The sequence below is a fragment of the Halomonas sp. HP20-15 genome (assembly GCF_033446685.1).
Lineage (GTDB): Bacteria > Pseudomonadota > Gammaproteobacteria > Pseudomonadales > Halomonadaceae > Modicisalibacter.
The window spans coordinates 114406-229748 of record NZ_JAWQLY010000007.1 but is presented as its reverse complement, the minus strand read 5'-3'; the positions used below and the strand labels follow the sequence as shown (position 1 = coordinate 229748).

At 64.7% G+C, this 115343-nt stretch carries 99 protein-coding genes and 1 riboswitch (2 of these 100 only partly in view); of the genes, 57 read left to right on the top strand and 42 right to left on the bottom strand.

What is annotated here, in order from left to right:
- Both R6258_RS11505 and R6258_RS11500 read right to left on the bottom strand, forming a co-directional pair.
- Positions 1-781, bottom strand: partial view of a glutathione S-transferase family protein gene (locus R6258_RS11505; protein ID WP_318450358.1) — the 5' portion only. Its footprint begins 224 nt before the window's first position; only the first 781 of its 1005 coding nucleotides appear in the window; the start codon lies at positions 779-781; the stop codon falls past the left edge of the window.
- A 49-nt stretch (positions 782-830) separates the two neighbouring features.
- A complete protein-coding gene (locus R6258_RS11500; protein WP_318450357.1) occupies positions 831-1781 on the bottom strand; it encodes a LysR family transcriptional regulator in 951 nt (316 codons plus the stop codon).
- A gap of 98 nt (positions 1782-1879) precedes the next feature.
- Here R6258_RS11500 and R6258_RS11495 point away from each other — a divergent pair, with 98 nt between their 5' ends.
- Complete coding sequence (locus tag R6258_RS11495; protein WP_318450356.1) at positions 1880-2713, top strand: pirin family protein; 834 nt, start codon at positions 1880-1882, stop codon at positions 2711-2713.
- A 194-nt stretch (positions 2714-2907) separates the two neighbouring features.
- On the top strand, positions 2908-4629 hold the full coding sequence (locus tag R6258_RS11490) for a peptidoglycan DD-metalloendopeptidase family protein (RefSeq protein WP_318450354.1): 1722 nt from the start codon (positions 2908-2910) through the stop codon (positions 4627-4629).
- A gap of 111 nt (positions 4630-4740) precedes the next feature.
- Here R6258_RS11490 and R6258_RS11485 read toward each other — a convergent pair whose 3' ends face one another.
- Positions 4741-5319 (bottom strand): ANTAR domain-containing response regulator, encoded by a 579-nt coding sequence (locus tag R6258_RS11485; protein ID WP_318450352.1) that lies wholly within the window; start codon positions 5317-5319, stop codon positions 4741-4743.
- A gap of 377 nt (positions 5320-5696) precedes the next feature.
- Here R6258_RS11485 and R6258_RS11480 point away from each other — a divergent pair, with 377 nt between their 5' ends.
- The gene (locus R6258_RS11480; protein WP_318450350.1) at positions 5697-7049 is read left to right on the top strand and encodes an MFS transporter; all 1353 of its coding nucleotides are present in this window, start codon (positions 5697-5699) and stop codon (positions 7047-7049) included.
- A 63-nt stretch (positions 7050-7112) separates the two neighbouring features.
- Here the strand turns inward: R6258_RS11480 and R6258_RS11475 are convergent, their stop codons facing one another.
- Genes R6258_RS11475 through R6258_RS11460 form a run of 4 tightly spaced genes read right to left on the bottom strand, consistent with a single transcriptional unit; the run spans position 7113 to position 11767 of the window.
- Positions 7113-7505 carry a hypothetical protein gene (locus R6258_RS11475; protein ID WP_318450348.1) on the bottom strand — a complete coding sequence of 131 codons (393 nt, stop codon included), beginning with the start codon at positions 7503-7505 and terminating at the stop codon, positions 7113-7115.
- Positions 7498-8877 (bottom strand): acyclic terpene utilization AtuA family protein, encoded by a 1380-nt coding sequence (locus tag R6258_RS11470; protein WP_318450346.1) that lies wholly within the window; start codon positions 8875-8877, stop codon positions 7498-7500. The genes R6258_RS11475 and R6258_RS11470 overlap by 8 nt, the downstream gene beginning before the upstream one ends.
- On the bottom strand, positions 8874-10778 hold the full coding sequence (locus tag R6258_RS11465; RefSeq protein ID WP_318450344.1) for a TRAP transporter fused permease subunit: 1905 nt from the start codon (positions 10776-10778) through the stop codon (positions 8874-8876). Before R6258_RS11465 ends, R6258_RS11470 begins: the two co-directional genes overlap by 4 nt.
- 20 nt (positions 10779-10798) lie before the next feature.
- A complete protein-coding gene (locus R6258_RS11460; protein WP_318450342.1) occupies positions 10799-11767 on the bottom strand; it encodes a TAXI family TRAP transporter solute-binding subunit in 969 nt (322 codons plus the stop codon).
- A 134-nt stretch (positions 11768-11901) separates the two neighbouring features.
- Between R6258_RS11460 and R6258_RS11455 the strand changes: the two genes are divergently transcribed.
- Positions 11902-12810: a LysR family transcriptional regulator gene (locus R6258_RS11455; protein ID WP_318450340.1), complete on the top strand. Its 909-nt coding sequence runs from the start codon at positions 11902-11904 to the stop codon at positions 12808-12810.
- A 75-nt stretch (positions 12811-12885) separates the two neighbouring features.
- Here R6258_RS11455 and R6258_RS11450 read toward each other — a convergent pair whose 3' ends face one another.
- Positions 12886-14412 (bottom strand): NCS1 family nucleobase:cation symporter-1, encoded by a 1527-nt coding sequence (locus R6258_RS11450; RefSeq protein ID WP_318450339.1) that lies wholly within the window; start codon positions 14410-14412, stop codon positions 12886-12888.
- Between the two features lie 612 nt (positions 14413-15024).
- On the opposite strand from R6258_RS11450, the gene R6258_RS11445 reads away from it, so the two are divergent.
- The 9 genes from R6258_RS11445 to R6258_RS11405 all read left to right on the top strand — a co-directional run bounded on the left by R6258_RS11445 (position 15025) and on the right by R6258_RS11405 (position 25784).
- Complete coding sequence (locus tag R6258_RS11445; protein ID WP_318450337.1) at positions 15025-15891, top strand: nitrilase-related carbon-nitrogen hydrolase; 867 nt, start codon at positions 15025-15027, stop codon at positions 15889-15891.
- Positions 15892-15940: 49 nt separating this feature from the next.
- On the top strand, positions 15941-17383 hold the full coding sequence (gene hydA, locus R6258_RS11440) for a dihydropyrimidinase (RefSeq protein WP_318450334.1): 1443 nt from the start codon (positions 15941-15943) through the stop codon (positions 17381-17383).
- Between the two features lie 86 nt (positions 17384-17469).
- Complete coding sequence (locus R6258_RS11435) at positions 17470-18834, top strand: NAD(P)-dependent oxidoreductase (protein WP_318450333.1); 1365 nt, start codon at positions 17470-17472, stop codon at positions 18832-18834.
- Positions 18834-20132, top strand: a complete 1299-nt coding sequence (preA, locus tag R6258_RS11430; protein ID WP_318450331.1) for an NAD-dependent dihydropyrimidine dehydrogenase subunit PreA — start codon at positions 18834-18836, stop codon at positions 20130-20132. The genes R6258_RS11435 and preA overlap by 1 nt, the downstream gene beginning before the upstream one ends.
- 486 nt (positions 20133-20618) lie before the next feature.
- On the top strand, positions 20619-21386 hold the full coding sequence (gene agaR / locus R6258_RS11425; RefSeq protein WP_318450329.1) for a transcriptional repressor AgaR: 768 nt from the start codon (positions 20619-20621) through the stop codon (positions 21384-21386).
- A 27-nt stretch (positions 21387-21413) separates the two neighbouring features.
- Entirely contained in the window at positions 21414-22715 is a 1302-nt protein-coding gene (locus R6258_RS11420) for a D-tagatose-bisphosphate aldolase, class II, non-catalytic subunit (RefSeq protein WP_318450327.1), read from the top strand.
- Complete coding sequence (locus tag R6258_RS11415; RefSeq protein ID WP_318450325.1) at positions 22715-23893, top strand: SIS domain-containing protein; 1179 nt, start codon at positions 22715-22717, stop codon at positions 23891-23893. The genes R6258_RS11420 and R6258_RS11415 overlap by 1 nt, the downstream gene beginning before the upstream one ends.
- A gap of 21 nt (positions 23894-23914) precedes the next feature.
- Complete coding sequence (locus tag R6258_RS11410; protein ID WP_318450323.1) at positions 23915-24856, top strand: N-acetylglucosamine kinase; 942 nt, start codon at positions 23915-23917, stop codon at positions 24854-24856.
- Positions 24857-24890: 34 nt separating this feature from the next.
- Positions 24891-25784: a DMT family transporter gene (locus R6258_RS11405; protein ID WP_318450321.1), complete on the top strand. Its 894-nt coding sequence runs from the start codon at positions 24891-24893 to the stop codon at positions 25782-25784.
- A gap of 79 nt (positions 25785-25863) precedes the next feature.
- Here R6258_RS11405 and R6258_RS11400 read toward each other — a convergent pair whose 3' ends face one another.
- From R6258_RS11400 to R6258_RS11390, 3 genes are all read right to left on the bottom strand, one after another.
- Positions 25864-26484 carry a TetR/AcrR family transcriptional regulator gene (locus tag R6258_RS11400; protein WP_318450319.1) on the bottom strand — a complete coding sequence of 207 codons (621 nt, stop codon included), beginning with the start codon at positions 26482-26484 and terminating at the stop codon, positions 25864-25866.
- Positions 26485-26591: 107 nt separating this feature from the next.
- Entirely contained in the window at positions 26592-27761 is a 1170-nt protein-coding gene (locus tag R6258_RS11395; RefSeq protein WP_318450317.1) for a zinc-dependent alcohol dehydrogenase, read from the bottom strand.
- Entirely contained in the window at positions 27761-28519 is a 759-nt protein-coding gene (locus R6258_RS11390) for an SRPBCC family protein (protein WP_318450315.1), read from the bottom strand. Before R6258_RS11390 ends, R6258_RS11395 begins: the two co-directional genes overlap by 1 nt.
- 489 nt (positions 28520-29008) lie before the next feature.
- On the opposite strand from R6258_RS11390, the gene R6258_RS11385 reads away from it, so the two are divergent.
- Together R6258_RS11385 and R6258_RS11380 are read left to right on the top strand one after the other, a co-directional pair.
- The gene (locus tag R6258_RS11385; RefSeq protein WP_318450313.1) at positions 29009-29485 is read left to right on the top strand and encodes a peroxiredoxin; all 477 of its coding nucleotides are present in this window, start codon (positions 29009-29011) and stop codon (positions 29483-29485) included.
- 140 nt (positions 29486-29625) lie between these two features.
- Positions 29626-31035, top strand: coding sequence for an MFS transporter (locus tag R6258_RS11380; RefSeq protein ID WP_318450426.1), 1410 nt, complete (start codon positions 29626-29628; stop codon positions 31033-31035).
- Here the strand turns inward: R6258_RS11380 and R6258_RS11375 are convergent.
- The 3 genes from R6258_RS11375 to R6258_RS11365 all read right to left on the bottom strand — a co-directional run bounded on the left by R6258_RS11375 (position 30986) and on the right by R6258_RS11365 (position 33187).
- Positions 30986-32251, bottom strand: coding sequence for an RNA polymerase sigma factor (locus tag R6258_RS11375; RefSeq protein WP_318450311.1), 1266 nt, complete (start codon positions 32249-32251; stop codon positions 30986-30988). The two genes, R6258_RS11380 and R6258_RS11375, sit on opposite strands and share 50 nt — an antisense overlap.
- 100 nt (positions 32252-32351) lie before the next feature.
- Positions 32352-32774 (bottom strand): VOC family protein, encoded by a 423-nt coding sequence (locus tag R6258_RS11370; RefSeq protein WP_318450308.1) that lies wholly within the window; start codon positions 32772-32774, stop codon positions 32352-32354.
- Between the two features lie 20 nt (positions 32775-32794).
- Positions 32795-33187 (bottom strand): YciI family protein, encoded by a 393-nt coding sequence (locus tag R6258_RS11365; RefSeq protein WP_318450306.1) that lies wholly within the window; start codon positions 33185-33187, stop codon positions 32795-32797.
- Between the two features lie 146 nt (positions 33188-33333).
- Between R6258_RS11365 and R6258_RS11360 the strand changes: the two genes are divergently transcribed.
- Both R6258_RS11360 and R6258_RS11355 read left to right on the top strand, forming a co-directional pair.
- Entirely contained in the window at positions 33334-33891 is a 558-nt protein-coding gene (locus R6258_RS11360; RefSeq protein ID WP_318450304.1) for a GNAT family N-acetyltransferase, read from the top strand.
- A gap of 268 nt (positions 33892-34159) precedes the next feature.
- The gene (locus R6258_RS11355; protein WP_318450302.1) at positions 34160-35392 is read left to right on the top strand and encodes a dicarboxylate/amino acid:cation symporter; all 1233 of its coding nucleotides are present in this window, start codon (positions 34160-34162) and stop codon (positions 35390-35392) included.
- 18 nt (positions 35393-35410) lie between these two features.
- On the opposite strand, the gene R6258_RS11350 is transcribed toward R6258_RS11355, so the two are convergent.
- On the bottom strand, positions 35411-36169 hold the full coding sequence (locus R6258_RS11350; protein ID WP_318450300.1) for a DeoR/GlpR family DNA-binding transcription regulator: 759 nt from the start codon (positions 36167-36169) through the stop codon (positions 35411-35413).
- Positions 36170-36283: 114 nt separating this feature from the next.
- Here R6258_RS11350 and R6258_RS11345 point away from each other — a divergent pair, with 114 nt between their 5' ends.
- On the top strand, positions 36284-37453 hold the full coding sequence (locus tag R6258_RS11345; protein ID WP_318450298.1) for an MFS transporter: 1170 nt from the start codon (positions 36284-36286) through the stop codon (positions 37451-37453).
- Here the strand turns inward: R6258_RS11345 and R6258_RS11340 are convergent.
- Positions 37443-38375, bottom strand: a complete 933-nt coding sequence (locus R6258_RS11340) for a DMT family transporter (RefSeq protein ID WP_318450296.1) — start codon at positions 38373-38375, stop codon at positions 37443-37445. The two genes, R6258_RS11345 and R6258_RS11340, sit on opposite strands and share 11 nt — an antisense overlap.
- Before the next feature lie 97 nt (positions 38376-38472).
- On the opposite strand from R6258_RS11340, the gene R6258_RS11335 reads away from it, so the two are divergent.
- Complete coding sequence (locus tag R6258_RS11335; protein WP_318450294.1) at positions 38473-39405, top strand: LysR substrate-binding domain-containing protein; 933 nt, start codon at positions 38473-38475, stop codon at positions 39403-39405.
- A gap of 6 nt (positions 39406-39411) precedes the next feature.
- Here the strand turns inward: R6258_RS11335 and R6258_RS11330 are convergent, their stop codons facing one another.
- Positions 39412-40344 carry a LysR substrate-binding domain-containing protein gene (locus tag R6258_RS11330; RefSeq protein ID WP_318450292.1) on the bottom strand — a complete coding sequence of 311 codons (933 nt, stop codon included), beginning with the start codon at positions 40342-40344 and terminating at the stop codon, positions 39412-39414.
- A gap of 158 nt (positions 40345-40502) precedes the next feature.
- Here R6258_RS11330 and R6258_RS11325 point away from each other — a divergent pair, with 158 nt between their 5' ends.
- The 4 genes from R6258_RS11325 to R6258_RS11310 all read left to right on the top strand — a co-directional run bounded on the left by R6258_RS11325 (position 40503) and on the right by R6258_RS11310 (position 44238).
- Positions 40503-40829, top strand: coding sequence for a hypothetical protein (locus tag R6258_RS11325; protein ID WP_318450290.1), 327 nt, complete (start codon positions 40503-40505; stop codon positions 40827-40829).
- Between the two features lie 110 nt (positions 40830-40939).
- Positions 40940-41371 carry a GFA family protein gene (locus R6258_RS11320; RefSeq protein WP_318450288.1) on the top strand — a complete coding sequence of 144 codons (432 nt, stop codon included), beginning with the start codon at positions 40940-40942 and terminating at the stop codon, positions 41369-41371.
- 153 nt (positions 41372-41524) lie between these two features.
- Entirely contained in the window at positions 41525-42814 is a 1290-nt protein-coding gene (locus R6258_RS11315) for an FAD-binding oxidoreductase (protein ID WP_318450286.1), read from the top strand.
- 17 nt (positions 42815-42831) lie between these two features.
- Positions 42832-44238, top strand: a complete 1407-nt coding sequence (locus tag R6258_RS11310) for an FAD-binding oxidoreductase (RefSeq protein WP_318450283.1) — start codon at positions 42832-42834, stop codon at positions 44236-44238.
- A gap of 1078 nt (positions 44239-45316) precedes the next feature.
- On the opposite strand, the gene R6258_RS11305 is transcribed toward R6258_RS11310, so the two are convergent.
- The 7 genes from R6258_RS11305 to R6258_RS11275 form a co-directional block, all read right to left on the bottom strand.
- A complete protein-coding gene (locus tag R6258_RS11305; RefSeq protein ID WP_318450280.1) occupies positions 45317-46066 on the bottom strand; it encodes a Crp/Fnr family transcriptional regulator in 750 nt (249 codons plus the stop codon).
- Between the two features lie 211 nt (positions 46067-46277).
- Positions 46278-46619, bottom strand: coding sequence for a zinc ribbon domain-containing protein YjdM (locus R6258_RS11300; protein WP_318450278.1), 342 nt, complete (start codon positions 46617-46619; stop codon positions 46278-46280).
- Between the two features lie 209 nt (positions 46620-46828).
- On the bottom strand, positions 46829-47314 hold the full coding sequence (locus tag R6258_RS11295; protein WP_318450276.1) for a DUF1641 domain-containing protein: 486 nt from the start codon (positions 47312-47314) through the stop codon (positions 46829-46831).
- Positions 47314-50295 carry a formate dehydrogenase subunit alpha gene (gene fdhF / locus R6258_RS11290; protein WP_318450274.1) on the bottom strand — a complete coding sequence of 994 codons (2982 nt, stop codon included), beginning with the start codon at positions 50293-50295 and terminating at the stop codon, positions 47314-47316. Before fdhF ends, R6258_RS11295 begins: the two co-directional genes overlap by 1 nt.
- A gap of 359 nt (positions 50296-50654) precedes the next feature.
- Positions 50655-51398 (bottom strand): Crp/Fnr family transcriptional regulator, encoded by a 744-nt coding sequence (locus R6258_RS11285; RefSeq protein ID WP_318450272.1) that lies wholly within the window; start codon positions 51396-51398, stop codon positions 50655-50657.
- Positions 51399-51567: 169 nt separating this feature from the next.
- Positions 51568-52506, bottom strand: coding sequence for a uroporphyrinogen-III C-methyltransferase (gene cobA, locus R6258_RS11280; RefSeq protein ID WP_318450270.1), 939 nt, complete (start codon positions 52504-52506; stop codon positions 51568-51570).
- Positions 52466-55210 carry a nitrate reductase gene (locus tag R6258_RS11275; RefSeq protein WP_318450268.1) on the bottom strand — a complete coding sequence of 915 codons (2745 nt, stop codon included), beginning with the start codon at positions 55208-55210 and terminating at the stop codon, positions 52466-52468. The genes cobA and R6258_RS11275 overlap by 41 nt, the downstream gene beginning before the upstream one ends.
- A gap of 614 nt (positions 55211-55824) precedes the next feature.
- Here R6258_RS11275 and R6258_RS11270 point away from each other — a divergent pair.
- From R6258_RS11270 to R6258_RS11250, 5 genes are all read left to right on the top strand, one after another.
- On the top strand, positions 55825-57075 hold the full coding sequence (locus R6258_RS11270; protein ID WP_318450266.1) for an NAD(P)/FAD-dependent oxidoreductase: 1251 nt from the start codon (positions 55825-55827) through the stop codon (positions 57073-57075).
- 2 nt (positions 57076-57077) lie between these two features.
- Positions 57078-59579: a nitrite reductase large subunit NirB gene (nirB, locus tag R6258_RS11265; protein WP_318450264.1), complete on the top strand. Its 2502-nt coding sequence runs from the start codon at positions 57078-57080 to the stop codon at positions 59577-59579.
- Positions 59580-59726: 147 nt separating this feature from the next.
- A complete protein-coding gene (gene nirD / locus R6258_RS11260; RefSeq protein WP_318450262.1) occupies positions 59727-60098 on the top strand; it encodes a nitrite reductase small subunit NirD in 372 nt (123 codons plus the stop codon).
- A 262-nt stretch (positions 60099-60360) separates the two neighbouring features.
- Positions 60361-61380, top strand: coding sequence for an AraC family transcriptional regulator (locus R6258_RS11255; protein ID WP_318450260.1), 1020 nt, complete (start codon positions 60361-60363; stop codon positions 61378-61380).
- Between the two features lie 126 nt (positions 61381-61506).
- Entirely contained in the window at positions 61507-63615 is a 2109-nt protein-coding gene (locus R6258_RS11250) for a TonB-dependent siderophore receptor (RefSeq protein ID WP_318450258.1), read from the top strand.
- Between the two features lie 27 nt (positions 63616-63642).
- On the opposite strand, the gene R6258_RS11245 is transcribed toward R6258_RS11250, so the two are convergent.
- Genes R6258_RS11245 through R6258_RS11235 form a run of 3 tightly spaced genes read right to left on the bottom strand, consistent with a single transcriptional unit; the run spans position 63643 to position 68114 of the window.
- Entirely contained in the window at positions 63643-65307 is a 1665-nt protein-coding gene (locus R6258_RS11245) for a diguanylate cyclase (RefSeq protein WP_318450254.1), read from the bottom strand.
- Positions 65288-65686 carry a response regulator gene (locus R6258_RS11240; RefSeq protein ID WP_318450252.1) on the bottom strand — a complete coding sequence of 133 codons (399 nt, stop codon included), beginning with the start codon at positions 65684-65686 and terminating at the stop codon, positions 65288-65290. The genes R6258_RS11245 and R6258_RS11240 overlap by 20 nt, the downstream gene beginning before the upstream one ends.
- 31 nt (positions 65687-65717) lie before the next feature.
- Positions 65718-68114 (bottom strand): PAS domain S-box protein, encoded by a 2397-nt coding sequence (locus tag R6258_RS11235; protein WP_318450251.1) that lies wholly within the window; start codon positions 68112-68114, stop codon positions 65718-65720.
- 145 nt (positions 68115-68259) lie between these two features.
- On the opposite strand from R6258_RS11235, the gene R6258_RS11230 reads away from it, so the two are divergent.
- Both R6258_RS11230 and R6258_RS11225 read left to right on the top strand, forming a co-directional pair.
- Positions 68260-68439 carry a metallothionein gene (locus tag R6258_RS11230; RefSeq protein WP_318450249.1) on the top strand — a complete coding sequence of 60 codons (180 nt, stop codon included), beginning with the start codon at positions 68260-68262 and terminating at the stop codon, positions 68437-68439.
- Positions 68440-68708: 269 nt separating this feature from the next.
- A complete protein-coding gene (locus R6258_RS11225) occupies positions 68709-70121 on the top strand; it encodes a PhoH family protein (protein WP_318450248.1) in 1413 nt (470 codons plus the stop codon).
- 66 nt (positions 70122-70187) lie between these two features.
- On the opposite strand, the gene R6258_RS11220 is transcribed toward R6258_RS11225, so the two are convergent.
- Together R6258_RS11220 and R6258_RS11215 are read right to left on the bottom strand one after the other, a co-directional pair.
- On the bottom strand, positions 70188-70415 hold the full coding sequence (locus R6258_RS11220) for a hypothetical protein (protein WP_318450247.1): 228 nt from the start codon (positions 70413-70415) through the stop codon (positions 70188-70190).
- A 105-nt stretch (positions 70416-70520) separates the two neighbouring features.
- Entirely contained in the window at positions 70521-71147 is a 627-nt protein-coding gene (locus R6258_RS11215) for a DUF938 domain-containing protein (RefSeq protein WP_318450245.1), read from the bottom strand.
- A 344-nt stretch (positions 71148-71491) separates the two neighbouring features.
- On the opposite strand from R6258_RS11215, the gene R6258_RS11210 reads away from it, so the two are divergent.
- Complete coding sequence (locus R6258_RS11210) at positions 71492-73294, top strand: putative bifunctional diguanylate cyclase/phosphodiesterase (protein WP_318450243.1); 1803 nt, start codon at positions 71492-71494, stop codon at positions 73292-73294.
- 116 nt (positions 73295-73410) lie between these two features.
- Here R6258_RS11210 and R6258_RS11205 read toward each other — a convergent pair whose 3' ends face one another.
- The 3 genes from R6258_RS11205 to zwf are packed head-to-tail and all read right to left on the bottom strand — an operon-like array spanning position 73411 to position 76242.
- Complete coding sequence (locus R6258_RS11205; protein ID WP_318450241.1) at positions 73411-74070, bottom strand: bifunctional 4-hydroxy-2-oxoglutarate aldolase/2-dehydro-3-deoxy-phosphogluconate aldolase; 660 nt, start codon at positions 74068-74070, stop codon at positions 73411-73413.
- A gap of 22 nt (positions 74071-74092) precedes the next feature.
- Entirely contained in the window at positions 74093-74764 is a 672-nt protein-coding gene (gene pgl, locus R6258_RS11200; RefSeq protein ID WP_318450239.1) for a 6-phosphogluconolactonase, read from the bottom strand.
- Between the two features lie 2 nt (positions 74765-74766).
- Complete coding sequence (gene zwf, locus R6258_RS11195; protein WP_318450237.1) at positions 74767-76242, bottom strand: glucose-6-phosphate dehydrogenase; 1476 nt, start codon at positions 76240-76242, stop codon at positions 74767-74769.
- Between the two features lie 215 nt (positions 76243-76457).
- On the opposite strand from zwf, the gene R6258_RS11190 reads away from it, so the two are divergent.
- The 4 genes from R6258_RS11190 to R6258_RS11175 all read left to right on the top strand — a co-directional run bounded on the left by R6258_RS11190 (position 76458) and on the right by R6258_RS11175 (position 80485).
- Complete coding sequence (locus R6258_RS11190; protein ID WP_318450235.1) at positions 76458-77318, top strand: MurR/RpiR family transcriptional regulator; 861 nt, start codon at positions 76458-76460, stop codon at positions 77316-77318.
- Between the two features lie 95 nt (positions 77319-77413).
- Entirely contained in the window at positions 77414-78280 is an 867-nt protein-coding gene (locus R6258_RS11185; RefSeq protein WP_318450233.1) for a putative selenate ABC transporter substrate-binding protein, read from the top strand.
- The gene (locus R6258_RS11180) at positions 78280-78993 is read left to right on the top strand and encodes an ATP-binding cassette domain-containing protein (protein WP_318450231.1); all 714 of its coding nucleotides are present in this window, start codon (positions 78280-78282) and stop codon (positions 78991-78993) included. Before R6258_RS11185 ends, R6258_RS11180 begins: the two co-directional genes overlap by 1 nt.
- Positions 78986-80485, top strand: coding sequence for an ABC transporter permease (locus tag R6258_RS11175; RefSeq protein ID WP_318450229.1), 1500 nt, complete (start codon positions 78986-78988; stop codon positions 80483-80485). The genes R6258_RS11180 and R6258_RS11175 overlap by 8 nt, the downstream gene beginning before the upstream one ends.
- A 119-nt stretch (positions 80486-80604) precedes the next feature.
- Here the strand turns inward: R6258_RS11175 and R6258_RS11170 are convergent, their stop codons facing one another.
- Both R6258_RS11170 and R6258_RS11165 read right to left on the bottom strand, forming a co-directional pair.
- Positions 80605-82323, bottom strand: a complete 1719-nt coding sequence (locus tag R6258_RS11170; protein WP_318450227.1) for an HD domain-containing phosphohydrolase — start codon at positions 82321-82323, stop codon at positions 80605-80607.
- Positions 82324-83337: 1014 nt separating this feature from the next.
- A complete protein-coding gene (locus tag R6258_RS11165; RefSeq protein WP_318450225.1) occupies positions 83338-83586 on the bottom strand; it encodes a hypothetical protein in 249 nt (82 codons plus the stop codon).
- 202 nt (positions 83587-83788) lie between these two features.
- Positions 83789-83956, top strand: a riboswitch (yybP-ykoY riboswitch).
- Between the two features lie 9 nt (positions 83957-83965).
- On the opposite strand from R6258_RS11165, the gene mntP reads away from it, so the two are divergent.
- The 17 genes from mntP (at position 83966) to R6258_RS11080 (ending at position 100166) form a co-directional block, all read left to right on the top strand.
- The gene (mntP, locus tag R6258_RS11160; RefSeq protein WP_318450223.1) at positions 83966-84544 is read left to right on the top strand and encodes a manganese efflux pump MntP; all 579 of its coding nucleotides are present in this window, start codon (positions 83966-83968) and stop codon (positions 84542-84544) included.
- A 105-nt stretch (positions 84545-84649) separates the two neighbouring features.
- Complete coding sequence (locus R6258_RS11155; RefSeq protein ID WP_318450221.1) at positions 84650-85354, top strand: beta-ketoacyl synthase chain length factor; 705 nt, start codon at positions 84650-84652, stop codon at positions 85352-85354.
- A complete protein-coding gene (locus R6258_RS11150) occupies positions 85354-86220 on the top strand; it encodes a lysophospholipid acyltransferase family protein (protein ID WP_318450220.1) in 867 nt (288 codons plus the stop codon). Before R6258_RS11155 ends, R6258_RS11150 begins: the two co-directional genes overlap by 1 nt.
- On the top strand, positions 86144-86407 hold the full coding sequence (locus R6258_RS11145) for a phosphopantetheine-binding protein (protein WP_318450218.1): 264 nt from the start codon (positions 86144-86146) through the stop codon (positions 86405-86407). Before R6258_RS11150 ends, R6258_RS11145 begins: the two co-directional genes overlap by 77 nt.
- A 42-nt stretch (positions 86408-86449) precedes the next feature.
- Positions 86450-87031, top strand: coding sequence for a hypothetical protein (locus tag R6258_RS11140; protein WP_318450216.1), 582 nt, complete (start codon positions 86450-86452; stop codon positions 87029-87031).
- A complete protein-coding gene (locus tag R6258_RS11135; RefSeq protein ID WP_318450214.1) occupies positions 87028-88836 on the top strand; it encodes an AMP-binding protein in 1809 nt (602 codons plus the stop codon). The genes R6258_RS11140 and R6258_RS11135 overlap by 4 nt, the downstream gene beginning before the upstream one ends.
- Positions 88829-89587, top strand: coding sequence for a glycosyltransferase family 2 protein (locus R6258_RS11130; protein ID WP_318450212.1), 759 nt, complete (start codon positions 88829-88831; stop codon positions 89585-89587). Before R6258_RS11135 ends, R6258_RS11130 begins: the two co-directional genes overlap by 8 nt.
- A complete protein-coding gene (locus tag R6258_RS11125; protein WP_318450210.1) occupies positions 89584-90528 on the top strand; it encodes a glycosyl transferase in 945 nt (314 codons plus the stop codon). The genes R6258_RS11130 and R6258_RS11125 overlap by 4 nt, the downstream gene beginning before the upstream one ends.
- Positions 90518-92068 carry an aromatic amino acid ammonia-lyase gene (locus R6258_RS11120; protein WP_318450208.1) on the top strand — a complete coding sequence of 517 codons (1551 nt, stop codon included), beginning with the start codon at positions 90518-90520 and terminating at the stop codon, positions 92066-92068. The genes R6258_RS11125 and R6258_RS11120 overlap by 11 nt, the downstream gene beginning before the upstream one ends.
- 161 nt (positions 92069-92229) lie before the next feature.
- The gene (locus R6258_RS11115; RefSeq protein WP_318450207.1) at positions 92230-92829 is read left to right on the top strand and encodes an outer membrane lipoprotein carrier protein LolA; all 600 of its coding nucleotides are present in this window, start codon (positions 92230-92232) and stop codon (positions 92827-92829) included.
- Positions 92819-95167 (top strand): hypothetical protein, encoded by a 2349-nt coding sequence (locus R6258_RS11110; protein WP_318450205.1) that lies wholly within the window; start codon positions 92819-92821, stop codon positions 95165-95167. The genes R6258_RS11115 and R6258_RS11110 overlap by 11 nt, the downstream gene beginning before the upstream one ends.
- Complete coding sequence (locus R6258_RS11105; protein ID WP_318450203.1) at positions 95160-96431, top strand: NAD(P)/FAD-dependent oxidoreductase; 1272 nt, start codon at positions 95160-95162, stop codon at positions 96429-96431. The genes R6258_RS11110 and R6258_RS11105 overlap by 8 nt, the downstream gene beginning before the upstream one ends.
- A 1-nt stretch (position 96432) precedes the next feature.
- Positions 96433-97011: a DUF3261 domain-containing protein gene (locus R6258_RS11100; protein WP_318450201.1), complete on the top strand. Its 579-nt coding sequence runs from the start codon at positions 96433-96435 to the stop codon at positions 97009-97011.
- Positions 97008-98210: a beta-ketoacyl-ACP synthase gene (locus R6258_RS11095; protein ID WP_318450199.1), complete on the top strand. Its 1203-nt coding sequence runs from the start codon at positions 97008-97010 to the stop codon at positions 98208-98210. The genes R6258_RS11100 and R6258_RS11095 overlap by 4 nt, the downstream gene beginning before the upstream one ends.
- A gap of 1 nt (position 98211) precedes the next feature.
- Positions 98212-98715, top strand: coding sequence for a hypothetical protein (locus tag R6258_RS11090; protein WP_318450197.1), 504 nt, complete (start codon positions 98212-98214; stop codon positions 98713-98715).
- Positions 98705-99454: a 3-oxoacyl-ACP reductase FabG gene (gene fabG / locus R6258_RS11085; protein ID WP_318450196.1), complete on the top strand. Its 750-nt coding sequence runs from the start codon at positions 98705-98707 to the stop codon at positions 99452-99454. Before R6258_RS11090 ends, fabG begins: the two co-directional genes overlap by 11 nt.
- A gap of 103 nt (positions 99455-99557) precedes the next feature.
- Positions 99558-100166 (top strand): hypothetical protein, encoded by a 609-nt coding sequence (locus R6258_RS11080; RefSeq protein WP_318450194.1) that lies wholly within the window; start codon positions 99558-99560, stop codon positions 100164-100166.
- Positions 100167-100185: 19 nt separating this feature from the next.
- On the opposite strand, the gene R6258_RS11075 is transcribed toward R6258_RS11080, so the two are convergent.
- From R6258_RS11075 to R6258_RS11060, 4 genes are all read right to left on the bottom strand, one after another.
- On the bottom strand, positions 100186-100578 hold the full coding sequence (locus R6258_RS11075) for a RidA family protein (protein ID WP_318450192.1): 393 nt from the start codon (positions 100576-100578) through the stop codon (positions 100186-100188).
- A gap of 47 nt (positions 100579-100625) precedes the next feature.
- Positions 100626-101480: a universal stress protein gene (locus R6258_RS11070; RefSeq protein WP_318450190.1), complete on the bottom strand. Its 855-nt coding sequence runs from the start codon at positions 101478-101480 to the stop codon at positions 100626-100628.
- Between the two features lie 83 nt (positions 101481-101563).
- Entirely contained in the window at positions 101564-103054 is a 1491-nt protein-coding gene (locus R6258_RS11065) for a SulP family inorganic anion transporter (RefSeq protein WP_318450188.1), read from the bottom strand.
- A 297-nt stretch (positions 103055-103351) separates the two neighbouring features.
- Positions 103352-104290 carry a DMT family transporter gene (locus R6258_RS11060; RefSeq protein WP_318450186.1) on the bottom strand — a complete coding sequence of 313 codons (939 nt, stop codon included), beginning with the start codon at positions 104288-104290 and terminating at the stop codon, positions 103352-103354.
- A 225-nt stretch (positions 104291-104515) separates the two neighbouring features.
- On the opposite strand from R6258_RS11060, the gene R6258_RS11055 reads away from it, so the two are divergent.
- Positions 104516-105937, top strand: a complete 1422-nt coding sequence (locus tag R6258_RS11055; protein WP_318450183.1) for an APC family permease — start codon at positions 104516-104518, stop codon at positions 105935-105937.
- Between the two features lie 19 nt (positions 105938-105956).
- On the opposite strand, the gene R6258_RS11050 is transcribed toward R6258_RS11055, so the two are convergent.
- The 3 genes from R6258_RS11050 to R6258_RS11040 form a co-directional block, all read right to left on the bottom strand.
- Complete coding sequence (locus tag R6258_RS11050; RefSeq protein WP_318450181.1) at positions 105957-106754, bottom strand: slipin family protein; 798 nt, start codon at positions 106752-106754, stop codon at positions 105957-105959.
- Entirely contained in the window at positions 106751-108271 is a 1521-nt protein-coding gene (locus R6258_RS11045) for a nodulation protein NfeD (RefSeq protein ID WP_318450179.1), read from the bottom strand. Before R6258_RS11045 ends, R6258_RS11050 begins: the two co-directional genes overlap by 4 nt.
- Before the next feature lie 75 nt (positions 108272-108346).
- A complete protein-coding gene (locus tag R6258_RS11040) occupies positions 108347-110194 on the bottom strand; it encodes a DUF748 domain-containing protein (RefSeq protein WP_318450177.1) in 1848 nt (615 codons plus the stop codon).
- A 157-nt stretch (positions 110195-110351) separates the two neighbouring features.
- Between R6258_RS11040 and R6258_RS11035 the strand changes: the two genes are divergently transcribed.
- The 3 genes from R6258_RS11035 to R6258_RS11025 are packed head-to-tail and all read left to right on the top strand — an operon-like array spanning position 110352 to position 113952.
- Positions 110352-111575 (top strand): ABC transporter substrate-binding protein, encoded by a 1224-nt coding sequence (locus R6258_RS11035; protein WP_318450174.1) that lies wholly within the window; start codon positions 110352-110354, stop codon positions 111573-111575.
- Positions 111572-113278, top strand: coding sequence for an ABC transporter permease (locus R6258_RS11030; RefSeq protein WP_318450172.1), 1707 nt, complete (start codon positions 111572-111574; stop codon positions 113276-113278). Before R6258_RS11035 ends, R6258_RS11030 begins: the two co-directional genes overlap by 4 nt.
- Before the next feature lie 17 nt (positions 113279-113295).
- The gene (locus R6258_RS11025) at positions 113296-113952 is read left to right on the top strand and encodes an ATP-binding cassette domain-containing protein (protein WP_318450169.1); all 657 of its coding nucleotides are present in this window, start codon (positions 113296-113298) and stop codon (positions 113950-113952) included.
- A gap of 5 nt (positions 113953-113957) precedes the next feature.
- Here R6258_RS11025 and R6258_RS11020 read toward each other — a convergent pair whose 3' ends face one another.
- Positions 113958-114629 carry a haloacid dehalogenase type II gene (locus tag R6258_RS11020; RefSeq protein ID WP_318450167.1) on the bottom strand — a complete coding sequence of 224 codons (672 nt, stop codon included), beginning with the start codon at positions 114627-114629 and terminating at the stop codon, positions 113958-113960.
- Between the two features lie 213 nt (positions 114630-114842).
- On the opposite strand from R6258_RS11020, the gene R6258_RS11015 reads away from it, so the two are divergent.
- Positions 114843-115343: the 5' portion of a 4-hydroxyproline epimerase gene (locus R6258_RS11015; RefSeq protein ID WP_318450165.1), read on the top strand. It continues 483 nt past the right edge of the window; only the first 501 of its 984 coding nucleotides appear in the window; it begins with the start codon at positions 114843-114845; its stop codon lies off the right edge, out of view.

Sequence of the window (115343 nt, the reverse complement as noted above, 5' to 3'; positions counted from 1 at the left end):
GCAGATTGCACTTGAAATGCCCGTGATAGACGGCATCGAAACGCACCAGGGTGGTAAATAGCCGGATGTCCGCTTCGGTCAGCCATTCCCCGACCAGGTAACGCTGCTCGCCCAGGCGCGTCTCCATGCGCCCGAGCGCCTCGAACAGGGCCGTTACGTGTTTGTCGTAGACGTCCTGCTCGGTGGCAAACCCGGCTTTGTAGACCCCGTTATTGATGTGATCGTAGACATCAGCGTTGATCGCTTCGATGGTCTCTCGCAGATCCTCGGGATAGAGATCCAGGGTGTTGCCGGTCAGCTCGTCGAAGGCGCCGTTGAACATGCGCACCAAGTCGGCCGACTCGTTGTTGACGATGCGTCGGGCTTGCCTGTCCCACAACGCCGGTACGGTGACACGGCCGGTATAACGGCCATCGGTCAGCGTATAGAGCTGATGATGATAATCGACGCCATTGATGGGATCGCCACTGGAACCCTCCGCCCGATTGTACGTCCAGCCCTGATCGAGCATCAGCGGGCTGGTATGGGAGACGCCGATCAACCCATCCAGCCCCTTGAGCTTGCGCAGGATCAGGGTACGGTGCGCCCAGGGACAAGCCAGCGAAACATAGAGGTGGAAGCGCTCGGCTTGAGCCTGTATACCCGGCTGGCCATCGGGCCCGGGTCGCCCGTCGGGTGTCACCCAGTCGCGCAACTTGGCCGACTCTCGAACGAACTCCCCGCCATGCGCCTTGGTGTCATACCATTGGTCGTGCCATTGGCCTTCGATCAACAAGCCCATCGTCGTCTCCTGAATATCGGTTAGCCATTTCCTTCCAGCTTAAACCGATTCATTCGACGCTACTCTGCAAGTTTTCCGCCTGTTCTTTCGAATAAAACGAATCGTCATTGATGGGACAACAGGCATTGACGGCCTCATGCAGCGCCTGAGCCATGGCGTGGGTCGCCGGCCCGGCCCGGTCGCGATCCTGGAAGATCAATTGCATGGGGACCTCGCGTATGCCTCCCGCAGCCAACGGCAACGGCTTGAGACGCCGTGCGGCCAGCGCTTCCCGAATGCGTGTTTCGGGCAGCCAGGCAAACCCCAGCCCACGCTCGAGCATGTCCAGCGAAGTCGCCAAATGGCCGACCGTCCAGCGCTGCTCGGCCTTCAACCAGCCGGCATCCATCGATTGGCGCAAGGCCGAATCGCGAACCACCAGTTGACGATGCTGGATCAGATCGCGCAGATCGAGAGTGCGTGCCAGGGCGTGCAACGGATGAGCGGGATGGGCCACGGCGATGAACCGCAGGGTCACCAGGGGCTCGCCCAGAAAGCCCTGGGCGGCGAGCCCCGAGATCACCAGGTCCACACGCTTGTCGTAGAGCATTTCGACCCCACCGTTGAGCACCGTTTCGTGAAGCTGGATGCGTACGTGCGGGTAGCTGCGGGAAAACTGCTGAAGCGCTTCGGCCAGCGCATCGGGTGGGAATATCTGATCGACCGCCAACGACACTTCCGCTTCCAGCCCCGCCGCCATACCCTCGGCGACCTCTTCCAGGGCCGCGGCGTTCTCGATCAGTTGACGCGCCCGGCGCAACAGCATCTCGCCTGCATCGGTGAGCCGCACCTGACGCCCGACCGGCTCGAGAATCGACACCCCAAGCTGCGCTTCGAGCTTGTGAACGGCGTGATTGAGCGTCGAGGGGCTCTTGTGGATCGCTTCGGCCGCACGGGCAAAGCCGCCATGATCGACGACCGCTGCAAGCATCTGCCATTGAGCCAGGGTCACTCGTGACATTTTCGTTTTCCTCGAATGAAGAAGGCAAAACTATGCGCTTATTCTTCGAAAAAGTCGTCCTACAATGCAATCATTGCAATTAAAGCGAGGTAAAGACGATGTCACAGCGCACAATCAACCGCCTTGTTTCCAGCCACCCCAGCCAGGACGGCGACGGCGTCAAGATTTCCCGCATCCACGATTTCGGTGGCGGGCTTGATCCCTTTCTAATGTTAGACGAGCTTGGTTCGGAGCACCCCGACGAATACATCGGCGGGTTCCCACCGCATCCGCATCGCGGCATTCAGACACTGACCTACGTCGTGCACGGCGGATTGATGCATGAAGACCACCTCGGCCATAGCAGTTCCATTGGCAGCGGCGACGCCCAATGGATGCATACCGGCCGCGGCATTATTCATTCGGAAATGCCGATGACCGATCATGCCGGGCTCCATGCCTTCCAGCTATGGATCAACCTGGCCGCGCGTGACAAGCTCAGTCCGGCTACCTATCGTGATATTAAGAGCGATGAGATGCCGCGTCTGGAGGAGGAAGGCGGCGAGCTCAGCGCACTGGGCGGGCACTGGGCGACGGCGACTCATGCTGTCGACGGACCGCTGGATGAATTGGCGGGGCAGGCTGGAATCGCCCATGTCCGCCTTGCCCAGGGAGCGACGCTAACGTTGAAACAGGATGCGCCGACCTTGCTGGCCTATGTCTTCGAGGGCGAATTGCAGATAGCCGGGGAAACAGTTTCAGCGCAGCGGCTGGCAAGCTTGGGTGCGGGCGAAACGCTGACACTGTCCAGCCACTCAGGCGCGCAGGTACTGCTCTTGGCTGGTCATCCACATGGCGAGCCGATCGCTCACTACGGCCCTTTCGTGATGAATCAGCGCGAGGAACTCGATCAGGCATTACGCGATTATCGCGACGGCACCTTGGCCAAGTGATAAAGTCTTGTCCAATCCGTGATAAAGTTTTTGCAAAGAAGGAATTATGTAGCTATTCAGTAACCGGTTGTTTATGTAGAGTAGCCGTTGGCTAGAAGTTTAAAGCCTGTACACCTGTACAGGCTAGGCAGGCTATATGGCATGGGTTATGGTGCATGGGTTTTTTCCTCCATTTACATGCACCTAGGCCCTTTATGTTGCGAATTTTCCATTCGCTGCCCCGCACGCACAAGTTGCTGCTGTTACCCGTCGCCACCATGGTTACTGTGCTGGGCACGCACAAGATTTTGGCCGTTTCAAACGAAACCGATATTACTACCGGCACGCCTAAACAAGTCAGTCTCGCCCTTGCCGTTCCAACTTCGGCAGTCGATACCCAGGCTCTGGATCAGGCCGTACCCAAGAGGGCTCAGTCGTCCAGCTCCAGCATTATCGGCCGGGACATTCCCCTGATCGCCCTGACGGCTCAGGAAGTCGTCGACCTGAATTTCATCGAAACGGCCCAGGCCCGTGAAACGGATCCCTCTGCCGATCTCACGGTACTCCAGCCTCAAGCGCCTCGTGCAGTGGCCAACGCCCCCACGCAGCCGGCACCGGCTTCGCAGCCCCCCGCCGATGAGATCGCACTCGACGCTCAGGCGCTACACATTGCACTGCAACTGTTCGACGACCCGGAACAGGATCTCATCGGGGGTACCTCCTACGAAGACCTGTCCACGGACCCCATGATTCTCGACGGCGACGAAGTCGAACTCGAGAACGAACTCGTGGCCAAGGAAGAGTTCGTACCCCAGTGGGAAACCTATACCGTTCAAAAGGGCGATACCTTCGCCGTCATGGCCGAGCGTACCTTTGGTCTCGGCTATAGCGAAGTCCTGCGCCTGCTGGACAGCCTGCCGAACGACGAGGCACTGACGAACTGGCGTGTCGGCGACAATATCGACTTCCAGCTCGATGAAGAGGGTCAATTGCTGGCCCTGCGAGTGATGAACGATGCCCGCTCGGGATATCTCATCGAGCGCAACGCAGAGCAGCAAACATTCGACATCGCCAATATCGAGAAGGCCGGAGAAGCCACCCAGCGCCTGTTTGCGGGCACGGTTAGTGGCAGTTTCGCCGGTTCGGCAGGCGCCACCGGGCTCTCATACAGCGAGGTGGCAGAACTCAGCAACCTGTTGTCGAAGAAGATCGACTTCCGTCGCGACACACGCCGTGGCGACCATTTCCAGGTGCTGGTCGAAGCCGACATGGTCGAAGGCAAGACATTGGACTCGCGCATTCTGGCGGCTCGCTACGAAGGCGAGCGGACCGAGCTGACGGTCGTCCGCAATCCGGAGGACGACCGTTTCTATACACCGGACGGCCAAAGCCTGGACCCGGCCTTCGACCGCTACCCGTTCGAAGGTCACCATCGCATCAGCTCGCCGTTCAACCTGCGTCGCCATCACCCGATAACCGGGCGCATCAGTCCGCACCGCGGTACGGATTTCGCCATGCGTACCGGCTCCGTGGTGGAAGCGCCCGCGGACGGCCGCGTCATCAAGACCGCCTTCCAGGCCGGCGGTGCGGGCAACTACCTGGTCATCCGCCACGACAACGGCTACAAGACCCGCTACATGCACTTGTCCAAGAGCCTGGTCAAGGAAGGCGAGCGGGTGACGATGGGCCAGAAGATCGCGCTGTCGGGCAACACTGGCGGAAGCACCGGCCCTCACCTGCACTACGAAGTCATGGTCAACAATCGCCAGGTCGACGCCATGCGCGTCAAGCTGCCTGAAAACAAGAGCCTGTCTGGGCAGGCATTGGCGTCATTCAAGCAGCAATCCGAGCAACTCCTGGCCAAGCTCGAAACCAGCGGTGGCGCTCAGCTGGCTCGCGCCTCGACGCCCAGTAAGAGAAACCCCGACGGTAGCTGACAGCATGGCCGCGCTGTTAACGAAGACGCCCCGCATCGCGGGGCGTCTTCGTTTCCGCGACTGCGCTCAAAGTGCCAAAGCCCCATTCGGGGCTGGCTTGCACTGTCTCTTCTAAGACTTCTTGCCCACAGCGGCGATCAGTTCCTGGGCCAGTTCATGAATCGTCATGCGACGATTCATGGCCGTCGTGCGCAGGTGCTGATAGGCGGCATCCTCGCCGCAGCTGCGGTTTTCCATGAGCAGCGTCTTGGCGCGATCGATGGCCCGTCGCTGCGCCAGGCTCTCCTGGGTGCGCGTCAGCTCGCCCTTGAGCGCACGATGCGCCTCGAAGCTGGCCACGGCCACATTGATCATCGAGCGCACCAGCGCCGGCATCACGCTGTCGACGACATAGGCGCTGATCCCCTCCCGGGCGGCCTGCCGGGCCAACTCGGGAGTCTCCTCCTCGGCCAGCATGATCATCGGCTTGGGAAAGCGTCGCCCCAACTGGCCGAGATGTTCGAGCGTATTGCGGCTGGGCAATGCCGCGTCGACGACCACCGCGTCGGGCTGCAGACGATCCATGGCCGTGTAGAGGTCCTCGCTCTCGTCGACGGTCGCCACCACATCGAAGCCCGCCTCGACCAGTCCCGGGTCCAACGCACGAGCACGCTCGGCCCTGGCATTCACGATCAATACCCTGAGGGTCATGCCCTTCCTCGCCTATGATGATCTCTATTTCGAAGTCATGCACGAATCGAGCCAGCCCCCGGCCCGCTGACCATTCGCCGGCAGAACCGTACCGGAATGACATTGCGCCTCTTCATGGCGCCTTCTCATAGTGCAAACGCCTCGGCGGATGCGCCAAAGCGGCGCTTCATCGATGCGATGGAGCCGCCGACAGCCCTCAAACGGGACGCAAATGCCTGAAAGAGAAGCTGCGCTGAATGTTGGCACGGCTGATGCAGTACTCATTGCAGACAGACGTGGACCAGGCTTGCCCGCGAGCACGAGTGCGTCGAACCCGGACCTTCAATGGCGAAGGCCCATGATTTCGCGTTCGGCACCGACTCGATGAGGACCGCCTTATGGACATTCGCAACAAAGCCAACAGGATCCGCCTGTTCAGCGTCAAGAGTCCGCAGATGCGGGCCTTCCATCTCTCGTGGTTCGCCTTCCACATCTGCTTCTTCGGCTGGTTCGGCATCGCCCCGTTGATGGCGGTGGTACGCGACGATCTCGGCCTGACCAAGACCCAGATCGGCAACACCATCATCGCCTCGGTAGCGATCACCGTCATCGTTCGCCTGGCGATCGGTGTGCTCTGTGACAAGATCGGCCCGCGCAAGGCCTACACCTGGCTGCTGTGCCTGGGCTCGCTGCCGGTGATGATGATCGGCTTCGCCGACAGTTTCGAAAGCTTCTTCCTGGCGCGCCTGGCGATCGGCGCGGTTGGCGCCTCGTTCGTCATCACTCAGTACCACACCTCGGTGATGTTCGGCCCCAATGTGGTGGGCACTGCCAACGCCACCACCGCCGGCTGGGGCAACTTGGGTGGTGGCACCACGCAGATACTCATGCCGCTGATATTCGCCGGCATCATGATGCTCGGCGTGGAAGCCACGCTGGGCTGGCGCCTGGCGATGGTTGTTCCGGGCATCGTGCTGCTCCTGACCGGCATCGCGTACTACTACCTGACCCAGGACGCCCCGGACGGCAACTTCGAGGAGCTCCGTGAGCGCGGCGAACTGCCGCGTGCCGAGCAGGAATACGGCATGCGCAGCACCTTCGGCGCTGCCGCCAGGGACATACGCGTGTGGGCGCTGTTCGTGGTCTATGCCGCCTGTTTCGGTGTCGAGCTGACCATCAACAACATTGCCGCCATCTACTTCTTCGACAATTTCGAACTCGACCTGGCCACCGCCGGCCTGATCGCCGGGCTGTTCGGCCTGATGAACCTATTCGCCCGCACTCTGGGTGGCGTGTTTTCGGATCTCTTCGCCCGCCATGGCGGACTCAGGGGTCGTGTGCGCTGGTTGTTCATCGCCATGTTCTGCGAAGGTATCGCGCTGATGTTCTTCGCCCAGATGCAAGTGCTCGCCGTGGCCATCGGCACCATGCTGGTATTCAGCCTGTTCGTGCAGATGGCCGAAGGCGCCACCTTCGGTGTGGTGCCTTTCGTCAACCGTAACGCCCTGGGCGCGGTCGCCGGCATCGTCGGTGCCGGAGGCAATGCCGGGGCCGTTGCCGCCGGCTTTTTGTTTCGCGCCGAATCGCTGAGCTATCAGCAGGGCCTTTTGTACCTGGGCATGGCGGTCATGGTGGCGTCTTTCTTCACGTTCCTGGTGCGCTTCTCGCCGCAGGTGCTCGCCGAGGAGGACGACGCCTACCGCGCTGCGTCCGATGAGGGCAACGCCACTGCCGGCCTGTCGCTTCGCTGAAACCTGACCCGTGCAAACCACGAACGCCGCTCTTCGGGGCGGGGTTCGTTACTGCGCCTCGGCTCATTTCGCCGGCAACCGCTCCGGCAACAACGACCGAGGCAACGTGACGGTCAGTCCCAGCAGCAAGAAGGACAACGTCTTGCCGTGGCCGTCGAGATTGAGTGCGCCATTGACGCCGCCCTGGAGGACGTCGTCGATCACCAGATTCATGCCGGCCAGTCCCGGCATCGGGTAGCGCCGCACCCGGCTCGCTCCGCGATGGGCGAATAGCGCCAATACCCGCGGCTCGGTGATCTGCTCGAGCAATAGCGAATAATGACGCGGGTCGTAGGCGAACAGCGAAAGGTTGAGACGATCGCCCTTGTCGCCGGCGCGGGAGTGGGCGAGCTGGTGCAGCGTGACGGTGACGCCATCGCCCCCGTCATGCGCTGCGCCGAATGGGGCGTCACTCATGGGCGGCATCCTCGTAAAGGGAAGCATGGGCCGTGACATCGTCACGTCTGACCAAAAACGATGCGGTATGCACGCGGCGCTGAAAGTGCCGCCGGACTCCGCCGCCACCGGCAGGACCGGCACAGTACAGGGCCAAGAGTTCCTGGGTGGCGCGCTCGACCCAGCGCCGCTCGGCGTGCTCGCAAGCCAGCCGCACGCGATAGTCCCCCGCCGGGTTGGCGTGCTGGTCTTGCTGTCGCAGACGACCCAGGTCGTCATCGAAAACGCTCATGTGGCCGATGATGTCCAGCCGCTTGCGCAACTCGGCGGGTGCCCTGAAGCGCAGCCGTTCGTGCAATATCGACACCGCCAGGCGCGCCCGGGCCAGCGCGTTGGGACCGGCGTAGGAAATCTCGGCTTCGCCCTGCCAGCCACCGTCGTAGCAAACCGTGGTCTTGAGCCGAGCCGGCGCCGGCTTGCCCCGGATACCGAGAACCTCGACCCGGTCCCGCCCCAGCTCGTTGACCACCACGTGCGTCAGGTCGACGACCACGTCGGGCGTCAGGTAATGCGCCGGATCGTGCACTTCGTAGAGCAGCTGCTCCTTGACGGTACGCGCATCGATGCAGCCGCCGGTACCGGCCGGCTTGGTGATGACCAACCGGCCATCCGCCTCGACCTCGATGATCGGATAACCGAGGGTCGCCAGCTCGGCGACCTCCTTGAACCCCGGGTCGGCGAAATAGCCACCGCTCACCTGTGCCCCGCACTCCCCCAGATGACCGGCCATCATCCCCGCGGCGAGCCGATCCCAGTCGTCCCACGCCCAGCCATGGTGGCGAACCAGCGGCGCCAAAAACAGCGCCGGATCGGCCACCCTGCCGGTCACCACCACATCGGCGCCCCGCTCGAGCGCCTGGACCAAGGGCGCAGCACCCAGGTAGACGTTCGCCGAAATCAGCGACTCGCCCATCGGCAGCGCACGCGTCTCGGCTTCCCAGGGTTCGAGGTCGAGCGACTCGAGCCGGTCGCGCACGTCGTCGCCGTGAACCTGACCGATGCGCAGCCCCGTGCAGCCCTGGCGCGCCGCCAGCTCCCGGACCACGCGGCAGGCACCGGCGACATTGGCGGCGCCGAAGTTACCGAGAATGGCGATTCCGTGACGATGGCAGTCGGCGAGGACCGGCTCCAGCAGCTCCTCGAGAAGCGGCTCGAAGCCGGCTTGCAGGTCCTCGCGCATCGCCCGGTGGGCGGCCGCCAGCGTTCGCTCCCCCAGCGTCTCGAAGATCAGCGCGGCTGGCTGACCGCGGCGGATCAGCTCCGCAACCACGGGGGGTGCCGCATCGGTGCGATCCCCGGAAAATCCGGCCCCGCTGCCCAGCAGAAAAGTCATGACCGACCCTCCCCGGGGGGCCCGCCCACTGCGCTCCGCGTGCCGTTCGACAGAGGCCGGCGGCTACGCTGGCGCGCGTAGAGACCGCCGAGCGCCAGCATCGATGCCAAGGTGGTCGCCCAGCCCGGAGTCAGCGCCAGGACAATGACGACCAGCAACGCCAGGGCGTCCAGCGTCCGGCTTCCGGTCAACGCGGTGCGCGCCATCAGGGTGGCGAAGGCGATGACGAAGACCGTGCCCTGACTGGCCGCCAGCAGGATGTCGAGCCACCCGCCGAAGCCGGCCAGCGCCGGATAGATCAACAACAGAAAAGGAATCACGTAGATCGCCGCGGCCAGGCGCATGGCCTCGCCGGCTGCCGGTAGCCAGCCGGTCTGGGCAATCCCCGCGCCGACGAAGACCGCGACACACACCGGAGGCGTGATCACCGACAGCGTCGCGAAGTAGAAGACGAACAGATGGGCGATCAACGGCTCGACGCCGATCTCGGTCAGCGCCGGCGCCAGCACCGACGCGACCAGTACATAGGCCGCCGTGGTGGGAATTCCCATGCCGAGGATCAAGCACACGGCACCGACGATGAGCGCCACCAGGAACATCGATTGACCGCCCAGGTCGACGATCAACCCGGCCAGGGTGACACCGATCCCGGTCAAGCCGATCATCGCCACCAGTATCTGCGCCCCGGCCAGCAGTGCGCCGATGATCACCATGCCCTTGCCGGCATCGATCAATCCCGCGAGCAGCTTGGCCGCGACGTCGCGCATCCCCGCGCCACCGGCCAATGCGAAACCGGTATAACTGACGACGGTCATCAAAATGCCGAAGAAGGCCGCCGTCTGGATCGAGCGGCCACTGAGCACTCCATAGAACAGCCCGGCGAGCGCAGCGAGCACCGGCACCAGCCGGCCGGGGCGCAGGACCTCCCTCCAGGGCGGCAGCTCGTCTTCCGGCACGACCTGCAACCGACGGCGTCTAGCCACCAGGTGAATGGTCAGGAAGACTCCCAGGTAGAACAGGATCGCCGGTAACAGCGCGGCCAGGGCGATCCGCACGTAACTCTCGCCGATGATTTCGGCCATGATGAAGGCCGCCGCACCGAGGATCGGCGGCGCCACCTGGCCGCCCGTCGATGCCACGGCCTCGACCCCGGCCGCGAAGGGCGCCGGATAGGACAGCCGCTTCATCATGGGAATGGTGAAGTTGCCCGTGGTCGCGACGTTGGCCACCGCGCTGCCGCTGACCATCCCGAACAACCCCGAGGCGACCGTTGCCACCTTGGCCGCCCCGCCCGGCGAACGCCCGCTGATGCGCAAGGCCAGGTCCATGAAGGCCTGCCCGCCGCCGGTGTGCAGCAACAGGCAGCCGAACAGCACGAAGGCGGCGATCGTCGTCGCCGCCACGCCGACCAGCATGCCCCAGACACCCAGATCACCGAGATAGAGCGTCTCGGTGACGAAGGCCAGACCGAAGCCCCGGTGCCCCAGCGCCCCGGGGATCAGCGAGCCGAAGAACGCGTAGGCCAGTCCCGCCAGCACCAGCAGCGGAAAGATCGCCCCGATCGCGCGACGCGACAGGTCGAGGATGGCGACCAGCAATACTCCGGTCAGGGCCATGTCCCACGGGGTGGCCCACGGCAGCTCGGTCAGGATCCGCTGATGGTTGAGGACGACGTAACCGCATGCCACGCAGACTCCAACGGCCAGCACCAGGTCGATGGCCACGCCCAGGGGACGCCAGCGGGTGCCCGCCGCCAGCGGATAGATCGTCAATCCCAATAGCAGCACCAGGGCTAGAAAGAGCCCACGCTGGACCAGACTGGCAAAGGGCCCCATCGCCGAGGTGTAGAGAATCAACCCACCCAGTGCCAGGGCCAGGCCCGTGGTCAGCCGCTTGCGCATGTCGAATCGCACCTCGCTGCTCACTCGACCGGCTTCAGGGCGTCGGGGATCTCGAGCCCCTGCTCACGATAGTAGCGGGCCGCGCCGGCATGGAGCGGCACGCTGCCCACCTGCAGGGTCATTTTCGCCATGTCGGCACCCTTGATCGCGGAGAAGGCGTTGGCCTGAGGTTCGGGATTTTCCATCACCGCCTTGACGATCTGGTAGGCGGTTTCCTCGTCGAGGTTGGGATTCGCATGCACCGCCACGCCGAACGCCCAGGTCGTGTAGGCGGGCACGTTCTCGGCGGCCCCGGCCGGCACGTCGACGACGGCCACGTCGGGCATTTGTTCGCGTAGCGTCGCCGCCTGGTCGTCGCTCAATCCCAGGACGGTGATCGGCGTGAAGGTTGCGATATCCATGGTCGACCCATCGAGACGATCGCCGACACCGGATTTGACATAGCCGGCGATACGGCCGTCCTTGATGGCACTGACCACATCGCTGGTCGATCCACGAACGTAGTCGGGCTCGATGCCCAACGTCTTCATGACCGCTTCGGTGGTGGCCTCGGTCGCCGAGCCGGTGATGCCCGGGTTGAGACGCACGCCGTCGAGCCCGGCGAGCTCGCTGACGCCGGCGTCCTCGCGCAGCACCACGTTCTGGGGCGCCACGGTGTAGACCCAAAGCAGCCGGCTATCGACGGCCCGTCCCTCGAACTCACCCTGCCCCTGGTAGGCGTGGTAGCCGGTATTGGTCGTCACCAGGCCCAGGTCGATCTGATCGCGGCTCAGCCGGCGCAGGTTGTCGACCGTTGCCCCGGTTTCGGCCACCGACGAGCTAACGCCTTCGACCTGGTTGTTGATGATCTGGTTGACGGCAACGAAGTAGCTGTAATGGCTGGATGAGCTGGACGTCGATCCGATCAGCAGGCGCTGATCGGCGTAGCTGGCGGAACTGAATGCAAGCACGGCCAGGCTGGCCGCTGCCGCGGTGAGTAGCGTTTTCATGGTTGGCTCCGTGGGCCGCGCAAGGCCCTTGTTGTTGTAGGAGGCGCCTCTGGCGGGCACCGCTCATTGGCAGAGTCGCCCCGGACTTTTGTTTTGTATATTGAATATTTTTTAAGTTTTATTAAATTAAATAAATGAATCCCAGCATCAAACAGCTCAAGGCCTTTGTCGCCGTCGCCCAGTCACGCAGCCTCGCCGAAGCCAGCGAGCGCATTCACCTCTCGCAACCCGCCTTGAGCATTGCCATCCGCAAGCTGGAGGAAACGGTCGGCGGGCCATTGTTTGCGCGGACGACCCGTCAGTTGGCGCTGACCCCCGAGGGGGCCGCTTTCCTGCCGGTGGCGGTGCGCCTGCTGGACGACTGGGCGGAGGCTTTCGAGGATCTCAACGAACGTTTCCTCAAGGAGCGCGGCAAGATCACCCTGGCGGCCTTGCCGACACTGGCAGCCGGCCTGCTGCCCGGGCTCATCGCCGACTTTCGTGCGCGTCATCCGCGTATCAACCTGAGCCTGCATGACGTGCTCGCCGACGAGGTCAATCAACTGGTGCGCGAGGGGCGCGCGGACATGGGATTTTCCGTTGCCCCGCTCAATGCCGACGATCTGGTCTTCGAGCCGCTGATGGTCGATCGCTATGTGGCGGTGTGTCCCTTGGGGCATCCCCTGCTCGAGCGGAAGGCCGTTACCTGGTCGCAGCTTGCGGCCTATCCGTTTATCGGCATCAATCGACGCTCGAGCTCGCGTCAGGACATCGACGCCGTGATGGCCGAAATCGGCGCACGCCTGGATATCATCTGTGAGGCCAGCCAGATCGCCACCGTAGGCCGCATGGTGGCCGCCGGGGTCGGAATCAGCGTGCTTCCCTCATTGAGCTTTCGCCAGATCGCCGGCGAAGGCATCACCCACCGCCGGCTCATCGAACCCGACATCCCCCGCGAACTCGGCGTCATCATGCGTCGCCGCCACCCGCTTTCGGCTGCCGCGAGCGCCATGCTGGCGATGATCGACATTCCCCGAGACGGCCCGCGAAGCGTCGACATCTAGCCATCACGGGCACGGCAAAGCCACGCGCCCGGCACCGGGACGGACGCGTGGCTTGCTTGGCTGAACGCTCGGCGATCAGCCGTTGGCTTTCTCGGCAGCCGTGCCGGGTGCGGCCGTCCCGGGTACGGGCGCCGCCGCCGGCTTGCCGAGCAACTGGCTGGCAAGGTAGTAGACCACCGCGCCCAGCGCCGAGCCGGTGAACCAGCCGTAATCGTAGAACCAGGTCCAGGCACCCGTCGCCAGCGAGAAGATGGTCAACGCCACCGGCACGAAGAAGGCGATGAAGCCCGCCGGATTGTAGGCCGGGTACGCGGCGCCGTCCTTGTACAGGCTGGCGACGTCCAGTTGCTGCCGCTTGATCAGAAAGTAATCGACGATCATGATCCCGGCGATCGGCCCCAGTAGGCTCGAATAGCCCAGCAGCCAGTTGGAGTACAGGCTCTCGAGGGTCACGTCGGAGACGATCACGCCGGCTTTCTGCAGCAGGTCGTAGCCCATCAGCAGCACCCCGACCAGGCCGGTCATCAGCGTGCCGCGGGTCTGGTTGATCAGCTTGGGGGCGATGTTCTGGAAGTCGTTGGTGGGCGAAACGATATTGCCGGCGGTGTTGGTCGAGATCGTCGCGACGATGATGAAGAACATGGCGATGACCACCCAGAAGGGGCTGTCGATGCGCCCGATCAGGCTGACCGGGTCGGAGACCGTTTCGCCGACCAGCGACGCCGATGCCGCGGTCATCACCACGCCCAGCGAAGCGAAGAAGAACATGGTCAAGGGCAGGCCGATGATCTGTCCGACGATCTGATCCTTCTGGCTCTTGGCGAAACGGCTGAAGTCGGGAATGTTGAGTGACAGCGTGGCCCAGAATCCCACCATGGCCGTCAGCCCGGCGAAGAAATAGTCGTATACCGGCGCCCCCTCGGGACGCGACGGCGGCTGGCTCAGCAGTTCGGTCATCGACACGTGCGGCACGGCCCACACCATCAGCCCCACGGCGACGGCCAGCAACAGCGGCGCCGAGAGCGTTTCCAGCCACTTGATCGATTCGGCGCCGCGGATCACCACGTACAGGTTCATGGCCCCGAACAGGAAGAAACCGATGACCTCGCCGAGCCCTTCCAGCGCACGCCAGGGCGGGAAGATCGCCGCCAGCAACAGATGGATCGCCAGCCCGCCGAACATCGTCTGGATGCCGAACCAACCGCACCCCACCAGCGCCCTGATCAAACAGGGCACATTGGAACCACGAATGCCGAACGACGAGCGCAACACCACCGGAAACGGAATGCCGAACTTGGTGCCCGGGAAGGCGTTCAGCGTCAGTGGCAACAGGATCACGATGTTGGCAAGCAGGATAGTGACCAGCGCCTCGCTCACCGAGAGGCCGAAATAGGCGGTCAGGATGCCGCCCAGCGTGTAGGTCGGTACGCAGATCGACAGGCCGACCCATAGCGCGGCGACGTTCCAGCGCGACCAGGTACGCTCCTCGAGCCGTGTCGGGGCGATATCTTCATTGAAGCGTGAACTCTCGCGCACGTCGTCACCGACCTCGAGTTCGACGAGTTCGCCACGCTGCACCGAGCGTGAAATGTTTGCCGTCATTGTTGTTGTCTCCTCATGCGGCTGCCGACTCCCTTGCGGGAAGCCGTGAATATGTTTTGAACGCTGACCTCGCTTGCCGTCTCCTCGCAAGAAGCGTGCCCAATTCGGCGATTTTGCAGGCGCAGCGTCGTTGAAAGCCAGCCCGTCATTAACGTCCGCTTGCAACAAGTTATTGATTTTAATGAACACATCAAAACCTGCCCAAGTCGTCAACTTTCAATCCCTATGGCCAAGGTGATTCAGGCCACGGCCCTGGAAGATGATAGGCAAGCATCCTGACACTCTAGTCAATTTCCAAGAGGGTGCATAACAGCGTTAACCGCTGCCTCTCAACGATTCATGAATAAACATAAATTATTGTTTTAATTGTATTTAAACGAACACTCCCAGATGCACCCTGGAAGTGCGCTCTCTGCCCTTAGACCGGGAATGCTTTATTAATTAACGAGTTACCATCACTTAGAGCATCCCGGTAGAGTTTAAAAAACCACTTGCACGAATTCCCGATAAGCGACTAGCTTTCCATTATCCTGACTATACAGTCAGGTTTTTAATCAGAAGCATGACCGCTCGCAACGGGCACAACAACAAGCACAAGATGAGGAACGATTGATGGAAAAGGTGAAGATCGGCTTGATCCAGATGGCCCTGAAGACCGAGACCGACCTCGAGCCGGCCGCCATTCGCGACGCCATGAACGAGGCGCACTTGCCCTACATCGAGCAAGCCGCCGAGGCCGGCGTCCAGGTGCTGTGTTTCCAGGAAGTCTTCAACCAGCCCTACTTCTGCCCCAGCCAGGACAAGAAGTGGTACGCCGCCGCCGAGAAAGTCCCCGAGGGGCCCACCTGCCAGATGATGCAAAAGCTCGCGGCCAAGCATCGCATGGTGATCATCGTGCCGATCTACGAGGAAACCGTCACCGGTATCTACTACAACACCGCTGCGGTATTCGACGCCGACGGCAGCTATCTCGGCAAGTATCACAAGACGCATATCCCGCAGGTAGCCGGCTTCTGGGAGAAGTACTTCTTCAAGCCGGGCCAGTCGAACTGGCCGGTCTTCGACACCGCCTACGGCAAGATCGGCGTGTATATCTGCTATGACCGCCACTTCCCCGAAGGCTGGCGTGCCCTGGCGCTCAACGGCGCCGAGATCATCTTCAACCCCTCGGCGACCGTCGCCGGGCTATCGCAATACCTGTGGGAACTAGAGCAGCCCGCCTCGGCCGCCGCCAACGGTTGTTTCGTGGCCGCCATCAACCGCGTCGGCAGCGAAGCGCCCTGGAATATCGGCGAGTTCTACGGCTCCTCCTATATCGCCAATCCGCGCGGCCAGATCGAGGCCAAGGCCAGCGCCAGCGAGGACGAGCTGCTGATCCACGAGGTCGATCTGGCGATGGTCCGCGAGATTCGCAATACCTGGCAGTTCTTCCGCGACCGCCGGCCCGAGACCTATACGCGACTCACGGATGGCGAATAGCCAACAGCCCCGACAAGTACAAAGCGATAACTACAAAAGGTGAGAGACCATGACCATCCTGATCCGTGGCGGCACCGTCGTCACCCATGACGCCACCTACCGCGCCGACGTACTCTGCGTCGAGGGCAAGATCGCCGCCGTCGGCCCCGACCTCGAAGCCCCGGCCGATGCCGAGGTGATCGACGCCGGCGGCCAGTACGTGATGCCCGGAGGCATCGACCCGCATACCCACATGCAACTGCCGTTCATGGGCACGGTGGCCAGCGAGGACTTCTATACCGGCACCGCGGCCGGGCTCGCCGGCGGCACCACCACGATCATCGACTTCGTGATCCCGAGCCCCGGCCAGCCGCTGATGGAGGCCTTCAAGACCTGGCGCGGCTGGGCCGAGAAGGCCGCCAGCGACTACGCCTTCCACGTCGCGGTGACCTGGTGGGACGACAGCGTACACGAAGACATGGGCACGCTGGTCCGCGAGCATGGCGTCAACAGCTTCAAGCACTTCATGGCCTACAAGAACGCCATCATGGCCACCGACGACATCCTGGTGGCCAGTTTCACCCGCTGCCTGGAGCTCGGCGCGGTGCCCACCGTGCATGCCGAGAACGGCGAGCTGGTCTATCACATGCAGCAGAAGCTGCTCGCCCAGGGCCTCACCGGCCCCGAGGCGCATCCGCTGTCGCGTCCGCCCCAGGTCGAGGGCGAGGCCGCCAGCCGCGCCATCCGCATCGCCGGCACGCTGGGCGCGCCGATCTACGTGGTTCACGTTTCGTGCCGCGATGCGCTCGACGAGATCACCTATGCCCGCCGTCAGGGCCAGCCGGTCTACGGCGAAGCACTAGCCGGGCACCTGATGATCGACGACAGCGTCTATCGCGACAAGGACTGGGCCAAGGCCGCCGGCCACGTGATGAGCCCACCGTTTCGCAGCAAGGAGCACCAGGACGCGTTGTGGACCGGCCTGCAGTCCGGCAACCTGCAGACCACCGCCACCGACCACTGCTGCTTCTGCGCCGACCAGAAGGCGATGGGCAAGGACGACTTCACCAAGATCCCCAACGGCACCGCCGGGATCGAGGATCGCATGGCGGTGATCTGGGACGAGGGCGTCAACGGCGGTCGCATCTCGATGCAGGATTTCGTCGCCGTCACCTCCACCAACACCGCCAAGATCTTCAACATGTACCCGCGCAAGGGCGCGATCCAGGAAGGCGCCGACGCCGACCTGGTGGTCTGGGATCCCAACGGCACGCGCACGATCTCCGCCGAGACCCATCATCAGAACGTCGACTTCAACATCTTCGAGGGCAAGACGGTGCGCGGTATCCCGCGCCACACCATCAGCCAGGGCAAGTGGGTATGGCGCGATGGCAAGGAACTACACGCCGAGAAAGGCGCCGGTCGTTACATCGAGCGGCCCGCCTACCCCGGCGTCTACGACGTGCTCAAGAAACGCGCCGAGCGCAACGCGGTCACCGCCGTCGAACGCTGAGTCGCCACGCCCCCAGCAGTCAATAACAACGAACGACTCCCGCCAGCGGGCCCCATCCGCTGGCGGACGAGCGAAGGAGTTCCACCGTGACTCATCCCCTGGATCATCTACCCCGTGCCGGTCATGGCAGCGATAGCGCGACGCTCGAAGCCAAATTCAGCGACCTGCACCCGCCGCTGACCCAGCGCCAGGCCTTCATCGAGAGCCAACGCTGCCTGTACTGCTACGACGCGCCGTGCGTCGAGGCCTGCCCGTCGGACATCGACATCCCGCGCTTCATCCGCGAGATCGCCGAGGACAATATCAACGGCGCCGCGCAGACCATCCTCGAGGAGAACATCCTCGGCGGCAGCTGCGCCCGGGTCTGCCCCACCGAGATCCTCTGCGAGCAAAGCTGCGTGCGCAATCACGATGCCGAGTGCCAACCGGTGCTGATCGGCCTGCTGCAACGCCACGCCATCGACCACATGCACTTCGAGGGCCATCCGTTCGTGCGCGCCGCCGACACCGGCAAGCACATCGCCATCGTCGGCGCCGGCCCGGCCGGGCTCTCCTGCGCCCACCGCCTGGCCACCTACGGCCACCGGGTGACAATCTTCGAGGCCGAAGCCAAGCCCGGCGGGCTCAACGAGTACGGCATCGCCCGCTACAAGCTCATCGACGACTACGCCCAACGCGAGATCGATTTCCTGCTCGAAATCGGCGGCATCGAGATCCGTCACGGCCAGCGCCTCGGCGACAATCTCGAGCTCGAGACCCTGCAGCGCGACTACGATTCGGTGTTTCTAGGCCTGGGCCTCGGCGCCAGCCGCCGGCTCGGCCTGACCGGGGAACACGCACCAGGGTTAATGCCCGCCACCGACTACATCCACCAACTGCGTCAGGCCGATGACCTGAGCGAGTTGCCGTTGGCCAGGCGCTGCGTGGTGATCGGCGCCGGCAATACCGCTATCGACATGGCGGTGCAGATGGCCCGACTGGGTGCCGATGCGGTCACCCTGGTCTATCGCCGCGGCAACGAGTCGATGTCCGCCACCGGCCACGAGCAGGAAATCGCCAAGGCCAACGGCGTGCGCATCGTCACCTGGGCGCAACCCGAACAGGTGCTGATCGATGAAGCCGGGCGCGTGTCCGGCATGCGCTTCGCGCGTACCGAGTCCCGCGGCGGAGCCCTCGCCACCACCGGCGAAACCCTGGACATTCCCGCCGACGCGGTGTTCTCGGCGATCGGCCAGGCCTTCGCTGAGAACAGCCTGAACGGCGTTCAACTCGCTCGGGAAGCCGGCAAGATCGAGGTCGACGGCAACTTTCGCACCCGCCTCGCCGGCGTGTATGCCGGCGGCGACTGCATCGCGGCCGGTCAGGATCTGACCGTCCAGGCCGTGCAGCACGGCAAGCTGGCCGCCCAGGCCATCCATAACGAGATCATGGCCCAGCAGGAGGTGGCGTAATGAAGGCATCCGCGAAAAAGCCCGACGTCGATCTGAGCATCGAATTCGCCGGCATCCACTCGCCCAACCCTTTCTGGCTGGCGTCCGCCCCGCCCACCGATAAGGCCTACAATGTCGAGCGTGCCTATGAAGCCGGCTGGGGTGGCGTGGTCTGGAAGACCCTCGGCGAGGACCCGGCACCGGTCAACGTGTCGTCGCGCTACTCGGCGCACTTCGGCAAGAACCGCGAGGTACTGGGCTTCAACAACATCGAGTTGATCACCGATCGCAGCCTGGAGATCAACCTGCGCGAGATCACCGAGGTCAAGCGGCGCTGGCCCGACCGCGCGCTGATCGTCTCGATCATGGTGCCCTGCGTCGAGGAGAGCTGGAAGGCGATCCTGCCGCTGGTGGAGGCCACCGGCGCCGACGGTATCGAACTCAACCTGGGCTGCCCGCATGGCATGCCCGAGCGCGGCATGGGCGCTGCAGTAGGCCAGAATCCCGATCTGATCGAGCGGGTCACGCGCTGGTGCAAGCAGTACTATTCCAAGCCGGTGATCGTCAAGCTGACCCCCAACATCACCGACATCCGCGTTGCCGCTCAGGCGGCGATGCGCGGCGGCGCCGACGCCGTCTCGCTGATCAACACCATCAACTCGATCACCTCGATCGACCTGGACAACATGGTCGCCAAGCCCACCGTGGGCAGCCAGAGCACCCACGGCGGCTACTGCGGCGCGGCGGTCAAGCCGATAGCCATGAACATGGTCGCCGAGATCGCCCGCGACCCGGCGACCCGCGGTCTGCCGATCTGCGGGATCGGCGGCATCTCCAACTGGCGCGATGCCGCCGAGTTCGCCGCGCTGGGTGCCGGCGCGGTGCAGGTGTGCACCGCCGCCATGCTGCACGGCTTCCGCATCGTCGAGGAGATGCAGGACGGCCTGGCGCGCTGGATGGCCGAGAAGGGCTATCGCAGCCTCAGTGACTTCTCCGGCAAGGCGGTACGCAACACCACCGACTGGAAGTACCTGGACATGAACTTCCAGACCATCGCGCACATCGACCAGGACAAGTGCATCCAGTGCGGGCGCTGCTACATCGCCTGCGAGGACACCTCGCACCAGTCGATCGCCAAGCTGGTCGACACCGCCGGTGCGCGGCGCTACGAGGTGATCGAGCAGGAATGCGTGGGCTGCAACCTGTGCCAGATCACCTGCCCGGTCGAGGACTGCATCAGCATGGTTCCGCAACTAAACGACAAACCCTACATGAGCTGGAACGAGGATCCGCGCAATCCGTTCCGGGAAATCGCCTAGTTATACCTGCCCCACCCTCTGGGCCCTATGCCGGGCCCAGAGGGTGGGCCGAACCCATACGCCCACCGCCAGCATAACCGCGCCCCATCTGACAGGCCCCCGGCCAGATCAAAGAAGCTGTGACATTGCCTCCCTGGCCAGATGGGCTGGGCCCATCCTGGCCGGCGCATCCCGATGGCCCTTCGCGGCTATCTCGTCCATCGCCGAAGCCCTGTCGACTCGACGCCTGCCATATCGCCGCCTGCCCCCTAACTGACTGAAAGTCAGACCTCTATTACCCGCGCCCATCGCTCCCCCATCGCGCTGCGGTTAAGATCGCAGGCACCTCGATCGAGCGCTGTAGCCGAGCGGACCAGCACCTGCCATGGGCAGGTGTTGGCGTGTGCGGTCTATCGAGATTCGACCAAAGGATACCAAAAGAAAGCCAAATACATCATTGCGAAAGACTTCGAAAGAAATATATTGTTTATAGAAAGGATACGAAGAATGATCACAGGACAGGAAAGACGTGAATCAATCATCCGCCATTTGGCCATCCACGAAAGAGCGAAGGTCGATGACTTGGCAGCACTCTTCAATGTCTCGACGGTAACGATGCGCGGCGACCTTCGCTTCCTGGAAGAGGCAGGCTATGTCGCCCGGCTACGTGGCACGGTGGTTCTTAGCCAGAACACGGCCGCTGAAATCGCCTTCGCCGAACGTCGCCAAAAGCATGGCAGTGACAAGGGACGCATCGGCATGGCAGCCGCGAAGCTGGTTTCGGATGGCGAGTCGATCATTCTGGATGCCGGCACGACGACACTCGAAGTAGCCCGGCATCTAAAGCAGCACGAATCATTATTGGTAATGACGAATGGTCTGGATATCGCAATGGAACTTTCTCACGCCCCGGGGGTGGAAATAATTATGTTGGGCGGTCGCCTTCGCAAGACAGCGCTTTCCTGCTCGGGGACACAAGCCGAGTCAAGCCTCGCCAACCATCGCTTTGACAAGCTTTTCCTGGGCGTGGATGCACTTGAAATGAACCGTGGCTTGACTACCGACCATGAAAACGAAGCGAGATTGAATCGAGCGATGATAGCCATTTCCGATGAGATCATCGCTGTCACGGACTCCAGCAAGATCGGTAGGAAAAGCGTCCATCTCGTCACCAATCCCGATGGCATTGATCGACTCGTAACGGACAACCGGATACCTGATGAATACGTCCGCTTTCTTCACGACGAACATGACGTCGAAATCATCGTTTCGTAAAACCTTATTTGCCGACGAGGAGTATTTATGCAGCGCTTAAAGGACATCGTAAGAAGAAACAAGGAGGGGCAAAACGTCGGCATCTATTCAGTATGTTCCGCCCATCCACTGGTCCTTGAAGGGGCAATGCTGCACGCCAACCAGATGGGCAGCGCCCTGCTTATCGAAGCGACATCGAATCAAGTGGACCAGAATGGCGGTTATACGGGAATGACACCTGCGGATTTCCGGGAATTCGTGGGAAGTATCGCCGACAAAGTCGGGCTGGAACGTGAACGCATCATTTTAGGGGGCGATCACCTGGGCCCCAATCGTTGGCAAGGTGAAAGCGCCGAGATAGCCATGCGGAACGCCGAAATACTGGTTGAACACTACGTTTCCGCGGGCTTCGGCAAGATCCACCTTGACTGCAGCATGTCCTGCTCAGACGACCCCCGGCCACTTAGCGATGATGTCGTCGCCACCCGGGCGGCCCGTCTGGCCACCATCGCCGAGCGTACCGCGATTGCCCATTTCGACAAGAGTGACATCCACTATATCGTCGGCACGGAGGTTCCCGTGCCCGGCGGCGCTCAAGAATCGCTGGAGGATGGCGTGATTCCCACCAGTCCAGCCGCCGCCCAAGCCACGCTAGACGCACATCGCCAAGCCTTCCAAGAAGCAGGACTTGAACGGGTATGGACACGAGTGGTCGGGCTCGTCGTTCAACCGGGAGTTGAGTTCGATCATCAGAACGTTGTCGATTATCGACGCGAGTCTGCCCAGGCCCTCTCACAGGCGATCGCTAATGAACCCAATCTAGTGTACGAGGCACATTCAACCGACTATCAAACGCCAACCTCACTAGCCAACCTGGTAGAGGACCACTTTGCCATTCTAAAGGTCGGTCCCGGGTTAACCTTCGCCCTTCGTGAGGCGCTCTTTGCTCTGGAGGAAATCGAGCACATTCTGGTCGACAAAAAGGATCGCTCCAATCTCAGCGACGTTGTCGAGCGTCGGATGAAGGAAACCCCCTCCTATTGGGAAAACCATTATCACGGCAGTGCAGAAGAGATTTATTTTGCCCGGCGCTTCAGCCTAAGCGACCGAATACGCTATTACTGGCCTGACTCCCAGGTTCAGGAAGCGCAGCAAAAACTAATCGATAATCTCGACAAAGCGCCCTTGCCACTGCCGTTACTGAGCCAATACATGCCAAATCAGTATAGGCGTATTCGAGAAAACGAGCTGGAAGCCACGGCTCACTCTCTAATTATCGATCATATCGTCGACGTATTGCGCGATTACGCGGCGGCCTGCCTTCCCAAACCTTCACAAGGAACCCATTAATGACAACGGCTCTCCCTCTTTCTGTCAACGAAGCCTCGGCACGGGGTGCGGCGGATACAGTAAGAGAAATCACCCAGCAGCCCACCGTCTGGCGCGAAGTCTTCGGCTACGTGGCTTCAAATCGCGAAATGATCGATACCTTTTTGAAACCCATCCTCGAGAAGGAGGGGCTACGTATCATTCTGACCGGAGCAGGCACTTCCGCCTTCGCCGGCAAGATGCTGACACCGGTATTGAGCGCTTCTCTCGAGCGTCCCGTGGAAGCCGCGGCAACCACTGACATCGTTTCGCGGCCGGCAGAATGCTTCCCCGCGCCCCACCCGGTGCTCCTCGTGTCATTTGCCCGGTCGGGTAACAGCCCTGAAAGCATCGCGGCGACCCAACTCGCCGACAAGCTTTCGAGTGAGTGCTATCACCTCATCATCACCTGCAATCCGGAGGGTCGGCTCCATCAAGAACACCACGCTGACGCACGATCCCTGGTTCTCATGATGCCCGCCATGGCTGACGACCAAGGCTTTGCCATGACCTCCAGCGTGACGGCCATGATGCTAGCCGTCCTGGGCGCTCTGTCTCCCGAGCGCGTTCATGCAGAGGTCGTCGAGCGGATTATCTCTGCTACCCAGGACATCCTCACTTCCGCTGTGAATTCGATAAAGCAACAAGCCGAGAACAAGTTTCAGCGTGTCGTCTATTTAGGCAGTGGTGTCTTCAATAGCCTGGCCCAGGAATCGGCACTCAAGATGCTCGAACTGACCGCCGGCATGACGCTCTCCTATAACGACACGCCGCTTGGATTTCGCCACGGCCCGAAAGCATTACTGGATGACAAGACGCTTGTCCTCGTTTTCGTGTCCAACGACCCTTACGCACGGCGCTACGATCTCGACATACTCGAAGAATTAGCGAACCAGCCGGGTAGCGGTTCAGTCATTGCCATTACGGCCAGCGAACTTGATGGGCACTCCCTGGATGGAGTATGGAAAGCCAACGGCCTCAGTAAAGACGGCGACTGGGCACTCCTGTTCCCCTATCTCGTCTATGCACAAGTGCTGGCTCTCCACAGTTCGTTAGCGTTAGGCAAGACTCCCGACAATCCATTTCCCTCCGGGGAAGTCAATCGTGTCGTCCAAGGTGTGACCATTCATCCTTTCGAGATCGGCACACTCGGTATCTGATGCCAAAGGCCGGAGTCAACTATGTTTTTGGGTATCGACGGTGGTGGAACTAAAACAGCCTTCTGTCTATTGAGCAGCAGCGGAGAAGTTATAGCGACAGCCGAAAGATCTACTTGCTATTACCTTTCCGTCGGCATGGATGAAGTTCATCGCGTTCTCGACGATGGTATCCGTGAGATCTGTCGTGAAGCTGAAATCTCGCTTAATGACATAGATCATGCCTTTTTCGGCCTACCGGCCTATGGCGAGGGGCCACAAGTTATCGACACCCTCGATAACATTCCCAAACGTATCCTGGGCCATCGTCGCTACACGTGCGGCAACGACATGATTTGTGGGTGGGCAGGATCCCTGGGTGCAAAAGACGGTATCAATGTCATAGCGGGTACCGGTTCGATGACTTACGGCGAAAACGGGGGGCATGGCTTTCGCTGTGGCGGCTGGGGAGAAATATTCGGAGACGAGGGTTCAGCCTATTGGATTGCCTGCCGTGGGCTGAATGTCTTTACACGGATGAGTGACGGTCGCCTTGAAAAGGAAGCGCTATACGATCTTATTTCCAAAAAGATGATGCTTACAGACGATCTTGAGCTAATTGATATCATCATTAATCAATGGGATTCGGATCGGGCTCGCATTGCGGAACTTGCCACGCTCGTCATCGATGCGGCTCATCTCGGCGACCGACATGCATTGAAAATCCTGAGTGATAGTGCTTATGAACTCGCTCAACTCGTTGATGTGACACGCCGGAACTTGAACTTCGATACAGTTGAAAGGATTCCAGTTTCTTATTCCGGTGGCGTTTTTCGAGACAGCCTGATACTTGAGGCTTTTTCTAAAAACCTGGCAGGACTGGGAGCCAACTATGAACTTAGAGACCCTCTTTATTCACCCGCGGTAGGAGCCGCACTATATGCCGCAAAACTGGTAAACATACCAATCCAAATAAAGTCAATCTGAAACTCGTCGACCAAACCAACAATAGGGCATGACAATGCATAACAAAAGCTGGATTTTTTATACTTTTTTATTAGTTTTATTCTGGGGAGTATGGGGCGCTTTTTCGGGCCTTCCCACTGAAAAATACGGTTATCCAGATCAAATGGTTTATATAATCTGGGCAATAACCATGCTCATCCCCGCTTATGCAGCTCTACGAAGAGAAAGCTTCGACAGACGGGGCATTGCGGCGCTCTACGGTCTAGCAATCGGCTTAACCGGAGCTGGAGGGCAATTATTGCTGTTCAAGGCTTTGACCGTCGGCCCTCCATACCTGATCTTTCCGGTCATTTCCATATCGCCCGCCATTACGGTCATCATGGCATTCGTGTTGCTACGCGAAAGAATAACACCGCTCGGCGGGCTGGGCATTTTATCCGCCCTCATTGCCATCGTCATGTTTTCGCTACCTAGCGAAGTTTCCGGGGGCACGCACTATGGACCTTGGCTGCTGTTGGCCAGCATTATTTGCATATGCTGGGGTGTACAAGCATTTCTGATGAAAAGGGCGTCGCTGGCCGGCGTCAATGATGGAACGACTTTCGCCTGGATGACCATCAGCGGTTTTCTGCTTATTCCCGTGGCATTCTGGATGATGCCTGGTAGCGCATTCGGCTTTCCTTGGCAGGCGCCTGCACTCACTACGATCACGCAGCTTCTGAACGCTTTTGGCGCTCTGTTTCTCGTGATGGCGCTGAGCAGGGGCAAGGCTGTAATCGTCGCGCCGTGTACCAATGCGCTAGCGCCGGTGCTGACGATCGTCCTATCGCTCACCTTTTACGGCGTCTTGCCATCACTTTATAGTTTCATCGGTATTGTCTTGGCCTTGGTTGGCTCCACCCTCATGGTCTACAGCGAGGAAAAAGAGCCCCTCCCAACCAAAGCTTGACTATTGGCAGCCCCGCCTGGGGCTGCTTTTCCACCGGTATCGCGTCCCGCCACGGCGCTAACTGACTGTCTACTAGGTGTCACGGCGACAGGCCGATTCCGCGCAGCACGATACTGGTCACCGTCTGCACCGCCCGCTCGAATTGCAGTTCGTCGAGAGGGGCATCGTCGTTGAGCAGGGAGATCTGGTAATCGAAGTCGGCGTAATGCTGGGTCGACGACCAGATCATGTACAACAGGTAGGAGGGTTCGACCGGCAGGATGCGGCCATCGTCGATCCACTCGCGAATCTTGGCTTCCTTGAGCTTGGCCCATTGGTAAAGATTGTTGCGCAGGTTGGCGCCGAGTACCGCCCCGCCCTGCATCACCTCGGCCGCCCAGACCTTGGAACCGGCGGCCCGGTTGCGCGAGTGATTCATCTTGGCGCGGATATAGGTCGACAGGACCACCCGCGGATCGTCGTAGAGCTCGAAGCACAGCGCATCCTGCTTCCAGACCTCGAGCAGCGCCAGCAATACGTCACGGTACAGCTCTTCCTTGGTCGAGAAATAGTAATGCACATTGGACTTGGGTAGCTGGGCCAGCTGAGCGATCTCGCCCATCGAGGCCCCGGCGTAACCCTTTTCGGCGAACACCTGCTCCGCCGCCAGCAGAATGTTCTCGACATTGCGCTGACGAATTTCACCCTTGCGCTTGGCCATGCTGCCCTCTGGACCCGTTCGATTTCCTGACCCCAGCGCCAGTTTATCACTTACTGCGTTCGCCAGGCCCAGAGGGCTGGGCATTACGGCTAGGCCGGCCGATCATCTCAAGGCATGAATACCGCGCGCAGACACGCTTGTTCCTTGTCACGGAACATCGTATAGCCCTGAGGCGACTCCTCCAGACTCATCGGGTGAGTCAACAAGTAGGAGGGGTCGAGTTCGCCCTTCTGGATGTGCTCGAAGATGCGCGCCACATAGCGCTGGCCGGGCTGCTGGCCGGAGCGCACGCTGAGCGCCTTGTTGACGATCGCCCCCATGGGGAACTTGTCCATCAGGCCGGCATAGACGCCCAGCACCGATACCGTGCCGCCCTTGCGACAGGCGCGGATCGCCTGGCGCAGCGCGGCGCCCCGTTCGGTTTGCATGAACAGCTTCTGCTTGGTCGCGTCATAGAGCTGTTCCACCCCTTGCGTGTGCGCTTCCAGCCCCACGCAGTCGATGCAGCGATCCGGCCCGCGACCGCCGGTCAGCTCGACGAGCGCTTCGTGCACGTCCACCTGGGTATAGTCGAGCACCTCGGCCCCGGCCTTGTCCTTGGCCAGTGCCAGACGATCGGCAAAGCGGTCGATGCCGATGACCCGTTCGGCACCCAGCAGATAGGCGCTGCGCATCGCCATCTGCCCGACGCCGCCACAGCCCCAGACGGCGACGGTGTCGCCCGGCTCGATATCGGCAATGTCGGCGCCGTAATAGCCGGTCGGCACGGCATCGGAGACGAACAGCGCCTGCTCGTCGCGGACCCCCTCGGGCACCTTGAAGACATTGACGTCGGCGAACGGCACGCGGACGTAGGTGGCGTGGCTGCCGGCATAGCCGCCGAAGGCATGGCTGTAGCCGAAGATGCCCGCGCAGGGATAGCCATACAGCGCCTCCGTCGTCGCGGGGTTGGGGTTGGAGTTGTCGCAGCAGGAGAATTCCTGGCGCTGGCAGGGCTCGCAATGCCCGCAGCCGATGATCGATACGGTGATCACCCGGTCCCCTCTTGCCAGCCCGGATACCGCGCTGCCCACCTCCACGATCTCGCCGAGGAATTCGTGCCCCAGTATGTCCCCGGGCTTCATCGTCGGCACGTAGCCGTTGAGCAGATGCAGATCCGAGCCGCAGACCGACGACATCGTGACGCGGACGATGACATCGCGGGGATTGACGATTTCGGGATCGGGGATGGTTTCGACACTCAGCTTGTCGGTGCCTTGCCATGTCAGTGCGCGCATCAGCGACCTCCTCTCTGTGCTCCGGGGCGGGCGGCATTGGTAGTGATCTCGCCGATCTCCAGCAGTTGTTTCAGGCGGCGCAGGTCGTCGCCGGTCTGGGTGCCCGGGTCCCTACCCAGCAGCTTGGCCACCGCATGCCCGGCATAGCCCGCCGGCGGCTCATAGGCGAATACCGCCTGGATCACGGTGCCCCGCCCCCGCGGTGCATCGCGAAAGCTGACCCAGCCGGCCTGATGGATGTCGCTGTTCTCCTCGGTCTGCCAGGCGATATATTCGTTCTCGCGTTCGTCGGTAATCTCGGCATCCCATTCGAGATGCTTGCCCGGCGCCGGGCTCGCCACCCAGTGAGAACGACGAGCGTCGATGACGTCGACCCGCTCGATATGCTTCATGAACTGGGCGAGGTTGGTGAAATCCCGCCAGAAGCGGTAGATCTCCTCACGCGGCTTGTCGATGGTCACGCTGCGCGACGTCACCTTGGCACTCTTCCAGTCGTGCGCGTCGGCCATGTCCTGCTCGTAGGAATTCGCCGACAGCGCCTTCTTGGCGCTGCAATAACCAGCCGCGCCGCGAGAGAGGAGCATGCCGCCTACGACGAGATGCGCCAGCCGACCGATGCCGTGGCGGCGCATCCCGAGTCCGACGCACAGACAGCCCCCTAGAATGGAAAAGGTCCGTTCCCTCCCCGAAAGCCGGCCGGCGCTGGCCGGCTTGCTGCGCATGGCGACCAGGGAGTCATCCTGCCAGGTATCAGTCATGCTCCATCTCCTTGAGCTATTGGCAAATACGCCACGCCTTCGCCCGCTGTTCCAGCAATCGACGCGGCGGGCTGCCTTGGCTAAAGCCCGTCGTCTGCGGAAACCGGGCCAGCAATGGCGCAGCCGCGACTCCGGGCGATCCGCGCCGTTTACGGCACGATGCCAATAAGGGTAGATCGCTCCCGGACGCGTCGCTTCCCGATACGCGCAATTTTTCGTTGCTGGGCGTCGGAGCGACTTCGTCATGGCGTCTAGGCACTTTTGCAATTCCGCAACATCGGCTCGCTGCGCACTATGCGTCTAGAGTTTAAGGCGCGCATTCGCCCTGGCTGAGGTCATCTCCAACGAGATGGAGCCCAAACGGCACATGAAAGCGCTGTTCCTCCACCACTCCAGCGCTTGCTACAGTGACGAGCCATCGCTTTGCTATATCGCATTGCTCTAACATGCACTGTGATGAGCGCTCATTCGCCAAGAAAGGAAGCAGACATGACCATCGCAACAGGCGACAAGATCCCCGACGTCACCCTCAAGACCAACGGCGCCGAGGGCCCCCAGGACATCTCCACCGGTGAGCTGTTCGCCGGCAAGCGCGTCGTGCTGTTCGCCGTGCCCGGCGCCTTCACACCGGGGTGCTCCAACACCCACATGCCCGGTTTCGTCATCAAGGCCGACGAGATTCTCGCCAAGGGCGTCGACACCATCGCCTGCATGGCGGTCAACGACGCCTTCGTCATGGACGCTTGGCAGAAAAATCAGAATGCCCAGGCTTTCACCATGCTCGCCGACGGCAATGCCGAATTCGCCCGCGCGCTGGGTCTCGACATGGATGCCAGCGGCAGCGGCATGGGTACGCGCAGCAAGCGCTTCGCGATGATCGTCGACGACGGCGTGGTCGAATACCTCGGCGTGGATGCCAAGGGCGTCGACCAGAGCAGCGCCGAAACGGTGCTTGGCAAGCTCTGAGAAGGAATGCGAGCCGGCCGGCGCCGGCTCGACATGCATCCTCGGGACGCCACCCGAACGCACTCAATTCAGCAAGACCCGTGCCGGGCGTGATCGACTAGCCGTTTCGATACAAGGCAGCTTCGGTTCATTCCCCCCAACTGGCACGCAACTGCAAAACAGGAACATACCGGCGACGCAAGGAGACTCGCATGCGGTCACTGCTGCGCCCGATCCGGGCCCTACTCGGCAGTGTAGCGTTGCTGCTACTCGGCAACGGACTGATCAACACCCTGCTGACCCTGCGCGGTACCAGCGAGGGATTCTCGACCACCCTGGTCGGCATCATCATGTCCGGCTACTTCGTGGGCTTCATCTGCGGGACCTGGTTCAGTGCACGCCTGATCCGCCGCATCGGCCATATTCGCGCTTTCGCCTTCTGCGCGGCGGTCTGCGCCTCCGGCGCGCTGCTCCACCTGATCTTCGTCAACCCCTGGGTGTGGCTAATCCTGCGCTTCTTCTACGGGCTGGCCTTCGTCACCCTGGTGACGGTCATCGAAAGCTGGCTCAACAGCCAGGCCGCCCCCCACGAGCGCGGGCGGATCTTCGCGATGTACATGGTGGTCAACCTCGGCGCGATCGCCATCGCCCAGCAGATCCTGCGCCTCGACACGCCCCAAGGCTTCCTGCTGTTCGCCCTGACCTCGATCCTGATCAGTTGGGCACTGCTGCCAATCACCATGACCCGGCGCAGTCAGCCGGTGATCTCCGATCGTCCCAAGAGCAGCCTCAAGGCCCTGCTCGGCTTCGCGCCGCTGGCGGTCGCGGGCTCGGCGCTGTCGGGGTTGGCGATGGGTGCCTTCTGGGCGATGACCCCGGTCTACGCCAAGCAGTTGGGTTTCGACAACGGCGATATCGGACTGGTGATGAGCATCGCGATTCTCGGCGGCGCGCTGCTGCAGGTGCCCATCGGACGCTTCTCGGACAAGCATGACCGGCCGCGAGTGCTCACCTGGGTGTCGGTTCTCGCCGCGGCTGTCGCCGCGCTGATGCCGCTGGCGTCCGGCCAGTGGGCACTCTTCGCGCTGTTCTTCGTCTGGGGCGGGCTGTCGTTCTCGCTCTACCCGATTGCCGTCGCCCAGCTGATCGATCAGTTGAATCCCGAAGAGGTGGTCTCCGGTTCCGCCGACATGCTGGTCCTGCAAGGCGCCGGCAGCGCCGTGGCGCCAATCCTCGCCGGGGTCGCCATGAATGCCTTCGGCACCCAGGCGCTGCCCTTCTATATCGCCGGCGTGCTGGCCCTGCTCGCTGTCTATGCGCTCTACCGGCGGCGTTACGTGTCGTCAATCGTTTCCGGGGAAACGGCGCATTTCGAGCCCATGGTGCAGACCAGCCATGAAGCGCTGGCGATGATCTTCGAGGATCATCAGCACGACCTGTTCGACGATCCCAGCTTCTACGAGGAGCAGGAGCGCGAACGGCTGATCGAGGCCGCAGCCGAACGAGACTCAACGGCTGAGGTTAGCCGTCGGCCTCAGCGGCGCCCAGCTCTGTCAGACACCGCTCGATGAACAATCGCTCCTGGCACTGCCGGGCCAAGGCCAGCGCCCGCCGATAGGCGCTGCAGGCCTCGTCGACACGCCCCAGGCGCCGACACAGGTCGGCGCGGGCCGCATGCGCCAGATGGTAATCGGCCAGCTCGCCGGTCTCCAGAATCGCGTCGATCAACGCCAGTCCCGCCGCCGGGCCGTCGCGCATTGCCACGGCCGCGGCGCGGTTGAGCGCCACCACCGGCGACGGCTCGATGCGCAGCAACACGTCAAAGAGCCCGACGATCTGCGCCCAGTCGGTCTCGGCGGCGCTCGGCGACTCGGCGTGCACCGCGGCGATCGCGGCCTGCAGGGTGTAGGGGCCGAAGCGTCGCGAGGCCAGCGCACGCTCCACCAAGGCGCCGCCCTCGGCGATGCGCTCGTGATCCCAACGGCTCCGGTCCTGGTCGTCCAGCCGTATCAGCTCGCCGGCGGCATCCATCCGCGCGCTGCGCCGTGCATCGTGCAGCAACATCAAAGCCAGCAGCCCCAGCACTTCGGGCTCGGGCAATAACGCCGCCAGCAGCCGCGCCAGGCGGATCGCTTCGACCGACAAGTCGGCGCGAACCAGCGTCTCCCCGGCCGACGCCGAGTAACCCTCGTTGAAGACCAGGTAGATCACCTGCAATACGCTATCCAGGCGTTCCAATAGCGCCTCGGGGGCCGGCACCTGATAGGGAATGCCGGCATCGCGGATCTTGGCCTTGGCGCGCACGATGCGCTGCGCCACCGTCGTGGGTGTGGTGAGGAAGGCGTGGGCGATCTGTTCGGTGGTCAGCCCGCACACTTCGCGCAGGGTCAACGCCACCTGGGCGTGCGACGGCAGAGCCGGATGGCAGCAGGTAAAGATCAACCGCAGCCGATCGTCCTCCAGCGCTTCCTCATCGTCCGGTTCGCCGGTCGCGTCGATCTCGGCCTGATGCACCAGTGCGGCCAGCGAGGCGTCGAAGCGGGCCCGCCGGCGCAGCCCGTCGATCGCCTTGAAGCGCCCGGCCGACACCAGCCAGGCGCGTGGGTTGCCGGGCACGCCCTCGCGGGGCCAGGCGAGCATCGCCGCCGCAAAGGCATCGTGCAACGCCTCCTCGGCGAGCTCGAAGTCGCCCAGCAGGCGAATCAACGTCGCCAGCACCCGGCGCGATTCATCGCGGTAGACATTCTCGATCACCTCGCGCGCCGACCGCGCCGTCTCAGGCTCCATTGGACACACGTGCCAAGCTCTCCGATCGGTCGTTTTTCATCTGACGATAGTCCATTGCTGCACTGCCGGCCTTCTCATCGACAGTCGTGTCAACAAGGCCCTAGCCGGACTTCTCGCAGTTGATCATCCAGGGAATGCCGAAGCGGTCGACCAGCATGCCGAACCTGTCCGCCCAGAAGGTTTCCGCCAGCGGCATCGTCACCGAGCCGTCGGTCGCCAGCGTGTTGAACACGCGCTCCGCTTCCGCCGGTTCGTCGAACACCAGCGATACGGCAAACCCCTGGGGCGCCTGGTAGTAGTCGGCCGGACTGTCGGAGCCCATCAGCACCCAGTCACCGACGGCCAGGCGGATGTGCATGATCTTGTCGTCCATGCCCGGCGGGTTCTGGTCGGGCTCGGGCGCCTCGGCATATGTATGCCGGGCATCGATATGACCGCCCAGGCATTGCTCGTAGCACCTGAACGCCGCCTCGCACTGTCCCTGGAAGAACAGGTAGGGATTGATCTGCGTCGTCTTTTTCATCGCCAATTCCTCCATTCCGGTTAGCGAAGCGCGCCACTGACGGGGGGCACTTCATCGCGCCGGGTCGGGGTCGCCGCAAGCTCGCGCACCGGTCTTACCTCGACGCTGCCGACCCGCGCCGCGGGTATCCCCGCCGCCACCTGCAGCGCCTCGTTGAGATCGCGCGCCTCGACCAGGTAGAAGCCGGCCAGTTGCTCCTTGGTTTCGGCGAAGGGGCCATCGGTGATGGTGCTCCGGCCGTGACGCACGCGCACCGTGGTCGCGCTAGCCACCGGTTGCAGCGCCTCGGCGGCGAGCATTCGCCCGCTCGCCTGAACGCTCATCGCGTAGGCCAGACACTCCTCGTCGCGCGGGCTGTCGGGCAGGTCATGCAGGGAATTCTCGTCGCTGTATACCAGGCATAGGTATTTCATGGCGGGCTCCTGAGTTTGGCGGGGTACACCGACTAGTCGTTCGGCGTGGCGGCAAATCGACATGGCCATCGAGATTTCCGGCGCGGGCTGGACAGCGCCCGACGCCTGGCACCTAATGAGCGGGATCAGCGTTCCCAGGAGTCTGCATGGCCTACTCAGCCACTGCGTCGCTCGTGCGCGATGCGCGCGCCGTCGATATCCCCGCCATCCGGGCACTGTATGCCGAGCATGTCCTGCACGGCACCGCGTCGTTCGAACTGACGCCACCGACGCTCGACGAGATGCGCATCCGCCACGCCGCGGTCGTCGCCAACGGCCTGCCCTATCTGCTTGCCGAGCGTGACGGCGACATCCTCGGTTTCTGCTACGCCACACCCTATCGGCCCCGGCCCGCCTATCGATACAGCGTGGAGAATTCGGTCTATGTCGCAGCAGGGAAACACGGCCAGGGGATCGGCAGCGCCTTGCTGACTGCGCTGATCGAACGCTGCGAAAGCGGTCCGTGGCGCCAGATGCTCGCGGTCATCGGCGACAGCGCCAACAGCGGCTCGATCGCCCTGCATCGGCGTCATGGCTTCGAGGACGTCGGCACCTTCCGCTCGGTGGGATACAAGTTCGACCGCTGGCTGGACACCGTGCTGATGCAGCGCCCGCTGGGCGACGGCGATCGCAATGAACCGCCGTCCAATAGTATGGCCGACTGACGGCTCCCATCCCGCATTTCCATCCGATGACTACGGCCAAGGCCGGCTGCTCATCATGCTGGCCGACATCGTCCCAGGCTGATCGGCGCCGATCGAGGGCATCGGCAGCCGACCTCGTAACTGCAACCTCGTTTCACCCCTTTATTCATGCCTTTTCTGCATAGGATAGTCAGTGTAGTTATGTCTCATAAAAAAGACTTAATCACAGCTAATTCCCTCACGTAGACTCGACGCCTTTTCAGGATGATCAATAATATCAAGGAGATTTATGCTGAATTCATGGCGCCGTTTTCCCTTGTGGCAAAAGATTCTGGCTGGCTTGATTCTTGGCGCCCTTACCGGCGCATTATCCGGGGAAGAGGCCAGCGTTCTTAAACCTATAGGCGATATTTTCATCAATGCGATCAAGATGCTGATCGTGCCTTTGGTGTTTTCGACATTGATCGTGGGAATCACGGCCATGCGTGATCCCCAGAAGATGGGACGCATTGGGCTCAGGACCATCGCGCTCTATCTGATAACCACGGCCTTCGCCATAACCATAGGGCTGATCGCCTCATGGCTTTTCAAACCCGGCGTAGGTCTTGAAATGAGTTTCGAGGCGGGAGGTGAAACGAAACAGGGCCCAAGCCTCACCGAGACCCTGGTCAATCTTGTCCCCAGCAATCCTGTCGACTCGCTGGCCAGCGGCAATATTCTGCAGATCATCGTCTTCGCCATCGGGCTTGGCATATCGCTGACCCTGATCGGCGAAAAAGGCGAACCGGTCGTAAAGCTCTTCGAAAGTTTCGCGGAGGCGATGTACAAGCTGACGAATATCGTCATGGCGTTCGCCCCTTTTGGCGTCTTCGCACTTATAGCCTATGTAGCGGGCAATTATGGCCTCGAAGTCCTGCTGCCGCTCGCCAAGGTCATCGGTGTCGCCTACTTGGCCAGCATCGTCCACGTGCTTATCGTCTACTCCGGCTTGCTAGCCTTATTGGGCCGCCTCAACCCGCTCCGCTACATGCAGGGCATCATAGATGCGCTCGTCGTTGCCTACTCATCGGCCTCGTCGTCTGGAACGCTGCCCGTCTCGATTCGCTGTGCGCAGCAAAACCTGGGGGTCTCCAATGGCGTTGCGGGTTTCGTGCTGCCGGTCGGCGCGACGATCAACATGGACGGCACGGCCATTTACCAGGGCGTGGTGGCCGTTTTCATTGCCCAATTCGTCGGGGTCGACCTGTCGCTGGCCGATTACGGCATGATCATCGTTACCGGAACGCTGGCCTCCATTGGCACCGCCGGCGTGCCGGGCGCGGGACTGATCATGTTGTCCATCGTCATGAGCCAGATCGGCCTGCCATTGGAAGCCATCGCTGTCATCGCCGGCATCGATCGCATACTCGACATGGCTCGCACCTGTGTAAATGTCGCAGGCGACCTAATGGTCACGACGCTGGTGGGCAAGAGCGAAGGAGAACTGGATGAGCGCGTTTACAACGCCACCAGCAAACGCTGAATGGCGACCCCACGCCCATCAACGTTGGCGATGAATCGTGATCCCTCGTAGCCGGTAGGGAGCAAGCCGCTCTTCGGTGGCCGTGTGGTCGGTCACCAAGTCGGTGATGGCCGTCGTCGGCGCCACGACGTACGGATAGGCGATATCCAACTTGTCACTGCCGGCCAGCGCGACGACCCGCCTCGCCTGCTCGATCATCACCCGCTTGGTGCTCGCCTCCTCCGCAAAGGGGATGGTCAGGCCAGCATCCGCCGCCAAGGCGCAGACGCCGATGAAGCCCAGATCGGCGCGAAAACGGCGCAGGAAGTCAGTGGCCTCGGTCCCTACAGTGACGGCAGAGCGCTTGGCCACGGCGCCTCCGGCCAGGTACACGTCGATCCCCGGGTGATCGATGAGCGCCGCGGCAATGGGCGGCGCGTTGGTGATGACGGTGGCTCTAAGATTCACGGGCAGTGACTCGGCAATGCAGAGCGCGGTCGTTCCCCCATCGAGGAAGAACACTTGGCCATCGCGTACAAGCGATGCTGCAACACGCGCCAGAGACACCTTCCGGGTCCGATCGTCCCCTCGACGATCGGCATAGCTTGCCGGCACGGGTGGGCGGGGAATCGCGCCACCGTGCACGCGCTGCAAGGCCCCCGCCATATCCAGTTCACGCAGATCCCGACGCAGAGTGTCCTCGGAGATACCCAGACGCTCGGCCTCGTCGATGGCACTCAGCCTGCCTTGCTTGCTCAACTGCTGGAGGAGATAGGCGTGTCGCTCGGCCTTTAGCATGAAATCCTCGTCCCTGGCGCTTGCCTGATAATGCGCTATTATGCACGTTCGTGCAGAATAAAGACAATGAGTCTCGCTAGACATGCACGACGACACCCATTCAGAGAGGAAGCCATGGCCATCGAAGCCCACCTGCACCAGATGCGCTGGCGCAATACGCTCACGTTCCTCGGCAACGGTTTCGGCATCGGCGTCTGGTCGATCGAGATCGCCCCGGTGAGGCTGATCGTCGGTGTTTCCGAAGCCGTCCTGGGACTGGCGCTGTTCGGTTTCGCGGCGGCTGCCCTGCTGGGGATGCGGTTGGGGGCCCGCATGAGCGACCGCTGGCCGATCAACCGGGTCTGCGGAGGTCTGGGGCTTGCCTTCGCCGTGGCCTTGTTCCTGCCCTGCCTCGCCCGGGACATCGGTACGCTGGTGGTCTCGCTGATCCTGCTGGGGGCCACCAACGGTACCCTCGATGTCGCCATGAATGCCCGCGGCAGCCTGATCGAAAACCGCTATGATCGCCCGATAATGTCGTCCTTCCATGCTGCCTGGAGCATCGGTGGGGCCGCCGGCGCCGCGCTGGCCGGGGTGCTCACTGGTTTCGGTTTCGGCCCGGTCGCGGTGCTGTCGATCGCCGCCCTCCTCGCCGCCGTATCGCTGGCCGTTTCGTCAGGCGCCTACCAGCCACCGGCGCCGATAGCCAATGAGGGTTCGTCAGCGCGCAGCAAACGGCGGCGGCTCGATCCTCGACTCGCCGGGCTGTGCCTGCTGGCGTTCTGCGCCCTGTTCACCGAAGGCGCCATCGCCGACTGGAGCAGCATTTATCTACAGGACGTACTGGAAAGCGGCTTCGCCATCGGCTTCTTCGCCTTCTCGGCCGGCATGTCGATCGGCCGCCTCGGCGGCGACCGGGCGGTGACGCGTTATGGCCGGCTGGCGGTGGGATCGCTGGGCGCCCTCATCGCCGGCCTGGCCATGGCCTATGTACTGTGGGCGCCATCGCTTGCCACGGCCTGCATCTGCTTTTTGCTGATCGGCCTGGGCATGAGCAACGTGGTGCCGATGACCTTTAGCATGGCCGGGCGAGCCACGGCGAACGCCTCGCAGGGCATCGCCATGGCGGCCTCGTTCGGCTACACGGGCTTTCTGCTGGGACCCGCCGTCATCGGCGGCCTGACTCATTTCCTGACGCTGCCCCTCGCCCTGATGGTGCTGGTGATGACGATCGGCGTCATCGCCCTCACCAGCTGGCTCGTCCTCCCACCAGCGGATGGGGCCCGCAAGCCCATCAGCGAGTGACCAGGACGATCCCCAGCAGGATGGCGACGCCCCCCATGATGAAATTCAGCGTCAGCGGCTCGTTGAGCAGCATGGCGCCGAATAGCACCCCGAACACCGGCGACAGGAACGAGAACACGCCGAGTTGCGAGGCCAGATAGCGGCGCAGCAACGCGAACCATAGTAGCAGCGCCCCGAACGAGATCACCAGCGTCTGGAACGCCATGCTGGCGACGACCGGGCCGGTTACCGCGATCGCCTCGAGATCGCCCAGCAACGATGCTGTGGGCAACAGCAACCCGGCGGCGACGATTAGTTGATAGCACAGCGTCTTCACCGGCGGCGCCTCGGAAAGCGAGGAGCGACGCAGCACCAGCGTGGTGCCAGCCCAGGAGAGTCCGGCCAACAGACCCAGCGCGTCGCCCAGCATCACGGCGCCGGCATCCGCGCGCTGCGTGGTCGGCGCCATGGCGATTAGCATGCCGGCAAACGCCATGGCGATGCCCCACCATTGGCGTCTCGCCAGTTGCTCCCCGGGGACCCACAGATGCAACCCCAGCGCGGCGAACACCGGCGCGGTATAGAGAAATACCGACATGTGCGAGGCCAGCGTGTAGTTCAGCCCGCAGGCGACGAAGAGGAATTCACCGGTAAAGCCCAGCCCCACCAGCAGGCCCGGCCCCAGGTCGGCGCGGAAATCGGCGAGTCTCATACCGTGCCAACGGGCGATGGCAAGCACCAGCAAGGCCGCCGCCAGCGAGCGCAAGGCCACCTGCGCCAGCGGCGCGATATCGCCCGCCACGACCTTGATCGCGACCTGCTGGGCGCCCAGCGCCAGGCAGAACAGCACCATCCATAAACCGGCATGACCATCCACGGGTCGTCGCTGCGCCGGGCAAGTCGATGCGGCGGCGCCATGCGGGGCAAGACGAGACGATTTCATGAGCGGCTCCTGGCGTGAACGGGCGCTCAGTGCAGCATTTGCCCCGACTCGGGCCAAACGATTAATCTGCCCCTCCAGGCTCAGGAAAACTCACGCCATGCAGATCGAACGGCTTCCTCTCAATGCGCTCCGTGCCTTCGTCGAGGCGGCCCGCGAAGAAAGCTTCAAGACCGCCGCGGACCGGCTCAGCGTGACCCCCGGTGCGGTCAGCCGGCAGGTCAAGCAACTCGAGGACAGACTCGGCGCCGCACTGTTCGAGCGCCACCCCAGCGGCGTCCATCTGAACGAAACCGGGCGACAGCTGGCCGCCGAGGTGGAGGCGGGACTCGAGCGGATCGCCGCCGGCGTCAGGGCGGCGAGTGAACGCTCACGGAGTGCGAAGACGCTACTCCTCAGTGCCCCGCCCTCCTTCACCCAGCTCTGGCTGCTGCCGCGCCTGGCGGCGTTCGAGGCTCAGGAGGCCCACCTGGAGATCTCGCTGGATGCCAGTCAGGCGCTGATCTCGCCCAGTTGGCAAGGCGACGGGGCACGGCTCGCCATTCGCTATGGCCGCGGTCCCTGGCCGGGCGTACAGAGTGTGCGGCTGTTCGAGGACGAACTGTTTCCGGTCTGCGCCCCCGCCTTGCTTGAGCGCACACCCATCGAGACCCCCGCCGACCTGCTCGCCCATTCGCTGCTGGAAGTCGTCTGGCAATCGCGGCAAAGCACCGTCTTCCCCGGTTGGCGGGAGTGGTTCGACGCCGCCGGCCTGGCCGACGTAGAGGTAACGATCCAACGCCGCTACTCGCTCTCGGGGCTGGCGCTCGACCAGGCGATCGCCGGGCGCGGCGTGATGCTCGCCAATCCGGCCGTGGTCGCCGATCGCCTGGCCAGCGGGGTGCTGGTGCGGCCTTTCGGTGAGCGCTACGTCATCGACTCGCCATTCACCTACGATCTGATTCTGCCCGCTGCCGGCAGTGCGCCACCGACGGTACGGCGCTTCATCGAGTGGCTGAGCGACGAAGCGGCGCAGTTCCGCGAGAGTATCTAGCCTCGGTTAGCGCAGCCCCTGCAGTGCCTCGACGACGTGCCCGCCCAGCACCTCGCTGGCCGAGCCTATGTTGGCGCCACGCACCAGCGCGACCTGATATTCGCCCAGGGGCGGCAGGCCGACGCCGGCGTCGACGACCCTGACCGGTGCGCGGACCAGGCTCGGCGGCAGCGGCGCCACCGCTAGGTCGGCGAGCAGCGCGGCCTCCTGCCCGGCGCAGTTTTCGCTGGTGTAGGCCACGCGGTACTCGATCCCGGCGCGATCCAGCGCGCCGAGGGCCATGCCCCGCCAGGCGCAGCCGTGATTGGCCAGTGCCAACGGCAGCGGCGTACGCTCGATGGCCACGCCGCCCTCGAGGCTCGCCCACACCAGCGGCTCGCTGAACACCACCTCGCCGCGCTCGGCTGGCAGGCCCTGATTGCCGACGGTCACCAGCGCCAGGTCGAGTTCACCGGCATCCAGCCGCTCGAGCAGTTCGATGCTACGCCCGACCACCACCTCGACCTGAACGCCGGGATGCGAGCGTGCGAACTGAGCCAATACCCGCGGCAGGATGCGCGAACCGACGTCGTCGGGCGAGCCGAAATGCACCGTACCCTCCAGTGGCGGCGCAATGAAATGAGCGACCGCTTCCTCGTTGAGGCGCAGCAGGCGGCGACCGTAGCCCAACAACACCTCCCCCTGAGGGGTCAGTCTCACCCGCCGCGCCTCGCGCACGAACAGCGATTGGCCAAGCGTCTCCTCGAGCCGCTTGATCTGCATGCTCAACGCCGACGGCGTACGGAACACGTTGTGCGCCGCCCGCGTGAAGCTGCCGCTCTCGGCGATGGCCACGAAGGAGCGCAGCACATCGCTGTCCAGCAGCGGCAAGGCCGAGGAACCGCCGCAGTCGGACGGGCGTTGATGCGCGACGTCAGGGGACGTACCGAGCTTCGTCATGGCGAACAACCTTTCAGATTTTCTTAAACCTTACTGTAGTTCTTTTCGTTTGTGTGAATCAATAACTCGGGCCAAGCTGGATTCCGAGGTCGCGACCCTCATCGACATTCCCTGAAACGGCTACTCGCCAAGACGAGCGGCCACGAGGAGAGATCGTCATGAATGACCTCAACCAGGCCAACCGTCCGCGGCTCCGTGAGCCACAACCCGAGCGTGCGCAATTCCCCGACGTCTATATGCCGGCTATGCCGCCACTCGGGCTGATCGATGCGCTCGAGAAACGCCTGCGCATCTGGCTGGGCAACCGCAAACGCCGTCGCGCCTTCAGGCAGCGCTTCCTGCCGCTGCTCGCCTACGACGACGCGATACTCGACGACATGGGCCATTGCCGCGGCGATATCCAATGGGCCGCCGACCTGCCGCTGAAGGAGGATGCCGCCGCGGCGCTATCGAAGCGGCGGGCGCAGCGACATCGCGCGCGGTGAAGCGGCCATCACGGCGACCCGCGCAAGCCACGGCTACACTGGATGGCGCTTACCGGCCGCCGGCAGCGCGCCGCCATTGCTAACGTGTCAAATTCAACGAGGACGAAACCATGTCAGTCGAGCGTGAATGCCAGGGCGCGTGCCTGTGCGGTGCCGTGACCCTGAGCGTGGCGGTAGCCCAGCATAAAGTGAGCGTCTGTCACTGCCACATGTGCCAGACCTGGGGCGGCGGCCCGCTGCTGGCCATCGATTGCCAGGATCGGGTGGCCATCGATGGCGAGGAAAGCGTCAGCGTCTACGCCTCGTCGGAGTGGGCCGAGCGCGGTTTCTGCCGCCACTGCGGCACGCATCTCTTCTATCGCCTCAAGGCGGGCGATCATTATGAGATCCCCGCGGGGCTGATCGACAATGGCGAGCCCTGGAAGATGACGCTGCAGATATTCATCGACGAGAAACCCGCGCATTATGATTTCGCCAATGAGACCCGCACGCTGACCGGCGCCGAGGCGTTCGAGGCCGCCTCGGGCTCGGCCGGCAGCTAGCGGCACGCATCGCCGGCCAGCCGGCACACCCTGGCTGGCCGCGTCGATTCTCGCCGCAGTTGCCGCCGTCACGTCGCCCTGCTAGCGTTAGCTTCTTCTAAAGACAAACCCTCAGTCGGCCGATCCAGCGCCGCCTGCCAACCAGGCCCAGGCATGACCCGGACCCGCTGCGACTCCTATTACGCTGCATCGATCGTCGAGGAATCCGACTATCCGCGTCTCGAGGGCGAACATCGGGTCGACGTGGCGATCGTCGGCGGCGGCTTCACCGGCGTGGCCACGGCGGTGGAACTCGCCGAGCGCGGTTATCGCGTCGCCGTCGTCGAAGCCCGGAAGATCGGTTGGGGCGCCAGTGGGCGCAACGGCGGCCAGGTCACCGGCAGTCTCTCCGGCCAGGACGCCATGGCCAAGCAGATGCCCCGCACCCTGGGCGACGCCGCCGGCGAATTCGTCTGGAACCTGCGTTGGCGGGGCCACCGGATCATCCGCGAGCGCGTCGAGAAATATGCCATTCCCTGCGATCTCAAGCACGGTCATCTGCAGGCGGCTTACAAGCCGGGTCACCTGATGGCACTGCGCAAGGACTTCGAGGAATCTCAGCGCCACGCCATCGGCGAGCATGTTCACTGGCTGGACGCCGGCGCGGTCCGCCGCGTCGTCGGCACCGAGCTCTACCATGGCGCGATTCGCAACGACTACAACATGCATTTGCATCCGCTGAATCTGTGCCTCGGCGAGGCCCGTGCGGCGGTGAGCATGGGTGCAGAGATCTTCGAGCACTCGCCGGTGGCACGCATCGAGCATGGCGAGCGTCCCGCCGTGATCGGCGAGCATGGACGCGTGACGGCGGACAGCGTGATCCTCGCCGGCAACGCCTATCATCGGCTGGAACGTCGCACGCTCGGTGGGCGACTGTTTCCCGCCGCCCTGGGTATCGTCACCACCGCGCCACTGAGCGCCGAACTCGCCGCCGAGATCGATCCCGACGACCTGGCCGTCTACGACACGCGCTTCGTCCTCGATTATTACCGCCTGACCGCCGACAGGCGCCTGCTGTTCGGCGGCGGCGCCAACTATTCCGGCCGCGATTCACACGACATCGGCGCCGAGTTGCGGCCACGGCTCGAGCACACCTTCCCCCAACTGGCGGGTATCGACATCGATTTCCAGTGGCAGGGCATGGCCGGCATCGTCATCAACCGCATCCCTCAGCTCGGCAAACTCTCCGACAACGTCTACTACGCCCAGGGCTACTCCGGCCATGGCATCGCCACCTCGCATATCGTCGGCGAGATCATCGCCAATGCCGTCGCCGGCAGCCTCGAGGAGTTCGACGCCTTCGCCAACGTCAAGCATCTGCGCATCCCATTCAACGACCGGTTGGGCAATTCACTGCTCGCCGCCGGCATGTGGTACTACCAACTCCTCGAGCGCCTGCGCTAACGCTGAACGGGAATGCCATGCAGATCATCAATCAGGGCAACTTCTGGTCCTCCACCGTCGCGCCGCGCGCACCGCGCCCGCGGCTGGAAGGCCGGCACAAGGCCGATGTGGCGATCGTCGGCGGCGGCTTCACCGGGCTATGGAGCGCTTATTATCTGAAGACGCTGGACCCCGCGCTGGATATCGCCGTACTCGAGGCCGAACGCGTCGGCCATGGCGCCTCGGGGCGCAACGGCGGCTGGGTGATCGGCAACCTCGCCGGGCTGGAACGCCACATCGGCGCGCTCCCGCTGGAAGAGCGCCAGGCCTGCTGCCGGTTGCTCGCCGACAACGTCGACGCCATTGGCGACGTGCTGGCCCGGGAAGGTATCGCGGCGGACTTCAACAAGGGCGGCGCGCTCTACGCCGCGGCGCGCTATCCCGATCAGGTCGCCATTCAGCGCGCTTATCTCGACCATCTGCATGCGCTGGGCCACGGCGAGGACGCCTGCTACTGGCTCGACGCCGACCAGCTCGCCGAAAAGGCCCGTTTTCGCGACGGCTACGGGGCGATCTTCCACCGTCACGTGGCCACGCTGAACCCGGCCAAGCTGATCGCCGGGCTGGCCGAGGCATTGGGACGCCTGGGCGTGACGATCTACGAGCGAAGCCGTGCCACGACCCTAGCCAGCCGCGAAGTGAGCACTCACGAGGGCGCCATCGAGGCGACAACCATCGTCTGCGCCACCGAGGGCTATGCCGAACGCTTCCATGACTTTCGCCGACACATCATCCCGGTGCAGAGCATGGTGATCGCCACCGAGCCGCTAAGCGACGAGACCTGGCGCGAGATCGGCATGGCCGAGCGCCCCGCCTTCGCCGATGCCAGCCGTATCATCACCTACGGCCACCGCTCTGCCGACGGCCGGTTGATCTTCGGCGCCCGCGGTAGCTACCGTTTCGGCGCCAGGGTCAAGCACGACCAGCCGATCAACGACGCGGCCATCGCCATGCGCCGCGACCTGCTCGCCGAGTTGTTTCCAGCGCTCCAAGAGGTACGAATCACTCACGGCTGGGGCGGCTCGCTGGGGCTGTCGCGCAATTTCCGTCCGCACGCCATCGTCGACCGGCAAACCGGCATAGCCACCGCCGGCGGCTATGCCGGCGAGGGTGTCGCCGCCTCGCACCTGTTCGGCCGCACTCTGGCCGAGCTGATTCTCGAACGCGAAACCTCGTTAACCGACAAGCCCTGGGCTTTCGCCAATACCAGCCATCGCCGGTTGATCAAACGCTGGGAACCCGAGCCGCTGCGCTGGCTCGCCGCCCAAGCAATCACCTACAGCTACGCTGGCGAAGAGGAATTGATGAGGCGTCGACTCGATGCCCCGCTGATCAAGCCCGCGCTAACCAGAGTGAACGATTACTTCGCCTCGATTATCGAGTGAAGCCGCTAAAGGGAGATCAGGTCAGTTGATGAAGAAAGAAAGTTGAAGGAAAGTGCCAGAAGCGGTGTCGAACCGAAGCCTGGCCTCACACGCAAGCGAGGCCAGGGGATTGAACGCCATCAAAGCCCCGAATCGCTCACCAGCGGGCTGACGTTGTATAAGGTGCGCGTATCGCCGAGGGCTTTACCTGCCGGGCTATGCTGCCGAGCGTCGACACCACCATGGGGCACTAGCGACATGCCAGGCACGCCCCCCGCCGAGCGATTTCGAAGAATATTTGGACTACAAATGTTTTGGGCGGATGCAGGCGAGTCACCTCGATAACCACGTTCCAGCCCAAAATCAGGCGCAAGGCATCTTCCCGATTGAGCAAGCGCGGCCTCTGACAAGACCAATGCGGAAGCTAGCAGCGCGCAACCCAATGACAAACTTATTACACGTTTCATAACACTCACCTCCTTGGTAATAGCTACTGACTTTGTAATCGACACTTCTTATAGGACGTGACCGGCTACGCAGACATTACTTTCAACCAGTAACCCACTGCTTTAGCGGCTTACCAAATGGCACAAATATTCAGCATCCGCGCACAATAAAAACTATCACTTAAGCGCATTTCATTTATTCATACTAAACCTCTCAACATGATGACTTAACCTGAGTTTAAGTCAGATTAATTCACGGTTTATAGAATATTTATACTATGCATTATAACGCAACCATCCAATTTGCTTTGCAAGGAATTTGCACAGAAAAATGTGGCACCTACAACACATATATAATCAGCGCGTTAAAACATGTCTTTAAGAAAAGCAAAGAAACCCAAGAGGTATGTAATTATTGCTTGCCGATTGTGACTTATCTGCATCTACCGGCATGCAAGCCCGGGACACTGACGCCTCCGTGGACTGACAACAAATTGAGACCTGCGGTATCAGAGCACTTGCCATATGCAAGTAATCTTTCAAGGCACCCGTTCGATGCCTTCACCATTACAATTTTCAGTGTTTACTTATTCTCTGAACAGTGCCCCGCCAGATTGAGAAGAATCTGAACAGCTTGACCGGCGGGGCTTAGCTCATGCTGCACCCTTTTTCTTCTCTAGATGAAGATAACGAGGGTCGAACTCACCGGCCTCCTTCAACTTTTCCAGGTCGGGGACGGTCACCTGCGTTCTGTTGGACTTAATCAGGCCATCGGCACGAAGCGCCTGAAGGACACGACTCATGTGGACCGAGCTGATGCCAGTCGCATCCGCCAGCGCAGTCTGAGTGACTGGCAGGTTGAAAGTATCTCCCCCAACGAGGCCCACTGCATTCAGGCGGAACAGGAACTCACAGATAAGATGAGCCATCCGGGAGTAGGCCTCGCGTCGACCAATGTTGAGTAGCCATTCACGGTAGATCGAGGCGTCCACCAGCGTTTCGCGCCAGAAAGCGGCGGTGAGACGGGGATAGCGCTCACACAGGCGACGCAAGTCCTCATGCTGGATGAAACCGACCGTGCTGGGGCTACTAATCGGGGCAATGCTGAAGTCCATGAGCTCTAGGTGGAGGCTTTGCAAGTCCGGGATGTCACCAGGAACATGCAGGGCCATGATCTGGCGTTTGCCCTCGTAGGTCAGCTTGTAAGTACAAGTAATCCCCTCCAGAATCAAGCAGCTGTGGGAAGGTCGCTCGCCGATGCTCACAATATCCTGATCAACCTTGAAAGCCTTCACCTGCACCGGTAAGTCCTGGAGCGCCTGCTTCTCGTCATCGAAGAGTGGAAAGATGCTTTCCAGCTTGCGGATCATCAGCGTATTGGGGATGTGAGAACCTGCGGTCATGATTGTGCTCCTGGCATAGGGCAGGAATGAAGCCCCTGGCCACAGTGTCTCTGCTGATCTGATCCAACGATTTCTTGCCTAGGCATCAAGTATGGGGCACGACCGGCTATCTGGCCAAACGGTAACTGAATTGACCCGATTCGGCGGTCATCCGTTCAAGAGAGTGAAAGCGCCCGTTCGTATTGCACTGAATAAGCCGCCCAGGCAGCGGTTATGCCTTCTTCACGAACTCGGATTTCAACTTCATCGCGCCGACGCCGTCGATCTTGCAGTCGATATCGTGATCGCCGTCGACCAGGCGGATGTTCTTGACCTTGGTGCCCACTTTTACGACCGATGACGAGCCCTTGACCTTGAGATCCTTGATGACGCTGACGGTGTCGCCGTCCTGCAGCGGGTTGCCATTGGCATCGGTGATCACCCGCTCGTCGCCAGCGCCTTCCGAGGAGGCGTCTTTCGGCCATTCATGTGCGCATTCGGGACAGACGTAGAGACTCATGTCCTCGTAGGTGTATTCGGAAGTGCACTGCGGACAAGGCGGCAACTGGCTCATGGGCGTACCTGCAAGATGGAAAGGGCCAACATGCGAAAGCCGCGGAGTGTACCCGGCGACGGGCTCGCTGCCCAGCCGGATAGACCCGCGGCTACTTGTGTCGCAGCCGATCCTGGTTTCGATCAGGTTTTCCATACCCGGGTCAGTAACGCCATGCGTGAGTCACTGACCCGGGCTATCGCTAAGATCGCAACGAGTGCGCAACACACTCAAGGCCCGTCGGTCGGCTTGCCGGTGAAGTCCGTCACCGGCTTGTCCACGGGTTTGCCGAGTCGCTCGGCGAACGCCTTGAGCCCATCGATCAGGGGGGTGATCGCATGCCACAACTCCTCGTCGTGAAGCATCTTGTAGGCACCGGTCACGCCCGGCGAGTCGTGGTCCTGGTCATTGGGCTGGTGCTGGCTGATCTGCTGGATGCCATCGCGCAGCGCGAACGTAACGCGATAGAAGTCTCTGGGCTCGATGGTCGACAACGCCATGCCCAGTACGGAAACGTTCTGGATCGCATTGAGCGTACCCTCCTTCTGAAGCCCGCCGACGAGCACCTGCGCGATCTGGGGGTTGGCTGCCACCACGTCGTTGGCGAAGCGCAGCACGCCGTGTTCGTGCATGGTCTGCAGTAGCCGCTCGAGCTCTTCGTGAGCATCCGGTCCGATCTTGGGCGGCGTCACGGTATGCGAGATTCGTTCAGCCATTACATTTTCCTCGGATTGGATTGCTGGGCAGGCGGTTCCACGTAATCCTCCTGCATCCATTTGACCTCGACCGGGACGCCCTTGGTCGGCGTGCGGTGGCCATAGCGATAATTGTTTCGCTTCAGCGGTGGCTCGCCCTTCTCTCTGGGCAGCACCTCGAGATTGACGGCCGTTTCCTTGTAGGCCGGCGTATCGACATCGGGATCGTGGTGCTCGCCGGTCAGCGCATTGACGCCGGACTTGCCCTGATGGATGGGCAGGAACAGCGTGTCGCCGCTGACCCGGTCGGTGACCAGCGCCCTAACCTCGATGCTGTCACGACGCGAGCTGAGGCATACCCAGGTGCCATCCTCGATCCCCTTCTCGGCGGCAAGCTCGGGGCTGACCTCGACGAACCAGCCCGGCGCTTCCTCCCAGATGCGCGGCCCACGACCGGTCTGATTGGTAGCCTGGAAGTGTTCGAGCATCCGCCCGTTGTCCAGAAAGAAGCGGTACTTCTCGTCGGGCGCCTCCTCCGGCTCCTTCCACTCCAGCGGATAGAGGCTGGCTTTGCCATCCTCGGAGTGAAAGCCCTCGGTATAGAGCAAGGGCGAATCGCTGCCGTCGGCCTTGACCGGCCACTGCAGCGACTTCCAACCTTCGAGGCGCTCGTAGGTCACGCCGGCGAACATTGGCGAGATGCTGGCGCACTCCTCCATGATCTGCGAGGGGTGGGTATAACCCCAGTCGTAGCCCATGCGCGCGGCCAGATCGGTGAGAATTCGCCAGTCGGGACGGCTGTCGCCAAGCGGTGGCATGACTTCGTAGAAGCGCTGGATGCGCCGTTCGGTGTTGACGAAGGTACCCTCCTTCTCGACGCTCGGCGCGCCCGGCAGCACCACGTCGGCGAACTCGGCGGTACGGCTCAGGAAAATGTCCTGCACGACCATGAAATCGAGCTTCTCGAAGGCCGCATGCACGTTGGCGCTGTCGGCGTCTGAGAAGGCGGTTTCCTCGCCGATGACGTACATCGCCTTGAGTTCATTCTTTTCGGCGGACTGCACCATCAGGAAGTTGCCCTCGCCGACCTTGTCGGAGAGCCGCTCCTTGGGCACGCCCCAGCCCTTGGCCCAGCGTTCGCGGGCCGAGTCATCGGAGACTTTCTCGTAGCCCGGGTACATGTTGCGAAGGCAGCCGAAGTCGCTGGCGCCCTGGACGTTGTTGTGACCGCGCATGGGGTAGCCCCCGGTGCCGGGCTTGCCGTAGTTGCCGGTCACCACCAGCAGGTTGGAGAGCGCCGTGCTGGTATCCGAGCCATGGCTGTGCTGGGTGATGCCCATCGCCCATAGCAGGCAGACGCTGCCCGCCTTGCCGATCATCTCCGCGGTGTCGATCAGTTCCTGCTTGGAAATGCCGGTCTTTTCCTCGGCGAATTCCAGCGTGAACGGCTCAAGCGACTCACGGTACTCGTCGACCTTGTTGACCCACTTGTCGAGGAATTCCTGGTCCGCGTAGCCGTTGTCGAACATGTAGCGCGACAGCGCCGACGCCATGATCAGGTCGGTGCTGGCCTTGGGCTTCAGGTAGATGTCGGCGCGCTCGGCCATTTCATGCTTGCGCGGATCGATGACGATGACCTTCTGGCCGTGCAGCTTCTGCGCCGCCTTGATCCGCGAGGCGATGACCGGGTGGTTCTCGGCGGTGTTGCTACCGACGATGACCACCACTTCGGCCTTCTGGATATCCTCGATGGAACCGGCGTCGCCGCCATAGCCGACGGTGCGGAACAAGCCCTTGGTCGCCGGGTTCTGGCAGTAGCGCGACGAGTTGTCGACGCTGTTGGTGCCGATGATCAGCCGGGCGATCTTCTGGGTCAGATAGGCCTCTTCGTTGCTGGCCTTGCTCGAACCGATGAAACCCAGGCTGTCAGGCCCGTACTTGTCACGAGTTTCCAGCAGGCGCCGCGCGACCAGGTCCAGGGCCTCGTCCCAGCCGGCTTCGCGAAAGCGCCCGTTTTCGCGGATCAGCGGCATGGTCAGGCGCTTCTCGCTGTTGACGAAATCCCAGGCGAACTTGCCCTTGATGCAGGTCGAGATGCCGTTGGCCGGTGCCTCCTCCACCGGCTGGATCTTCAGAATATGCCGATCGCGCGTCCACATTTCGAAGGAACAGCCGACCCCGCAGTAGGTGCACACGGTCTTGGTGCGCTTGATCTCCGGCTGGCGCCAGTGCATGTCCATTTCGGACAAGCCGGTGACCGGCGTGGCGCTGACGGTCTGCTCGAGGGTCTTGATGATGTCGATCATCGGCCGCTTGAGCGACTGCGGCATCGCCGTGAACGGCCCGGCATCGGGCTGCATGGTGTTTTCCATCAGCGCATTGCAGGGACACACGGTGACGCAATGGCCGCAATGCACGCAGCTGGAATCGTCGATCCGCTCGCCGCCGTCCCAGAGTACCCGCGGGTTCTCCATCGAATAATCGATGGACAGCGTCTCGTTGACCTCGACGTTCTGGCAGGCCTCGACACAACGCCCGCATAGAATGCACTGGTCGGGATCGTAGGTGTAGAACGGACTGGAGGTATCTTTCTCGTAGGGCTTGCGCTGGAATTCGTAGCGTTGGATGGGGATCTGCATGTCCACCATCGTGTTGTGAAGGGTGCAGTCACCGTTGTTGTTCTCGCAGACCGTGCAATAAAGCTCGTGCTTGCTCAGCAACCGGTCCATGCCCTCTTCGCGGGCGGCCTTGGCGAAGCCGTCCTGGCTGGAAACGGCCAGCCCCTCCTCGGCGTTTATGGTGCAGCCGCGCTTGAGTTCGCCATCGATCTCGACCCAGCAGGTGTCGCAGGTCTCGATCGGCCCCAGCGAAGGGTGGTAGCAAACATGCGGCAGGTCGATATCGTGCGCTTCGAGAAATTGGACGAGCGGCGTGCCCGCCTTGCCCGTCAGACGCTCCCCATCATAGACAATCGTGCAATCGCTAGCGTTGGCCTTGGCCATGGCTGATTTCTCCCTGTCAGGCCCATCAGTCGGTCGGGTTGTTCTGGGGCGCTGTATCGGTCGCCACGGACGGTCGGGCCGCAACTGATCGGGTCGCAAGACCCGACCTTGACCGAACAGACCAGGCAATGGTCGGCGCTCCGGCCCCCTGACGGCGGCCTGTAAAGGCCTAAAAGACGGGTGAAAACGAGAAATCGGTCCCAGGCCAACCTGCATCGATCCATCGTGCAGGGCTCTGCAGCGTGACAGACAGGCCACCGGGGCATCATCAAACATGATGATCGAGAAACTGGGCGATGCCAGAGCCAATCCATTGCCTCCCTGAAACCGTAGTCAAGCCGCCAATGGTTGTCTAAGTCCTATTCGGCGCCGCTTCTTTCGAGGTGGAGGTAGAGAGGATCGAAATCGCCCGCATCCTTCAACTTCTGCCAGTCGGGGATGGTCACCTGCGCTCCCTTGGTCTGGACCAGACCGTCGGCGCGAAGCACCTGCAGCACTCGGTTCGCATGGACCGTGCTGGTGCCAAGCAAGTCCGCCAGTTCGGCCTGGGTAACCGGCAGGTCGAACATGTCATTCTCGACAAGCTTGACCGCCTTCAGACGAGTCAGGAGTTCACAGAGAAGATGGGCCATTCGACTATAGGACTCGCGTCGTCCGATGTTGAGCAGCCATTCCCGGAAGATCGAGGCATCCACCAGCGTCTCGCGCCAGAAGGCGGCGGTGAGGCGGGGATAGCGCTCGCACACGTTGCGCAAGTCCTTGTGTTGAATGAACCCGACCGTGCAGGGGCTGATCGGGGCGATGCTATTGTCTATGACTCTTAGGTGCAGACTTTGCAGATCCGGTATATCGCCGGGAACGTGCAGGGCCAGGATCTGGCGCTTGCCATCGGAGGTCAGCTTGTAGACGCAGGTGAAGCCATTCAGGATCAAGCAGCATTGGGAGGGGCGATCGCCGAGACGCACGATGTCCTGATCGGCCTTGAGGTTGGCGACCTGTACCGGCAAGTCCCGGAGCGCCTGTTTTTCCTCGTCGGAGAGATGAAAGATGCTTTCCAGCTTGCGGATCATCAAGGTGCCGGGGGAGTGGGAACCTGCGGTCATGCTTGCTCTCCCTGCCTGAGGTAGGAATGAAGCCTCTCGTTGCCACAGCGTCGCTGCCCGCCTGATTTGAATCATTTCCTGTTTCAGGCGTTGATTATGGTTCACCCCCGGGTATCTAGCCAGATCGTCGCCCAGGCCTAAGTGGCCTGAGCGAGGCCTGGAAGTGCCCTCATGCCTCCTCCGGCATCGTCTCTTGGCGCTGCGCCTGGACGGCCATCTTCACCACGCTGCCCACCACGATCAGACACGGTGATGGCAGCGGATTGTCGACGAGTGCCTGCGGCATGTCGGCCAGGGTGCCGATCAACGTCCGCTGTTCGGCCAGCGAGGCATTGGCGATGAGCATCATCGGCCAGTCATCGGGCAACCCGGCGCCGCGCAGCCCGTGGCTGATCGCCTCGACCTTGGCCAGCCCCATATAGAACACCAGCGTTTCGTCGCGCCGGGCCAGCGAGGCCCAGTCCGGCTCGCCGCCCTCGCGGCACAGCTGGGCGGTGACGAAGCGCAGCTGCTGGGCGTGGGCGCGGTCGGTGAGCGCCATGCCCATCGCCGCGGCCGCACCCGAGGCGGCGGTGATACCGGGGACGATCTCGGCGGAAACGTCGGCGGCATACAGGGCGCCGATCTCCTCGCCCATGCGACCGAAGATGGCGGGATCGCCGCCCTTCAGGCGCACGACCGACTTGCCCTCGCCGGCCAGCCTGACCAGCAGCGCCCCGATCTCGGCCTGCGGCACGCTGTGGTGCCCGGCCGCCTTGCCGACGTAGTAACGCTCGCGACCGCTGGGAATCATCGCCAGGATGGCGTCGCCGACCAGGCGGTCGTAGACGATGGCATCGGCCTGGGCCAGCAACCGCGCGGCTCGCAACGTGAGCAGGTCAGCGCTGCCCGGCCCGGCGCCGACCAGATAGACCCTGCCGCGGCGGCACTCGCCATGGCCGAAGGGGTCCGGCGTCGCCTCGTTGCGGTTCAACCCGGCCAGTGCCGACGCCGCCCGCGAGGCGCCCTCGGCCAGGCGCGCCAGTAGGCTAGACAGCACCGGGTTGGACAACGCTAGCTTGGGGAGCTCAGAGCGCCTCGCTTTCAGGTTCCTTACTGGCGACAGCATGGGCTATCTCCTCTTCGATCAGGGATTTCAACTCGGGAATGCAGGAACCGCACTGGGTGCCACAGGCCAGCCGCGCGCCCAGTGCCTCGACGCTGGAGTCGCCGGCGCGAATAGCCTCGACGATCGCCCTTTTGCCGACCTGGTGGCAACTGCACACGGTGGGGCCGGCATCGGTGTCGCCGACAGCGCAGCCGGCCAGCAGGCGGCGACGCTGACCACCGGACAGCGGCGTGTCGACGGCCGCCTCGGCGAAGCGCTCGTCCAGCCAGTTGAGTGTCGGCAATTCGACGGGCGAGCCGACCATCAGCCACCAGCGGAGGCGGCCGTTCTCGAAGCCTGCCGCCCGCAAGCGCCCGCTGCCAGCGTCCTCGGCCCACAGCGCCGGCTCGCCGGGCAGCTTGGCCGTGGCCCAGCTCAGCCAGTCTTTCGGCGCTTCGCCGTTCTCGCCGCCGGCCAGTTGCCAGCGCCGGCTGTTCGCCAGCGGGATGTAGGCCCAGTAGGCACTGTCGTCGCGCCAGATGGGATCGTCATCGTGATCGGCGGCAAGAAGCAGCGTGGCCTCCCAGCCGGTATTCAAGGGCGCCAAGCCCACGGCGCCGTGCTTGGATTCCGGCTGTCCGGAAACCGGGTCGGTGTGCCCGGCGAACAGCCCGCCCATGCGTGCACGGCCGCTGAAGCTGTCGTTCCAGTGCATGGGCACGAACACCTCGCCACGCCGCTGCACATTGGAGACTCGCACCCGGCCGATGTAGTCGCCACCGGCGCCTTCGAGCCGCGCCAGCCGCTGGTCGTCTAGGCCATGGCGGGCGGCGTCCGCGGGGTGCAGCTCGATGAACGGCTCGGCGCGGTGGTTCATCAGCCGTGGTGCGCGCGCGGTGCGCGTCATGGTGTGCCACTGATCGCGCACCCGGCCGCTGTTCAGGCGCAGCGGTCTGGCCGCGCTAAGCAGTTGCTCGGGGCCGCGCGGGCGCACGGCGACCAGCCGGGCGCGACCATCCGGCGTGGCGAAACGGCCATCACTGAACAGTCGCGCGGTGCCCTCGGGAGCCTTGGCGTTGACCGGCCACTGGATCGGCGCCAGCGCATCGTAGCCGGAGCGGTCGAGCCCGGCGAGGCCCGAGATATCGAACAGCCGCGCGCCCTCGCCCCGCTTGTCGAGCGGGTTATCGAAACCCGATAGCCGCGCGTGCTCGGCGAAGATATCGCAGGGATGCGTGTAATCGAACGCCTCGCCGAAGCCCAGTCGGGTAGCCGCCTGGCTGATGATCCACCAGTCGTGGCGGGCCTCTCCCGGTGGCGGCAACATGCCGCGCTGGCGCGAGATGCGCCGCTCTGAATTGGTCACCGTGCCGTCCTTCTCGGCCCAACTCGAGGCCGGCAGCACGATGTCGGCGTACTGCAGGATATCGGCGTTGGCCATGCAGTCTGAGACGATCACCAGCGGGCAGGCCGCGAGGATACGACGCACGCGGTTGGCGTCGGGCAGGCTGACGCCGGGGTTGGTGGCCATGATCCACAGTGCCCGGACCTCGCCGCGCTCGATGGCGTCGAACAGCTCGACCGCCTTGTGCCCCGGCCCCTCGGGCAGGCTCGGGGTCAGCGAAGCGGTCGACCAGAAGCGCGTGAGGCGATCGATGGCGCCGGGCGTGTGATAGTCCATGTGCGCGGCCAACTGATTGGCCAGCCCGCCCACCTCGCGCCCGCCCATGGCATTGGGCTGGCCGGTGATCGAGAACGGCCCGGCGCCGGGCAGGCCGATCTTGCCGCCGGCCAGGTGGCAGTTGATGATCGCGTTGCACTTGTCGGTGCCGCTGCTCGACTGATTGACGCCCTGGGAATACAGCGTCACCACGTGCAGTTGCGTGGCGAACCAGTAGAAGAACGTCTCCAGACGCTCCGGGTCGACGTCGCAATCGGCGGCGATCGCCTCGATCGAGCAATCGTCCTCGCGAGCGGCGGCCAAGGCCTCCTCGATGCCTTGGGTGTGCCTTGCCAGATAGACGCGATCGAGTCGATTACTGGCCTCCATCCAGGCCAGCAGGCCGTTGAACAGCCGCGCGTCGCTGCCGGGCCGGATACCCAGGTAGAGATCGGCGATCTCGCAGGTGTCGGTGACGCGCGGGTCGATGACCACCACCCGCAGCAGCGGATTGCGCTGCTTGGCGGTGCGTAGGCGCTGAAACAGCACCGGGTGGTTCCAGGCCAGGTTGGAGCCGGCCAGTACCACCAGTTCGGCCTCTTCGAGATCCTCGTAGTTGCAAGGCACCGCGTCGGCGCCGAATGCCCGCTTATAGCCGGCCACCGCCGAGGCCATGCACAACCGCGAGTTGGTATCCAGGTGCGGCGTGCCGAGGAAGCCCTTGAACAGCTTGTTGGCCACGTAATAATCCTCGGTCAGCAACTGCCCCGAAAGATATGCGGCGACCGATTCGCGGCCATGCTCGGCCTGGGTCGCTTGCAGTCGCGCGGCGACGCTGTCGAGCGCGCTGCCCCAGTCGACCTCGACGCCGTCGACCCGAGGCCGGGTCAGTCGACCGTGTTCGCCGAGCGTTTCATGCAGCGCCGAGCCCTTGACGCACAGCCGGCCGAAGTTGGCCGGGTGGTCGCGATCGCCCTCGACGGCGCTGACCGCCCCCTTCTCGACGCTGGCGATCACCCCGCAGCCGACTCCGCAGTAGGGGCATGTCGTGGCGGTCCTGGTCATTTCGCCTCCCGCGATGCAAAAGGGGCCCGCCCCGCGGATGCGGATCGGGCCCCTTTGCCTGAATGCTGACTGACTGGTTGGCGTCACGCGCTTTCTGTATGCAGCTGGACTGACCGCCGCTGGCCGTCCCGCCAGAACGCATCGACGCCTGGTGACCAGGATGCAGCAAGAATCGCACCCTATCGGTGTTTCTTAAATCAAAACAAGCAGGTGGGTGCCAGCGTGTCAGTCCATGAGCGGCAAGGGACGCTTATCGGCGCAGGGCGCGCGCAACGCTGGTGCAAAATCGCCCGCCGATGCACAACCAGCGCTCGTCGGGACCACCCCCGAGGAGCGTCGTAAACGGCCCGAATGGCGCCAAGGCGCTGAATCGGCGTGGATAGACTCGGCTTTGGCACGCCATTCGCTTCGTTCAGGCTATGACCCGGATCAAAGACGATCCCGACTGTCGGCCCGCCGGCATCGACGTTCACGACAATGCGAGCAGGACTACTACAGGCAAAGGCGCCTGACGGAGCGAAGACCCTCGAGTCTTCCCGCCGTCAGGCGCCTTTTGCGTTTCGTTAGCCGCTCCGGCTGGGAGGAAAGCCATGAAGCCGCAAGAGGGACACGACATGTCCGCAATCGAGCGCCTGCTGATCGTCGGCAATGGCATGGCCGGGCATCGCCTGCTCGAGGCGCTGCTCAAGCGCGAGCAGCGCCCCCGTCACATCACCGTGATCGGCGACGAACGCGCGCCGGCCTATAACCGCATCCTGCTGTCGCCCTGGCTGGCGGGCGAAGCCGAGCGTTCGGCACTGACCCTGCGCGAGCGCGATTGGTATGCCGACCAGGGCGTCGAGTTGGTGCTCGGCGAACGGGTCGAGACCATCGAGCGCGGGGCGCGTCGCGTGATCACCGACGCCGGCCGCGAGCTGGCCTACGACCGGCTGGTGCTGGCCACCGGCTCGCGACCGGCGATGCCCGACGTGCCGGGCATTCGACAGGCCGGCGTGCACGGCTTTCGCGATCTCGACGACGCCGCGGCGCTGACCCGCATAGCCGACGAGGCCCCTGCCGACAACAACCGCGCGGTGGTAATCGGCGGTGGCCTGCTGGGCCTGGAAGCCGCCGAGGGGCTGCGCAAACGCGGCATGCGCGTCAGCGTGGTCCAACGCAGCGAGCGGTTGATGAACCGCCAGCTCGACCCCACTGCCGCCGCGCTACTGCAGGGCGAACTCGAGCGTCGTGGCCTCGAAATCATTACCGGGGCGCAATTGAGCCGCTTCGAGGGCGACGAACAAGGTAGCGTGCGTGCCGTTCGCCTCGCCGACGGGCGCCGGCTGGCGGCCGACTGCGTGGTGGTCGCCGCCGGTATCACGCCCAACGCCGAACTCGGCCGCCAATCCGGCCTGTCCACGGCGCGCGGCATTCTCGTGGACGCCTGGCTGACCAGCAGCGATCCGCTCATCCACGCGCTGGGCGAGTGCTGCGAGTTCGAGGGACGCACCTATGGGCTGGTCGAGCCGATCTGGCGCCAGGTCGAGGTGCTGGCCGCCCGACTCTGTCACGACCCCGTCGCCGGTTACGTCGAGGTACCGACCGCCACCAAGCTCAAGGTCAGCGGCGTGTCGCTGTATGCCTTCGGGCCCATCGAGCCCGACGATGGGCACGAGGTGCTCACCTACCACGACCCGCAGCACGGCGACTACCGCCGGCTACTACTTCGCGACAACCGGCTCGAAGGCGCCGTGCTCTACGGCGACACCGTCTTCGGCCCCTGGTACTTCGAACAATCGCTCGCCGGGCGCGATCTCGGCGCCTGCCGCCAGGCGCTGCTGTTCGGCGCCGGCGATGCCAAACCGCTTCTCGAGGAGGCCGCATAACCATGGGCAAGCAACGTCTGATCGTCATCGGCAACGGCATGGTCGGCCACCACCTGGTCGAGCAACTGATCGAGCGCAACGCCACCGAGCACTATGAGATCGTGGTGTTCGGCGAGGAACGCCACCGTGCCTACGACCGCGTTCACCTCTCCGAGTACTTCGCCGGTCGCGATGCCCGGTCGCTGGCCATGTGCGATGCCGACTTCTACGCCGACAGCGGCATCGAGCTGCGCCTTCACGAGGCCATTACAGCGATCGACCGCGATGCCAGCCAGGTCATCAGCGAGCAAGGCACCTACGCCTATGATCGTCTGGTGCTGGCGACCGGTTCCTACCCCTTCGTGCCGCCGATCCCCGGCAACGACCGTCCCAACTGCCTGGTCTACCGCACCCTGGATGATCTGGACGCGATCCGTGCCGCCGCCGAGAGCGCCAATACCGGCGTGGTGGTCGGCGGTGGCCTGCTGGGCCTGGAAGCCGCCAATGCCTTGCGCGGCCTCAACCTGGACACGGCGGTGGTGGAGTTCGCTCCGCGCCTGATGCCCATGCAGGTCGACACCGAAGGCGGCGAGCTGCTGCGCGAGAAGATCGAGGACCTGGGCGTGCAGGTGCTCACCGGACGCGCCACCCAGGAGATCGTCGATGGCGAAGCCAGCTTCCATCGCATGGTGTTCAAGGACGGCAAGGTGCTGGAAACCGACCTGATCGTGTTCTCGGCGGGGATACGCCCGCGCGACGAACTGGCTCGCGACTGCAAACTGGAAATCGGCGAGCGCGGCGGCGTGGTGATCGACGATAAGTGCCTGACCAGCGACCCGGCGATCCTGGCCATCGGCGAAGTGGCGCTGTGGAACAACAGCATCTTCGGTCTGGTCGCCCCCGGCTACCAGATGGCCAAGGTGGCGGTCGCTACGCTGACCGACGACGGAGAGACGTTTCGCGGCGCCGACATGAGCACCAAGCTCAAGCTGATGGGCGTCGACGTCGGCGCCATCGGCGATGCCCACGGCGATCGCTCGCCCAGCGCGCGCATGTTCCGCTACCTCGACGAGATCAAGCAGCAATACCGCAAGCTGGTCGTCTCCGGCGACGGCAAGAAGCTGCTCGGCGCCATGCTGGTCGGCGACAACAGCTACTACGACACGCTGATGCAGTACTACAGCAACGGCCTGGAGCTTCCCGCCGAGCCGGCGTCGCTGATCCTGCCCAGCAGCGAAGGCGCGCCCACCCTGGGCCCCGACGCCCTGCCCGACACCGCCTCGATCTGCTCGTGTCACAACGTTACCAAGGGGGCGATCTGCGCGGCCATCGATGCCGGCGCCGGCGACCTCGCCGCGATCAAGGGCGCCACCAAGGCCAGTACCGGCTGTGGCGGCTGCGCGGCGCTGCTCAAGAGCGTGGTCGACAGCGAGCTCGAGGCCCGCGGCGTGGAGGTCGACCCGTCGCTCTGCGAGCACTTCGCCCATACCCGCCAGGCGCTCTACTCGATCGTGCGTGTCGAGGGGATCAGGACCTTCAGCGAGCTGATCGCGAAGCATGGCGCTTCCCACCCCCAAGGCCTGGGTTGCGATATCTGCAAGCCGGCGGTGGCGTCGATCCTCGCCTCGTGCTTCAACGAGCCGATCACCGACGCCGCCCATGTGCCGCTGCAGGACACCAACGACACCTTCATGGCCAACATGCAGAAAAACGGCACCTACTCGGTGGTGCCGCGGGTACCCGGTGGCGAGATTACGCCTGACAAGCTGATCGTGCTCGGTCAGGTGGGCAAGAAGTACAACCTCTACACCAAGGTCACCGGCGGCCAGCGCATCGACCTGTTCGGCGCATGTCTCGAGGACTTGCCCACTATCTGGGGCGAACTGCTCGAGGCCGGCTTCGAGACCGGCCACGCCTACGCCAAGTCGCTGCGTACGGTGAAGTCCTGCGTCGGCAGCACCTGGTGCCGCTACGGCGTGGCCGACAGCGTGGGCATGGCGATCCAACTGGAGAATCGCTACAAGGGCCTGCGCTCGCCGCACAAGCTCAAGTTTGCCGTCTCCGGCTGTACCCGCGAGTGCGCCGAGGCGCAGAGCAAGGACGTCGGGGTGATCGCCACCGAGAATGGCTGGAACCTGTATGTCTGCGGTAACGGCGGCATGCGCCCGCGCCATGCCGAGCTGTTCGCCACCGACCTCGACGACGAGACGCTGATTCGCTATATCGACCGCTTCCTGATGTTCTACGTGCGTACCGCCGATCGTCTGCAGCGCACCTCGGTGTGGCGCGAGAGCCTCGAGGGCGGCCTCGATTACCTCAAGGCGGTGGTGGTCGACGACAGCCTGGGCCTGGCCGACGAGCTCGAAAGCCAGATGCAGACCGTGATCGACAACTACGAGTGCGAATGGGCCAATGCGATCGATGATCCGGACAAGCTCAAGCGCTTTCGCAGCTTCGTCAACGACCGTCGTCCGGATCCGGACATCATCATGATCAGTGAACGCGGCCAGCTGCGTCCGGCTTAGCGAAATGGCTGCGCAAGCGAATCGCTGTGTTGCGCGGTGCTCGAGAACTCGCCTAACAACCCGTTATGTCTCGTTTTCTGTGCACCGCGCGCCTTGCGCTTCATCTTGCTCGCCGATTTCTCTGAATTTCTACAAGAGGTAGAGACTATGGGTACTGCAACGGCAATCAAGAACGACGTGACCTGGCAATCGTTGTGCCGCAAGGCGGACCTGGTCGAGTTTTCCGGAGTGGCGGCGTGGCTGGAAACCGTCGAGGGCCCGGCCCAAGTCGCCCTTTTCCACGTACCGGGCCACGAGACCGAGCTGTTCGCCGTGGACAACCGCGACCCCTTCTCGGGGGTCAATATCATCGCCCGCGGCATCGTCGGCGACATCAAGGGCGAGCCGGTGGTCGCCTCGCCGCTCTACAAGCAGCATTTCCGGCTCGGCGACGGAACCTGCCTGGAGCGACCCGACGTCCGCCTGCGCCACTGGCCGGTGCGCTTCGACGGCGATAGGGTAATGATCGGTCTCGGCTGACATATGCTATTGCCGGCGTCTGGCGGCACTGTTGCCGCTGATCGACAAGAGTCCTACCGGCGACATCGTCGTGGTGCAGAACAATCCCGCCGATACCTGATTCGTCGCTCGAGGCGATGGGATTGGTAAACGACCAATGAAACGCATTATCATTCCCAGCCAATCCGAAGCGCTTTCGCGGACCCTCGCTCGGTGGCCATGAAGAACTCCATCGAGCCCGACCCAACGGCGCGAACCGCCAGCGCGGAAAAGGCTGATACCCATGACTGCCACCCTCCCCTCGACGCAGGCGGCGCCAGCGTCGCAGCGCCTGACCATCGCCGATTTCGCGGCCTACGAACGCCGCTATCACTTGTCGCATCGCTTCCCGGCCCTGGCCGGCGGGGATCAATTTGGCGAGCACATGGTCGCCGAGGGGCGCATCGATGAATACCAACCCTGGCAGGGTTTCCAACTGGTCGGCTCGGACCTGACGGTGCACCAGACCTACGAGACCCATGCCGGTGGCGATGCCCCGGCGCACATATCGATCATCGTGATGCTGGAAGGCTGTGCGGAACTGACCCTCGGCGCCCATTGCCATTCGCTGAGCGCCGGCGAAGGCGTACTGCTGGCCTTCAACCGCGGCCTGGCGCTCAGCGCCCGCCATGTCGCCCAGCGCCGCGTGCGCGCCGTCAACCTGACGGTCACCGGGCAATCGCTGGCCAACGACCCGCGTCTGGCGGCCCTGGCGCTGCCCTGCCCCGCAGACGGGCCGAGCGGGCTATGGTCGCTCGAGGTGCCGACAGGGCTGCGCCAATCATTGTTCGATTGGCTCACCGAGCCTCCCGCCGCCGCAACGAGCGCCCTGCTGGCGGAAGGCCTCGCCTTGCAGTTGCTGGCACTGGGAGTCGCCCGCTGGCCCGGCGCCGACGCCCCGACCGCGCGGCCGCCCCTGGCATCGCCCCGCGATCGGCAGTTGCTCGCCCGGGTCCGCGCGCACCTTGCAGCCCGCCCCGGCGAGCCGCACTCCCTGAAAGCGCTGGCCAGGCTGGCCTGCATGAGCCCCAGCAGCCTGCGCGACAAGTACCGCCGCGCCTACGGCCGGTCGATCTTTGCGGACCTGCGCGAATATCGCCTGAAACTGGCGCTGCGCCAGCTTCGCGATGGTCACAGTGTGCAGCAGGCGGCCGCCCAGGCCGGCTACCGCCATGCCACCAATTTCACCACGGCCTTTCGCCAGCGCTACGGCATCGCGCCCAGCGAGGCTCGCCAATGGCCAGACAACCCGCCGACCGAGTGATTCCCCCAATGGCTGACAAGGCCGGCATCGCGCATAGCCTTCCCGGCGCCCTGCATAGGCGCGCCTACGGATAAACGTGAATAATTCTCACTATCATGAGAACTCACAACCGCAGGAAGGAACATCATGCAGGGCATTCGCACCGGACGACCCGCAACGAGCTGGCTGCTCGGCCTCAGCCTGCTGCCGCTCACCGCGGCAGCTCAATCGACGAACGACGATGCCGAGTCGCTCGGCACGCTCACGGTCACCGGCACGGCGGCAACCAAGACCGAGACGCCGTTCATCGAGACGCCGCAGACCGTCTCCCGCATCGATCGTCAGGAGATGGACCAGCGCGGCGTGAGCAACCTGCGCGAGGCCGCGCAATATACCCCAGGGGTCTACACCAACCAGGTCGGCGCCTCCAATCGCTACGACTACCTGGTAATGCGCGGCTTCTCCGACGGCAGCCTCAGCAACGTCTACCTCGATGGCCTCAAGGTCATGGGCGATACCAATGGCTACAGCTCGATGGTCATCGATCCCTATTTCCTGGACAGCATGGAGATCGTCAAGGGGCCGGCAGCGGTACTCTATGGCCGCTCCTCGCCGGGCGGCCTGGTGGCGCTGACCAGCAAGCAGCCGCTGTTCGAGGACTATCATGAATTGCGGTTCTCGGTCGGCGACCACGATCAGCGTAGCGCGGCTTTCGATTTTTCCGGGCCACTGGACGCTGAGCGCCGCGTCGCCTATCGCCTGACCGGCATCGGCAGCAAGCGCGACACCCAGTTCGGCCCGGTCGAGGAGGAGCGCTACGCCATCGCGCCGTCGATCACCTGGGACGCGACCGACAAGACCAGCGTCACCTTCATGGCCTATCTGCAGAAGGACCCCGAAGGCGGCTATCACTCCGGCATGCCCTACGAAGGCGCCGTCGATAGCCACAACGGCCAAACGATCGACAACGGCTTCTTCGATGGCGAGGACGACTACGACAAGTTCGAGCGCACCCAGCGGATGTTCGGCTATAGCCTCGAACATCGCTTCGACGACGACCTCGTCGCACGCCAGAAAGTGCGGTACCTGAACGCCGACGTGAACATGGATCAGGTGGCCCAGGTGGGTTGGATCGGCGATACCAATCAGCTTTCCCGCGCCTACTATGGCGCCGAGGAATCGCTGCAGGCGTGGACGCTGGACAACCAGATAGAGGCCAGGCTCGCAAGCGGCTTCATCGATCATACCCTGCTGGCCGGGGTGGACTATCAGACCCGCGAGAACGACGTGGTCTACTCCACCGCCGGGGTTAGCGCCATCGATGCGTTCGATCCGCATTACGGCGGCGGCCTCGCCAGCGACGTCGCCGTTTATGCCGATGAACGCCACGAGCTGGCCCAGACCGGGGTCTACCTCCAGGATCAGATGGCGATCGACCGCTGGCGTGTGACGCTTGGCGGACGTTACGACTGGGTCGACATCGAGAACACCAGCCATCTCACCGGCGACGACAGCAGGCTGGACGACACCCAGTTCAGCGGTCGGGCGGGGGTGCTCTACCTGTTCGACAATGGGGTGGCGCCCTATCTGAGCTACAACACGGCCTTCACGCCGACCAGTTTCGTCGACGCCGACGGCGATCTGCTGGAACCGATGAAGGGCGAGCAGTGGGAGACGGGGCTCAAGTATCAACCGCACGGGACCCGGGATCGCTATAGCCTCTCGCTGTTTCGCATCAATCAGGAGAACGTCGCCACCAAGGAGCAACCGACCGATCCCTACCGCTCGGTGGGCGAGATCCAGTCCCAGGGCGTCGAGCTTCAGGCGCGGACCTACCTGACCGACAACTTCCGCCTCCAGGCGGGCTACGCCTACACCGACATCACTTATGCCAAGAGCGACGTGCCCGGCGAAGAGGGCAATTACGCCATCTACGCACCGCGCCATCAGGCCAGCGTATGGGGCCATTACAGCGTCGATCGCGGCACGCTCGACGGCCTGGACGCCGGCCTCGGGGTACGCTACTACGCCGACATCCAGGCCGATCGTGCCAATACCGAAACGGTCCCGGCATACACGCTGGTCGACGCCACCGTCGGTTACGATCTGAGCAGGGTCGGCCTTCAGGGGGTGGATGCCCGCCTCAATGTCGGCAATCTGCTCGACAAGGAGTACGTCGCTTCCTGCAATTCGCTCGCCTACTGCTACTTCGGCGCCGAGCGCAACGTCCGCGCCACGCTGAGCTACCGTTTCTGAGCAACGACTAGCCGCCCTTGGGGAGCCTCAACCGGCCACTACCCGGTTGCGGCCCTCGCTCTTGGCGAGATAGAGGCGCTGGTCGGCCTTGCCGATCAACGCCTCGACGTCATGCTCGGCGTTCGCCTGCAGCACGCCGGCGCTGTAGGTGCAGGCGAAGCTCTGCTGCTCGGCGAGAAAGGAAAACCGGGCGAAGGCTTCGCGCAACTCGTCGACGACGCGCACGGCCTGGGGCTCCTCGCAGTCGTTCAGCACCAGCAGGAACTCCTCGCCGCCGTAGCGCCCGATCAGGTCCGACTCGCGCAGCCGCCGATCAAGCAGACTGGCCAGCGCGCGGATCACCTCGTCGCCGACCAAGTGGCCATAAGTATCGTTGACGCGCTTGAAGTGATCGATGTCGAGCATCACCACGCACAGCGGCTGCTGGCGGCGGCGCGCCTGGGCCAGCGCCGCGCTCAACTGCTCCTTGATGTCGGCATGCTTGAGCAGCCCGGTCAGGCCATCGCAGGAAAGCGCCATGGCCAGCGTCCGCGCGCGCCGTGCCCTGGCGGTGACCGCCGCGACCAGCGCCTCGGGTGCGATCGGCTTGACCATGAAATCGTCGCCGGCCTTGGTCATCGCCGTGAGCTGCGCGCGGGCATCCCCCGATGCCGACAGATAGACGATCGGCACCTGCAGCCAGCGCGAATGGTAACGCACGATCTGCGCCAGTTCGGGGCCGCTGCATTGAGGCATGCGTACGTCGAGCACCAGCACGTCGGGCGCGAAGCTTTCCATGACCTCGAGGGTCAGCTCGGGCCGGTCGAGGATGGTCACCGCAAAACCGGCGGTTTCGAGCACCAGACGGTGGTAATCCAGCGTCGAGGCGTCGTCGTCGACCATCAGCACGCGCATCGGCGCCGCCCGGTGTCCGCGCAGGTGAACCTCGAGCATCTCGGCCAGCCGGATCGGGTCCAGCGGCCGTGCCAAAAAGCCCACGACGCCGGCACGCACGGCGCGTAGCTGCACGTCGAATCGCTGCGACTCCTCGGTGGCGAATATCGGCAGTTGGACCGTCGTTTCGTGCTGGATCGCTTCGCCGATGGCCAGCCCCTCGGCCCCGCCATCGTCGGCAAAATGCAGGTCGAGAATCAGCGCATCGGGGCACCGTTCGCGACAGGCCCGCTGCAGCGCCAAGCCATCGACGAACAGGGTGGCCGCATAGTGAAAGCTCGCCAGGATCTGGCAGAGCTGACGGCCCAGCGCCTCGTCGTCCTCGAGGATATAGACGCGCGGGTATACCGCGGACGTGGCGTCCGGCGCCGTCAAGGCGGTCTGTACGGTCAGCGCTGAGACCGGCTTTGCCGGCTCGATCGAAGCCCGCGCCGGCTCGAGGAACCCCGGCAGCGCCATTACCCCGCATCTGACCTCGGCCAGCGATGACGGGGACGACGTCGCCAGGGCCTCGTCGAGCTGTATTTCGAGCGCACGACAGGCCTCGCCGAGGTCAACGAAACCGAAGGTCCCCGCGCCACCGGCGAGCTTGTGCAGGCGGTCCCTGATCGTCAGCCAGACGGCATCCCGGTCGCCACCGCCGGCAAGCTCCTCAGCGTCGGTAGCCAGCGCGGCCAGCTCATCGACCAACCACTGACTGTACTCTTCGCGCAACTGGCGAAGCCTTTCCTGAACGATGTCAACCGGATTGTGCTCCATGGAAGCCTGTCCAGATCGATTCGAGTTTACCCGCCAGGGTCATCGGGTCGAACGGCTTTACGATAACCGCCGTGGCGCCCAGGGCGATATAGCTCTGATGGTCGGCCGGCTGCGTCTTGGCAGTCATGAACACCACGGGCACGCCGACAAGATCGATGACCCCGGCGAGCGCGGCCAGCGTAGCGGGGCCGTCCATGCCAGGCATCATCACGTCGATCAGTAGCAGGTCGGGCTCGAACGCCGCCGCCTGCTCGACCGCCATGCGTCCGCTGGTGCAACTGAGCACCTGCAGCCCGCCGATGCTTTCCAGCGCGACCCGGGCGATCGCGCTGATCGACTCGTCGTCCTCGACGTGCAGCACACGCTGCAATCCTGTCATCTCTGCTCCCTCGGGCCTTTCGTCAACCTGTTCATGAGGCCACCGGCAGGCTGAACCAGAAGCGAGCCCCCTGACCGCTCACCGAGTCGAAGCCGATATCGCCGTGCATATGTTCCACTAGTTGCTTGGAGATAGCCAATCCCAGCCCCGTTCCACCCTGGCGACGGGTATTGCCGCTTTCGGCCTGGGCAAAATGCTGGAACAACCGCTCATGGAACGCCTCGGGCACTCCGGGGCCTCGGTCGCAAACCTCGACGAGGACTCGTCCAGCCGCGACGCGGTAATCGACCGTCACCGTTTCGCCAGGCGGCGAGAACTTGATGGCATTGGACAGCAGGTTGGCCATCACCTGCCCGAAGCGCAGGCCGTCGACCTCGACGCTCACCCGCGCAGCGCCCTGCAACGCCAGGTGCACGCCGTAGCTGTCGGCATAGCCGCGGTTACTGGCGAGGGCATCCTCGAGCAGTTCGCGCAGATCCAGCGTGCGAAATTCGAAGGCCAGCTTGTCGGCGGCCAGCTTCTCCCAGTCGAGCAGGTCGTCGACCAGTTGCCCCAGCCGCTCGGTGTTGCGCTGGGCCAGGCCGAGCATGTCGTTGATCGCGCCCGGCACTTCGCCCATGACCCCACCGTTGATCAGCGCCAGCGCGCCCTTGATCGAAGTCAGCGGGGTACGCAGCTCATGGCTGACCACGGCGACGAACTCGCTTTTCAGACGGTCGAGCTGGCGCTGTTCGGTGACGTCCTGGATCTGCGAGACGAAGTACAGCGGGCGTTGCTTGCCATCGCGGACCAGCGATACCGACAACAGGCCCCAGAGCATCTTGCCGTCCTGGGTGAAGTAGCGCTTGGTCAGTTGGTACTGGGGGATTTCGTCGCGGATCAACTGGCCGACCAGGTCGAGATCCAGGGCCAGGTCGTCGGGGTGAGTGAGGTGCTGGAACTCGGTCGTCAGCAGCGCTTCGCGTTCGAATCCCAGCATCGTGCACAGGGTCCGGTTGACCTCGATGAATCGCCCTTCCAGCGAGACCAGCGCCATTCCCTGAGGCGCGGTATCGAAGGCGACGCGGAACTGCGCCTCGCTCAGTTTCAGGGCCTGTTCCATCGCCTGCAACTGGCTGCGGTCGATGGCGACGCCCAGAAAACCGTCGATCAGTCCCGCGCAATCGCGGATCGCGCTAACCACCAGCCGAACCTGACGATGGCCGCCGTCGCGCTCGACGAAGGTCCAGTCGCCGCTTTCATTGCCGCCGCGCCGCGGCCTGTCGGTGAGCGCCTCGAAGGCGCGCACGGGCTCGCCGTAGAGCTGCGAGAGTTCGGCGGCATGCCGCTCGACCTCCTCGGGAAGATGGAACTTGAGCGGCGTGTAGTGGCCGACCACTTCATCGGCCGAATAGCCCAACAGGCGTTCCGCACCGGGGTTGAACAGCGAGATCAGCCCGACGCGGTCGGTGGCGATGATCGCCACTTCGGTGGAGGCGTCGATAACCGCCTGGAGACGCCGCCGTATACCGTCGACTTGCCGCTGGTAACGCGCGCGTTCGGTGACGTCGTGCATCGCCACGACCGCGCCCAGACGCGTGCCGTCGGCGTCGAAGAACGCCTGGCCGTTGCAGATCACCCGCCGCAGCGGCTGACCCTCGGCCTTGATGCAGATCTCGCGGTCGCGCACCGTCTCGCCCTTCCAGGCGGCCATCAGCGGAATGCGCTCGAGCGCCAGGGGCGTCTCGCCGTCGGCCTCGTAGAGATCGAAACGCGCGGTCCATTGCTCGGGCGGGGTGGCGAGCGGACCGCTCCCGTGCCAGTCCCGGGCACGTGAGTTGAAGAGATTCAATTGTCCCGCGGCATCGCTGGCGACGATGCCCTCGGGCATCGCCTCGAGCAGGCTATCGAGCAGCGCCTCGCGCGCCTGCGCCCGGCGCGTCTGGGCACGCCGTTCGATCAGCTGCACGGCAAGCCGCGCCAGATCCTCGAGCCCGCGACGCTGGGCGGCCTCGAGGCGCCGCGGGCGCGAGTCAATCACGCACAGGGTACCCAGGCGGTGGCCACCCGCCACCATCAGCGGCATGCCGGCATAGAAACGGATGTACGGCGGCCCGACGACCAGTGGGTTGTCGGCGAAACGCAGGTCGTCACGCGCATCGGGCACCTCCATCAATGAATCGGCGGCGATGGCGTGGGCGCAGAACGACTGGCTACGCGGCGTTTCCTGCACATCGAGGCCGACGCAGCTCTTGAACCATTGTCGCTGCGCGTCGACCAGCGAGATCAATGCCGTGGGCGCGTCGCAAAGCTGTGCCGCCAGACGGGTGAGCGCATCGAACTCTTCCTCGGCGACGGTGTCGAGGAGCTCGTAACCGGCCAATGCTGCGAGACGCGCGGCCTCGTCGGTTGCTGAGCTGCCGGGCTTTGGCGCGGAACAACGGGCCATGAAAGATCCTGGAAACGTACGAACGAATACCTACATTATCGGACCGTTCGGGCAAAACTGAACGCTCGCGGGGCGATGCTGGGATAGCGCGACGCTGCCGGTCTACACTGCAGGCATCCATGATGCGTCAAAAAGGAGACGATGCATGCCCGCAAGGATCTGCGAATGCCCCTATTGCGATTGCCCGATCCCCGAAACGGCGGTTCCCGTCAACGGTCGCTACTATTGCTGCACGGCCTGCGCGACAGCGCATGACGACCGCCGACCCTGCCAGGATCCGCAATGCGACTGTCACGAGCACGGCTGGGGTGGCATCAAGACCTGAGCCACCGCGCCCTGCCCCGAGGCCTGGCGTCGCCCGTTCGCGGCGACGCCACGGGCTTTCCCCACCTTAAGCGGAATTAACGTGGAACGTCACGCTGGCATTCCTCGACAAGCCGGTTCATCTTGAAATCATGTCTTCCCACCCAGCCCTCAGGAGGTCTGCCGACATAGCGCCCAGGAAGTGACGCCGAACGTAGCACGCTCGGCCCGTTGTCGTAGCAAGACAACTGCCCGCGTCGAACCTGCCGTTAACTCGAGGAGTGCTTGCCGATGGTTCTGATCGACAAGAAAGCGACCCGCCTTTACGTACTCGACACCAACGTCCTGATTCACGACCCCACTGCGCTCTATCATTTCGAGGAACACGACGTGGTCATTCCCATGACCGTGCTCGAGGAACTCGACAAGCACAAGAACGGCATTCGCGAGATCGCCCGCACCGCCCGCCAGATCAGCCGGACTCTTTCCGAACTCACATCCAAGGTCAGCTTCGACGAAATTCGCCGCGGCATTCCGCTGACCGACGCCTACGGCCATAGCGGTCGCCTGCGCTTTCTGTGCTACAGCGACCTCAAGCCCCTCGACCACCTGGAGGACAGCCCCGACAACCGCATCCTGGCGGAAACCTGCCGGCTGCGCGACGAACGCCCCGACGCCTCGGTGATCCTGGTCACCAAGGACATCAACCTGCGGGTCAAGGCCTCGGCCCTGAACGTGCCGGTCGAGGATTACCTCAACGACCGGGTGTTCAGCGACAGCGACGCGATGATCGAGGGCACCAAGGTCTATGCCCGGGCCGGACGCGACGGTGCGGGCCTGTGGGAGTCGCTGAACGTCGAGGTCGCCGTCGAGCGCATCGACCATCACACCTACTACCGCCTCAGCGGCGCCATCCCGGCCGACTGGCATGTCGGCATGTTGGTCTCGGACAGCGACAACGGCGCCGATTTCGAGGCCATCGTCCGTGAAGTGGCGCCCAGCTCGGCGCGCCTGCAACTGCTGACCAACTACCGTCACCACGACGGCGTGTGGGGCGTCCACGCCCACGATAGCCGCCAGAACTTCACCCTCAACCTGCTGATGGACCCCGAGATCGACCTGGTCAGCATCGCCGGCAACGCCGGTACCGGCAAGACCTACATGACGCTTGCCGCGGCCTTCCAGCAGACGCTGGACAGCAAGCTGTTCGAACGCATCGTGTTCACCCGGGCACCCATACCGATGGGCGAGGACATCGGCTTTCTGCCCGGCACCGAGGAGGAGAAGATGGGCCCCTGGATGGGCGCCTTCCACGACAACATGGACAACCTGCTGCGCGACGAGAAGGACGGCACCTCGAGCTGGAGCGAGGGCGCCACGCGTCAACTGATCGGTTCACGGGTACAGATACGCTCGCCGACCTTCATGCGCGGACGCACCCTCAACGACACCTTCTTGATCATCGACGAGGCCCAGAACTTCACGCCCAAGCAACTCAAGGCCCTGGTCTCGCGGGCCGGGCGCAACACCAAGATCGTCTGCCTGGGCAACGTCGGCCAGATCGACACCCCCTACCTCACCGCCAATACCTGTGGCATGGCGGCGCTGGTCGAACGCTTCCGCGACTGGCCGCACGCCGGTCACGTCACCCTCAAGAGCGTGGAACGCTCGCGCCTGGCACTGGCCGCCGAAGAACTGCTCTGAACCGCCCACCCTCAAACGACAACGGCACCCGCGGGTGCCGTTGTCTTGACGCCTGCAATGGAGCGCTCAGTGCTTGGCGTTGACCGCTTTCTCGAGCAGCGCCTCGCTCTCGCTGCCCGGGCCCTTTTCCATGATCTTCTGCGCTTCGTGGTACAGGCAGATATAGGTATTGCACGAGGCGCAGAACACCTTGTCGTCCGGATTATGGACTTCCGAGACACGCATCAGGTGACTACCGCATTTCGGACAGCCCACCGGCATGCGGAAATCTTCGGACAAATCGTTACTGGTCATCGCAATCACTCCATTGACGTTGCGCGTTCGGCCGCGTCGCGACCGCTACTGCTAGTCTTTGGGGTATCGGCGGATTTATCAAGCCGCGCGACGCCGCAGCACTGCTCAAGCTGCCCGACGCCGCAGCACCACGCTGAGGTTGTTGGCCGGCATCTCGACGATGCGCTCGATCGACAGACCGTTGGCCCGCGCCAGCGTGCGAATCGCTGCCAGCGAACGGATGCCCCAGCTCGGATCGCGGCGACGCAGGTCGGCGTCGAAGGCGATATTGCTGGGCGCCGTCGGCACGCCATCGCGCTGGAAGGGACCGTAGAGGAACAATACTCCGCCCTCGGGCAGGCGCGCGCCGGCCTCGCCGAGCAGCGCCTCGCTCGCCTCCCAGGGTGAAATGTGCAGCATGTTGATGACCACCAGCGCGTCGAAGTCCCGCTCTGACCAGGGACGCTCCAGCACGTTCAGTTCGATCGGGCCCGCCAGGTTGTCGAGTGCCGCGACGTCGCGCCAGGCCGCGATCGAGGCCCGCGCCCGGGGCTCGGGATCGCTGGGCTGCCAATGCACGTTCGGCAAGGCCGCGGCGAAATGGACGGCATGCTCGCCGCTGCCGCTGGCGATCTCGAGCACCCGCGAGGAGCCGTCCAGCGCCGTTTTCAGGACCTCCAGAATCGGCTCTCGATTGCGCGCCACGGCCGCGCTGGAAAGCCGCGCATCGCTCGTCTTGTCGTCACTGTGCATGAAATCACTCCATCAAGGGCCTCTCGCGATGCCGCGAGCCGACCATGCCCGCCTCAAGATTTGCTGCCACCCGGTCGATAAACCCTGCTAGGACTCGAGCTTCTCTCGGGCGACCGTCGTCCGGCCGCTCATGCTACCGGCGGCACGCCCAAAAGAAACCGGCAAAGGAACCGCAGCGCTGAGGATCGTCGCCACCATGCAACTCTACGCTATACCAGACAGCGCGGCCTGGTCGCCAGCGCTGTCAAATCGATACTCGCCTGACGCTTGCGGAGGCGTTCGGTCCCCTCTCGCTCGATGGCCGGGCGTCATGTGCGTCCGGCGTTCCGAGGAGCCTAACCGGCATGCCTGATCGTCGCGCAATCCTTGCCAGCCGCATCCTGGTGGCCGACGACGACCCCGCGGCCAGCACTCGGGTCGCGGCGCTGCTCGCCGCGCAAGGCTACAACAACGTCGACCGCCTCGACGAGCCAGCCCGGCTCAACGAGCACCTTCATCGGCATCCAACCGACCTGATACTGCTGGCGGTACGCCCCCCGCCTCACCAAGGCCTGGAGCTGATTAGCCGACTGCGTAGCCAGGCGGGCCTTCAGGGACCGCCGGTGATCGCGCTGACCGAGCCGGCGGATGGCCATCTACGCGGCCAGGCGTTGAAGCTCGGCGCCCGCGACTGCCTGACCCGGCCATTCGACCAGTTGGAAGCGGTACAGCGCGTGCACAACGCTCTGCGCTCCCGGCGCCTGTATCGCCAGCGCGACAACCAGGCCGCCGAGCTCGAGATCTTGGTCGACCGGCGTACCGCCGAGCTCGAGCGCCTGGCACTCGAAGAGCCGATCACCGGCCTGCCCAACCGCCGCGCGCTGCTCAACCATCTGCAACGCTGCCTGGCCCATGAGCCGCCGAGCGGCTACCTGCTGTTCATCGCGCTCGATGGGCTCGACGACATCGCCAGACTGCACGGCTATCCGGCCTCGGACGCCCTGCTCGGACACGCCTGTCGGCTGATCGACGGTCACATCGCAGACAGCGACATGCTGGGCTGCTGGGGTGGGGCCGAACTGCTGATGGTCTGCCAGAGTCTGAGCAACGACGATGACGTCTTCAGGCGTGCCGAAGCCATTCGCGACGCGCTCGCCCGCGACCACTTGGTCGACGATCTGCTGGTCAGCCTGGGCTGTCGCATCGGCATCAGCCACGCCGGTGTCGACGCCCCCGGCGCCGACCAACTGGTACGTCTGGCGACACTGGCATTGCCGCCGCAAGGCGCCCCGGCGGTACGCGCCTATGCCGTCGAGCTGGAGCAGCGTCACCAGAAGCGCGCCCGCATGCAGCAATTGATGCGCGAAGCCGCTCCCGGTGGCGAACTGCACCTCGTCTACCAGCCCAAAGTGTACCTGCCCACCGGCCGCATGGTCGGCGTGGAAGCCCTGGTGCGTTGGCACAGTGCCGAGCTCGGGATGATTTCGCCCGGCGAGTTCGTGCCGTTGGCCGAAGCCAATGGCGACATCCTGGCGATCGGCGACTGGGTCGTCGACGAGGCGATTCGTCAACTGGCCGAATGGCGCGAACGCGGCCATGTCGACGAGCACTTCAGCATTGCCATCAATGTCGCCACCCGCCAGCTGATGCACAGCGACTTCGCCGTTCGACTGCTGTCGCGCTTGCAGCGGGCCGACCTGCCCGCCCACGCCCTGCAGGTCGAGGTTACCGAATCGGGGCTGATGGAGGACGTCGCCGTGGCCCGGCAGACGCTGCAGACACTGGCCGACCAGGGCATCAAGGTGGCGATCGACGACTTCGGCACCGGTTACTCGTCGCTTGCCTATCTGAAGACGCTACCGGTGACGACGCTCAAGATCGACCGGACCTTCATTCGCGACATGCTTCACAACAGCCACGATCGCAGCCTATCGAACACCGTGATCCGCCTGGCTCACAGCTTCGATTGCGATGTCGTCGCCGAGGGCATCGAACAGCGCCAGCAGGCCGAACTGCTGGCCTCGCTGGGCTGCGAGTATGCGCAGGGCTACTGGTTCTCGCGGCCGCTGGCCGCCGGTGACTTCCTGGCCTGGAAGCGTCGCTACGAGGCCCGTCCGCACGACCGGCAACCGAGCGATACCCCGCCGACACTCGGCTCGCGAAGCTAGGCCTGCCTGCAGACCGCGCAAAAAAAGACCCGCCAAGCGGCGGGTCGAACAACAGCACGGGCTGTCGAGAGAGCAGCATGCCCGCCGCCTGCGGCGGCAGCGGGCGAAAGATCGGCTTAGTTGAAGCGCTCGGCGGCCTCTCGAGCCAGCGCCTCGATGCCTGCCCAATCGCCGGCCTCGACCAGCTCCTTGGGAGTCACCCACGAGCCGCCGACGCACATCACGTTGGCAAGCTTCAGGTACTCATCGGCGTTTTCGGGAGTAATGCCGCCGGTGGGGCAGAAGCGCGCCTCGGGGATCGGGCCGCCGAACGCCTTGATCGACGCCGCCCCACCGCTGGATTCGGCCGGAAAGAACTTGAAGCGCCGATAGCCGTATTGCCAGCCGTTCATCAGCTCGGAGATCGTCGCCACGCCCGGCAGCATCGGCACCGGGCTACTCACGCCGTAGCGATAGAGGGCATCGGTGGCGCCGGGAGTGACCACGAAATCGACGCCGAGCCGTTCGGCCTGGCGGTACTGGGCCGGCGTCAGCACGGTGCCGGCACCGATGCTGGCACCGGGCAACGCCTCGCGCATGCGCGCGATGGCATCCAGCGCGCAGTCGGTGCGCAGGGTGATCTCGAGCACCGGCAGGCCGCCCTCAACCAGCGCACGTCCCAGCGGCACGGCGTCCTCGAGACGCTCGATGGTCAATACCGGAATCACCGACGCCTTCTGGCAGATGCTGTCGAGTTCAGTGGTCCGGGTCGAGGGCAACTGCTTTTCATTGCTCATGTCAGGCTCCAGCAAAATCGGTTCAGGGCGCCCAAAAGACCGCCAGTGGGCAGGCTAGGAAGGCGCGAATAGGCAGCTCGCGGGCGTCGTCGCCGGCCATGGCGCGCGCCAGCACACTGCGCTTGTCGTCGCCGACGATGTGCAGGACATGGCGACGCGCCTGGTGCAGGCGTCCGGCGCTCAGGGTAATGCGCGGCTGCGGCACGCTGGGCGCGCGCGCGGCGACCAACGGCTCGTCGGTCGTCAACGCGAGGCCGAGCTCGCCGCTGTCGGGAATCAGCGAAGCGGTATGGCCGTCGCCGCCCATGCCCAGCACCACGACGCTGGCCGGCCAGGGCAGATCGACGACGCGCCGGGCTACCGACTCGACACCCTGCTCGGGCGTGGCGTCGCCACTGGTCAGCGGACAGAAACTGGCCGCCGCGGCCGGCCCTTGCAGCAGGTGTTCGCGAACCAGACGGGCGTTGCTGTCGTCGGCATCCTCGGCGACCCAGCGTTCGTCGGCCAGCGTTACGTCGATACGCGACCAGGGCAGCTCGATGCTCGCCAGACGCTTGAAGAAGGGCACCGGCGTCGAACCGCCCGAGACGACCAGCAAGGCCCGTTCGTGATTCTCCAGGTCCGCGGCCAGCGCACTGGCGACCGCTTCTGCGAGTTGCGCGGCGAGTTGCTCGCGCGGCGTGGATGCACTCATCGTCAATAATCCTCGTACCAGCTGCGGCCATCCTTGGTGATCATGGCGATCGACGCCACCGGGCCCCAGGAGCCCGCCGGATAGCGACGCGGTGGAATGTCGCGCTCGGCCCAGCCCGCCACCAGCTTGTCGCACCAGCGCCAGGCATGTTCGATCTCGTCGCGCCGCACGAACAGATATTGCTGGCCCTTCATCACCTCGAGCAGCAAGCGCTCGTAGGCGTCGGGAATGCGCGACTTGGGGAACGCACTGTTGAAGTCTAGATGCAACGGCCCGGGGCGCAGCCGCATGCCCTTGTCGAGCCCACCGTCCTTGGTCAGCACCTGCAGCGCGATGCCCTCTTCGGGCTGCAGCCGAATGATCAGCTTGTTGGCCGCCAGATCGCGCTGGTCAGGATCGAAGATGTAGTGCGGCTGCTGACGGAAGTGGATGATGATCTGCGACAGCTTGTCCGGCATGCGCTTGCCGGTGCGCAGGTAGAACGGCACGCCCGCCCAGCGCCAGTTGGAGACTTCGGTCTTCATCGCGACGAAGGTCTCGGTGCGACTCTCGGTATCCGAGCCTTCCTCGTCGAGATAGCCCGGCACGCTGGTGCCGTCGATCGAGCCCGCCGTGTACTGGCCGCGCACAACGTCACGCCCGATACTGTCCCGCGAGAACGGCTTCAGGGCCTTGAGCACCTTGACCTTCTCGTCGCGGATGGCGTCGGCGTCGAGATTGGATGGCGGGTCCATGGCAATCAGGCAGAGCAACTGCAACAGGTGGTTCTGGACCATGTCGCGCAGCTGGCCGGCCTTGTCGAAGTAGCCCCAGCGGCCCTCGATACCCACCTGTTCGGCGACGGTGATCTCGACGTGGGAGATCTGGTTCTGGTTCCACTGGTTGCCGAACAGCGGGTTGGCGAAGCGCAGCGCGATCAGGTTCTGGACGGTCTCCTTGCCCAGATAATGATCGATGCGATAGATCCGTTCCTCGGGGAAGACTGCGCCGATGGCGTCGTTGATTTCCTGAGAGGATTCCAAGTCGTAACCGATCGGCTTCTCGACCACCACCCGCGATTGGTTGTCGAGACTGTTGCTGGCTTCCAGGTTGCCGCAGATATCGCCATAGATGGCCGCCGGCACCGCCAGATACACGGTCATCGGCCGCGAGACGCCCTCGCGCCACTCGCGAATGGCCTCGTAGCCATCGACGGTGGCGAAATCGAGCTTGAGGTATTCGAGGCGGGCAATGAATCGCTTGACGCACTGCTGATCGAGGTTACCCCGCTTGACGTACTTGTTGAGCGCCTCTTCCACCCGCTGGCGAAAGGCGGCGCCATCGATCTCCTGGCGCGCCAGGCCCAGGACGCGGGTCTCGGCGGCGAGCAGCCCGTCGCGGTCGAGGTTATACAGCGCCGGGTACAACTTGCGCATGGCCAGGTCACCCATGGCGCCGAACAGCGCCAGATCAATCTCGGGAGTACCGTCTTGGATCATGCCTCGAACCCCTTAAATCTGGTTATCTTACGCATAAAATAGGACATTGTAGTGCATGCCAGCAATCGATATCGGTAATTTTACTACCAAGTCGTACCGCGTGTGTGCTCGCCCGCAGCTCGGAGCGCTTGGCGGGTCGGTAGCCGTCACGCTAGGATGTGGCGAGCGATGTAGTTAAATCACTACATGATGACAGTATCGGAGTCCTTTCCTGCATGGCCAGCCACGATCTTCTCGACCGTATCCGCGCCCGCCTCGACGAGCTCAACCGCTCGGAGCGCAAGGTGGCCGACGTCATCCTCAAGGATCCGGCGACCGCGACCGGGCTGAGCATCGCCACGCTGGCCCAGACCGCCTCGGTCAGCGAGCCGACCGTCAACCGTTTCTGCCGCAACTTCGACGCCAAGGGCTACCCCGACTTCAAGATCAAGCTAGCCCAGAGTCTAGCCGGGGGCACGCCCTACGTCAGCCGCAGTGTCGAACGCGACGACGATGCCGCCCGCTACGGTGACAAGATCTTCGGCGCGACCATCGCCGCCCTCGACGATGCCCGCCGCGCACTCGACTCAAAGCGCATCGAGCGCGCCGTCGACTACCTGATCCAGGCCAAGCAGATCCACTTCTTCGGTCTCGGCGCGTCGGGGCCGGTCGCCCAGGATGCCCAGCATAAGTTCTTCCGCTTCAACCTGCCGGTGATGGTCCACGAGGACGTGCTGATGCAGCGCATGGTCGCCGCCGCCAGCCACACCGGCGACGTGATCGTGATCATCTCGTACACCGGGCGTACCCGCGAGCTGGTCGAGATCGCCCGGCTGGCCCGCGAGAACGGCGCGGTGATCCTCGGCATCACCGCGCCGGGATCGCCGCTGGCCGGCGAATGCACCGAGACGCTCGAGGTCATCGCCCCCGAGGACACCGACATCTATATGCCGATGACCTCGCGAATGATCCATCTGGCGCTGATCGACGTGCTCGCCACCGGGGTCACCCTGCGCCGTGGCGAGGATTTTCAGAGCCATCTCAAGAAGATCAAGGACAGCCTGCAGGCGACCCGTTTTCCGCCCAAGGACAGCTGAACGCTGGACGCTGCTGGCGGCCCGGACCCGCCGCACTTGCCCGGGCCTCGCCGAGGCCCAACAATAGCCCCCTTTCTCAAGCGAGGAGTGCTTCCATGCGCCGGCTAATCGCCACCGCCCTGCTGTTGTGTCTGACCTCTCTGCTCGTCCCCGTGGCCAGCGCCGAAACCTTTCGCTTCACCGCGATCCCCGACGAGGACCAGTCGCGGCTGGTCGAACGCTTCCAGAAGGTTGCCGACTATCTAGCCGATGAGCTCGGCGTCGAGGTCGAGTACGTGCCGGTCAAGTCCTACAGCGCCGCGGTCAGTGCGTTTCGCAACGACCAGGTTCAGCTGGCCTGGTTCGGCGGGCTGTCCGGCGTCCAGGCGCGGCGCCTGGTCCCCGGCTCGCAGGCGCTCGCCCAGGGCAGCGAGGACGCGGCCTTCCACAGCTATTTCATCGCCAACAGCGCGACCGGCCTCGAGGCGAGCGATGACGGGCTGCCCGCGGCGATCGCAGGTCACTCGTTCACCTTCGGCGCCAAGACTTCGACCTCCGGCCGGCTGATGCCCGAGTTCTATCTGCGTCAGCAGTTCGACGAGACGCCGGAGGCGCTGTTCTCGCGGGTCGGCTTCTCCGGCGACCATTCGCGGACCATCGCGCTGGTCGAGTCCGGCACCTACGATATCGGCGCGGTCAACTTCACCGTCTGGCAAGCCGCGGTGGAAGACGGCCGGGTCGACACCGACAAGGTCAAGGTACTCTGGGAGACCCCCGCCTACCCCGACTATCAGTGGACGATTCGCGGCGACGTCGATGCGCGTTTCGGCGATGGCTTCACCGGCCGGGTCCGCCAGGTGCTGCTCGACATGAGCGATCCCGAACTGCTGGAGAGCTTCCCCCGCGACGGCTTCATACCGGCCGCCAACGACGACTATGCGCCGATCGAACAGGTTGGCGAGGAACTCGGCCTGCTGCGTTGATGGTGGCCGAACCCGCCCCGCTATTGCGGCTCGAGAACGCCGATCTCGGCCATGGCCGGCATGTGGTGCTGGCCAAGCTCTCGCTCACCCTCAACGCCGGCGAACGTGTCGCGCTGCTCGGCCCGAGCGGCGCCGGCAAGTCGACGCTGCTCGCCGCGCTGCGAAGCCGTCTGGCCGGCGAGGTAGCCTGGTGCCCGCAGAGTCACGGCCTGGTGCCGCAGTTGGCGGTCTATCACAATGTCTATATGGGTCGCCTCGAACGCCGCTCCGCGCTCGCCAACCTGTGGAACTTGGTGCGCCCCGAACGTAGCACCTGGGCCGAGATCGCCGCGCTGTGCGACGAACTCGGCCTCGAGGGGCTGCTCAAGAGGCCGGTCGCGCAACTCTCCGGCGGTCAGCGCCAGCGCGTGGCGATCGCTCGAGCGCTCTATCAGCAGCGCCGGATCTTCCTCGGCGACGAACCGGTAGCCAGCGTCGATCCGCATCAGGCGCTGCGCCTGCTGGCGCTGATCGACGCGCGCCATGCCACCAGTGTCGTCGCGCTGCACCAACGCGAATTGGCACTGACGCACTTCGACCGCGTCTGGGGGCTGCGCGAAGGCCGGCTCGAACTCGACGCACCGACCCGCGAGTTGAGCCTGGCCGACCTCGATCGGCTTTATCCCGCCGCCGATAGCGACACACGGATCCGCGACGAGGCCGGCGATGCGTGAACCCCCGCCCGGTATCCTGCGCGGCGATTCGCCCGGCCTGAGTCTGGCGCGGCGTTCGCTGGTACTCATCGCGCTGTGTCTGCTCGCACTACCGCTCGCCGACCTGGCCGTCGTCGCCCACGATCCCTGGGCGGAGCTCGCGCGGATGGCCGGCGGGCTGGCCTGGCCGAGCTGGAGCAGTCTCTCTTCGCCGCTGCACGCCACGGCCCTGACCGTCGGCGTGGCGCTGTGGGGTACCTTCCTCGGCGTGCTGCTGGGTTTTCCGCTGGCGCTGATCTTCGCCCGTTCGCGACTGGTACGCGCCGGCTGCGCCTTCGTCCGCGCCATCCACGAACTGTTCTGGGCGCTGTTGTTCCTGCAGGTATTCGGCCTGTCGGCGGTCACCGCGCTGGCGGCACTCGCCGTGCCCTACGCGGGGATCTTCGCCAAGGTCTATGCCGAGATTCTCGAGCAGACACCGGGCAGCGCCGCCGACAGCCTGCCACCCGGGGTCGATCGGTTGTCACGTTTCATCTATGCCGAGCTGCCGCTGGTCTGGTCGCGGCTCGCCGCCTATACCCGCTATCGCTTCGAATGCTCGCTGCGCGCCAGCGTGCTGCTGGGCTTCGTCGGCCTGCCGACGCTGGGCTTTCACCTCGAGAGCGCATTTCGCGAGGGCCACTATCACGAGGCCGGCGCCCTACTCTGGCTGTTCTACCTGCTGATCGGCTCGATCGGGCTGTGGAGTCACCGCTGGCTGGTGCCCTGGCTGCTGCTGGCCAGCCTGTTCGTGCTCGGCCCCTGGCCGCAGGTCGATGGCGATCTGCTGTGGCGCTTCGTCAGCCAGGACCTGTGGCCGGCGCCGCTACGCGATGGCGACTGGGCCGGGCTGGTCGTCTGGCTCACCGAGATTCCCGACCTGCTGCCGGCGATCGGCAATACCCTGCTGCTCGGGCTGATGGGCACCGTCGGCGCCCTGCTGGTTGCACTGCTGGTCTGGCCAATGGCCAGCCGCCACTTCGGCAACCGCACGTCACGCTTCGCCGGCAAGGCACTGCTGGTCGGGCTGCGCTCGACCCCCGAGTTGATGTTGGCGTTCATCTTCCTGCTGTTGCTCGGTCCTTCGATGCTGCCGGCCTGGCTGGCATTGGCACTGCACAACGGGGCGTTGCTCGCCTTTCTTGCCGCGCGCCATGCCGACAGCGTGGAACCCGGCATGCCCGGACTGCCCGCCAGCGGTCGCTACGCCTATGAGTTGCTGCCCCGCCTCTACCCCGGGCTGCTCGCGCTGCTGTTCTACCGCGCCGAGGTGATCATCCGCGAGACCGCCTTACTCGGCATGCTCGGGGTGGCCACGCTGGGCTTTCATATCGACTCGAGCTTCGCCTACCTGATGTTCGACCAGGCATTCTTCCTGCTGCTGGTCACCGCAATGATCAACATCGCCGTCGATGCCCTCGCCCGTCGTTATCGGCCCCGCGACGTGGTGATGGACGATCCGTGCAGCCGTTGAATGGGCCGCATCCGACCTTTTGCCGAGCTACCTGCCCCTCATCGCAGCCCTCGCAATCCCGCGCAAATCAGGCAAAGCCCAGTTGTGCTCTTGCAGCTTACAAGAATATCTAACGCAAGCTAGCGGATAAGCCCGGAATCCGCAGGAGCGACGATACCTTCTAACTTTCCAATTTGGTCGAAATCTTTACTATCCAAGACAATGTCCAACGATGTATCAGGGAAATGCAGATTTTTGACGACATGCACCTTATTGGGTAGCCCCTTGAGATCGACGTCAACAATCCAAGCTAAAAAACCTTGGGAATACTTTGCGAGCGTACCGATTGGGTAAAGCCCATATGTCTGAATGTACTCGACAAGCATCGTGCGCTCGAAACATTGGGAATGTTCGTGGGCCCAGCGGTACGCATCAAGTGGCGACTTGGGTGCCGTTTCATTGCGATGATGTGTCAACTTATCGACGATCTTAATGACAGCTAGGTAGCGGGCCACTTCAGATAGTTCTTCGCCATGCTTGCCAGCAGGATAGCCGCTACCGTCCAGTCGCTCGTTGGCGTTTACGATGACATCGCGACAGGTTCTACTAGGCTCCCAGCCGACCTCATCAAACTTATCGAGCAACGCTGCGACATGGCCTTGAAGAAGCTTTTTTTGTACCGGCGTCATATAAATCTTCAGCGAGGGCAGCTCACGATTGAGTAATAGCGACTTACCCATGACGTGCAGCAAGGCACCGACCAAGACCTCGCGTGTCTCGTGGGCGAGTGCCGGAGTGGCAAATGTGTAATCTGCCAGGTGAACAGCAGTCGTGATGGAGTGTCTGACCCAGTCAGGAACTTTATGCAAATAGGAAAGCGCGTACAAGAGTTGCTTGCGATTCTTGGATAGCAGAAAGAGAAGTGTATCCGCGCAGTCATAAATTATTTCTTGTGGAAAAGCACTGCGATTTTTCAAGAACATCAGCGATAACTGTACTCGTTTTGCGACCTCGAGTACACCATGCACCATAGGAGGCAGCTTGTCCTCCTTGAGACGCTCCCGGCGCTCTTTCTGGAGAATTTTGCGCGTCTTCTCGTTATTAATGAATAGTGCTGATGTCGCCGTCTCTAACGGTTTCAGGCCAGTTCGCCGGGCGGCTTCGCGTTCACAATCATTGATGAATTGGCTAAGGTCTCTTTGTAATTCCGAGGAAATATCGAGGAACTCGATGCCGATTGCCGCCAGTGAAGATCCGCCAAGGGGGCGAATATGGCTAATCTTTACTCTACTGGAAAAGGATTGTCCATTAGGGAATTCGACATAGATTTCGGGTAGCACTTGTTCAAGGGCAAGCGTGGTACTGTCTTCAATGGCAGTCTCTACTAGGCAGCCGCCCAAAGACAAATTTTTTACATTAGCCGCGAGATCCCATTCATCTTCATAGACCACTAGGTTAGCTCGAGCTTTCATGCCAAGTACGAACGGTATGCGAATAGTACCGCGACTTTCCTTGATGAATACGGAGTCGGGAAGCTGACAATGCAATAAATACAAGTTCCCCGCTTTCTTGGTTGCCGATGCCTGAATTCGTTCTAAGCTTAAAATTTCAGGCTCTTCTTCCTCTTTGTGAATTTCTATATCGATATTGACTTTGTCGTTCCAAATGAAGCGATCCAGCTTATCCTCATCGAACTGAGTTTCAATAAGTAGTTTCCCGGTGGTAATCTCGACTTCTTTAATGATGGCAGGGACAGCCTGAGGCTCATATTTTGACACGATGTAGGCGGAGTGTTCCTTGACAAGCAGAGACTCTACAGCATAGGCAAGGTTGTTATGTTCCGATAATGATGAGGACATGTAATTACTCACTTTAAAAATATTTAAATTTTCTAATTAATATATTTTTTACTCAGGCAAAGTCAATGCATGGAAGTGTCAAAAATTGCAACATAATAAATATTTATAGAATTATGCTTTTGGCACCGCACCCCATTATAGAACTTACAGGATGACTAGTGTCGATCGCCAGGACGCGTTGATTAATGCAAATTAAAACGCCCTGTCAGGCCGACAGAGGCTTGTGGCGTAAACAGCGGACGAACATTCGGAACATGGGAAATGACGTTGTGACAAAAGTTTAGCAAATAAAACCGGAAGAAGTTATGGTAAACAAGCAAATGTCTTCACCTTATTAAAGTGATTAACGCCAGATAGCAAAGTATGACTGCCAGCTATCGTGCAGGCGAACGCATACAGGGCCTTGGCGGCGGATAATGCTCTCCTTCGACGTGGTGATGGACGCCCCGTGCAGCCGTTAGATGGACTGGGCGGTATCTCGCCGGAAAGCAATTAAAGTATCGGGCAAACCGGCCGATCACTAGGTAAGCAGGAAGAGGAGGAGCGGCGCTCGGGAGGCGACCCCGGTTGGATCTGCTTATAAAAAAAGCCCGACCACGTGGGCCGGGCTTATTAGCGCTGCATTCCTTGCTACCTCCACAGGCATCCTGCCCGTGCATCCTTGGCCTGAGCCATCCCTGTGCTCGTCTTCCATGCTATGAGCGTTTCCTTGCTCACTGAACTCAGTGTGGCAGCCATCGAGTCCGTCGCCCTTAATCTATGTTGTACTTCCTTGTAAGAGATTGCCGACACGGCCTGTACGAAAAGAGCCATTAGATACGGGACGCTTGCTCAGGATGACTTGGCGAAACGCTTTTTAGTAGCCGCACGCAACTGACACAAAAGGGGGTCTGCACCGGGCCAAGTGAAAACGGCGACATCGCTGTGCAGCGATGTCGCCGTCCGAACCCCACGAAGCTTGAGATAGCCACCCACGATCGCCAGAAGGGCTTGCCCGGCGCTGGGCGCTACCGGTCAGGACTCCCGCGATGCCGCTCTCAATCTCTCGATCATGCGCATCGCATACTGTTCACCGGCCTTGTGAGCCTGATCTTCACTAGGGTATTCCCTTCCCGGCACATGCCAGGAGGAATAGTCGTGCTTCACTTCGATGGGCATCGAGACCCGAAAGCTGTAGTCCCCGTCCCGGGCCCGGTCTTGATGAATCTCCAAGATATAAGGCTGACTCTGGTGTTTGTGGACCCACTTCCTGATCGCTGTCATGGCAATCCTCCTCCCATCCGTGGCCGCTAAATCCGTTTAGCACCCTTATCACTATAGACGGCGATCGATGAGCCCGAAAGATCAAAATGGCAGCGCGATTACCGCCCTGCGAGGCTCCCAGACGGTTCATGCGTCCGGCATTCGCGAGCGGTTACGGCGGGTTACCTACCATCCAAAGGCATAATGCTTTAGGCTCTCGTCTCCTTTGGGGAGTAGCCGGCTTCCGCCGTCGCGCTGGAAGCGCCTGCATCAACATACTCGACGCCATGTCGTGGTGCAGGCAACCGCCAGGTTGGCAAGACCAAGGGCATGCCACGCGCATCAGGTCGGGCGCGCGCGGCATGCCTTGGTACGCCTGCCCGACCTGGATCGCATGATAATGACCTTGGCCTCCACCGTTTTTCTCGCCTTCGCGATGTCCACCGACGCCTTTGCGGCGGCCATCGGCAAGGGCGCCGCGCTCGAACGTCCGCACTTTCGCGAAGCCCTGCGCACCGGGCTGATCTTCGGCCTCATCGAGGGGGGCACCCCGCTGATCGGCTGGTCGATGGGCCTGGCCGCCTCGCGCTACGTTGCAGACTGGGACCATTGGATCGCCTTCGCTCTGCTGCTGGTGCTCGGCGGGCACATGATCAAGGAGGGACTATCCCCTTCTGCAGAGCATGTCGAGAAGCCCAGCAAGCCCACGCGCCACTCCTTCCTGCGCCTTGCCGTTACCGCCCTGGCGACCAGCATCGATGCGCTGGTGGTCGGCATCAGCCTGGCCTTCGTCGACGTCAACATCGTCCCCACCGCGCTGATGATCGGCCTGGCGACGCTGGTCATGGTCACCTGCGGAGTCATGCTAGGCCGGGTACTCGGCCGCATGATCGGCCAGCGTGCCGAGATCGTCGGCGGCATGGCGCTGATCGGCATCGGCACGGTCTTGCTGTGCGAGCATCTGGGGGTGCTCGCCTGAGCGACGTCACGCCCGTTGGCCTGCCGACGGCGACTCGCGTAGGGTATGATCCGGGTGTCGGCGCCTATAGGCCACGCGGACGCTCCCGGCAACCAGGATCCCATCATGACCACAGTCCCGCTTCTTCTTCACGACTGGCGTGCCTGGCAGCCGCCCGGACAGCAAAGTAGAGCCACTGCCGGCGACCCGCGCCTTTCGACGGTCGAACGGCCCAGCGGGCAGTCGCTGCCGGCCATGCTGCGGCGACGACTCAACGCCCTGGGCCGCGCGGTCTGCGACATGCTCGCCGAACTCGACCCCGCGGGCACGGCGCTGTTGATCCACGCCTCCCGCCATGGCGACGGCGAACGCACCCTGGAACTGCTTTATGCCCTGGCCGAGGGCGACGCCTTGTCGCCGGCGCGCTTTGGCATGTCGGTGCATAACGCCATCCTCGGCGTGCATTCGATCGCCAGCGGCAATCGCCGCTCGCTACAGGCGCTGGCCGCCAGCGGCGACGAACTCGCCGCACTGTTCAGCGAAGTGCGCGGTTATCTGGCCGAGGGTGCGCCGCAGGTCATCGCGGTATTCAGCGATGACCCGGTACCGGCGCGCTTTGCCGAATTCGCTCCGCCCAGCCGTGGCACTGCCGCCGTGGCGCTGGCCTTCACCTCCGAGCGGGGCCGGCGTGTTCGCAGCGTACCGGCAGCGCCCGCGGCCGATCCACGCTCGCACGGCGCTGCGCAACCGGCCGACGTCATCGACTGGCTGGTCGATGGCGCGCCGCTGCGTAGCCTCCGGCGCGGCCTCGCATGGCAGCTCGACGACTGATGTCCGTCCAGGCAAAGCTCGGCCGCTGTCGATCGTCTCGGCTATGGCGCGGTGTCGGCACCGCGCTGGGGTTCATCGCGTTCGGCCTCTGCGCACTGACCATCGGCTGGCTGCTGGCGCCGCCGATTCGGCTTGTCTCGCGCGATTCCCATGCCGCCCAGCGCCGCGTGCGTCGCCTCGTGCGCCTGGCTTGTCGCGGTTTCATCGACGCGCTGCGCCGGCTCGGCGTGATCGACGTACGTATCGATCATACCGAGCGCCTGGACATGCCCGGCCGGTTGCTGCTGGCCAATCACCCCTCGTTGATCGACGCGCTGTTTCTGCTGGCGTCGACCCCCGACGCCTGCTGCATCGTCAAGGGTCAACTGGCCGATAGTCCTATCCTGCGCCGGGTGATTCTCGCGGCCGGCTACATCACCACCTGCGAACCGCGCACGGTGGTCGGTGCGGCCCGCCGCGCACTCGCCGCTGGCCGTCCGCTGCTGGTGTTTCCCGAAGGCACTCGCTCGCTGCCCGGCCAGCCCGTGCGACTACAGCGCGGCGCGGCGGCGATCGCCCTGGCCAGCGGCGCCTGGATAACCCCGGTACGCATTCGCTGCGCCCCGGCCACCCTGACCAAGGGCGAAGCGTGGTATCGTGTGCCGCCGAGCCGCCCATGCTTTCATATCGAGGTCGGCGCCCCTTTGGCGCCGCTCGCCGGCGGTGACGCCTCACAACAGGCCGCTCGCGACCTGACGCGGCACCTGGAAGACTATTTCAACAGCCCCACATGGGAAGAGGGACCCACCGATGACCACCGAGCTGGAACGCGAACTCAAGCAATTGATCATCGACACCCTGGAACTGGAAGACGTCACGCCGGATGACATCGACCCCGACGAGCCGCTGTTCGTCGAGGGGCTGGGGCTGGATTCCATCGACGCCCTCGAGCTCGGTCTGGCCCTGCAGAAGCGCTACGGCATCCAGCTCGAGGCCGATAGCGAAGACACCCGCCGGCATTTCGCCAATCTTCGCAGCCTGGCCGCGCTGGTCGAGGAACGCCGCGTCAAGTAACCAACCAGGCAAGCCGATAAGCTCGCATCGAAGCACGCACAGATGGCCGCGACGAACACGCCTCTCACCAAATCTGCCGCCGGGCCGACCGTCCTGCTCAACCTGCTGCTCGGCGTCCTGGCGCTGGGCTGGCCCTGGTTGTCGGGGCTGCTCGCCGAGCGCAGTGGCGGCTGGGTTCTGCTGACGCTGGTGGCCGGGTTGGCCTGCTGGCGGTTGCCGACGGGCTATCGGCGCTGGGCCGTCGTGGTAGTGATTCCCGCCCTGTTACTGGCGCTGGCCGGTCACGCCAGGCTGACCGTGCTGCTCTGGCCGGTGGTGGTCAACCTCGCATTGCTCGGCGTGTTCGGCTGGTCGCTGGCACACCCACCCAGCGTCATCGAGCGGCTGGCGAGACGCGAACAGCCCGATCTTCCCGCGAGCGGGGTGCGCTATACGCGCCGCGTGACCCAGGTCTGGTGCGGCTTCTTCGCCATCAACGCCGGCCTCGCCCTGGCCACGGTGATCCATGGCGACCGCGCCCTGTGGACGCTCTACAACGGCGGCATCGCTTATTGCGCGATGGCGCTGCTGTTCACCGGCGAATGGTGCCTGCGTCAACGCATCAAGAAGAAGAGCGCCTCATGACCGCTTCCCCGCTACTCTCGGCGCCCTGGCGCGCCGATGACCCTTCACGCTGTATCGGCTGGCGCGCCGGCGTAGCGACGCCCGACGTAGCGACGCCCGACGTGACCCTCGGCGAATTTCAGCAGCGCATCGGCGCCTGGCAAGCCTGCCTCGATGCCATCGCCGAGCCCGGCCAGCACTGGTCGCTGTACGCGCGCGCGCCGCTGGAGTTCGCCGCCGCGCTGATCGCCCTGTGGGAGCGCGGCGACAGCGCCCTGCTGCCCGCCGACGACCGCCCCGAGACGCTCGCCGCGACCGATCGCCTGACCCGTGCCCGGCTCGGCGACGTCGTCGATGGCCATGCGCCCGACTCGCCCGGCCGTGAGCCGCGCTGGGGCCGGCTCGACGCCGGGCGGCTCGCGCTGACGCTGTACACCTCGGGTTCGAGCGGCGAGCCCCAGCGGCTGGACAAACGCTTCGCCCAGCTCGACGCCGAACTGGCCACGCATCAGGCGTTATGGCCACTCGGCGGGCGGCTGGTAATCAGCCAGGTCAGCCATCAGCACATCTACGGGCTGTTGTTCGCCGTGCTGCGGCCGCTGTGCGAAGGCGCACCGCTGGCCGACGCCACCTGCCGCTACCCGGAGACGCTGCACGCCTGGCTGGCGGCACTCGAAGCCGCGGAGAAGTCCGCCGCAGGCCCCGACGAGGCGGTACTGATCAGCGCCCCGCCGCCGCTTGAGCGCCTGCCCGAAAGCATCGACTGGTCGGCGGTGCGCGCACGCCTGGCCTACATTCATTCGTCGGGCGCGCCGCTCCCCGCCGAGGCCAGCGCCAGGGCCCGCGCGCTGCTCGACGCGCCGGTGCTGGAAATCTACGGCAGCTCGGAGACCGGCGGCATCGCCTGGCGCGACCAGCATCACGGCGAGACCTGGACGCCCCTGCCGGCGATCGAGGTGCGCGCCGACGCAGCCAGCCAGCTGTGGCTACGCTCACCGTTCGTCGACGCCAGCGACTGGCAGCGTCAGGCCGATCGCATCGAGCCGAGCGGCGACGGCTTTCGCCTGCTGGGACGTAGCGACCGCATCGCCAAGGTCGGTGGCAAGCGGGTCTCGCTGACCGCCATGGATCGCGCGCTCAGCGCCGACCCGCGAGTACGCGAGGCACGTACCGTGGCCTTGGCCCAGCATGCCACCCGGCTCGGGGCGATCGTGCGCCTCGACGAGGCCGAGCTGCCCCACGATCACACCACGCGGCATGCGCTGATCGCCAGCCTGCGCGAGCGGCTGCTGGCCGGCTACGAGCCCACGGTGATCCCGCGTTACTGGCGCTTCGTCGGCCATTGGCCGAGCAACGCCCAGGGCAAGCTCACCACGGCGCTGGTCGCGCGCCTGTTCGGCGACATGGACGACCGCCGTCGGCCGCGCTGGCTGGGCGTCGTCGAGGATGGCGAGGGACGCTGCACCATCGATCTCGAAGTTCCCGAACGGCTGGCCTTCCTCGACGGCCACTTTCCCGGCCAGCCGGTGGTGCCGGGGGTGGTACTGGTGCAGTGGGCCTGCCAGCTGGCCCGCGAGCAGTTCGCGCTCGGCGCGCCCTTTCAGGGTCTCGAGCGGGTCAAGTTCCCGCTGCTGCTGCTGCCCGGCGAACGCGCGCGGCTGACACTCGAGCTTGCCGCCCCACGCACCGCCCGGGGCGATGCCAGCGATGACCGGCAATGGCTGAACTTCAACGTCGACGGCGCGCGCGGGCGTCACGCCAGCGGCAGAATCCTGTTTGCCCCAACGCCAGCGACACCGACGAACAAGGAGACGAGCAATGGCTGAAGCGGCCCGTCCCTGCGTATTGATCCCCGTCTACAACCATGCCGGGGCGATCGCCGCGACCTGCGAGGGCGTGCGCTGCCTGGGCGTCCCGCTGCTGCTGGTCGACGATGGCAGCGACGTGGAGTGCGCGGCGCTGCTCGAGTGCCTGGCCGAGGCCGACGATGTCAGCCTGGTGCGCCTGCCGGTCAATCGCGGCAAGGGCGCGGCGGTCAAGGCCGGCCTGCGCGAAGCCGCCCGGCTGGGCTTCAGCCACGCCCTGCAGGTCGACGCCGACGGCCAGCACGAGGCGGCCGACCTGCCGGCGTTCATTCACGGCCTGGACGCCGACGATCAACGCCTGCGCATCGGCTACCCGCGCTTCGACGCCAGCGTGCCCCGCCATCGTTACTATGCACGCTACCTGACCCACGCTCTGGTATGGCTGAACACCCTGTCGTTCGCGCTGCGCGATACCATGTGCGGCGCCAAGCTGTTTCCCGTCGCCGCCACCCTGCGGCTGGTCGCGGCCCACGGCTGCGGCGAACGCATGCAGTTCGACACCGAACTGCCGGTGCGCTGGCTGTGGGCCGGCGGCGAGGTCATCAATCTGCCGGTTCGCGTACACTACCCGCTGGATGGCGTGTCGCACTTCGCCATGGCCCGCGACAACGCCCTGCTGGCGCTGATGCATATCAGGCTGTTCGCCGGCATGCTGATCCGCCTGCCGCGACTGCTCGAACGCCGCCTGAGACGCCGGAGGAAGACCACGTGAGTGCTACGCAAGACGCGCCCCGCCATTGGGCGCGCATCCAGGAATCGGGCAGCGTCGCCGGCATGCGGATCATGGTCTGGATCCGTCGTCGCCTGGGCCGGCTGCCGTTCACCTTCATGCTGCAGTGGGTGATTCTCTACTATTTCATCCGCCGCCCGCTGGCGCGGCGCGCCTCGCGCGACTATCTGATGCGCATCTGGCCGCAGCACGCCGGGCATCCGCCGCGCTGGCCACAGCGGCTGGTGCTGCGCCATTTCCAGGCCTTCGGTCAGTCGTTGATGGACAAGGTCGACGCCTGGAGCGGCGTGGCGCTCGACGTGCGCCTCGACGCCGCCGACCGCGCCTGCCTCGACGCCGCCATCACCGGCGGGCGCGGCGGGCTGATGCTGGTCTCGCATCACGGCAATCTGGAAATCTGCAGCGCGATGAGCGACACCCGCGACGATTTCCACGTCTCGCAGCTGATGCACACCCGCAACGCCCAGAAATTCAACACCCTGCTGGAGCGCGCCACGCTGCGTCGCGGCCCCGAGATCGTCGAGGTCAGCGAGATCACCCCGGCCACCGCCATGCGCCTGGCGCAACGCATCAACGACGGCGGCTTCGTGGTGATCGCCGCCGACCGGGTGCCGCTCGCCGATGACGGCCGGACCCGCGATCTGGAGTTCCTCGGCGCCCCGGCGCCGTTTCCCGAGGGCCCGTTCTGGCTGGCGACGCTGTTGCGCTGTCCGATCTATACCCTGGGCTGCGTGCGCGAGGGCGACCATCACCGGGTGCGCTTCCAGCCGTTCGACGACACCACTCATCTGAAGCGCGCCGAGCGCGAGGCATGGCGCGACGCCGCCATGCGGCGCTATGTCGGCTGGCTCGGCGAGCAGTGCCGCGACTATCCGCTGCAATGGTTCAACTTCTTCCCCTACTGGCATGCCGATGACCGCTGAGAACTCCGACAACCCGACCCTGATGCTCGACGGCACGCCGTTGGCCATCGAGGATGTCTGCCGCGTCGCCCGTGGCGAGCGGCGCGTGCGCCTGACCGACGACACCGAGTTCCGAGCGCGCATCGAGGCCGGCCCGGCCTTTCTCGAGCGGCTGCTCGCCGAGGACGGCGTGGTCTACGGCGTGACTACCGGCTACGGCGACGCCTGCACCCGGGCGGTGCCCGCCGAGCAACTCGCCTCACTGCCTCATCAGCTCTACACCTTCCATGGCTGCGGTCTCGGCGAGCTGCTCGACGTCGAGGCCGCCCGCGCCGTGGTGCTGGTGCGCCTGGTGTCGCTGTGTCGCGGCGTCTCGGGGGTCAGCTGGGAACTGCTCGAACGGCTGGTCTGGCTGCTCGATCACGACGTCATGCCGGTGATTCCCAGCGAAGGCTCGGTGGGCGCCAGCGGCGACCTGACGCCGTTGTCGTACCTCGCCGCGGTGCTTTGCGGCGAGCGCGAAGTCTACGACAACGGCCGCCGGCGCGCGGCGGCTGAAGCACTCGCCGAGCGCGGCCTCGCGCCCTACCGGCTGCGTCCCAAGGAGGGCCTGGCGCTGATGAACGGCACCGCGGTGATGACCGCGCTGGCCTGCCAGGCGTATGCCCGCGGCGAGCGCCTCTCAAGGCTCGCCACGCGCTTGACGGCACTCAATGTCTGGGCGCTGGCCGGCAACCCCTATCACTTCGATGCCACGCTGTTCGCCGCCAAACCACATCCCGGTCAGCAACGCTGCGCCGCGCGGCTGCGTGCCGACCTGGCCACCCAGGACGCGCAGCCGCCACGCAACGCCTCGCGCCTGCAGGATCGCTATTCGACGCGCTGCGCGCCGCACGTGATCGGCGTGCTCGAGGACAGCCTCGACTGGCTGCGCGGCTTCATCGAGGGCGAACTCAACAGCGCCAACGACAATCCGCTGATCGACCCGCTCGGCGAATCGGTGATGCACGGCGGGCACTTCTACGGCGGCCATATCGCCTTCGCCATGGATTCGCTGAAGACCCTGATCGCCAACATCGCCGACCTGCTCGATCGCCAGCTCGCGCTATTGGTCGACGAACGCTACAACCATGGCCTGCCAGCCAACCTGAGCGGCGCCAGCGCCGAGCGCGCGCCGCTCAACCACGGCTACAAGGCGTTGCAGATCGGCGTCTCGGCGTGGACCGCCGAGGCGCTCAAGCACACCCTGCCGGCCAGCGTGTTCTCGCGCTCCACCGAAAGTCACAACCAGGACAAGGTGAGCATGGGTACCATCGCCGCCCGCGACGCGCTGCGCGTGCTGACCCTCGCCGAGCAGGTCGCCGCCGGAGTACTGCACGCCGCCTGCCAGGGCGTCGAGCTGCGACAGACCACCGCCGGGTCCCCGCCGCCGGCGCTCGCCGGCTTCGTCGCCGAATGCCGCACGCGCATCGCCCCGCTCGGCGAGGATCGCGCGCTGGACAGCGACCTGCGCCGGCTGTGCGCCGAACTCGAAACGCTCGCCGAGCCGCTGTACCAGTAAGCAAGAGGGTGTTTTACAAAAACAGGCGAGCGAAGGCAAGACAAGGCAAACTCAGACGAAATAGCGGAGTTTACATGGGGTTAAGTGAGCATATTGAGGATGATTTTAACGCCGTATTGTCGAGCGCAGCCCTTTTGTAAACACTCTCTAAGGAGCCTGTGATGCGAATCTCGAGCCTACTACTACTATTGCTGTGGAGCCTCCCGGCGCTGGCCTTCGACCTGGAGGCTCTGCAGGCACGGCTCGCGGCGACCCCGGATATCGCCGGGCGTTTCGAGCAGACGCGCTATCTGGCCGATCTCGACACCGAGCTGGTCAGCCGCGGGCACTTTCGCTACGAACGCGACGCCCGGGTGGTGTGGACGCTGGAGACGCCGGTCGACAAGCGCCTGGTGTTCACGCCGCAGGATGCCGCAAGCCTCGATGGGACGGCTGACAGCGGGGCCAATGACAACGACGATCGTCGCCGCCAGCAGGCCGCCGAGCTGCTGTTGAGCCTGCTCGACGGCGACTGGCGCGCGCTCGAGCAGCGCTTTAAGATCACCCTCGCCGGCGACGCCGAGGCCTGGCGCGTCGAGCTGGTACCGCGCCAGCAGGCCATTCGCGAGCGCCTCAAAAGCATCCACCTCGCCGGCGGCCGCTACCTGGAAACGCTTCGCCTGCAAGCCGCCAACGACGACACCCTCGACGTGGCCTTCAGCGACCAGCGCCCGCTCGATGCGGGCGAAACGACGTCCGCCGAGAGCGCGGATGGCGAGTGAGCCGCATCGCCGCCTGGCATGGCTTTGTTCGCGCCCCTTGGCCTGGCTATGGGCAGCAATCCTCGCTGGCTGCGCGCTGCTGCTGGCCTGGCAGTTGCGCGACGGGCTGCCCAGCGACACCCGGCTCACCGCGCTGCTGCCCGAGGATCGCCAGGCACCGCTGATCGAGCGGGCCTCCGCGCAGCTCGGCCAGACCTTCGAGAATCGTTTCGTGCTGCTGCTCGCCGCCGACGATCTGCCCGAGGCCAGCGCCGCGCTGGCCGAGCGCTTGAATGAACTTCCCGATCTCGCCCGCCTCGACTGGCGCGATGTCGATCTCGCCGACGCCGACCCCAGCAAGACGCTCGGCGCCTATCGCTACCGGCTGCTGACGCCAGATCTCAAGGCCTCGATCGATGCCGACGGCGGCGCCACGCTGGTCGAGGCCGCCCTCGAGCGGCTGTTCTCGCCGCTGGGCTCGCCGCAGCCGGTGCGCGACCCGTTCGGCCTGCTCGAGCGCTGGCTGAACGCCCAGGATGGCGGACGCATCGAGGCCTGGCAGGGCCTTTTGACGGTGCGCGACGACACCGGCACGCGCCGGGCGCTGTTGATCGGTCAGCTGGCGGGCAGTCCTTACGCGCTGCCGACCCAGCAGGCGCTCAGCGAGCAACTGGCGGCGTTCGAGCGTGCCCACCCGCAGGCCGAGCTCCTGCATTCGGGGCTGATCTTCCACGCCGCCGCCGGCGCCCGCCAGGCGCGCCACGAGATCACCACCATCGGCCTCGGCGCCTTCACCGGGCTGATCGCGATCCTGCTGGTGGTGTTCCGTTCGCCGCGCACATTGGCGGCGCTGCTGCTACCGCTGGCCGGCGGGCTATTGTTCGCCCTGCCGCTGACCCTGGCACTGTTCGGCCGCCTGCACCTGCTGACACTGGCGTTCGGCGCCAGCCTGATCGGCGTGGCCATCGACTACGCCCTGCATCTGCAGAGCGACCGCGCGATTCGCGGCCCGCGCTTCCGGCTGCGCCCCCTGCTGCCTGGGCTCGCGCTGGGGCTCGCCTCGAGCCTGGTGGCCTATCTCGCCCAGGCGCTGACGCCGCTGCCCGGGCTGCGCCAGATGGCGATCTTCGCCGCACTCGGGCTGACCGGCGCCTGGCTATGCGTGGTGCTGTGGCTGCCGCGCCTGCGCCTGCCGGCGCATCCCGCTACCGCGCGGTTGGCCGAACTCTTGTGGCGCGTCACCACGCCGCGCCGGCGGCTGTCGCCGTGGGTGGCGCTGGCCGGGGTCGCGGTGATGCTGGCGATCGTCGCCGGACGCTTCGAGGTCGACGACAGCCTGCGCCTGCTCAACCCGTCGTCGCCGCAGCGACTCGCCGAGGAGCGCCAGGTCCAGTCGCTGCTGGGCAGCGATACCGGCAGCCACTACCTGCTGGTGCGCGCCGACGACGAGGCCGCGCTGCTCGAACGCCTGGACGCACTGGGCGACGCGCTGGATACGCGGATCGCTGCCGGCCTGGCGATCGACTACGACAACCTCGCCGAACGCGTGCCCCCACCGGCCGAGCAGCAGGCCAATCTCGAGCGGGTGCGCCGGCTCTACGACGAACCGCTGGAAACGCTGGTAACGCGCGCCGGGCTGCCGCCGGAGACGCTGACCCGCGCCCGGGCCACGCTCGATGAGGTGCCGCTGCTGCGCGTCGCCGACTGGCTGGCGATGCCCGCCGGCGAGCGCGACCGCCGCCTGTGGCTGGGGCACTCGGACGCAGAGGACGGCGAACAGGCGGGCACGCTGGCGGCGACGCTGGTACTGAGCGGCGTCGATGCCCCCGGCGAAATCGCCGCACTGCAGCGGCTGGCCGCAGGCGACGACAACGTCGAGTACGTCGACCGCGTCGCCCGTTTGTCGGCGCTGCTCGGCGAGCTGCGCCGTCATATCGCCGGCTGGGTGGCCGCCGCGCTGGCGGGGCTCATGCTGGTACTGGCCTGGCGTTATCGCGCCCGCGCCTGGCGGGTCGCGGCGCCGGCGCTGGGCGCGCTGCTCGGTGTGCTCACGCTGTTCGCGATCACCGGCACGGCGCTGAATGTGTTCAGCCAACTGGGTATGCTATTGGTACTGGGGATCGGCCTAGATGCCGGCATCTTCAGCGCCGAACACGCCCGCCGTCCGGCCACCTGGCTGGCGATCACGCTGTCGACGCTGACCAGCGTGCTGGCCTTCGGCCTGTTGGCCTTCAGCGCCACCCCGGCGCTGCATCATCTGGGCCTGACCTGCCTGATCGGCCTGACGCTGGTCTGGCTGCTGGTGCCCTGGGTCCGCCCGGCGGACGCGACGACGCGACAGGAGAGCGCGCATGACTAGTCAACACGCATTCGACTCAGATGTGATCGTGATCGGCGCCGGGCCGGCCGGTGCCGCCGCGGCGGCGCGCCTGGTTCGCGACGGACTCAGCGTGCGGGTCATCGAGCGCGAGCATTTCCCGCGCTTCTCGATCGGCGAGAGCCTGCTGCCGCAGTGCATGGCCCACCTCGACAGCGCCGGACTGTTGCCCGCCGTCGAAGCCGGCGGCTATCAGCCCAAGAACGGCGCCGCCTTCACCCGCCGCGGCGTCGACACGGCGATCGACTTCCGCGACAAGTTCAGCCCCGGCTGGGCGACGACCTATCAGGTCGAGCGCGCCGATTTCGACCAGCGGCTGATCGAGGCCGCCCGGGGTTACGGCGCCACGGTCGAGTTCGGCACCCAGGTGACCCGTTTCATCGCCGATGCGCAACGCCCGCAACTCGAAGTGTGCGACGCGGCAGGAACCACCCGCACGCTGACGGCCCGCTTCGTGCTCGATGCCAGCGGTTATGGCCGGGTGCTCGCCCGCCAGCTCGAGCTCGAACGCGACGCCCGGCTCGAATCGCGCATGGCGCTGTTCACCCACGTCGCCGGCGATTTCTCGGCGATGGACCGCGAGAAGATCCTGATCGGCGTGCATCCCGAAAATGCCGCGATCTGGTACTGGCTGATCCCCTTCCGACGCGGCCGCGCCTCGGTCGGCGTGGTCGGCGATATCGCCACCCTGGAAGCCGCAGGGCCCGATCCGGCCGGCCGCTGGGGGGCGCTGGTCGACGCCGAGCCGCGCTTCGCCGAATTGCTCGCCGGTGCCGAGCCGCTGCGCCCGGTCAATGCGCTCAAGGGCTATTCGGCCGACGTAAAGCGCCTGCACGGCCCGGGCTACGCACTACTCGGCAACGCCGGCGAGTTTCTCGATCCGGTATTCTCCTCGGGAGTGACCATCGCGCTGCGCTCGGCGGACATGGCCGCGCCGCTGGTCGTCCGCCAGCTCGCCGGCGAGGCGCCCGACTGGGACGCCGAGTTCGAACGCCCCCTGCGCGACGGGGTGGCGACCTTCCGCGCCTTCGTCGAGGCCTGGTACGACGGCCGCTTGCAGTCGATCATCTTCCACCGCGACCCGCCCGCCGACCTGCGGCGGATGATCAGCGCGGTGCTCGCCGGCTACGCCTGGGACCGGGACAACCCCTTCGTCAGCCGCGCACGGCGCCGCCTCGACGTGCTCGCCGAGCTATGCGGTCATGTTGCTGCACCGGGCGGCACTTCATCCGCGGCGGTACGCTGAAATGCATTCCCCCGCCGGCCCCCGACTGTTCGTCGCCGCCCTGCTGCTGGCGCTGCTCGCCGCCTGCTCGCTGACCCCGCCGCTGCCGCCCGCACCAAACCAGCCGGCGCTCGCCGAACCGACGATGCTCAAGCGCCAACTGAGCTTCGAGCGCGATGACCGCCGCGAGGCCCAGACGCTGATCGCGCTGATCCGCCTCGATGGCACTGCGCTGCGTGCGGCGCTGCTGACCCCCTACGGCCAGCGCCTGGTGACACTGGTCGATGACGACGACGGCAGCCGTTACGTCGCCGGCGACGTGCCGCTCGCCGAGATCGAGCAGCGCCTGCCCCCGGCCGAGTGGCTGGCGGCGCGGCTGCAATGGTGTCTGTGGCCCGCCGCGGCGCTGCGCGAAGCGTTCGCCGGTACCTCGTGGCGACTGACGCTGAGCGAAGGGGCCCGCGAGATCAGCCATCGCGGCCAGTTGATCGCCCGTATCAGCCCCGCCGACAGCCAGGCCGGCAAGCGCGAGCCGGTATTGCTCGACGATCGTCAGGGCCAGTACCGTTTACGTATCACCCCGCTGAAGGATTCCCCATGAGCGACGCCGCGCCCCGCCGAACGCCCTGCCGACTCTCGCCACCCGGCGTGGTGTGCAGCCTCGGCGACGACAACCGGACCATCGCCGAGGCGCTGTTCGCCGGCCGCCGCGGGCTCAGCATCAGCGACGCCTTCACTCCGGGGCGGGCGCTGCCGCTGGGCCGGGTCGAGACGCCGCTGGCCGACACCGGCGGCTGGCCTGCCGACCACGTCAGTCGCAACAACCGGCTGCTGGCGCGGGCTCTCGAGCGGCTTGGCGAACGGCTCGACGAGAGTCTCGATGCGGTGCTGGCGCGCTATCCCCGCGAGCGCATCGGCGTGGTGATCGGTACCAGTACCTCGGGGATCGGCGAGACCGAGGCGGCGCTGGCGGCCGCCGGACGCGAGGCACCGCTGCCCGATGATTTCCGCTATGCCCGCCAGGAACTCGGCGCGCCGGCGCGTTTCGTCGCCGAGCGGCTGGGCATCGCCGGCCCGGTGTACGCGCTATCCACTGCCTGCAGTTCGAGCGCCCGGTCGCTGGCCAGCGCCCGCCGGCTGCTGCTTTCCGGCGAGTGCGACGCGGTGATCGCCGGCGGCGCCGACAGCCTGTGCCGGCTGACCGTCAATGGCTTCGCCAGCCTCGAGGCGGTCAGCGAGCGCCCTTGCTTGCCGTTTTCAGCCCATCGCGATGGCATCAACCTCGGCGAGGCGGCGGCGCTGTTCCTGGTCACCGCCGAGCCCGGCGGCATCCAGCTCGCCGGGGTCGGCGAGAGCTCCGACGCCTACCACATCTCGGCGCCGCGTCCCGACGGCAGCGGCGCGCTGGCGGCGATGCGCGGCGCGCTCGCCCAGGCCGGTCTCGACCCGCATCAGGTCGATTATCTCAACCTGCATGGCACCGGCACGCCGCACAACGATCGCATGGAGGCGCTGGCGGTCAGCGCGCTGTTCGTCGATTCGCCACCATGCAGTTCGACCAAGGCGCTGACCGGCCACACCCTGGGCGCCGCCGGCACACTGGAAGCGGCATTCTGCTGGCTGGCCCTGGAGTACGGACGTCTGCCGCGCCATGTCTACGACGGCGTCTACGATCCCGAGCTGGCGCCGCTGGCGCTGGTTGACGACGACATGCCCGTCCGGGCGCCGCGCCATGCGCTGAGCAACTCCTTCGCCTTCGGCGGCAACAACGCCAGTTTGCTGCTGAGCCGGGAGGACTGAGATGTCGCACGCCTCGCCCCCCGACCAGGCCCGCGCCCTGCCCCGACCCATCGCCGAGTTCGTGCCGCACCGCTCGGGCATGTGCCTGCTCGACACGCTGATCGCCGCCGACGAGCACGGTCTCACCGCACGACTCACGCCCCGCGCCGACGGTCTGTTCGTCGAGGCCGCCGGGGCGTCTGCCCAGGGCATCCCCGCCTGGGTGGGCGTCGAGTGGTTGGCCCAGGCGGTCGCGGCCTGGGCCGGCTGGCATGCCGCGCAACGCGGCCAGGCGCCGGCGGTGGGTTTTCTGGTGGGTTGTCGCAAGTTCGTCAGCCACCAGGCGCATTTCCCGATCGGCGAGTCGTTCGAGGTGCGCATCCGCTGCGATTTCGTCGCCGACAACGGCCTCGGCCAGTTCAGCGGCGAGATCGCCGCGGCGGACGAGGCGAGCGCCGCGGCGCTGGCCGAAGGCCGGTTAACCATCTATCAACCGCCACACAACGACACCGCCCATGCCCCATGACCCCCCTGCATCCGCCGCCGAGACAATCCTGGTAACCGGCTCGAGCCGCGGCATCGGCCGGGCGATCGCCCTGCGCCTGGCGCGGGATGGCTTCGATGTGGTGCTGCACTGCCGCAGCCGGGTCGAGGATGCCACGGCGGTAGCCGAGGAGATCCGCCAGTTGGGCCGCCGGGCCCGTGTGCTGTGCTTCGACGTCACCGAGCGCGCCAAGGCGCGGGCCAATCTCGAGGCCGACATCGCCGAGCACGGCGCCTACTACGGCGTGGTCTGCAACGCCGGCATCACCGCCGACGGCGCCTTTCCGGCGCTGACCGACGAGGCCTGGGACAGCGTGCTCGATACCAGTCTCGACGGCTTCTACAACGTGGTGAAGCCGCTGGTGATGCCGATGATTCGCCGCCGCGCGCCGGGGCGCATCGTGGTGATGTCGTCGGTCTCGGGGCTGATCGGCAACCGCGGCCAGGTCAACTACAGCGCCGCCAAGGCCGGCCTGATCGGCGCGGTCAAGGCGCTGGCCGTGGAGCTCGCCAAGCGCCGCATCACCGTCAATTGCGTGGCCCCGGGATTGATCGACAGCGACATGACCGCCGACGGCGATTTCGCCGAGGCGCGCCGGGCGATTCCCATGCAGCGCCTGGGCAACGCCGACGAGGTGGCCGGCGCGGTGAGTTTCCTGTGCGGCCCCGATGCCGGTTACATCACCCGCCAGACGCTGGCCGTCAACGGCGGGCTGTGCTGACGCGGCTGTCCAGCGACGAGCGACGTCGTCAAGTTTTCACCCGCGCGGCCGATAACTGCCAGGGATGAGGTGAATTCCCCCTCGCCGGAGCCGGGAGCCGGGTGTGACAACGCTGATCGTTTTCGTGGTAATCGCTACGTTATTGCTGGGCGGGCTGGGCATCGTCGCCAGCGCACCGGGCTGGCCGCTGGCGCCGGACACCCTGGCGCTATTCGGGGTCTATGGCCTGGCGCTGATCGCCGCCATGGGCCTGGTCGTGCTGCTGGTGGTGATCATCGCCCAGCAGCGTCACCAGCAGCAGACGCTGATCGAGAGCCTGGCCGGCCAGCAACGCCAGCAGCGCAGCCTCGAGACCGCCCAGTTGATGGAGCGCTTCGTCCATCAGGCCGAGATGCTGCTCGCCAAGGACAGCCTCGATCCCAACAAGCGCAGCGTGCAGCGCTGCCTGGGGCTCGATGCGCTACGCGGCAATACCGGGCGCGGCGACCCCAACTACCACCGCCTGGCGCGGCTCTTCGAGTGGCTCGCCGACACCGCCGACGAGGCTCGCAACGACTCCGCCCAGTATCGCCTGATCGAGCCGATCCTGCGCCAGTACGCCGAGATCGCCGACCAGCTGTGCCGGGTCGGCGAGGTACAGGCGGAACGCTTGGCGCCCCTGCTGCAGTTCCAGCCGTCGCCGCCGGCGGTCGCCGACTACAGCGCGCTGTAGCCAGGCGTGGCCCGGCCGCTCAGTACAGCCGGGTCTGCGGCGTCGGCTCCGTCCGTTCGGCCTTGATCGCCGCGGTCACGGTGATCTCCACGCGCAACTCGTCGGCCGGCATCGCCGCGGTCACGCAGGTGCGCGCCGGGGCGTGACCCTCGGCGACCCAGCCATCCCAGACCGCGTTCATGGCTTCGAAGTCGGCGCCGTCCTTCAGGTAGATCGTCGCCGACAATAGATGCCGGCGGTCCGATCCGACCTCGGCGAGCAATTCATCGACACGCGCCAGCATGCTCTCGGTCTGCTCGGTGATGTCGCCGTGGCGCGCCTCGGGACCGGCCACCTGACCGCACAGGTAGGCGACGCCATTGTGAATGACTGCCCGGCTCATGCGGGTCTTGGTATCGTGACGCTGGATCATGCGCTAACTCCTTTAATGGGTTTATGACGGTACGCATCCCCGGGTGTTCAACGTAGCAGCAGCAGCGGGATGTCGGCGTTGCGCAGCATCGCCGTGGTGGTACTGCCGACCAGCAACTGGCGGATTCGCGAGTGACCGTAGGCGCCCATCACCAGCAGGTCGATGTCGTTGTCGTGCTGGTATTCGTGCAGGCTCGCCTCCACTTCGCCGGCGCGACACTCGCCATGAGCCTTGATCCCGGCGTTGTTGAGGGTATCGAGCGCCCAGTCGAGCTGAGTCTGGACATCGGAAATGTCCGCACCGACCATGACCACATGGCAGGCCAAGCCCTTGAACAAGGGGCTGTCGGCGATCATCTGCACGCCCTTGCGGGTGGTCTTGCTGCCATCGAAGGCGATCATCACCCGCTCGGGTTTGCGATAGCGCTCGGGCACCATCAGGATCGGCCGGTGCATCGCCCGCACCACCCGCTCGAGGTTCGAGCCCACGTGCTCGCTGGCTCGATGCGCCGATTCGCCGCGCTTGCCCATCACCAGTAGCCGGATGTCGTCGTTGAGTTCGCTCAGCGTCTCGACCAACTCACCATTGCGCTGACGAACCCCGGGCTCGGCGACGCCTTCCTCCTGGGCGCGCTGCCGGGCTTCGTCGAGCATCAGGCGGCCCTGCTGCTGGGCGATCTTGGCGCGCCGCTCGTCGAGCTCGGCGAGTTCGTCGAGCAGGTGCTCGCGACTGCCCAGACCGATGTTGCCGGATAGATTGCCGGTCTGCGGCGGCGGGTGGTTGTCCAAGACGTGGATGAACACCAGTGGCGCGGCCAATCGCTGACTGGCCCACACCGCGTAGTCGCAGACTGCCGGCGTATAGCCGGAGCCGTCGATACAGGCCATGACTTGCTCGCTCATCGCGCTCTCCTTGCTGTCCGTTTGTCTCGTTTCTAACCCATCCGGCGCGCCGTGGATAGCCACGCCGGCGATGAGGCGGGCGATCAGTGGCCGCTCATCAGTTGCTCGACGGCGTCGGGCTTGTCGTGGATGGCGAAGCGATCGACGATGGTCGCGCTCGCCTCGTTGAGCCCGATGACCTCGACCTCGGTCCCCTCGCGGCGGAACTTGATCACCACCTTGTCCAATGCGCCGACGGCGGTGATGTCCCAGAAATGCGCACGCGACAGGTCGATGCGCACCCGCTCGACAGTTTCCTTGAAATCGAAGGCATCGATGAAGCGATCCGCCGAGGTGAAGAATACCTGGCCGACGACCCGATAATGCCGGGCGCGCCCGTCGTCGCTCGTCTCGCTGCCGACATACAGCACCCGGCCGACCTTGTTGGCGAAGAACAGCGAGGCCAGCAGCACCCCGACGAACACGCCGATCGCCAGGTTGTGGGTGGCGACCACCACGGCCACGGTGGCCAGCATGACGATGTTGGTGCTCAGCGGGTGTTTTTTCAGATCGCGCAACGATTCCCAGCTGAAGGTGCCGATGGAGACCATGATCATTACCGCCACCAGCGCCGCCATGGGAATCTGCGACACCCAGTCGCTGAGGAACACCACCAGTATCAGCAGCCCGACGCCGGCGATCAGCGTCGACAGCCGGCTGCGCCCGCCGGATTTTATATTGATCACCGACTGGCCAATCATCGCGCAGCCGGCCATGCCGCCTACCAGGCCGGCTCCGATGTTGGCGATGCCCTGCCCCTTGCATTCGCGGTTCTTGTCGCTGGGGGTGTCGGTCAGCTCGTCGACGATGGTCGCGGTCATCATCGACTCGAGCAGGCCGACCACGCACATCATGATCGCGTAGGGGAAGATGATCGTCAGCGTCTCGAGGGTCAGCGGCACGTCGGGCCACAGGAACACCGGCAACGTATCGGGCAGCTCGCCCATGTCGCCGACGGTGCGGATGTCCATGCCACTGGCCATGTAGACGATGGTCAGCACGACGATGCACACCAGCGGCGAGGGCACGGTATTGCCGATCTTCGGCAGCAGCGGGAACAGGTAGATGATACCCAGCCCCGCGGCGGTCATCGCATAGACGTGCCAGGTGACGCCGGTAAGCTCGGGCAGTTGGGCCATGAAGATCAGGATCGCCAGGGCGTTGACGAAGCCGGTGACCACCGAGCGCGAGACGAAGCGCATCAGCTCGCCCAGGCGCAGGTAGCCGGCAACGATCTGCAAGACGCCCGTCAAAAGCGTCGCGGCGAGCAGGTACTCGAGACCATGCTCGCGGACCAGAGTGACCATCAATAGCGCCATGGCCCCGGTGGCCGCCGAGATCATCCCCGGCCGGCCGCCGGCGAAGGCGGTGATCACGGCGATGCAGAACGCGGCGTAGAGGCCGACCTTGGGGTCGACGCCGGCGATTATCGAGAAGGCGATCGCCTCGGGAATCAGCGCCATGGCGACGACGAGGCCCGCCAGCGCGTCATTCTTGATATTTGAAAACCAGGTCTGTCGAAGGGAGCGAATCATTCTCGAATCCGTTGTAGTCGGAGACGCAGCGCGCAATAACGCGGCCCTGAGCCGGCCGGTCCATGAGAGGCGATGGTCTCTACACTGAGTGTCGGGTATAGCAAGGCGGCGAGCGGAGAATGACGGACACACTCACGTCGCACAGCGGGAAGGCAGGCGGTTGCGCTAGGGTGGACTGCTCGCGGCAATCGAGGGCATGGCCGTATCGATCCAGTGGTTATGAGCCGGAATGTGTTCAGGTGACCGCCGACAGACTGCGACCTTGGTCTAGAGGCCATCGGCAGCGAGTGGCGGATTCTAGCAGTTCTCGCCAGCCGCTTCACCCCGGCCGGCCGCAGGCCGCTCGCGATGGCGGTCGAGCAGGGCCTTGATTACCAACGTACCCAATACCAGCGCGCCGCCGACGAAGGCCAACGGCGCGGGAGTCTCACCGAGCAGCCACCAAACCCACAATGTGCCGGTAACGGTCTCCAGCAGCATCAACAAGCTGACATCGGCCGCCGGCAGGTAGAGCGGGCCGCGCTGGATCAGCGTGAAGCCCAGCGGCAACAGCACCAGGCACAGCAGCGCCAGGTAGCCGGCCTGGGTTGCCGAAGGCACGATCATGCCGTCGCCGGTGGCCAGCCCCACCAGCCACGCCGCTCCGGCGACGAGCAGCCCCGAGAGCACCAGCATCGGCGTCATGTCGATTCCGGGGCGAGTGCGGCACAGCGTGAAGTTCGAGGCCATCGCCAGGGCCGAGAGCACCGCGAAGGCGTTGCCCAGCCAGGAACCCGGCCCGGCGTCGTCGAAGACGATCAGCGAGGTGCCGACCAGGCACAGGCCGATCGCCAGCCAGGTGCGCAGCGGCAGGCGTTCGTGCAGGAACATCCGCGACAGCAGCGCGGCGATCAATGGCGTGCCGGCGAGGATCATCAGCACGTTGCCGCCCTTGGTGTAGTGATTGCCGAGCACGAAGCCGGCGTTGGAGAGGCCGAACAACGCCGCCACCCCGACCCCGGTCCAGCCGCAGCGGCGCATCGCCGGGCAGCTACCGCGCCCGCAGCGCAGCCACAGGATCGCCGCGAAGCCCAGCGCGGTCAGCAGCCCGCGCCACAGCAGCGCCTGGCTGTCGGCCATGCCGATCAGCTTGACCAGCAGGGCATCGGGGGAAATGATCAGCGGCCCCGCCGCCGTCAGCAACAGGCCGCGCTGACGCAGGCCGAGCGATGAAAACCAGGATGAGGAAACCAACACGACCTCGCTGAAGCGACCGGCCCAGTAGCGGCCAGCCTGACCGCATTCACCCGGCGAGGCAAGGCCGGCCGACGACGATACGGACGCCGCCGGTTCACCGCGCCTGATGCGATGGCGTACTCCGTGCAGCGGCCGGCCGCTTCGCTGCTATTTTGATGGTAGGGCTCGCCACGCCATTCGTGGCGGGATCGCCAAGACGACATCGATCACACGACTGGAAGATTCATGAACGAGACCACCCACGACCACAACCTGGTTCGCGTACTCGCGCGTGGCGACGTACTGGCCCTGGCTTTCGGCGCGATGATCGGCTGGGGCTGGATCGTCCTCACCGGTACCGCCATCCTCAACGCCGGCAGCGTCGGCGCCATTTTCGCCTTCATCCTCGGCGGCATCGCCGTGCTGCTGGTCGGCCTGACCTACGCCGAACTCGCCGCGGCGATGCCCAAGGTCGGCGGCGAGCACGTCTACAGTTACCGCGCGCTGGGCCACTTCCCGTCGTTCGTGTGCACCTGGAGCATCGTGCTGGGCTATGTCAGCGTGGTGTCGTTCGAAGCGGTGGCGCTGCCCACCGTCTTCGAACAGCTGTTTCCCGGCTATGCCGTCGGCCAGCTGTGGACCGTCGCTGGCTGGGACGTCAAGGCCAGTTGGGTGGCGGTGGGCGTGATCGGCTCGCTGGTGATGATGGCCATCAATTATCTCGGCATCAGCACGGCGGCGCTGGTCCAGAAGCTGGTCACCGGCCTGATCCTGGTCGTCGGGGTGCTGTTCATAACCGGCGCGCTGTTCGCCGGCGACGGCGTCAACATGACCCCACTGTTCAATCACGGAGCCAGCGGTGGGCTGGTCGGCGGCATCATGGCCGTGCTGGTGATGGTGCCTTTCCTGTTCGTCGGCTTCGACGTGATTCCCCAGGCCGCCGAGGAGATCGACCTGCCGTTTCGCGACATCGGCAAGGTGTTGATCATCTCGGTATTGATGGCGGTGGCCTGGTACTCGCTGATCATCCTCGGCACCAGCCTGATGCTCGACCAGGCGGCGCTCACCGGCAGCTCGTTGAGCGTGCCGGACGCCATGGCCGCGGTCTTAGCCAGCCCATGGGGCAGCAAGCTGATGATCCTGGCGGGCATCGCCGGGATCATCACCAGCTGGAACGCCTTCTACATCGGGGGTTCGCGGGCGATCTACGCGCTGGCCGACGCGGGCATGCTGCCGGCTTTCCTCGGCAAGCTGCACCCGACCTACAAGACCCCCGCCAATGCCATCGTGATGATCGGCGTGCTGTCGAGCATCGCCCCCTTCCTGGGCCGCCCGGCGCTGGTCTGGCTGGTCGACGCCGGGGGCTTGGGCATCGTGATCGCCTACCTGTTCGTGGCGCTGTCGTTCATGGTGCTGCGCTCGCGCGAGCCGCAGATGGAGCGCCCGTTCCGCGTCGCCAACGGCAAACTGGTGGGCGGCCTCGCCGTGGTGCTGTCCTTCGCCATGGCCTGCCTGTACCTGCCCGGCAGCCCCTCGGCGCTGACCGCGATCGAATGGCTGGTATTCGGCGGCTGGATGGTGTTCGGGCTGGCCATGTACCTGTACGCCCTGCGCCGCTACGGGCGTGCGTTCAGCGAGGAGGCCATGCAGCGCGTCTACCGGCGCTGATCGGTGCGCGCGGCGACGCTCAGCCGCCGGACGGCGGCGTGGGCGTTGCCGGGTCGTCGGCCGGGCGTGGGCCGCCACGCATCGCGCGAAACGCCTCCATGACGTCCAGCGGTAGCGGGAAAACGATCGTCGAGGCGTTCTTGGCGCTCATGTCGCTCATCGTCTGCAAATAGCGCAACTGCAGCGCCGCGGGGTTGCCCGACATCACGTTGGCCGCCTCGAGCAGCTTCTGCGAGGCCTGCAGTTCGCCCTCGGCGTGAATCACCTTGGCGCGCCGCTCGCGCTCGGCCTCGGCCTGGCGGGCGATGGCGCGGATCATGCTCTCGTCGAGATCGACGTGCTTGATCTCGACGTTGACGACCTTGATCCCCCAGCTCTCGGTCTGGACGTCGAGAATCTCCTGGATGTCATCGTTGAGCCGGTCGCGTTCGGAAAGCATCTCGTCGAGATCGTGCTTGCCGAGCACCGAGCGCAGCGTGGTCTGGGCCAGTTGGCTGGTGGCGGTGGCGAAGTGCTCGACCTGGATGATCGCTTTCTCGGGATCGACGACGCGAAAGTACAGTACCGCGTTGACGCGCACGGTGACGTTGTCCTGGGAGATCACGTCCTGCTCGGGCACGTCGAGGGTGACCAGCCGCAGATCGACCACCTGCATCTTCTGGATCACCGGAATGATCAGGAACAGTCCCGGACCCTTGACCGCCTGGAAACGACCGAGGAAGAACACCACCCCGCGCTTGTACTCGGGAAGAATGCGAATCGACGCCGCGATCAGCAGGATCAACAGCACGATCGGCACGAGATAGGAAAGCATCATAATGGACCTCCTGGATTCGGCCGTGGATGAGTCTCCGGCGTGGAGACGTCCGGCGTGGATACGTCCGGCGTGGATGGATCGGATTCGGGAGCGACCTCGACGGTCAGGCCATCGACCGCCGTCACGCGCAGCCGTTGGCCGGCACGTACCGGGCTATCGCTGTGTGCGCGCCAGCGCTCGCCGCGCAACCGCACGTGGCCGCTCGCCGGCCCGCGCTCGTCGAGCCCTCGCTCTTCAAAATCGTCCAGCGCGATGGCCTGCGCGCCGATCAGCTCGTGCTGCCCGGCACGGGGCGGACGTCGCCGCAGATGCACGAAACGCAGCATCACCCAGAGCATGAATCCCGTGGCGACCAGCGCCACGCCGCCGATCATCGGCAGCGATACGGCCAGATTGCGATCGTCCATAAGCATCACCGAGCCCGCCACGAAAGCAACGATGCCACCGATTCCCAGCACCCCGAAGCTGGGCATCATCGCCTCGCCGACGATCAGTGCCAGCCCGAGCAGGATCAATCCCATCCCGGCGTAGTTGATCGGCAGCACCTGGAAAGCGAACAGCGCCAGCAGCAGGCTGATGCCGCCGACCACCCCGGGCACCAGCATGCCGGGGTTGAACAGCTCGAAGACCAGTCCGTAGAACCCCATGATCATCAATAGGTAGGCGACGTTGGGATCGCTGATCACGCTCAGCAGCTCGGTGCGCCAGTCGGGGTCGAAGCGCTCGAGGGTCAGCTCGGCGGTCTTCAGGGTGCGCGTGCCGTCGGCCATCACCACCTCGCGGCCGTCGATGCGCTCCAGCAGTTCGGGAACGTCGCCGGCGATGACCTCGATGACGTTGTTGTCGAGGGCTTCGCGGGCGGTCAGGTTGACGGCATCGCGCACCGCACGCTCGGCCCATTCGGCGTTGCGGCCGTGGCGCTCGGCGAGGCTGCGGATGTAGGCCACCGCGTCCTCGAGCACCTTGCGCTGCATGGCGGTGTCTCCGCGTCGCGGGCCTTCGTCGGCGGCCTGGTCCTGGCCATTGCCGGCCTCACGTTCGCCGCCCTGCCCGTCATCGGACTCTCGATCGGGCTGTTCGCCGCCGCCGATGCGCACCGGCGTCGCCGAGCCCAGGTGAGTGGCCGGCGCCATCGCCGCGACATGGCTGGCGTACAGCAGGTAGGTTCCGGCGCTGGCGGCGCGCGCCCCCGCCGGCGCGACGTACACCGCCACCGGCACCTTCGATGCCAGCATCGCGCTGATCATGTCGCGCATCGCCAGGTCCAGCCCGCCGGGAGTATCGAGGCGCAGCACCACCAGCGCCGCGCCGCCGCGCTCGGCCTGTTCCAGGCCGCGCTGGAAATAGTCGCTGGTCGCCGGACCGACGCTGCCGTGCAGCGTCATCACCAGCGCATGGCTCTGAGCCTGGGGTGACTGCTGGGCGCTCGCCGCCCACGCCAACAGCGTCGCGCACAGTAGGCAGGCCAGCCAGAGCAGGCAGCGATAGCGGCTGAATTCCGAGCGTCTTGGTAGCATGCTCACCTCTGCCAGCCGATGGGCCTGTGTCTTCACTCTAGTGCATGGTGGGCATCGCCATCCTGGCCGACGCACTCACTGGCGAGTGCGGGCACGCTCGTAGATCGCTCCCGGATCGTCTTCGCCATCTTCTTCACTTTTTTCATTTTCAGGACTTCCGCCGACCGCGCCGCTTTCTCCGTCACCGGCCGACTCGGTATCGCTGCGTGCATGGCTCTTGGCGCTGCCATTGTGCTCACCGCCCGGGCGGCTGTCGTCACTGCCACCGGCCACCTCGGAGAGGGTCTCCAGCGGTGAGGAGACCAGGTTCTCGAGCGCCTCGCGGATCGCCTGGCCGGCGATGCTGCCGAAGTCCACCGAGCCGGGGTTATCCAGCGGCAGGCGCATGGGGATGTCGAGCTCGATGACCCCGTCGTCGCTCTTCAGCACCCCCACCAGCGTCTTGAGCGGCAAATCGGTGGCCGAGGCGTCGACCTCTTCACCGAGCTGGAGCTGGCGCAGGACGAGATGATTCCGCGCCTTCAGGCGGCCCTGCTCGAGCCGGTAGTCGAGATCCAGGGTCACCTGGCCCCGCTCGACCGCATAGCCGCCAAACGCGCGCAGGTAGGGCGCGAAGGTCTCCAGGTCAAGGCGTTCGAAGTGCAGCTTGAGGTTGCCGCGCAGGGCGTCGCCGAGCGGGTCGAAGGCACCCTCGATGCGCATCGGCGAGCCATCGGCCACTTGTCCTTCGAGCGACAGCCGGCCATCGCCCTCCTGGGCGGAGTTGATCTGCCGCCAGTCGCCCGACAAGGCCGAGAAATCGATCTCGAACGGGCGCGGCAGGTGACGGTCATTGAAGGCCACTGCGCCACGCTCGACGGCCAGGGTGCCGATTGCATAGTGCATGCCGCCATTCTCGGGACCTGCGTTCGATGACTGCGGCGGGCGCCAGGCGTCGAGATTGGTGTCGAGCCGTTCGTCTATGACCACCTTGAGCCAGGGCCCGTCGAGCGTCACCCGTTCGGCGGCCAGCTCGGGCTGCGCACTGGCGAAGGTCAACCCATCCACGGCAAAGCGCTCGGCACGGGCGATGGGCTGCTCACCCGCGGCATCGAGCATTTCGAGCCCCGCGACCTGGCCTTGGCCGCTGACCCGCGTGCCGGTATCGCTGGCCCGGCCCGCACGCAAGCGAATCTGGGCGCCCAGCTCGCCCGCCGCCGGCTGGGCGCGAACGACGTGTGCCAAGTAGCCCGACAGGCTGGTCAGCGGCACCTGCTCGGCGCTCAGATCGACATCCACCGTCCATGGCGAGAAGCCCATCTCGCCCTCGCCGTTGAGAGTGCCACCGTTCCAGTCTGCCCGACCACGCAAGCCGAAGGGCCGCGGGGCGGTATTGTCGTAGCCGCTGACCTCGAGATTCAGGCGCTTCAGCGTCAGCGTCAGCGGCTCGTCGAGGCGGCGGTTGACCCAGTCCAGCCGGCCATCGCTGACGTCGAGCCGGGCGATGCGCAGCGGCGTCGTCTCGCCGCCGCCACCGAACAGCTGAGCCAGGTTCCATTCGCCGCTCGAGCGCCAGACCAACCGCAATCGCGGTGCCTCGAGTTCGACTCGTGCGAAGCGCCAGCCCGATGCGGTCAACGAGTGCCAGTCGAGGGTCGCCACCACCCGGCGACTGGCGAATACCGGCCCATCGCCCTGCCCCGCGATGCTCAGTCCCTCGAGCGTCGCCTGCGAGCGCCACGGCGTGAGAGTGACGTTGTCGATGCTCACCCGGCGCCCGGTCTGATCGGCCAGCGTCTGGGTGAGACGCTGATCGATGTACGCTGGCAGCGCCCACAACCAGGCGATCAACAATAGCGCCACGAGCGTTGCCAGGACGGCCAGCAACGTGCCTACACGATGCTGGCGCCGCGAACGTCCGGCGCTGCGATGGGAATGCGACATGCGAGACTTCCACTGCGATGATCAGGATAGCGTGGCATCGCCGGCGCGGCGACGCCAATGGCCATCCAGGCTGGCGGCGCTGCAGGCTTGCCGTTAAGGTCGCTTATGCGCGCGGCGGGCCGCCGTGACACGCCGACAACCTACAGGAGATGCGTCGATGAAACCCCGAGCGCCATGTGGCTGGCTGAGCCGCCTGAGTGTAGCCGCGCTGCTTGCCGTCAGTTGGCCGGCCATGGCCTACCAGCTCGACGACTGGGCGTCGGTCGTCGCCGAGGCGCGCGGCCAGAGCGTCTATTTCAACGCCTGGGGCGGCGATGCCACTATCAACGAGTATCTCGACTGGGTGGCCGGGCGAATGGCCGACGAATACGGCGTCGAAGTCGTTCACGTCAAGCTCGCCGATACCGCCGAAGCGGTGTCGCGGGTGCTCGCCGAGAAGGCCGCGGGCAACACCGAAGACGGCGCGATCGATCTGATCTGGATCAACGGCGAGAACTTCGCCGCAATGCAGAAGAACGACCTGCTCTACGGCCCCTGGGTGGAAAGCCTGCCCAACTTCGCGCTGACCCGCCCCCAGGCCAACCCCGAGGTGCGCGAGGACTTCACACTACCCACCGCGGGGCTCGAATCGCCCTGGGGCAAGGCCCAACTGACCTTCTACTACGATAGCGCCCGGGTCGATGAACCGCCGCGCAGCATCCCCGCCCTGCTCGACTGGGCGCGGGCCCATCCCGGGCGCTTCACGTATCCTCTGGTGCCAGACTTTCTCGGCTCGAGCTTTCTCAAGCAGGCGCTGCTCGGGCTGGTCGACGACCCCGAGCCACTCTACCGTCCGGTCGACGAGGCCGATTTCGCCGCCGTCACCGCCCCGCTGTGGGAATACCTGGATGAGTTACATCCGTATCTGTGGCGCGAGGGCGAGGACTTTCCGGCGAGCAGTGCCGCGCTGCGCCAACTGATGGGCGACGGCGAACTCAGCCTGGCATTCACCTTCACCCCCTCGGAACCCGCCGTCGCCGTGGCCAATTACCAGTTGCCGAAGAGCACGCGCAGCTACGTGCTCGATGCCGGCACGCTGGGCAACGTGCACTTCGTCGCCATCCCCTTCAACGCCAGTCACAAGGCCGGCGCGCTGGCACTGGCCAACTTCCTGCTGTCCCCCCGGGCGCAGGCGCGCAAGCAATCCATCGATGGCTGGGGCGATGCCAGCGTGCTGGCCATGGACGCCCTGAGCGAGCGCCAGCGCGCCGCCTTCCAGGCTGACAGCGACAACCCCGCCCGCCTGCCGCCCGGGGCGCTGGCCAATACCCTGGCCGAACCGCACCCGAGCTGGATGGAGCGCCTCGAACAGGCCTGGCAGGCGCGCTACGTCGCGCAATGAGCGCCTCGCTACACGTCGCGCTGGTCCGTCTGGCAGCCTGGCTGGCGATCATCCTGCTCGGAGTGCCGGTCGCCGCCGGACTGGCCGGGGTGATCGCCCCGGCATTCGGCTGGCTGCCGGCACTCGGCGGCCATGAGCCGACCCTCGAGCACTGGCAGGCGCTCACCCGTCGGCCCGGTCTCGCCGGCATGGTCGCCCTGAGTTACGCCAGTGGACTGGCCAGCGCCGCGCTGGCGCTGGCGATCGTCGCGCTGTTCATCGGCGTCTTCCTGCACAGCCGCTGGTTCGGCGCCGTCCAGCGCCTGCTCTCGCCGCTGCTCGCCGTGCCCCACGCCGCCGCGGCGATCGGCCTGGCCTTCCTGCTGTCGCCCTCGGGGCTGGTCAGTCGCTGGCTCTCGCCCTGGGCGAGCGGCTGGCAGTTCCCGCCCAACTACCTGTTCCCCGGCGATCCGTACGGGCTGGCGCTGATCCTCGGGCTGACCCTCAAGGAAGTGCCTTTCTTGCTGCTGATGAGCCTCGCCGCGCTGCCCCAGTGTCGGGCCCGCGAGCGGATGCGCGTCGCCCGGGCGCTCGGCTACCGACCGCTGGCGGGCTTTCTCAAGGCGGTGATGCCGGGGCTCTACCCGCTGCTGCGCCTGCCGCTCTACGCGGTGATCGCCTTTGCCAGCTCGACCGTCGACGTGGCACTGATTCTCGGCCCCAGCACGCCGCCGCCGCTCGCCGTGGCGGTGATGCGCTGGCTCAACGACCCGGACCTGGCGATGCGCTTCATGGCCTCGGCCGGTGCGCTGCTGCAGTTCGCCGTCACCCTTACGGCGCTGGCCAGCTGGTGGCTGCTCGAGCGACTCGTCGCCAGGGCGCTGCGCGACTGGCCGGGCGACGGTCGCCGCCGGTTCGGCGAGCGTGTCGGCGCGCTGCTGGGTGGAGGTGCGATCGGCCTGGTGGTGGTGCTGGTCCTGGCCAGCCTCGCCGGCTTGATACTATGGTCGCTGGCCGCCTATTGGCCGTTCCCCGAGGCCTGGCCGCAGCCGTTGACGCCGCGCAACTGGCTGCGCGGGGCCGGCGGCTTCGTCGATCCGCTGGCTCAGGCGGCGCTGATCGGCGGCGTGGCGACGCTCATCGCCCTGGTCCTGGTGACCGGCGCCCTCGAGGCCGAGACGTTCCGCCACCGGCCGCCGCGCGCCGGCGTGCAATGGCTGCTCTACCTGCCCTTGCTGGTACCGTCTGTGGCGTTCCTGTTCGGCCTGGTGCTGATGCAGACCCAGGCCGGTTTGACGCCGGGCCTGGCGGCGGTGATCGGCGGCCATGCGATCTTCGTGCTGCCCTATGTGTTCCTGTCGCTGGCCGAGAGCTACCGTCGTCTCGACCCGCGCTGGACGCAACTCGCCCGCAGCCTCGGCGCCTCGCCGGCCGGGGTGTTCTGGCGGGTGCGCCTGCCGCTTCTGACGACGCCGCTGTTGACCGCGGCGGCGGTGGGCTTCGCGGTCAGCATCGGCCAGTACCTGCCGACCCTGCTGCTCGGCGCCGGGCGAATCAGCACGATCACCACCGAGGCGGTGACGCTGGCGAGCGGCGGCGACCGGCGGCTGACCGCGGTCTATGCCCTGCTGCAACTATTGCTGCCGGCGCTGGGGTTCGCCCTGGCGCTGGGCCTGCCACGGCTGCTGCTGCGTCGCCGTGCCGGCCTGCTGAGCCGCCCATGAACCCACGCGAGATCACCATGCCATCGTCCGATTCGCTGATCCTTGACGCCGTTCGCATCGCCCTTGACGGCCGGTCGCTGCTGGCCCTCGATCTCGCCGTCGCGCCCGGCGAGATCGTCACCGTGATGGGGCCTTCCGGGGTCGGCAAGTCGACGCTGCTGGACTATGTCGCCGGCTTTCTGCCGACCGCCTTCAGCGCCAGCGGCGCGGTGCGCCTGGGCGAACTCGAACTCACCGCGCTGCCCGCCGAGGCGCGCCACGTCGGCCTGCTGTTTCAGGATCCGTTGCTGTTTCCGCACCTGTCGGTGGCCGGCAACCTGGCCTTCGGCATGCGCGCCGGCGGCAACCGCCGAGAACGCCGCCGCCGGATCGACGCCGCCCTCGACGAAGTCGGCCTGGGCGGATATGCCGAGCGCGATCCGGCGACCCTGTCGGGGGGCCAGAAGGCGCGGGTGGCTCTGCTGCGGGTATTGCTCTCGCGGCCCCGGGCGATGCTGCTCGACGAGCCGTTCTCCAAGCTCGACGCGACGCGGCGCGACGAATTGCGCCGGCTGGTCTTCGCCCAGGTCCGCGAACGGCGCCTGCCGACGCTGATGGTCACCCACGACGCCGCCGATGCGCAGGCCGCCGGCGGCCGGGTGATCGAGCTCGATTTGCCAAGCGACGCCGGGTAGCCCGATTAACCCAGTCGCTCGGCCAGTTCGCCGAGATCGGCGACGGTCATGTCGGGCTCGCCGCCCCAGGGATCGAAGGGAGCCTCGGCGCTGCGCCGCACCCAGACGGCATGCAAGCCGGCGTGCTTGGCGCCGATCACGTCGAAGGGATTGCTAGAAACCAGCCAGATATCGTGGGCGTCAGCCTCGAGACGCTGACGCAGGTGGGCATAGACCGCCGGATCGGGCTTGAAGCGCTTGAGCTCCTCGACGCTGACGATATCGTCGAAATGCTCGAGCACCGCGGCCTGGCCGAGCAACTGGCTGACCGCCTGGCGGCTGCCGTTGGAAAAGGCCACCCGCTGTATCCTGAGCTGGCCCAGCCGCTCCAGCGCCGGCGCGACGTCGGGAAACGCCGGCAACTGCGCATAAGTGGCCATCAACCGCTCCTTGTCGGTGTTCGACAGCCCCGTGCCCAGCGCCCGATCGACGAATTCCAGGGCATCGCCGGTGCATTGCGAGAAATCGGCGAAGGCCCCCATCAGGCCGCGGCGGAAGGCATATTCGAGCTGCTTCTCGCGCCAGCGCTGCGAGAATTCGCCGGCGCGGTCGCCGATCCGCCGGCTCAGCTCCTCGACCACGCCGTGGGTGTCGATCAGGGTGCCGTAGACATCGAAAGCCAGTACACGCTTGCTCATGGGTCGTCCTTATCACGCTTGCCTGAATTGCTGGAGAATCTCCAAGCTCTCTCAAGCTGGACGTTTTTTCGGATCACGACAAGCCGGTTGCCCTGAAAGGCACTTCACAAACGCTTCCAAGGATTGTATAAAATCTACAACATTTCAGTCGTTCACTCGTTCGGCCCTTAGCCGCGCGTGTCACGGGCCCGCCCAGATCAGAGGAAAGCGTGCATGAAACGCATCCATGTCATCGATTCCCACACCGGAGGAGAGCCGACGCGTCTGGTGATGGACGGCTTCCCGGCCCTGCCGGGCGACACCCTGGTCGAAAAGCGCGACGCCCTGCGGGGATCCCACGATCACTGGCGTCGCGCCTGCCTGCTCGAACCGCGGGGCAACGATGTTCTCGTCGGCGCGCTCTATTGCGAACCCGTTTCACCGGGCGCGACCTGCGGCGTGATCTTCTTCAACAACACCGGCTATCTGGGCATGTGCGGTCACGGCACGATCGGTCTGGTCGCATCCTTGCACCATCTCGGCTTGATCCGACCCGGAGATCACAGGATCGACACCACCGTCGGCCCGGTCAGCGCCACGCTGCACGAAGACGGCGCGGTGACGGTGCGCAACGTCCCCGCCTACCGCTATCGCCAGCGCGTCCCGGTCGACGTGCCCGGCTACGGCGTGGTGCATGGTGATATCGCCTGGGGCGGCAACTGGTTCTTCCTGGTC

Coding starts and splice junctions, on each gene's coding strand:
- R6258_RS11500 (WP_318450357.1), bottom strand. CDS start 1,781: ATGTCACGAGTGACCCTGGCTCAATGGCAGATGCTTGCAGCGGTCGTC.
- R6258_RS11495 (WP_318450356.1), top strand. CDS start 1,880: ATGTCACAGCGCACAATCAACCGCCTTGTTTCCAGCCACCCCAGCCAG.
- R6258_RS11490 (WP_318450354.1), top strand. CDS start 2,908: ATGTTGCGAATTTTCCATTCGCTGCCCCGCACGCACAAGTTGCTGCTG.
- R6258_RS11485 (WP_318450352.1), bottom strand. CDS start 5,319: ATGACCCTCAGGGTATTGATCGTGAATGCCAGGGCCGAGCGTGCTCGT.
- R6258_RS11480 (WP_318450350.1), top strand. CDS start 5,697: ATGGACATTCGCAACAAAGCCAACAGGATCCGCCTGTTCAGCGTCAAG.
- R6258_RS11475 (WP_318450348.1), bottom strand. CDS start 7,505: ATGAGTGACGCCCCATTCGGCGCAGCGCATGACGGGGGCGATGGCGTC.
- R6258_RS11470 (WP_318450346.1), bottom strand. CDS start 8,877: ATGACTTTTCTGCTGGGCAGCGGGGCCGGATTTTCCGGGGATCGCACC.
- R6258_RS11465 (WP_318450344.1), bottom strand. CDS start 10,778: ATGCGCAAGCGGCTGACCACGGGCCTGGCCCTGGCACTGGGTGGGTTG.
- R6258_RS11460 (WP_318450342.1), bottom strand. CDS start 11,767: ATGAAAACGCTACTCACCGCGGCAGCGGCCAGCCTGGCCGTGCTTGCA.
- R6258_RS11455 (WP_318450340.1), top strand. CDS start 11,902: ATGAATCCCAGCATCAAACAGCTCAAGGCCTTTGTCGCCGTCGCCCAG.
- R6258_RS11450 (WP_318450339.1), bottom strand. CDS start 14,412: ATGACGGCAAACATTTCACGCTCGGTGCAGCGTGGCGAACTCGTCGAA.
- R6258_RS11445 (WP_318450337.1), top strand. CDS start 15,025: ATGGAAAAGGTGAAGATCGGCTTGATCCAGATGGCCCTGAAGACCGAG.
- hydA (WP_318450334.1), top strand. CDS start 15,941: ATGACCATCCTGATCCGTGGCGGCACCGTCGTCACCCATGACGCCACC.
- preA (WP_318450331.1), top strand. CDS start 18,834: ATGAAGGCATCCGCGAAAAAGCCCGACGTCGATCTGAGCATCGAATTC.
- agaR (WP_318450329.1), top strand. CDS start 20,619: ATGATCACAGGACAGGAAAGACGTGAATCAATCATCCGCCATTTGGCC.
- R6258_RS11420 (WP_318450327.1), top strand. CDS start 21,414: ATGCAGCGCTTAAAGGACATCGTAAGAAGAAACAAGGAGGGGCAAAAC.
- R6258_RS11415 (WP_318450325.1), top strand. CDS start 22,715: ATGACAACGGCTCTCCCTCTTTCTGTCAACGAAGCCTCGGCACGGGGT.
- R6258_RS11410 (WP_318450323.1), top strand. CDS start 23,915: ATGTTTTTGGGTATCGACGGTGGTGGAACTAAAACAGCCTTCTGTCTA.
- R6258_RS11405 (WP_318450321.1), top strand. CDS start 24,891: ATGCATAACAAAAGCTGGATTTTTTATACTTTTTTATTAGTTTTATTC.
- R6258_RS11400 (WP_318450319.1), bottom strand. CDS start 26,484: ATGGCCAAGCGCAAGGGTGAAATTCGTCAGCGCAATGTCGAGAACATT.
- R6258_RS11395 (WP_318450317.1), bottom strand. CDS start 27,761: ATGCGCGCACTGACATGGCAAGGCACCGACAAGCTGAGTGTCGAAACC.
- R6258_RS11390 (WP_318450315.1), bottom strand. CDS start 28,519: ATGACTGATACCTGGCAGGATGACTCCCTGGTCGCCATGCGCAGCAAG.
- R6258_RS11385 (WP_318450313.1), top strand. CDS start 29,009: ATGACCATCGCAACAGGCGACAAGATCCCCGACGTCACCCTCAAGACC.
- R6258_RS11375 (WP_318450311.1), bottom strand. CDS start 32,251: ATGGAGCCTGAGACGGCGCGGTCGGCGCGCGAGGTGATCGAGAATGTC.
- R6258_RS11370 (WP_318450308.1), bottom strand. CDS start 32,774: ATGAAAAAGACGACGCAGATCAATCCCTACCTGTTCTTCCAGGGACAG.
- R6258_RS11365 (WP_318450306.1), bottom strand. CDS start 33,187: ATGAAATACCTATGCCTGGTATACAGCGACGAGAATTCCCTGCATGAC.
- R6258_RS11360 (WP_318450304.1), top strand. CDS start 33,334: ATGGCCTACTCAGCCACTGCGTCGCTCGTGCGCGATGCGCGCGCCGTC.
- R6258_RS11355 (WP_318450302.1), top strand. CDS start 34,160: ATGCTGAATTCATGGCGCCGTTTTCCCTTGTGGCAAAAGATTCTGGCT.
- R6258_RS11350 (WP_318450300.1), bottom strand. CDS start 36,169: ATGCTAAAGGCCGAGCGACACGCCTATCTCCTCCAGCAGTTGAGCAAG.
- R6258_RS11345 (WP_318450298.1), top strand. CDS start 36,284: ATGGCCATCGAAGCCCACCTGCACCAGATGCGCTGGCGCAATACGCTC.
- R6258_RS11340 (WP_318450296.1), bottom strand. CDS start 38,375: ATGAAATCGTCTCGTCTTGCCCCGCATGGCGCCGCCGCATCGACTTGC.
- R6258_RS11335 (WP_318450294.1), top strand. CDS start 38,473: ATGCAGATCGAACGGCTTCCTCTCAATGCGCTCCGTGCCTTCGTCGAG.
- R6258_RS11330 (WP_318450292.1), bottom strand. CDS start 40,344: ATGACGAAGCTCGGTACGTCCCCTGACGTCGCGCATCAACGCCCGTCC.
- R6258_RS11325 (WP_318450290.1), top strand. CDS start 40,503: ATGAATGACCTCAACCAGGCCAACCGTCCGCGGCTCCGTGAGCCACAA.
- R6258_RS11320 (WP_318450288.1), top strand. CDS start 40,940: ATGTCAGTCGAGCGTGAATGCCAGGGCGCGTGCCTGTGCGGTGCCGTG.
- R6258_RS11315 (WP_318450286.1), top strand. CDS start 41,525: ATGACCCGGACCCGCTGCGACTCCTATTACGCTGCATCGATCGTCGAG.
- R6258_RS11310 (WP_318450283.1), top strand. CDS start 42,832: ATGCAGATCATCAATCAGGGCAACTTCTGGTCCTCCACCGTCGCGCCG.
- R6258_RS11305 (WP_318450280.1), bottom strand. CDS start 46,066: ATGACCGCAGGTTCTCACATCCCCAATACGCTGATGATCCGCAAGCTG.
- R6258_RS11300 (WP_318450278.1), bottom strand. CDS start 46,619: ATGAGCCAGTTGCCGCCTTGTCCGCAGTGCACTTCCGAATACACCTAC.
- R6258_RS11295 (WP_318450276.1), bottom strand. CDS start 47,314: ATGGCTGAACGAATCTCGCATACCGTGACGCCGCCCAAGATCGGACCG.
- fdhF (WP_318450274.1), bottom strand. CDS start 50,295: ATGGCCAAGGCCAACGCTAGCGATTGCACGATTGTCTATGATGGGGAG.
- R6258_RS11285 (WP_318450272.1), bottom strand. CDS start 51,398: ATGACCGCAGGTTCCCACTCCCCCGGCACCTTGATGATCCGCAAGCTG.
- cobA (WP_318450270.1), bottom strand. CDS start 52,506: ATGCTGTCGCCAGTAAGGAACCTGAAAGCGAGGCGCTCTGAGCTCCCC.
- R6258_RS11275 (WP_318450268.1), bottom strand. CDS start 55,210: ATGACCAGGACCGCCACGACATGCCCCTACTGCGGAGTCGGCTGCGGG.
- R6258_RS11270 (WP_318450266.1), top strand. CDS start 55,825: ATGTCCGCAATCGAGCGCCTGCTGATCGTCGGCAATGGCATGGCCGGG.
- nirB (WP_318450264.1), top strand. CDS start 57,078: ATGGGCAAGCAACGTCTGATCGTCATCGGCAACGGCATGGTCGGCCAC.
- nirD (WP_318450262.1), top strand. CDS start 59,727: ATGGGTACTGCAACGGCAATCAAGAACGACGTGACCTGGCAATCGTTG.
- R6258_RS11255 (WP_318450260.1), top strand. CDS start 60,361: ATGACTGCCACCCTCCCCTCGACGCAGGCGGCGCCAGCGTCGCAGCGC.
- R6258_RS11250 (WP_318450258.1), top strand. CDS start 61,507: ATGCAGGGCATTCGCACCGGACGACCCGCAACGAGCTGGCTGCTCGGC.
- R6258_RS11245 (WP_318450254.1), bottom strand. CDS start 65,307: ATGGAGCACAATCCGGTTGACATCGTTCAGGAAAGGCTTCGCCAGTTG.
- R6258_RS11240 (WP_318450252.1), bottom strand. CDS start 65,686: ATGACAGGATTGCAGCGTGTGCTGCACGTCGAGGACGACGAGTCGATC.
- R6258_RS11235 (WP_318450251.1), bottom strand. CDS start 68,114: ATGGCCCGTTGTTCCGCGCCAAAGCCCGGCAGCTCAGCAACCGACGAG.
- R6258_RS11230 (WP_318450249.1), top strand. CDS start 68,260: ATGCCCGCAAGGATCTGCGAATGCCCCTATTGCGATTGCCCGATCCCC.
- R6258_RS11225 (WP_318450248.1), top strand. CDS start 68,709: ATGGTTCTGATCGACAAGAAAGCGACCCGCCTTTACGTACTCGACACC.
- R6258_RS11220 (WP_318450247.1), bottom strand. CDS start 70,415: ATGACCAGTAACGATTTGTCCGAAGATTTCCGCATGCCGGTGGGCTGT.
- R6258_RS11215 (WP_318450245.1), bottom strand. CDS start 71,147: ATGCACAGTGACGACAAGACGAGCGATGCGCGGCTTTCCAGCGCGGCC.
- R6258_RS11210 (WP_318450243.1), top strand. CDS start 71,492: ATGCCTGATCGTCGCGCAATCCTTGCCAGCCGCATCCTGGTGGCCGAC.
- R6258_RS11205 (WP_318450241.1), bottom strand. CDS start 74,070: ATGAGCAATGAAAAGCAGTTGCCCTCGACCCGGACCACTGAACTCGAC.
- pgl (WP_318450239.1), bottom strand. CDS start 74,764: ATGAGTGCATCCACGCCGCGCGAGCAACTCGCCGCGCAACTCGCAGAA.
- zwf (WP_318450237.1), bottom strand. CDS start 76,242: ATGATCCAAGACGGTACTCCCGAGATTGATCTGGCGCTGTTCGGCGCC.
- R6258_RS11190 (WP_318450235.1), top strand. CDS start 76,458: ATGGCCAGCCACGATCTTCTCGACCGTATCCGCGCCCGCCTCGACGAG.
- R6258_RS11185 (WP_318450233.1), top strand. CDS start 77,414: ATGCGCCGGCTAATCGCCACCGCCCTGCTGTTGTGTCTGACCTCTCTG.
- R6258_RS11180 (WP_318450231.1), top strand. CDS start 78,280: ATGGTGGCCGAACCCGCCCCGCTATTGCGGCTCGAGAACGCCGATCTC.
- R6258_RS11175 (WP_318450229.1), top strand. CDS start 78,986: ATGCGTGAACCCCCGCCCGGTATCCTGCGCGGCGATTCGCCCGGCCTG.
- R6258_RS11170 (WP_318450227.1), bottom strand. CDS start 82,323: ATGTCCTCATCATTATCGGAACATAACAACCTTGCCTATGCTGTAGAG.
- R6258_RS11165 (WP_318450225.1), bottom strand. CDS start 83,586: ATGACAGCGATCAGGAAGTGGGTCCACAAACACCAGAGTCAGCCTTAT.
- mntP (WP_318450223.1), top strand. CDS start 83,966: ATGACCTTGGCCTCCACCGTTTTTCTCGCCTTCGCGATGTCCACCGAC.
- R6258_RS11155 (WP_318450221.1), top strand. CDS start 84,650: ATGACCACAGTCCCGCTTCTTCTTCACGACTGGCGTGCCTGGCAGCCG.
- R6258_RS11150 (WP_318450220.1), top strand. CDS start 85,354: ATGTCCGTCCAGGCAAAGCTCGGCCGCTGTCGATCGTCTCGGCTATGG.
- R6258_RS11145 (WP_318450218.1), top strand. CDS start 86,144: ATGACCACCGAGCTGGAACGCGAACTCAAGCAATTGATCATCGACACC.
- R6258_RS11140 (WP_318450216.1), top strand. CDS start 86,450: ATGGCCGCGACGAACACGCCTCTCACCAAATCTGCCGCCGGGCCGACC.
- R6258_RS11135 (WP_318450214.1), top strand. CDS start 87,028: ATGACCGCTTCCCCGCTACTCTCGGCGCCCTGGCGCGCCGATGACCCT.
- R6258_RS11130 (WP_318450212.1), top strand. CDS start 88,829: ATGGCTGAAGCGGCCCGTCCCTGCGTATTGATCCCCGTCTACAACCAT.
- R6258_RS11120 (WP_318450208.1), top strand. CDS start 90,518: ATGACCGCTGAGAACTCCGACAACCCGACCCTGATGCTCGACGGCACG.
- R6258_RS11115 (WP_318450207.1), top strand. CDS start 92,230: ATGCGAATCTCGAGCCTACTACTACTATTGCTGTGGAGCCTCCCGGCG.
- R6258_RS11110 (WP_318450205.1), top strand. CDS start 92,819: ATGGCGAGTGAGCCGCATCGCCGCCTGGCATGGCTTTGTTCGCGCCCC.
- R6258_RS11105 (WP_318450203.1), top strand. CDS start 95,160: ATGACTAGTCAACACGCATTCGACTCAGATGTGATCGTGATCGGCGCC.
- R6258_RS11100 (WP_318450201.1), top strand. CDS start 96,433: ATGCATTCCCCCGCCGGCCCCCGACTGTTCGTCGCCGCCCTGCTGCTG.
- R6258_RS11095 (WP_318450199.1), top strand. CDS start 97,008: ATGAGCGACGCCGCGCCCCGCCGAACGCCCTGCCGACTCTCGCCACCC.
- R6258_RS11090 (WP_318450197.1), top strand. CDS start 98,212: ATGTCGCACGCCTCGCCCCCCGACCAGGCCCGCGCCCTGCCCCGACCC.
- fabG (WP_318450196.1), top strand. CDS start 98,705: ATGCCCCATGACCCCCCTGCATCCGCCGCCGAGACAATCCTGGTAACC.
- R6258_RS11075 (WP_318450192.1), bottom strand. CDS start 100,578: ATGATCCAGCGTCACGATACCAAGACCCGCATGAGCCGGGCAGTCATT.
- R6258_RS11070 (WP_318450190.1), bottom strand. CDS start 101,480: ATGAGCGAGCAAGTCATGGCCTGTATCGACGGCTCCGGCTATACGCCG.
- R6258_RS11065 (WP_318450188.1), bottom strand. CDS start 103,054: ATGATTCGCTCCCTTCGACAGACCTGGTTTTCAAATATCAAGAATGAC.
- R6258_RS11055 (WP_318450183.1), top strand. CDS start 104,516: ATGAACGAGACCACCCACGACCACAACCTGGTTCGCGTACTCGCGCGT.
- R6258_RS11050 (WP_318450181.1), bottom strand. CDS start 106,754: ATGATGCTTTCCTATCTCGTGCCGATCGTGCTGTTGATCCTGCTGATC.
- R6258_RS11045 (WP_318450179.1), bottom strand. CDS start 108,271: ATGCTACCAAGACGCTCGGAATTCAGCCGCTATCGCTGCCTGCTCTGG.
- R6258_RS11040 (WP_318450177.1), bottom strand. CDS start 110,194: ATGTCGCATTCCCATCGCAGCGCCGGACGTTCGCGGCGCCAGCATCGT.
- R6258_RS11035 (WP_318450174.1), top strand. CDS start 110,352: ATGAAACCCCGAGCGCCATGTGGCTGGCTGAGCCGCCTGAGTGTAGCC.
- R6258_RS11030 (WP_318450172.1), top strand. CDS start 111,572: ATGAGCGCCTCGCTACACGTCGCGCTGGTCCGTCTGGCAGCCTGGCTG.
- R6258_RS11025 (WP_318450169.1), top strand. CDS start 113,296: ATGCCATCGTCCGATTCGCTGATCCTTGACGCCGTTCGCATCGCCCTT.
- R6258_RS11020 (WP_318450167.1), bottom strand. CDS start 114,629: ATGAGCAAGCGTGTACTGGCTTTCGATGTCTACGGCACCCTGATCGAC.